The 89,098-nt window shown below is 35.4% G+C and carries 74 protein-coding genes and 2 pseudogenes (1 of these 76 running past the window's edge); 41 read left to right on the top strand and 35 right to left on the bottom strand.

The annotated features are described in order from the left end of the window. Together nhaD and JCM15579_RS01540 are read right to left on the bottom strand one after the other, a co-directional pair. Nucleotides 1–656, bottom strand: partial view of a sodium:proton antiporter NhaD gene (gene nhaD / locus JCM15579_RS01535; RefSeq protein ID WP_054714726.1) — the 5' portion only. 733 nt of this gene lie to the left of the window's left edge; the window shows 656 of its 1,389 coding nt (coding positions 1–656); its start codon is at nt 654–656; its stop codon lies off the left edge, out of view. 151 nt (nt 657–807) lie between these two features. Next, complete coding sequence (locus tag JCM15579_RS01540; RefSeq protein WP_172677342.1) at nt 808–5,196, bottom strand: translocation/assembly module TamB domain-containing protein; 4,389 nt, start codon at nt 5,194–5,196, stop codon at nt 808–810. Between the two features lie 208 nt (nt 5,197–5,404). Between JCM15579_RS01540 and tsaD the strand changes: the two genes are divergently transcribed. After that, nucleotides 5,405–6,427 carry a tRNA (adenosine(37)-N6)-threonylcarbamoyltransferase complex transferase subunit TsaD gene (gene tsaD / locus JCM15579_RS01545; protein ID WP_054714732.1) on the top strand — a complete coding sequence of 341 codons (1,023 nt, stop codon included), beginning with the start codon at nt 5,405–5,407 and terminating at the stop codon, nt 6,425–6,427. 55 nt (nt 6,428–6,482) lie between these two features. On the opposite strand, the gene JCM15579_RS01550 is transcribed toward tsaD, so the two are convergent. From JCM15579_RS01550 to JCM15579_RS22185, 4 genes are all read right to left on the bottom strand, one after another. Next, nucleotides 6,483–6,926 (bottom strand): hypothetical protein, encoded by a 444-nt coding sequence (locus JCM15579_RS01550; RefSeq protein WP_054714734.1) that lies wholly within the window; start codon nt 6,924–6,926, stop codon nt 6,483–6,485. 63 nt (nt 6,927–6,989) lie between these two features. Further along, nucleotides 6,990–7,532 (bottom strand): class IV adenylate cyclase, encoded by a 543-nt coding sequence (locus tag JCM15579_RS01555; RefSeq protein WP_054714943.1) that lies wholly within the window; start codon nt 7,530–7,532, stop codon nt 6,990–6,992. A 277-nt stretch (nt 7,533–7,809) separates the two neighbouring features. Continuing rightward, nucleotides 7,810–8,268, bottom strand: a complete 459-nt coding sequence (locus JCM15579_RS01560) for a response regulator (protein ID WP_054714738.1) — start codon at nt 8,266–8,268, stop codon at nt 7,810–7,812. Between the two features lie 10 nt (nt 8,269–8,278). Continuing rightward, complete coding sequence (locus JCM15579_RS22185) at nt 8,279–8,473, bottom strand: ATP-binding protein (RefSeq protein ID WP_218186012.1); 195 nt, start codon at nt 8,471–8,473, stop codon at nt 8,279–8,281. Between the two features lie 467 nt (nt 8,474–8,940). Between JCM15579_RS22185 and JCM15579_RS01565 the strand changes: the two genes are divergently transcribed. From JCM15579_RS01565 to JCM15579_RS01575, 3 genes are all read left to right on the top strand, one after another. Further along, on the top strand, nt 8,941–9,465 hold the full coding sequence (locus JCM15579_RS01565; protein WP_054714741.1) for a hypothetical protein: 525 nt from the start codon (nt 8,941–8,943) through the stop codon (nt 9,463–9,465). Beyond that, entirely contained in the window at nt 9,449–9,994 is a 546-nt protein-coding gene (locus tag JCM15579_RS01570; protein WP_054714743.1) for a PepSY-associated TM helix domain-containing protein, read from the top strand. The genes JCM15579_RS01565 and JCM15579_RS01570 overlap by 17 nt, the downstream gene beginning before the upstream one ends. A 164-nt stretch (nt 9,995–10,158) precedes the next feature. Continuing rightward, entirely contained in the window at nt 10,159–11,205 is a 1,047-nt protein-coding gene (locus JCM15579_RS01575; protein WP_054714746.1) for a hypothetical protein, read from the top strand. A 276-nt stretch (nt 11,206–11,481) separates the two neighbouring features. Here the strand turns inward: JCM15579_RS01575 and JCM15579_RS01580 are convergent, their stop codons facing one another. Beyond that, entirely contained in the window at nt 11,482–13,830 is a 2,349-nt protein-coding gene (locus tag JCM15579_RS01580) for an ABC transporter permease (protein WP_054714749.1), read from the bottom strand. A gap of 11 nt (nt 13,831–13,841) precedes the next feature. Further along, nucleotides 13,842–14,552: an ABC transporter ATP-binding protein gene (locus JCM15579_RS01585; RefSeq protein WP_054714752.1), complete on the bottom strand. Its 711-nt coding sequence runs from the start codon at nt 14,550–14,552 to the stop codon at nt 13,842–13,844. Between the two features lie 228 nt (nt 14,553–14,780). Here JCM15579_RS01585 and JCM15579_RS01590 point away from each other — a divergent pair, with 228 nt between their 5' ends. The 8 genes and pseudogenes from JCM15579_RS01590 to JCM15579_RS01625 all read left to right on the top strand — a co-directional run bounded on the left by JCM15579_RS01590 (nt 14,781) and on the right by JCM15579_RS01625 (nt 25,302). Continuing rightward, a complete protein-coding gene (locus JCM15579_RS01590; protein ID WP_054714756.1) occupies nt 14,781–16,157 on the top strand; it encodes a sigma-54-dependent transcriptional regulator in 1,377 nt (458 codons plus the stop codon). 4 nt (nt 16,158–16,161) lie between these two features. Beyond that, nucleotides 16,162–17,505, top strand: a complete 1,344-nt coding sequence (locus tag JCM15579_RS01595; RefSeq protein WP_054714759.1) for a sensor histidine kinase — start codon at nt 16,162–16,164, stop codon at nt 17,503–17,505. Nucleotides 17,506–17,587: 82 nt separating this feature from the next. After that, nucleotides 17,588–18,166, top strand: a complete 579-nt coding sequence (locus JCM15579_RS01600; RefSeq protein WP_157471260.1) for a TetR/AcrR family transcriptional regulator — start codon at nt 17,588–17,590, stop codon at nt 18,164–18,166. Nucleotides 18,167–18,307: 141 nt separating this feature from the next. Continuing rightward, on the top strand, nt 18,308–19,417 hold the full coding sequence (locus tag JCM15579_RS01605; RefSeq protein ID WP_054714766.1) for an efflux RND transporter periplasmic adaptor subunit: 1,110 nt from the start codon (nt 18,308–18,310) through the stop codon (nt 19,415–19,417). Further along, nucleotides 19,414–22,475 (top strand): annotated as a pseudogene (locus JCM15579_RS01610) (efflux RND transporter permease subunit). Before JCM15579_RS01605 ends, JCM15579_RS01610 begins: the two are co-directional and overlap by 4 nt. A 10-nt stretch (nt 22,476–22,485) precedes the next feature. Then, nucleotides 22,486–23,862, top strand: coding sequence for a TolC family protein (locus tag JCM15579_RS01615; protein WP_054714769.1), 1,377 nt, complete (start codon nt 22,486–22,488; stop codon nt 23,860–23,862). 197 nt (nt 23,863–24,059) lie between these two features. Beyond that, the gene (locus JCM15579_RS01620) at nt 24,060–24,242 is read left to right on the top strand and encodes a hypothetical protein (RefSeq protein WP_157471262.1); all 183 of its coding nucleotides are present in this window, start codon (nt 24,060–24,062) and stop codon (nt 24,240–24,242) included. A gap of 109 nt (nt 24,243–24,351) precedes the next feature. Beyond that, nucleotides 24,352–25,302, top strand: coding sequence for an adenylate/guanylate cyclase domain-containing protein (locus JCM15579_RS01625; protein ID WP_172677343.1), 951 nt, complete (start codon nt 24,352–24,354; stop codon nt 25,300–25,302). Between the two features lie 25 nt (nt 25,303–25,327). On the opposite strand, the gene proC is transcribed toward JCM15579_RS01625, so the two are convergent. The 10 genes from proC to recG form a co-directional block, all read right to left on the bottom strand. Further along, a complete protein-coding gene (proC, locus tag JCM15579_RS01630; RefSeq protein ID WP_054714781.1) occupies nt 25,328–26,134 on the bottom strand; it encodes a pyrroline-5-carboxylate reductase in 807 nt (268 codons plus the stop codon). 509 nt (nt 26,135–26,643) lie between these two features. Then, nucleotides 26,644–29,436 carry a PAS domain S-box protein gene (locus tag JCM15579_RS01635; RefSeq protein ID WP_306305803.1) on the bottom strand — a complete coding sequence of 931 codons (2,793 nt, stop codon included), beginning with the start codon at nt 29,434–29,436 and terminating at the stop codon, nt 26,644–26,646. 246 nt (nt 29,437–29,682) lie between these two features. Then, entirely contained in the window at nt 29,683–30,255 is a 573-nt protein-coding gene (gene rsxA, locus JCM15579_RS01640; protein WP_054714787.1) for an electron transport complex subunit RsxA, read from the bottom strand. A gap of 11 nt (nt 30,256–30,266) precedes the next feature. Continuing rightward, on the bottom strand, nt 30,267–30,851 hold the full coding sequence (locus tag JCM15579_RS01645) for an RnfABCDGE type electron transport complex subunit E (protein ID WP_054714789.1): 585 nt from the start codon (nt 30,849–30,851) through the stop codon (nt 30,267–30,269). Next, entirely contained in the window at nt 30,851–31,459 is a 609-nt protein-coding gene (locus JCM15579_RS01650) for an RnfABCDGE type electron transport complex subunit G (protein ID WP_054714793.1), read from the bottom strand. Before JCM15579_RS01650 ends, JCM15579_RS01645 begins: the two co-directional genes overlap by 1 nt. Nucleotides 31,460–31,461: 2 nt before the next feature. After that, nucleotides 31,462–32,457: an RnfABCDGE type electron transport complex subunit D gene (locus JCM15579_RS01655; protein WP_054714796.1), complete on the bottom strand. Its 996-nt coding sequence runs from the start codon at nt 32,455–32,457 to the stop codon at nt 31,462–31,464. Nucleotides 32,458–32,528: 71 nt separating this feature from the next. Then, complete coding sequence (gene rsxC / locus JCM15579_RS01660) at nt 32,529–33,857, bottom strand: electron transport complex subunit RsxC (protein ID WP_054714800.1); 1,329 nt, start codon at nt 33,855–33,857, stop codon at nt 32,529–32,531. 15 nt (nt 33,858–33,872) lie between these two features. Beyond that, nucleotides 33,873–34,823, bottom strand: coding sequence for a Fe-S cluster domain-containing protein (locus tag JCM15579_RS01665; protein WP_054714803.1), 951 nt, complete (start codon nt 34,821–34,823; stop codon nt 33,873–33,875). A 4-nt stretch (nt 34,824–34,827) separates the two neighbouring features. Next, nucleotides 34,828–35,256, bottom strand: a complete 429-nt coding sequence (locus JCM15579_RS01670; RefSeq protein WP_054714806.1) for a SoxR reducing system RseC family protein — start codon at nt 35,254–35,256, stop codon at nt 34,828–34,830. A gap of 521 nt (nt 35,257–35,777) precedes the next feature. Continuing rightward, complete coding sequence (recG, locus tag JCM15579_RS01675; protein WP_054714809.1) at nt 35,778–37,883, bottom strand: ATP-dependent DNA helicase RecG; 2,106 nt, start codon at nt 37,881–37,883, stop codon at nt 35,778–35,780. Nucleotides 37,884–37,975: 92 nt separating this feature from the next. Between recG and JCM15579_RS01680 the strand changes: the two genes are divergently transcribed. From JCM15579_RS01680 to JCM15579_RS01690, 3 genes are all read left to right on the top strand, one after another. Then, nucleotides 37,976–38,704 (top strand): hypothetical protein, encoded by a 729-nt coding sequence (locus JCM15579_RS01680; RefSeq protein ID WP_054714812.1) that lies wholly within the window; start codon nt 37,976–37,978, stop codon nt 38,702–38,704. A 97-nt stretch (nt 38,705–38,801) separates the two neighbouring features. Continuing rightward, nucleotides 38,802–39,362, top strand: a complete 561-nt coding sequence (locus tag JCM15579_RS01685; RefSeq protein WP_054714815.1) for a cob(I)yrinic acid a,c-diamide adenosyltransferase — start codon at nt 38,802–38,804, stop codon at nt 39,360–39,362. Nucleotides 39,363–39,419: 57 nt separating this feature from the next. Beyond that, complete coding sequence (locus tag JCM15579_RS01690) at nt 39,420–39,641, top strand: DUF2795 domain-containing protein (RefSeq protein ID WP_054714819.1); 222 nt, start codon at nt 39,420–39,422, stop codon at nt 39,639–39,641. Between the two features lie 61 nt (nt 39,642–39,702). Here JCM15579_RS01690 and JCM15579_RS01695 read toward each other — a convergent pair whose 3' ends face one another. The 6 genes from JCM15579_RS01695 to guaB form a co-directional block, all read right to left on the bottom strand. After that, nucleotides 39,703–41,277: an OstA-like protein gene (locus tag JCM15579_RS01695; protein ID WP_054714821.1), complete on the bottom strand. Its 1,575-nt coding sequence runs from the start codon at nt 41,275–41,277 to the stop codon at nt 39,703–39,705. Between the two features lie 5 nt (nt 41,278–41,282). Beyond that, the gene (locus JCM15579_RS01700; RefSeq protein ID WP_054714823.1) at nt 41,283–42,248 is read right to left on the bottom strand and encodes an AAA family ATPase; all 966 of its coding nucleotides are present in this window, start codon (nt 42,246–42,248) and stop codon (nt 41,283–41,285) included. 79 nt (nt 42,249–42,327) lie between these two features. Further along, nucleotides 42,328–43,680 carry a peptidylprolyl isomerase gene (locus JCM15579_RS01705; protein ID WP_054714826.1) on the bottom strand — a complete coding sequence of 451 codons (1,353 nt, stop codon included), beginning with the start codon at nt 43,678–43,680 and terminating at the stop codon, nt 42,328–42,330. Nucleotides 43,681–43,690: 10 nt separating this feature from the next. After that, nucleotides 43,691–44,530, bottom strand: a complete 840-nt coding sequence (locus JCM15579_RS01710; RefSeq protein WP_054714829.1) for a hypothetical protein — start codon at nt 44,528–44,530, stop codon at nt 43,691–43,693. Then, nucleotides 44,523–46,169: a peptidylprolyl isomerase gene (locus JCM15579_RS01715; RefSeq protein WP_054714833.1), complete on the bottom strand. Its 1,647-nt coding sequence runs from the start codon at nt 46,167–46,169 to the stop codon at nt 44,523–44,525. Before JCM15579_RS01715 ends, JCM15579_RS01710 begins: the two co-directional genes overlap by 8 nt. Before the next feature lie 81 nt (nt 46,170–46,250). Then, nucleotides 46,251–47,720 (bottom strand): IMP dehydrogenase, encoded by a 1,470-nt coding sequence (gene guaB, locus JCM15579_RS01720; protein WP_054714836.1) that lies wholly within the window; start codon nt 47,718–47,720, stop codon nt 46,251–46,253. Between the two features lie 290 nt (nt 47,721–48,010). On the opposite strand from guaB, the gene JCM15579_RS01725 reads away from it, so the two are divergent. The 8 genes and pseudogenes from JCM15579_RS01725 to JCM15579_RS22450 all read left to right on the top strand — a co-directional run bounded on the left by JCM15579_RS01725 (nt 48,011) and on the right by JCM15579_RS22450 (nt 57,138). Further along, nucleotides 48,011–49,807 carry a RecQ family ATP-dependent DNA helicase gene (locus JCM15579_RS01725; RefSeq protein ID WP_245625785.1) on the top strand — a complete coding sequence of 599 codons (1,797 nt, stop codon included), beginning with the start codon at nt 48,011–48,013 and terminating at the stop codon, nt 49,805–49,807. Nucleotides 49,808–49,938: 131 nt separating this feature from the next. Then, nucleotides 49,939–50,568 carry a DUF5063 domain-containing protein gene (locus tag JCM15579_RS01730; RefSeq protein WP_054714839.1) on the top strand — a complete coding sequence of 210 codons (630 nt, stop codon included), beginning with the start codon at nt 49,939–49,941 and terminating at the stop codon, nt 50,566–50,568. A gap of 33 nt (nt 50,569–50,601) precedes the next feature. After that, entirely contained in the window at nt 50,602–51,192 is a 591-nt protein-coding gene (locus JCM15579_RS01735) for a 3'-5' exonuclease (RefSeq protein ID WP_054714842.1), read from the top strand. A 92-nt stretch (nt 51,193–51,284) separates the two neighbouring features. Next, nucleotides 51,285–52,472: a class I SAM-dependent rRNA methyltransferase gene (locus JCM15579_RS01740; RefSeq protein ID WP_054714845.1), complete on the top strand. Its 1,188-nt coding sequence runs from the start codon at nt 51,285–51,287 to the stop codon at nt 52,470–52,472. Nucleotides 52,473–52,548: 76 nt separating this feature from the next. Further along, complete coding sequence (locus JCM15579_RS01745; RefSeq protein WP_054714848.1) at nt 52,549–53,772, top strand: DEAD/DEAH box helicase; 1,224 nt, start codon at nt 52,549–52,551, stop codon at nt 53,770–53,772. A gap of 19 nt (nt 53,773–53,791) precedes the next feature. Then, entirely contained in the window at nt 53,792–54,982 is a 1,191-nt protein-coding gene (locus JCM15579_RS01750; RefSeq protein WP_054714851.1) for a protoporphyrinogen/coproporphyrinogen oxidase, read from the top strand. 93 nt (nt 54,983–55,075) lie between these two features. Then, a pseudogene (locus JCM15579_RS01755) lies at nt 55,076–56,793 on the top strand (helix-hairpin-helix domain-containing protein); the annotation flags it as partial. A gap of 24 nt (nt 56,794–56,817) precedes the next feature. Then, a complete protein-coding gene (locus JCM15579_RS22450; protein ID WP_506256064.1) occupies nt 56,818–57,138 on the top strand; it encodes a S1 RNA-binding domain-containing protein in 321 nt (106 codons plus the stop codon). Here JCM15579_RS22450 and JCM15579_RS01760 read toward each other — a convergent pair. Further along, nucleotides 57,108–57,332 carry a hypothetical protein gene (locus JCM15579_RS01760; protein WP_054714855.1) on the bottom strand — a complete coding sequence of 75 codons (225 nt, stop codon included), beginning with the start codon at nt 57,330–57,332 and terminating at the stop codon, nt 57,108–57,110. The genes JCM15579_RS22450 and JCM15579_RS01760 overlap by 31 nt on opposite strands. A 107-nt stretch (nt 57,333–57,439) precedes the next feature. On the opposite strand from JCM15579_RS01760, the gene JCM15579_RS01765 reads away from it, so the two are divergent. Next, nucleotides 57,440–57,673, top strand: coding sequence for a hypothetical protein (locus JCM15579_RS01765; protein WP_054714858.1), 234 nt, complete (start codon nt 57,440–57,442; stop codon nt 57,671–57,673). A 40-nt stretch (nt 57,674–57,713) separates the two neighbouring features. Here the strand turns inward: JCM15579_RS01765 and JCM15579_RS01770 are convergent, their stop codons facing one another. The 6 genes from JCM15579_RS01770 to JCM15579_RS01795 form a co-directional block, all read right to left on the bottom strand. Further along, nucleotides 57,714–58,391 (bottom strand): head GIN domain-containing protein, encoded by a 678-nt coding sequence (locus tag JCM15579_RS01770; protein ID WP_157471266.1) that lies wholly within the window; start codon nt 58,389–58,391, stop codon nt 57,714–57,716. 563 nt (nt 58,392–58,954) lie between these two features. Further along, nucleotides 58,955–59,773 carry a uroporphyrinogen-III C-methyltransferase gene (cobA, locus tag JCM15579_RS01775; RefSeq protein ID WP_054714862.1) on the bottom strand — a complete coding sequence of 273 codons (819 nt, stop codon included), beginning with the start codon at nt 59,771–59,773 and terminating at the stop codon, nt 58,955–58,957. Between the two features lie 10 nt (nt 59,774–59,783). Then, nucleotides 59,784–61,490, bottom strand: coding sequence for an NADPH-dependent assimilatory sulfite reductase hemoprotein subunit (locus JCM15579_RS01780; RefSeq protein ID WP_083464496.1), 1,707 nt, complete (start codon nt 61,488–61,490; stop codon nt 59,784–59,786). Between the two features lie 16 nt (nt 61,491–61,506). After that, nucleotides 61,507–63,282 (bottom strand): assimilatory sulfite reductase (NADPH) flavoprotein subunit, encoded by a 1,776-nt coding sequence (locus JCM15579_RS01785; protein ID WP_054714868.1) that lies wholly within the window; start codon nt 63,280–63,282, stop codon nt 61,507–61,509. Nucleotides 63,283–63,285: 3 nt separating this feature from the next. Continuing rightward, nucleotides 63,286–63,762 carry a precorrin-2 dehydrogenase/sirohydrochlorin ferrochelatase family protein gene (locus tag JCM15579_RS01790; RefSeq protein ID WP_054714871.1) on the bottom strand — a complete coding sequence of 159 codons (477 nt, stop codon included), beginning with the start codon at nt 63,760–63,762 and terminating at the stop codon, nt 63,286–63,288. Nucleotides 63,763–63,774: 12 nt separating this feature from the next. Further along, the gene (locus tag JCM15579_RS01795) at nt 63,775–64,005 is read right to left on the bottom strand and encodes a DUF2061 domain-containing protein (protein WP_054714950.1); all 231 of its coding nucleotides are present in this window, start codon (nt 64,003–64,005) and stop codon (nt 63,775–63,777) included. A 730-nt stretch (nt 64,006–64,735) separates the two neighbouring features. On the opposite strand from JCM15579_RS01795, the gene JCM15579_RS01800 reads away from it, so the two are divergent. The 7 genes from JCM15579_RS01800 (at nt 64,736) to JCM15579_RS01830 (ending at nt 68,373) form a co-directional block, all read left to right on the top strand. After that, nucleotides 64,736–64,981, top strand: a complete 246-nt coding sequence (locus JCM15579_RS01800) for a hypothetical protein (RefSeq protein ID WP_157471268.1) — start codon at nt 64,736–64,738, stop codon at nt 64,979–64,981. Nucleotides 64,982–65,086: 105 nt separating this feature from the next. Beyond that, a complete protein-coding gene (locus JCM15579_RS01805; protein WP_054714877.1) occupies nt 65,087–65,341 on the top strand; it encodes a DUF8828 family protein in 255 nt (84 codons plus the stop codon). 11 nt (nt 65,342–65,352) lie between these two features. Next, nucleotides 65,353–65,550 carry a PspC domain-containing protein gene (locus tag JCM15579_RS01810; RefSeq protein ID WP_054714879.1) on the top strand — a complete coding sequence of 66 codons (198 nt, stop codon included), beginning with the start codon at nt 65,353–65,355 and terminating at the stop codon, nt 65,548–65,550. 272 nt (nt 65,551–65,822) lie between these two features. Next, nucleotides 65,823–66,539 carry a hypothetical protein gene (locus tag JCM15579_RS01815; RefSeq protein WP_054714882.1) on the top strand — a complete coding sequence of 239 codons (717 nt, stop codon included), beginning with the start codon at nt 65,823–65,825 and terminating at the stop codon, nt 66,537–66,539. A gap of 96 nt (nt 66,540–66,635) precedes the next feature. Next, on the top strand, nt 66,636–67,016 hold the full coding sequence (locus JCM15579_RS01820) for a pyrophosphohydrolase domain-containing protein (protein WP_054714884.1): 381 nt from the start codon (nt 66,636–66,638) through the stop codon (nt 67,014–67,016). After that, entirely contained in the window at nt 67,013–67,807 is a 795-nt protein-coding gene (locus JCM15579_RS01825) for a PhzF family phenazine biosynthesis protein (RefSeq protein WP_054714886.1), read from the top strand. The genes JCM15579_RS01820 and JCM15579_RS01825 overlap by 4 nt, the downstream gene beginning before the upstream one ends. Further along, nucleotides 67,807–68,373 carry a pentapeptide repeat-containing protein gene (locus JCM15579_RS01830; RefSeq protein WP_054714889.1) on the top strand — a complete coding sequence of 189 codons (567 nt, stop codon included), beginning with the start codon at nt 67,807–67,809 and terminating at the stop codon, nt 68,371–68,373. The genes JCM15579_RS01825 and JCM15579_RS01830 overlap by 1 nt, the downstream gene beginning before the upstream one ends. Nucleotides 68,374–68,495: 122 nt before the next feature. Here JCM15579_RS01830 and JCM15579_RS21175 read toward each other — a convergent pair whose 3' ends face one another. Beyond that, entirely contained in the window at nt 68,496–69,173 is a 678-nt protein-coding gene (locus tag JCM15579_RS21175; protein ID WP_245625786.1) for an alanine:cation symporter family protein, read from the bottom strand. A 4-nt stretch (nt 69,174–69,177) separates the two neighbouring features. After that, a complete protein-coding gene (locus JCM15579_RS21180) occupies nt 69,178–70,164 on the bottom strand; it encodes an alanine/glycine:cation symporter family protein (RefSeq protein ID WP_245625787.1) in 987 nt (328 codons plus the stop codon). Between the two features lie 257 nt (nt 70,165–70,421). Between JCM15579_RS21180 and JCM15579_RS01840 the strand changes: the two genes are divergently transcribed. The 3 genes from JCM15579_RS01840 (at nt 70,422) to JCM15579_RS01850 (ending at nt 76,344) form a co-directional block, all read left to right on the top strand. Then, nucleotides 70,422–72,854 carry an alpha/beta hydrolase family protein gene (locus JCM15579_RS01840; RefSeq protein ID WP_054714892.1) on the top strand — a complete coding sequence of 811 codons (2,433 nt, stop codon included), beginning with the start codon at nt 70,422–70,424 and terminating at the stop codon, nt 72,852–72,854. Between the two features lie 192 nt (nt 72,855–73,046). After that, nucleotides 73,047–73,715, top strand: a complete 669-nt coding sequence (locus JCM15579_RS01845) for a tetratricopeptide repeat protein (RefSeq protein WP_157471270.1) — start codon at nt 73,047–73,049, stop codon at nt 73,713–73,715. A 121-nt stretch (nt 73,716–73,836) separates the two neighbouring features. Beyond that, complete coding sequence (locus JCM15579_RS01850) at nt 73,837–76,344, top strand: endonuclease MutS2 (RefSeq protein ID WP_054714897.1); 2,508 nt, start codon at nt 73,837–73,839, stop codon at nt 76,342–76,344. A 507-nt stretch (nt 76,345–76,851) separates the two neighbouring features. Here the strand turns inward: JCM15579_RS01850 and JCM15579_RS01855 are convergent. Together JCM15579_RS01855 and JCM15579_RS01860 are read right to left on the bottom strand one after the other, a co-directional pair. Next, nucleotides 76,852–77,793, bottom strand: coding sequence for a hypothetical protein (locus JCM15579_RS01855; RefSeq protein WP_054714901.1), 942 nt, complete (start codon nt 77,791–77,793; stop codon nt 76,852–76,854). Between the two features lie 150 nt (nt 77,794–77,943). Next, on the bottom strand, nt 77,944–79,125 hold the full coding sequence (locus JCM15579_RS01860; RefSeq protein WP_054714904.1) for a CD0519/CD1768 family membrane protein: 1,182 nt from the start codon (nt 79,123–79,125) through the stop codon (nt 77,944–77,946). A 230-nt stretch (nt 79,126–79,355) separates the two neighbouring features. Here JCM15579_RS01860 and JCM15579_RS20525 point away from each other — a divergent pair, with 230 nt between their 5' ends. The 7 genes from JCM15579_RS20525 to JCM15579_RS01885 form a co-directional block, all read left to right on the top strand. Continuing rightward, a complete protein-coding gene (locus tag JCM15579_RS20525; RefSeq protein WP_218186014.1) occupies nt 79,356–79,583 on the top strand; it encodes a DEAD/DEAH box helicase in 228 nt (75 codons plus the stop codon). A 26-nt stretch (nt 79,584–79,609) separates the two neighbouring features. After that, entirely contained in the window at nt 79,610–79,915 is a 306-nt protein-coding gene (locus JCM15579_RS20530; RefSeq protein ID WP_218186015.1) for a hypothetical protein, read from the top strand. After that, a complete protein-coding gene (locus JCM15579_RS01865; protein ID WP_218186016.1) occupies nt 79,912–81,468 on the top strand; it encodes an ATP-dependent DNA helicase RecQ in 1,557 nt (518 codons plus the stop codon). The genes JCM15579_RS20530 and JCM15579_RS01865 overlap by 4 nt, the downstream gene beginning before the upstream one ends. 97 nt (nt 81,469–81,565) lie before the next feature. Then, nucleotides 81,566–83,683: a S9 family peptidase gene (locus JCM15579_RS01870; RefSeq protein WP_054714906.1), complete on the top strand. Its 2,118-nt coding sequence runs from the start codon at nt 81,566–81,568 to the stop codon at nt 83,681–83,683. A gap of 88 nt (nt 83,684–83,771) precedes the next feature. Then, nucleotides 83,772–84,539, top strand: a complete 768-nt coding sequence (locus JCM15579_RS01875) for a LytR/AlgR family response regulator transcription factor (RefSeq protein ID WP_054714910.1) — start codon at nt 83,772–83,774, stop codon at nt 84,537–84,539. A 121-nt stretch (nt 84,540–84,660) separates the two neighbouring features. After that, nucleotides 84,661–87,213, top strand: coding sequence for an NACHT domain-containing protein (locus tag JCM15579_RS01880; protein WP_054714914.1), 2,553 nt, complete (start codon nt 84,661–84,663; stop codon nt 87,211–87,213). A 231-nt stretch (nt 87,214–87,444) separates the two neighbouring features. Further along, nucleotides 87,445–89,098, top strand: a 1,654-nt coding sequence (locus tag JCM15579_RS01885) for a tetratricopeptide repeat protein (RefSeq protein WP_218186017.1), incomplete at its 3' end; no start/stop codon positions are given.

Consider the following 89,098-nt stretch of genomic DNA (forward strand, 5'->3'; position numbering starts at 1 on the left):
GGAACAATCATTGTAAATAAACTTGGTAAAATCACTCGAGTGATGATATTGATTGTTGTAACCTGACCACCAATCCAAAGCATAATGGTAGTTACATCACCAATAGGAGACCAAGCACCACCAGCATTTGCAGCCAATACAACCATTGATGCAAAGAACCAACGATCTTTTTGGTCGTCAATTAATTTACGGATTAGAGCTACAATAACAATTGTAGTAGTAAGGTTATCCAAAGCAGCAGACATGAAGAAAGTTAAAATACTTAATACCCAAAGTAATTTTACCTTGTTAGTAGTTTTAATCTTGTCAGTGATGATTTTGAACCCTTGGTGTTGGTCTACGATTTCAACAATAGTCATCGCTCCCAAAAGGAAGAATAGAATTGTAGAAATTTCGGATAGATGATGAAGTACTTCATGATGAGTTATGAAGTCTAGCATACCATGGGCATTATCCGTTCCGGGATTATGCGCTACGTATTCATTCCAGGCTCTACTTACTCCAGTAGAGAGGATGTCAACTCCGCCAAATACGTAAATAGTCCAAGTCAACACTCCGATTAAAAGAGCAGATGCTGCTTTGTCAATTTTTAGTGGATGTTCAAGGGCAATTGCTGTATAGCCAAGAACAAATACCACAACCATTAATGCAAACATAATAATTGATTATTTTAGGGATTTAAATTTTTTTAGATACTTAAACTGCTAATATACTAATATTTGTTTTTCAAAATCAGTTAGCAATTAAAGAAAAAAATCGAGAATTATTAATGCTGCGAAACATTGACGAAGAAAATTTAAAGGAATTCTACTCAGCTTTATTTTTCTTTTTTTTATTGCCTCTTAAAAAGCTCATGTATTTTTTGAATAGGCCAGAGAATGTGTTAAAATCTTCTTTGTAAAAGACACCAATTCCCTGTGTGTTTCTTGATTCTTCGTAGACTAAATATTCATTGGATCTCGTAAAAGCTTTTAGTTGTAACTTTCCCTTTTTATCCAATTTGATATTTACATCCACATCTCCAACAATATCATTGGCCCTTTCCTGGCTATTGCTCGTTCCAACATTACCATTAATGGTTACCTTATCGTCGAAAACCTGAGTTGATAGAGCGACTTGAATTTCATCACTGGTAAGGTTATCTCCTGGGCGATAACTTACACCAATATCAAAATCGTTACTAATTTGACTCAGCCAATTGGAAAGTTGATTGGATAACAACTCACTGGTAGTTACCCCAACTGCATAGCTCGAGTTTTTGTTTTCGAAATCGGGATCAGTAGATCGAAGGTATTCAGGTGTGTAAAATCTATTTAAAACCAAAAGCGATAGGATTTGTTTATTGGTTTCATCTTCAGTCGTAAATAAACCTTCCAGAATACTTTGCGTTTGCTGATCTAACGTAGGAAATGCAATATTAAATTTGATGATTGGATTTTCAAGATTTTGACTTAGATTCATATTACATTGAACCGGAATCTTTCTGTTAATATCAATGTATGGTGTATTCAACAATAGGTCGTATAAGGTTGTTTTAACGTTGTATACAGCATCAATATTAACGGTAGCATTGTAAGGATCGCCCGCCCATTTAATATTTCCACCATTTGCTAGATCGAACTTTTTATTAATTACATTCTGCAAAGTGAAAAGATAACTTCCTTTTTGGATGGTGTAATCACCAAATATCTTAAATTCACCTTTGGTATCGATTTCAAGTTTTAGGTTTCCATTTCCTTTGGCTTTAAGAACATCACCAATCTGTGAGTCAAAAATAATTTGAATATCAGTTTCTGGAGTAATTTCAAGGTCGCAATTCATACGGATTCCGGATAAATCAATTTTGTATTCCTCGTCTTCAGTATTTTGATCTGTTCTATTGGTATTAATAAATGTAATGAAATTACTTTCCTGAATATCTCCATTATTGTTAATGGGAACATAAACTCTTGTATTTTTATCTGTTTTTGCTCTAATTTCTACTTCCAGATCATTAATTGGCCCAAATAGGTGAGTGATACCTGTTACATACGCTTCGCCATAAAAAAGTTCATTGTCGGCTTCTTTTGTATCAAGAACATTAAAATTCAGAGTATTTACTGAAAGATCTAGCTGGAAGTTATTGAATTGCTCGTGTGTAATTGCTCCAAAAAGCAAAGCAGATTGATCATTTTGATCGTTAATGGTGAAATTATCGAATCGGAGCTCGCCAGGCATTATGCTAATGCTATCATTACAGTGATATGTAGTTTTTAGTGCATTTACAGTAAATTCGGCTTGCTCAAATTTCAATTTTCCAACTGGCTTTAAATCATCTGTACGACCTTCGATATGCACGCTTCCCGAAGTATTGCCTTTAATATTAGATATATTTTCTTGAAGATAAGGATTCAATAATTCCATTCTCATTTTATCGATATTAATATCCATACTTAAGGAATCAGAATCCGGGAAATAATCTCCGGTTACCTCTAACTCTTTACGTGATGAGAAATCTGTAAATGACGAAAAGCTTAATTTTTTTTGGTATTTGTTCCAATCACTGATTAGAAATAAATTACCAAGAGTATCCTGATTTAGAATTAAATTCTCAATCATTAGGTTTGAATTGGATAGCCTGTCACCATAGAAGTCTGAAACTTGAACATAACCTTTCACAGTACCATTGATACCAATATTTTGTTCGCGTGTCAAATCATTTAAATTCTTCAGACTAATGTTTTGGATTCTGAAGTTTATACTGTCATTGGGATTATTTGAAATCTTACCATCTAAACCAAAGAATTGATTTTCTCGTGCAATTTTAAAATTGTCTATTTCATAACTGGTACTATCGATAACAATTCGGGATTCAGGAATAGACCATATGCTGTCAGCCATAATAATTGTACTTGGCAGCAAGCTTATATCCCATTTTATGTTTTCTGATTTTTTTGACTTCTTCACTTTGCCTTCTGCAGATAAAAATCCACTATATGTAACTTTATCCCAATTGTTCCAAAGTACATCGAGTTTGATTTTGTTTTTTTCAGCAATTAGTTTTTGCGAAAGGTTGTATAAGCCAAAATTATCCGAGAATTTAAACTTGTTGGTTCTTCCCTTTAAGGTAAGTTTATCGCTATCGGTACTTAGGTCGATTTTTAATTCATCCAAAGATTTTCCTTCTACAACCAGCTTTGGAGTTTCAAAATGAAGGTTCAATTTACGATCAACAGCAATTATTTCACCTTCTAAATTGGTTTCTGGTGCAATGCTAAAATTAGGGAATAGCACCGAAGTAATTGGTTCTGTATCCTTAAGTTTTAATTGAAACTTAAAATTATTGGTACTATCTATTTTTTCGTATTCTTTATCAGGAGCATAGGCAGGTAAATAGTAATAGGCAAGATTGGCAATGGAGGATATTAATTTGCCAACTTCATAATTTCCTTCAACATTAGCATCCGAAACATCCGAATTTAATATCATTCTTTTGAATTCTGGAGATGTAAAAGAGTTAATGGTAAATTTATTCAAAAGGAATTCGCCTAAGCTATTCTTATAATTGGTGTTGTTGATTTCTATGATCCCATTGGCATTATCGAAACTGCTACCAGTAAAGTTTGCATTAACAGATAAGCTGAGTTCCGCTTTCTGATCGCTTGTGTTTAGATGTAATGGAAATAGTTTTGCATGTTTTAGGTGTGAACTAAAGTTCATTGTTGGAATTTCTTGAGAGAAATCCACTTTACCAGAGAAATCAAAACCTATATTAGGGTCTTCAATGGAAACTTTACCATCAAATTGAGATTCTGAAAAGAACCCGTTCAGGCTTAAGTTCTTGTATGCGTAATCGTAAAAGTCAACTTCACTAATGTTTCCTTTCATGATTCCTTGGGTGGTTTCAGGAGAAGTGTAACCACTAATTGAAACATTCAGTGAGATTTCGCCAACTTTTTCCTGTTCGATTAATCCACCCAGATTAAAATTTTCTGTTCTTAAATCACCATTAAAATCCAACTTGTTATTTCCTTGATTCGGTTTAAACAGGATATCGGTTTTCAAATGTCCCAATTCGGTATTGAAGTTCCCATAGAATACAAAATCATTGATAAAACCATTAAATTTTCCTTTGTATTGTATCAATCCAAGATTGTTAAAATACTCAGGCAATTTAAAATGTTCTTTTGAATAGCCGGGAATATAAACCTTTTCGATATCCGAAATGCTAGTAGTTAACTCTTTAAAATCGGCTTCAAGGTATGTGTCGCTCAGGTATGGCAAGCCATTCATATAAAACCTTCCCTTTAAAGCAGTGTTGTCGCCATATGCAATATCAATATCTCGTCCTCTTAAATCAAAAATGGTACCATACAGTTTACCTGATAAATAACCTGTTTCTCTGAAACCTAACAATTCTTCGTTGAAATAAGCCAGATCCAAAAAGCTTACTCTTGATGATTTTAGCAGGAAATCGAGTTGCATTTTTTTCGTGAACTTAGCCCAATACTTTTTGTGTGGTTCATAATTGAAATAAAGATGTTCAGCTACAACTTTACTTTGTTTCGAAACAATGTTCACATCAGACAATCCCCATTGATGACTGGTAAACCAATTGTTGGCTTTAAAATCTTTCAGTACAAAACCTGATTTTTCTTTACAGCTGAGATGCTGTAGGAAAAAACCAATGGAATCGCCTACTACTTTTATGTTTCTGGCCTGAATGTTTAGGTCGGTAACAAAAATGTCATCATAGTTCATTCCAAAGTTTTGTGGGACGTAATCAATTGTTTTGTAGCCAAAACTCGAATTCTCCATATCAACATTTGCAACCGATATTTGCCATGATTTTTGATCTGTCTCTTCAGGGGGCGAAGAATTGCTACTTGATAAGGAATCTATAAATACTTCGATATTTAAGTTTCGTTCTTCATCTTCGTATAGGTTGAAGAAGGTTTTCGAAAGGGTAAGTTTATTAATGTAAATCTCTTTTTTACCGAAACTAAAAGAGTCAATTTCGGCTTTTAAGTTATCAATGTAAATTAAGGTGTCTTGTCTGTAATCTTCAATATACAATCCTTTTAAAACAATACTCTTAAAGGGAGAAATGTTTACTCCTTCAATGCTAATTGGTGTGTGAGTTTGTTCCGATAAGTAATTAGCAATTTTTCTACTTACATGAGTTTGAACTGTACTGCTAAGGAAAAGCAAATACATGATGCAGGGAATCATAATGATAACTGCTACAGTCCAAATTGATATTTTGAAAAATTTTTTAATAATTTTGCCGTTTTGTGAGTTGCACAAAATTAGGTAAAAAGAAGAAGAAAGTAACAACAATAAAGGGCGATTGGGAGCTTTTTTGATTTTTTTAACTATTGGTAGGATAAATCAATTTAATTGCCCGACATAATGAAATAAAAAGATGAGTATAACTATTCTTGGAATTGAATCATCATGCGATGATACTTCCGCTTCGATATTAAAGGATGGAATTATTTATTCCAACATTATAGCCAACCAAACGGTACATATGGATTATGGTGGGGTAGTGCCTGAATTGGCTTCTCGTGCTCATCAACAGAATATTATTCCTGTTGTGCATCAAGCTATGCAGAAAGCAGGGGTTACTGCCGATGAAATTGATGCGGTGGCATTTACAAGAGGTCCTGGTTTGTTAGGTTCTTTAATGGTGGGCACCTCATTTGCAAAAGGATTTGCGATGGCAAAGAACATTCCTTTGATTGAGGTAAATCACTTGCAAGCTCATATTTTGGCTCATTTTATCGATGATTTAAAAAATACTTACGATCATCCTGAGTTTCCATTTTTGGCATTGCTGGTTTCCGGAGGTAACTCACAGATTATTGTTGTAAAGGATCATTTGGAAATGGAAGTAATTGGTGAAACTATTGATGATGCTGCAGGAGAGGCTTTTGATAAGTGTGCCAAGGTTATGGGATTGCCTTATCCTGGAGGTCCAATTATCGATAGGAATGCAAAACAGGGAAATCCACATGCGTTTGAATTTAGCAGACCTAAAATTCAGGGATTGGATTATAGCTTTAGTGGTTTGAAAACTTCTTTCCTTTACTTTATTCGTGATAAAGTGAAAGAAAATCCAAACTTTGTACAGGATAATATGAATGATTTGTGTGCATCTTTACAATACACGATTGTTGATATTTTAATGAATAAGGTTAAAAGAGCCGCTCGTGAAACTGGAATTAAGCAGGTTGCTATTGCTGGTGGAGTTTCCGCAAACTCAGGTTTACAAAATGCGCTTCACGAAGCCGCTTCCAAATATAATTGGAAGGTATATGTGCCTAAATTGGGTTACTCTTTGGATAATGCAGCCATGATTGCGATTACAGGCTATTTTAAATATTTAAAGAATGAATTTGTTGGTCAGGATACGGCTCCATTTGCAAGAATGACAATTAAATAATTATACAGATCATTTATGATATAACAAGAAACGGAAGCCAATTGGCTTCCGTTTTTTATTCCGTAATATTTAGATAGTTTTTCAAAACCGAGATTGAATGATCATTAAAATGAGTCAAATCAAGAATTAACACCTCTTTATTTTTTAGTTTTAAGGTCATTTTGTGATTTTCGATTTTAATATCATTGATATCTTTCAGGTAAACTTTTATTTCTTTCGACTTCCAACCTGTTTTGTATTTCAGTTTTCTTGAATTGATAGTAAGATACTCTTTGGGATACAGGATTTTACATCCCAGAAGCAAACCGATAAAATAAACAGCCAAAGTTGCAAGAACAAAAATCAGATAGTTACCATGTGGTAAAAAATTAAAATAACGGTTGAAAGCATACAACAAAACTGCGGAAACCAAAAAAGCAATGGCCAACGCCAGCTGTTTTCCTTTTGCTTCGTTGTTATTGATTTTATGATCTCTGATGTCGAATTCGAACTGGAGCATTTTTGTTTTATTAAGAGTCTTGCTTAAAGTTACTAAATAAAGAAGATTTTAGTAAATAAAAATTTATTCTTCTACTAGAATCTGATTGAATAAACTATTCTGTTCCAACAAATCGCTATATGATTGGGAAATTAAATCCTTGGCATTTATTTCCAGTAACTTGATATAGAAATTGCATTGTTCCTGTAGCTTTTCTTTTGGAATACTGCCATCCAGATCAATTGCTTCAATTTCAACAAACTTACCAAGCCCTTTTACATCATCAATATGAAATTTTACGTTCTCAATAAAGTAGATTTCTCTTTTTTTATCGACAACACATCTGCTGCCCATCGATTGTTCAAGTATTTTTTTTAAGGCAGAACCAGCTTTGGTTTGGTACAAGTTCACTTTACTTTCTCTTGAACCTTTTTGGTCTTCACGAAAATAGTGAATTAGGTTGTTTTCAATTTCTCCCTCTCGCAATTTTAAGCGTCCCGATTTGGCATGGAAATAGGTGTCAATTTGATGATCAACTCCTTTAAAATCGGCATTCTTCGAGTTTAAAATTTCACGAATTTTATCTTGATTTTTACAGTGGGCTTTAATTTCTACAGTTACTGGCATTTTTTCGCTTTTTAATACGTCCGAAATATCGTAAAAAAAATGATCCAAATTCATGAAATTACTTAGGTAAAAATGAATTAAAATTCATGCTTTCAAAGCAGTTTTTTCTGCATGTCGGGATGGAGTTAAGCGACCAACAGATATTCTGTGTAATAATCCGCTCTTTTCATGAGCTTTGGAGTAATCCCTAAAATTGTAGCTGTATTTCAGATACACAACTTCCTGAAATATTAGGAATTTCTATATTAATTACTGAAGATTTATTTTACTCAATTCTTTAGGCAATGCTTTTGGTAATTTGGCTTAGAATTTTTCTTAATGCTTCTTCTTTGAGTGGTTTGCTAATAAAGTCATTCATTCCAGCTTCTAAACATGTTTTTTTATCTTCCACAAAAGCATTTGCCGTTAATGCTATAATAAAAGCTTTATCCATTTCAGGATGATCAGACTCAAAATTTCGTATTTTTTGAGTAGCATTGAGTCCATCTAGAACAGGCATTTGCATGTCCATCAATATAACCTGGTAGTTATTTTCTTTTTGCATTTCAAATGCCTCTAAACCATTTTTTGCTACATCGCAATGTAAGCCCATATGGCGCAAGGTAAGAACGGCAACTTTTTGGTTAATAGGGTTGTCTTCTGCTATAAGAATTGATAATTGTCTTGGAATTTCCACGTCTTCATTTTTAAACATATCCGCCTCCTTGTCTTTGTATCCAAATTTTAGTTCAAACATAAACCCTGAATCAACACCTGGTTCTCTTTTTCAAATTAATTTTACCTTCCAGAGAGTTGGTTAAATTCTTCGAAATTGCTAATCCTAGTCCAGAGTCTCCATATATCCGGTTTGTTGAACTATCTGATTGAGTAAATTCTTTAAATAGTTTTTTCCGTGCGTCTTTCGAAATTCCTATTCCGTTATCTTTTATCGTAAAAAACAAAGATACATATTGATTGGTTTTTTCAAGACATTTTACAGATAATAATACTAAACCTTTATGTGTAATTTCATTACATTATTTTCAATATTAAACACTATGGCTTCTTCAATCGACTAAAAATTAAGCTTGTGATAGATTGTGTCAGTTATTTGTTTAATATAGAATTCAACATTTTCAATTTAAATGTTAGGGTTAAAAAAGATTCAGTTTTCTGAATCATCGGTGATGATACGGTTTTCCTAGTGAATGGTTACTTTTTTAGTGTGAATAAATGATATTTTTCCGTGAATTTTAGTGTAAGTAAAAAAATGTCTTTCCCCTTTGGTTGGAAATATAAAGAGTAATAGAAAAATGAATAGTATTTTGTTAATAAAATGTTATTAGGCTTGGATAATGATTAGATATGCAATAGGTTTGTTATAAATAAACAAAATCAAACAACTAATTAATCCTAAATCCAAAAAAAGATGAAATACTTAGGTTTAATGGCAATGTGTATTATGATGTTGTCATGTAATTCAGTTAAGAAGGAAAAAACTGACGAGAAAGAATTTTCTCAAATCAAACAAACTGCTTTATCAATTGAGCAAGTAATGCAAGCTGCTGCTGATAATGTTGGCAAAGAAGTTTACTTCCAAGGTACCGTTAATCATGTTTGCGCTCACTCAGGCAAACGTTGTATTCTAAAAACTGCCGATGGCAAATTATCGATTAGAGTGGAAGCAACTGGTAAATTGGAGGGATTTGCAAGAGAACTTGCTGGTAACGATCTTATTGTAACAGGAACATTAAGAGAAAAGAGGTTGGATACCAGTTCTATTGACAAATGGGAAGCTGATGTGAAAGCAAAACAAGTTGATGAGGGAAAAGGTGAGCATTGCAGTTCTGAAATGGCTAACATTAAAGATATGCGTGACTGGATGAAAGAAAACAATAAAGATTACTATGCAATCTACTACGTAGACGGAACAGCTTATGAAATTGTGGAGTAAGAAATTTTGGAGAAAATGGCTTAGGTTGATTCATCGTGACTTGGGCTATTTTTTTGTAGGGATAACAATTATTTATGCGGTTTCGGGAATCATTCTGAATCATAAAAAAAATGGAGAAGATCCAGCTTACCGTACCATAAAACAGAATTATAAACTGGAAGCCAATTTAAGTCCGGATCAACTTAAATCTTATTGGGGGAATAATTTTTTAGATTATCAATTGAATAGAATTATTCCTAATTCCGAAAATTACGATGTTTATTTAAAGGGTGGTTTAGGTAAATACGACCCTATGAGTGGAGAATTGGAATTTGAAGTGTATGAGAAAAAGCAGTGGGTTTATTTTATGAATAAGCTTCATTACAATAGTAAAAAGGGTTGGACTCTTATGGCTGATGTATTTGCAGTTGCCATGCTATTGTTTGCACTTTCAGGCATTTTTATGGTCCCAGGAAAAAAAGGAATAACAGGAAGAGGAAAGTGGTTAATTGCCATAGGTATTGTCCTTCCTTTTTTATTTTTTCTATAAATTTTAAGGTGCTGATTTTTAAGCACCTTTTTTTATGCAACTTCATAAAATGTCAGGAAGACTCCTTTGGAATGATAATTGATCAAAGAAGGCGAAAACAATTAATGGCTATTTTATCAATCAAAATAATCCGTTAAATTGTCAAGCCTTAAAACATTAGTACCATGAATAAAATTCTACTAGCCCTAATTTTAGTTCTGATGCAGTTTGGCTCAATGAGTCAGAATAAAGAATTGAAAAAATTGTATTCAAAAGGGAAATACGATCAGTTGATTGAAAAAGCTCAAACTCTATTGGTAGAGAATGACTCTGATCCTGTTCTAAATTCGATTTTAGGTAGAGCCTATACCAATTCAAAGCAATTTACCAAGGCAATTCCATATCTTGAGAAATCCATGCTAAGTGATTCTGCCAGCGAAGAAATTAAGGCTCTTAGTAAGGCTTATTTGGCCAAATGTTATTTTGTAACTGGCGAAAAACAAAAGGCTATTACTTATCTAAAAGAATGTCAGAATGACAGAGTTTCCAAAGAGGCAAGTAGATATGCATACCGATACTTAAATTTGTTTCAAACAGGAGTTTATTATCAAACTTGGGAAGTGGTTGAATCCGAAAATATAAGATTTCATTTTCAGGATAAGCAAAAATCACAAAATGCCGATGCTTATATGGAGCGCCTAAAAGTAAATTATAATAGGATGGCATCATTTTATGGAATCGATTCTCCCAAAAAAGTAGATGTGTTTGTTTGGCATGATAGGAATGAGGCTTTTCGCAAGCTTAATCAACCTTTGGGATTTTATAATTCAGATCTGTGTATTGTGAATGTTTGGGATCAGCAGGAAGATGATTACGAGTTGTGCCATATGCTAAGTCAGATGGTGTTAAAACCAAAGTCTAAAAGTATGCTTTTGGATAAAGGTTTGGTTGTATATTTCGATACCATGGACAAAAATCTTTTTGCCATTGCCAGAAAAAGAGTACCCAAAGACGAATTTTCGATTCTCGAATTATGGGAAGATCCTACGAAGTATGAGCGCAATTTAAGTTATCCGGTTGGAGCTGCTTTTATTGAGTTTTTGTTGAATAAAGGAGGAAAAGACAAACTGAAAAAACTTTTGGAAAATCAAACCATAAAGAATGGGAGAGAGGTTTATCCTGATTTTGAGAAGTTGGTAAAAACTTACGAAGCAATGTTGCTTAGAAGGTAAAGTTACCGATCTTTATTCTGCCAAAATTAACGAATAAGGATGCTTAAAGTAGAAAGAAGTACTCGATTTGTAGCAAGAAGTAATGTGTAAGTAGGAGGAAGTACTCGATCTGTAACAAGAAGTAATGTGTAAGTAGAAAGAAGTACTCGATCAGTAGCAAGAAGTAATGCGTAAGTAGAAAGAAGTAATCGATTTGTAAGAAGAAGTAATAAATAAAACCACCAAGGAAGCAATTTCCAAGGTGGTTTTTTGTGTTTGTATAGGTATTGGGTTAATTTACTCGTACTTTAAACTTACAACTGGATTCTTTGTTGCAGATTTCCAGGATTGATATGCTACGGTTATGGTTGATATAACAGTAAGAAGCATAAACACAGCAATAAACAACCAGTATGGGAAATCAATTCTAAAAGGATAATTAAGGAACCACTCTTCCATAGCAAAATAGGTTATTGGCCATGAAATTATTGAGGCAATTAGAATCCATTTGCTGAAATCTTTACTGAAAATAAGAATCAATTGATTCATTGTTGCACCAAGAACCTTACGAACACCAATCTCTTTAGTTCTTTCTTCTGCATTAAACGAAGCCAAGCCAAAAAGTCCAAGACAGGAAACTATAATTGCCAATATTGATGCGTATAGTAAAGTGCTGATTGTAGCTCTTTGACTTACATACAAGTTGTCGTAATGATCGTCAAGGAAATTATAAATCAATGGAAATTCTGGATTGTATTTATTGCAAATTTCCTGAATTTCCTGAACTGCTTTTGTTGCATTTCCTTCAACATATCGTACAAACAAGAATCTTGGGTCGTCGCATAAGCGAAGCATAAACGGTTGTAATTTGCGAGTGTTTGGCGTACAATGGTAATCTTTAACAACACCAATAATTCTTGAATCCTGGTTATTTCCAGTACGAATCGTTTTATCAATTACCGATTCGTCAGAAATCATTCTGGCAAATTTTTCATTGATAATCACACAACTGGAATCTGCAGCAGGATTATCCGCATTAAAAGGTCTTCCTGAGTGAAATTTTACTTTAAAAACATCAAAGAATTCTGCATCTACATAAGGATAAGTTATCAAAGGTTTAAATTCAGGATCTTTACCTTCCCAATTTTCACCCCATCCATTTGAAAAAACGGAGTACGGAATATGTGAACCATAGGAGACATTTTCGACAAATGTACTTCTCATCAATTCACTTTTTATCGTTTCAATCTTTTTTTGCATCTGTTGATTGATATTAATCGAGATCACATTGTCTTTGTTTAAACCAATATCCATATTAGATAAATACCTGGTTTGTAAAACAATGGTTAAGGTGCAAATCAATAGAGATGATGCCAATATAAACTGAATTACTACCAGAATTCTTCTAAAGCGATTGCTTCCTTTTCCTCCTGAAAATGTACCTTTTAATACCATGATTGGATTAAAGGAAGATAGGTAAAAGGCAGGATATGCTCCGGCAACTAATCCCGTCACCAAGGTAACTCCCAGAATAATCAACCAAAATTCTATAGATGAATAATCCAGAATAAGGTTTCTGCTCATTAAAGAATTGAATTGTGGTAAGAAAAGGTGTGCTAGAATGATTGCGAAGTTTGCAGATATGACTGTGATTAGTAATGATTCTCCAATAAACTGCTTGATCAATTGCGGATAAGTAGCTCCAATTGCTTTTTTTAGACCAATTTCTTTGGCTCTTTTAGCTGCACGCGCAGTAGAAAGATTCATAAAATTGAAACAAGCAATAATCAGGATAAAAATGGCAATCATGAAGAACATCTTAACCTGGGTAATTTTGGTTGGTGAACCATCAAGGTAGTACAGGTGTCTTTTAAGCAATGGAAATAAGAAGGCGTATTTATCACTTTCCTTATCAACATGATCGATATAAAATTGATCTAATTTTTCGTTTAGAATGCCAATATCAGTTCCCTCAGCAATTTTTGCATATCCAAAATAATTATGCGAACCCCAATTTTCCGACCAGGGATTTGCCTTTCTCATCAACTCGAATGGCATTAACAACTCAAACTTTATTGATGAATTACTTGGGATATCCTTAACAACTGCAGTAACTGTTAGAGGTTGTCTATTATCAATGTTAACGGTTTTGCCAATAGGGTTTTCATTCCCAAATATTCGTTTCGCTGATTTTTCTGTTAGAACCAAAGAATTAATATCATTCAAACAGGTTTCCATATTTCCTTGTACCAAAGGAAAATTGAAAATTTTGAAAAAATCGGGATCAGCACTTTTTATACTTTCATATTGTTTTTTACCATTGTATTCAAGAAGTAAATTTTCTCCCCAAGCATTAAAATGTGTAGCATATTTTATTTCTGGATATTTTTCTTTTAAGGCATCAATTAATGGGGTTGGCAAATTGGGCATTGCATTTCGCTTGCCATTCCAGGTCTGATAGTTTCCTACCTGATACACTCGTTCAGCATCATTATGGAATGTATCGTAATTCATTTCATGATTTACCCAAAGCAATAGCAATATGGTACACGCCATACCAATAGCCAAACCTACGATGTTGATAAAACTGTATCCTTTATTTCGGATCAGATTTCGATATGCAATTTTAAGATTGTTAATAATCATGATTGATTGGTTTAAAGGATTTCAGCTTGGACTGCTTTAGTAACTTGTTTTTTGTGATTTTCGCTAACAATATGGCCATCGAATAACTGTACGATTCTGCTTGCTCTTTCTGCGTCGCTGCTCGAGTGAGTAACCATTACAATTGTGGTGCCTTCCTGATTTAATTCGGATAGCAAGTCCATAACTTCTCTACCATTTGCTGAATCAAGATTTCCGGTTGGCTCATCGGCTAAAATTAAATTAGGATTCGAAACTACAGCTCTTGCAATTGCCACTCTTTGTTGTTGTCCACCCGATAATTGTTGTGGAAAATGTTTACTTCTATGATCAAGTTGTACCCGTTTTAGAACTTCTGCAACTTTTCTTTTTCGTTCTGATGCAGGTACTTTTTGATATACCAAAGGCAATTCAACATTTTCGTAAACACTAAGTTCATCAATCAAATTAAAACTCTGAAAAACAAAACCAATGTTGGATTTTCTCAATTTAGTTCTTTGTTTTTCTGTATAATGCGCAACTTCATTTTCAAGAAATCTAAAATTGCCGGCTGAAGGATTATCAAGCAAACCGATAATGTTTAGTAAAGTTGATTTGCCGCAACCTGAAGGTCCCATAATAGCAACAAATTCGCCTTTTTTTATGTGTAAATTAATATTCGATAAAGCTAAAGTTTCTACTTCTTCAGTTCTGAAAACTTTACTTAAATTGGATGTTTGTATCATGATTGTCTGTATTTATTGGGTTTGTTTTGCTTATAGCTATACTTGTGCCAAAAGTTGTAACTAAAAGTAAAAGAGAATGAAAGAGGTGTTATTGTGTTTGAGGTAAATTTAAACTGTTTCAAAATCATCCAGTAGATGTACCAAAATGGAACAATATTTTATCTGAATATAATGTTTTGTATTATTTTTATCCGAGATGAATGATACGCATATTATAATTATTTCATAATGAAAAAAAATGGTAAGCTGCTAATAGTTGATGACAATAAAAGTGTTTTAAGTTCTTTAAAGCTCTTTATTAAACATCATTTTGAATTATTGGATACTTGTTCTAATCCCAATCAGATACCAGGTTTGGTTACAAAAGACAAGTATGATGTTGTACTGTTGGATATGAATTTTTCGGCTGGAGTGAATTCTGGGAATGAAGGATTATATTGGTTGCGTGAAATTTTGAAGCTGGATACTTCGTTGGTAGTAATCTTATTTACAGCATATGGCGATGTAAATTTAGCAGTTAATGCCATGAAAGAAGGAGCAACAGATTTTATTTTAAAGCCATGGGACAATAAAAAATTGTTGGCAACGCTGCAAAGTGGTGTTGAGTTGCACAGAACTAGAGTACAAGTAGAAAAACTGAAGCAACAAAAGAACTATCTGCAAAAAGATTTAAATCAGCAGTTTGTAAATATTATTGGAGAATCGGATGCCATTAAGGAGGTTTTAAATACGGTTAAAAAAGTTGCTGCAACAGAGGCTAATATTTTAATACTTGGTGAAAATGGAACAGGAAAAGAATTAATCGCCAGAGAAATTCATCAATTGTCGAGTAGAAAAAAGAACATTTTTTTAGGAGTTGATTTGGGAGCTTTGAGTGATAATTTATTTGAAAGTGAATTGTTTGGACATGTGAAAGGGTCGTTTACCGATGCTAAAGAAGATAGAATAGGAAGATTTCAGGCAGCCAACAAGGGAACTATTTTTTTAGATGAAATAGGAAATTTATCCATGCCAATGCAAGCCAAACTTTTATCGGTATTGCAGAATAGAGTTGTTACACCCATAGGCTCAAATCAGCAAGATGAAATTGATGTAAGATTGATTTGTGCTACAAACGCAAATATTCAGAAATTGATATCGACTGATAGTTTTAGAGAGGATTTATTATACAGAATCAATACCATTACCATTGAGTTACCACCTTTACGAGATAGGGGAAATGATGTATTGATAATTGGGGAGTTTTTTTTAAAGCAATTTTCTAAAAAGTATGGAAAAAAATTACCAATAATTCATCCTGATGCAAAGGAGAAACTTGTTAATTATTCATGGCCTGGTAATATTCGAGAATTGCGTCATTGTATGGAACGAGCCATTATTTTAGTAGATTCTGAAGTTTTATTTGCTGATGATTTTCAACTGGAACAAAAGGATACTCAGCTTGGTTTTGGTACAAAACCAATAAGTTTGGAAGAAGGCGAGCGTGTGATCATTGAGAATTCATTAAAAAGAAATCGGGGTAATATTAGTCAGGTGGCTAAGGAGTTAAACATTGGTCGCCAAACTTTATATCGCAAAATTGAGAAGTATAATATTTTACACTAATAAAATGATCTATCGTCGACTGTATATTGTTGTAATTGTAAGAGTACTCGGAATATTGGCAAACAGTTTAATGTTGGCATTTATCTGGTATGAATATCGGGATATTGTACTCCTTGTTAACTTGGTTGTATTGCTAATAGTACAGATTATATTATTTATTCGAAGGTTGAATAAAGTTAATCGTGATTTAGAACATTTCTTTAGTACAGTTAGAAATAGCGATACAAGCGTAAAATTTGGCTCAAATCGAACAAAGGAATATCGTAATCTATACAAACAATTTGATCTGATCAATAAGGACATACTTGGGATTAAAATTAAGAATCAGAATCAAGATCAGTATTTTAGGGCTTTGGTGGAACATGTTGCCATAGGACTTATTTCTATTGATTCGAATGGAAAAGTATTACTCTTTAATAAGGCAGCGCAAGATATCTTCAATAGAATTCACTTGTATAGGATTGAGGATTTGGATAGGATTCAAGAAGGACTAAGTGCTGCGATTCTGGAAATTGAGCCATTACAAAAACGACTGATTTCTCTCCATAGAAACAATGAATTGGTTCAACTTGCAATAAAAGCAACCAAATTAAAATTAAGTGGACAGGAAATAAAATTGGTTTCCTTTCAAAATATTCAGCAGGAACTTGATGAAAAAGAACTGGATGCCTGGCAGAAGTTGATAAGAGTTCTTACGCATGAAATTATGAATTCGCTGAGTCCAATAAATTCCTCTATTGGAACAATATCAGAAATTTTTAAAAATAGAAAACAAGAGGGAGGGGAAATTAATCAAGAAGAAAGTGATGATGTGGTGACCGGCCTGGAAATAATAGAGGAGAGAACCATTGGGATGGTTGATTTTGTGAGTCGCTTTAGAGATTTAACCCTTCTTCCATCGCCGAAATTTAAACTTGTCAATTTGGTAGATCGTGTAAATCAAATACTCAAATTGTTGAAAGAAAATTTACAATCCGAGAACATAGAGGTAAATGTAGTTCATCCCAAGGATGGTGTTGTAGTTAATGCTGATCCTGCAATGCTTGATCAAATATTATTAAATCTAATCAACAACTCAATTCAGGCATTAAGAACTTGTGATAATAAGCAAATAGAGATTCGGATAAGTGAAACAGAAAAGACAAGTATTGATATTGAGGATAATGGATGTGGTATATCTGAAGAAAATAGGGAAGAAATCTTTATACCTTTTTTTACAACCAAGGAGAATGGATCAGGTGTTGGGTTGAGTTTATCTCGTCAATTAATGAAATTACATAAAGGATCATTAACTTTTACTTCAAGGCAAGGAGGTCCTACAATATTTAAGCTTCAGTTTAATTCGTAAATATTGTTAAAAAAACTAAATGTGAATTTGTAATTCAAAATAATATCTATATTTGTACTCGAAATACCAATGGAGTTCAATTGTGGCAAAAACGGACAAGATAGAAATTCAGGAAAGAGTAACACATGTTGCTATGGAGATGATGATGAAATTTGGTCTTCGTGGTTTAAATATGGTTGAACTTGCCAAGGAGTGTGGTTTAGCGAAAGCTACACTATATAAAATCATCGGAACAAAGGAGGATTTGATTAGACAAATTGCCTTTCAAATCTTAAATGTTAATATGCTCAGGATTCTTGAGCCATATAAAACGAAAGACGATCCTGTTGAAGTCGTTAAGGAATTCTTGGATAATTATTTAAATTATGCAATTTCAGCACAAAAGATTCTAAATCAACAGATTTATAAAGAATATCCTTTGATTGAAAAAGATGTTGATGATAGATTTGAATGTGAAGTAAAAATTGTCTCTGATAAGCTCAGAGAATGGCAAGAAAAGGGGTTGATAAGACAGGATATTAATGTGGATTATTGTATAGATGCTTTAACGGCGCTAGATCACATATATATTATGGGTAATTATCCGGAACAAGAAGCAATTGAAAGGTTACGTGAATCTTTTACATGTATGTTAAGGGGAATGGGAATAGAGATAAAATAATTTATAGTTTAAGGAGTATTGTTTCATACTTCTTATTTTTGTGATAAAAATGAACTGGGTAGACCTTTGAAGTTCAAAAAGTAATTTAAATAATGTTGGAGTGGTTATGCTCCGTATATTTTTTGTTTAAAAATGAACTCTATGAACATTAAGAGTTCAAATGGTGTTAAAATGAAAATAATGAAAATTTCTAATGTCTTAATTCTGCTGTTTGTTATTTCGGCAGGTCTTTTTTCGTGTAAAGACAAAAAAGAGAGTACTAAAGAGCTTATTCAGCCTGTGAAGATTTACCAGGTGAATGCAAATGAAGAAGAGCAGAATAAGAAGGTGTTTACAGGTTTTGTGAAGGAATCTCGAGAGGTGCGATTGGCTTTCCAGGTACCAGGATCGTTGGTTAAATTGAATGTAGATCAGGGGCAGTTCGTTAAACAAGGAGAAGTTATCGCTGAACTTGATAAGAGAGATTTTATAGTAAATCTGGAGTCCGCCAATGCCAATTATGAAAATGCGAAATTACAGGCAGAACGTTATGCTGCTTTGTATGAAAAAAAGAGCACTTCGAAAAGTATTTATGACCAGATGCAAGCGGCTTATAAATTAGCCAAAGCACAAAAGGAAGCGGCAGAAAATGCATTAAGAGATACCAAAATTCAGGCTCCTTTTGCAGGCTATATACAGGGAATGTTTGTGGAAAACTTCGAAAAAATAGCTGCGGGACAACCTATCGTTTCAATTTTAGATTTAAATAATCTGGAAGTTACGGTTGCCTTAAGTGAGAACGATTTCCTGATGAGAAATTCATTTGATTCTTTCACATGTAAGTTTGATAATTTCAAGAATACCGAGTTTGACCTTAGCTTAATTGATATTGAAAGGAAACCTAATGGTGATAATTTCTTTAAAATGAGATTGAAACTTGATGCCAATAATAAGCAAGTTGTTCCGGGAATGGTGGCTAGCGTAACAGTCTTTATAAAAGCTGACGGAGAAGAAAATTATAAGGTGCCGGTAGAATCAGTGTTTAGTGATGAAGGCAAATCTTACGTTTGGATTTTCGATACCTCAAAGAAATGTGTGCAACAAAGAGAAGTTAAAATGTTGGGGTTTGATTCTAACGGAATGGTGAATTTGAGCAAGGGAATTTCCAATGGTGAAATGATTGTTGCAGCTGGAGTTCACTCCTTGCGCGAAGGTCAAAAAGTAAAAATGTTGGTAAAGAAGTCTAATACCAATGTAGGAGGTCAATTATGAATTTTACAGAAGTAGTATTAAAACAGCGAAAAGTATTGCTGTTTGTACTAATCGCATTGACTATAGGTGGGGTTTTTTCATTTTTCAAGATGGGAAAACTTGAAGATGCAGAAATTAGTGTAAAATCTGCACTGGTAATTACTCAATATCCAGGTGCATCGCCACATGAAGTCGAACTTCGTGTAACGGATGTTTTGGAAACGGCCATACAGGCAATGGATAATATCGATGATATCGAATCGCGTTCCATGGCTGGATATTCCGAAATCACAGTTAATATTAAGAAATCAGTTAAGAGCAAGGAATTACCTCAATTGTGGGATGTACTTAGAAGGAAGGTTAATGATATCACTCCAGCTTTACCCCAGGGTACATCAAAACCAATGGTTGTAGATGATTTTGGCGATGTATATGGGATATTTCTGGCATTAAGTGGTGATGGATACTCGGGAGAAGAGTTACAAGATTATGCCCGATACATGAAAAGAGAATTGCTTTTGGTTGATGGAGTAAAAAGAATTAATCTTTTTGGTGAACAGAAAACCAGTATTAACATTGAGCTTTCGCAAGAGAAAATGGCATACTTGGGGATACATCCAGCGCATGTTATTCAGATCCTGAATCAGCAGAATAGTATGGTAAATCCTGGAAGCTTGAAAGTTGGTGGAGATAGAATTCGAATTGCTTCAGATGGAAGTTTCCACGAATTGGATGACTTAAAGAACATCTTGATTTCGGCAAACGATCAAAACCCAATTTTTTTAAAAGATATTGCTCAGATAAAGGAAGATTACGTACGACCATTTACGAGTAAAATGAAGTACAATCAAGTTCCTGCCATTGGACTTACTATTGCAATGGAAAAAGGTGGCAATGTGATCGAATTAGGAGAAAGAGTTCAGAATAGGATTGATGAGCTAAAGACTAATGTTCCAGTTGGTATCAACATCAATCGTATCTTTTATCAACCAGAACGTGTTAGTGTAGCCATTGAGCAATTCATGATAAATCTGATTGAATCAGTTGTAATTGTAGTATTTGTGTTGTTATTGGCTATGGGTTTCCGAACCGGACTTTTAATAGGAAGTGGTTTGATATTCACCATTTTGGGAACATTCATCGTAATGTTAAGCGTAGACATTACATTACAACGTGTGAGTCTTGCAGCTATTATCATTGCAATGGGTATGCTGGTGGATAATGCAATTGTAATTGCCGATGGAATTTTGGTGGATCTGAAAAAAGGCTTGAAACGCGATGAAGCTATGAGCCGAACATCAAAACAAACTGCAATGCCTTATTGGGGGCTACGATAGTTGCAATTCTTGCATTTCTTCCAATTTATCTTTCGCCAGATAGTACTGGAGAGTTTTGTGCTAGCTTGTTCCAGGTAGTAGCAATTTCATTATTTCTTAGTTGGATTTTAGCACTAACACAAACCCCATATTTTTGCGATCTGTTTTTAAGGGGCAAAAAATATGAGAAACAAGAAAGTGAAGATGAACAAACGGATCCTTATGCCGGGAAATTTTATCAGAAGTTTCGTCACTTTGTAAAATATTCTCTTCGACACAAAACCATGATTTTATCAGTAACAGTGTTGATGTTCTTTTCCTCTGTGTTTGTGTTTAAGTATGTGAAACAATTGTTTATGCCTAATCTTGAGTACAATCAATTTATTGTTGAATATTGGTTGCCTGAAGGTTCGGATATTGAAACAGTAGAGAGTGATTTGAATGACCTGGAAGCCTATTTGCTTAAACAGGAAGATGTGCTTAATGTTACTACCAGTTTGGGTTCAACACCTGCTCGCTATACTTTGGTTAGACCTTTTAACAATAGTCATGCAAACTATGGGGAGTTGGTAATCGACACTAAAGATTATGAAACTACAGTTCGATTTGGTGCTGAGTTACAAGAATTTTTAGATGAGAATTATTCTTGGGCTAGAGCAAGAGTAAGATATTATTCTCCTATTTCTACAGAATCAATGATTGAGGCTAAATTTTCTGGTCCGGATCCAAAAGTTTTAAGAGAGTTGTCGGAAAAGGCAGAGAAAATTATGGAGGAAGAACCAACAGCAGTGAAGGTTACCAACAATTGGAAAAATCAAGTGAAAGTTTGGAACCCTCGTTTTTCTCAGGCACAATCGCGAGTAACAGGAATCAATCGTTCCGATGTTTCTAATGCTTTGGCTTGTGCTACCAATGGATTGGCAATTGGAGTATTCAGAAAAGCAGATGATATTTTACCTATCTATTTAAAAACAACAGTTGAAAAAGATAAGTATGTTGAATCTCTTGAAAATACGCCAGTTTGGGGAGCTAAACCTCAAAGTATTCCATTGCGCCAAGTTGTTTCTGATATTGACATCGAGTTTGAAGATCCTGTAATCAAAAGATATGATCGACGCAGAGCCATTAAGGCACAGTGCGATCCTGCTCCTGGATACAACGCTCCTGATGTTTTTAATAAAGTTCACGAAAAAATTGAAGCGATTCCATTGCCTGAAGGTTATGATTTAGAATGGTTGGGCGAGCATAAAAACAGTGCTGATGCAAATGAAAACATAGCGAAATTTTTACCATTGGCATTCTTATTAATGGTAATCATTATCATGATGTTGTTTAATAACTTCCGACAGCCAATTATTATTTTAACAATTCTACCGTTGGCATTTATCGGTGTTAGTTATGGTTTATGGTTAACAGGGAAGCCATTTGGATTTATGGCAGTACTTGGAACACTTGGGCTAATGGGAATGATGATTAAAAATGCAGTAGTTCTGCTCGATCAGATTAACCTGGATATAAGTGAAGGGAAAGATGTGTTAACAGCGATTATAGACTCAGCAGTATCCAGAATGCGTCCGGTAATTATGGCATCCTTTACGACCATTTTAGGTATGATTCCTTTAATTCCTGATGAGCTGTTTGGAGGAATGGCGGTTGCTATTATGTTCGGATTATTGATAGGATCAATTATTACATTAATTGTTGTTCCAGTATTGTATGCAGTATTCTATCGCATAAATACTAAAGAAGTTATGGATTTATAATACACTTTTCATGAAATTATTAAAATTCAAAATATATACAATTCTTGCTGTTTCCCTGATATCATTTCAGGGAATCGGGCAGGAGATATTATCCCTTCAGGAAAGTAGAAAGCTGGCCTTGGAATATAACCAGAGAATTAAGATTGCTGACGAGTTAATTTCAGAAAGTCAATCGAATGTAAAGTTTGCATTTACCCATTTCTTACCTAACCTTAGTGCAGAAGGTAGCTATAATTATTTGCATGATATCGATGATATTTCCTTACCAGGATTTTTTCTAAAAACGGCTAATAGTTTGGATGAAGCAAGGTTGGGAAACTTTACAGGTACCAGTGATGTTTATTTTCCTGGTCTAAATCTTGAAATGGGGAATATTGATTACTATTCTGCAAACTTGATTTTAAGTCAGCCAATCTATGCTGGAGGTAAAGTAAGAAGCAATTACAATATGGCAAAGTTGGGTTCCGATTTATCTGTATTCAATCGCCAATTAGAAGCTTCTGAAGTAATTCTTGAAACCGATGAGGCATACTGGAATCTTGTATCGGTAAGAGAAAGAGTAAAAGTGGCTGAAAAGTATGTAGAAATGTTGAATCAGTTGGTAACTGATTTAAAAAATGCCTTTGATTTGGAGTTGACTACTAAAAATGAATTGTTAAAGGCTCAGGTACAGTTAAACCAGGCAAAATTGGATTTGTTCAGAATTAAAAATGCTCACGTACTTTCTCGAATGGCATTGTGTCAGGTAATTGGTAGAGATTTAAAAAGCGAAATAACGGCTTCCGATACAATTATTTCGGTTGAGAATAAACATGTTGAAACCAACTTTATTCAGAAGGCAATGCAACAAAGACCTGAAATTTTGATGCTTGGAAAGCAGGTGGAAATCGATAAGCAAGAGGAAAAAAGTACACTTGCCGATTATTTGCCTCAATTGGGTGTTGGAGCTTCTTATGGTTATACAAGTAAAATTGAAAATTTGATGGATTCACGCCAAAACTTGTCTGTGCAGGCAAGTTTAAAGGTCCCTATTTTCCACTGGAATGAAAGAAAGCATAGGGTAGCGGCAAAAAAATATCAGACAAAGCAACGAGAGCTACAATTAGACAGGACAAAGGATTTGGTTAGCCTTGAAGTACAACAAGCTTATTTCAATTTACAGGAGGCATACGAGCAAAAGAAATTGGCTGAAATATCAATGAATCAGGCTGAAGAGAATGTTTCCATAACCAAGAATAGTTTTTATGAAGGTTTGGCCAATGCTACAGAAATGCTGGATGCTCAAGCGTTTTGGCAGCACGCACATACCGAACTAATTGATGCGAAAATCAATTTTAAACTAAAAGAATCAGGTTTCCTAAAAGCAATAGGAGAATTAGCAGACTAATATAGTGGGAAGAGAGAGGTATGAATTACACGTAGGATGTTGTTGATTGGTGGTTCTCTCAACTTTGTAATTCATCCTCTCTTACTTTAATAAATCATATAAATATGAAACGAACATGAATTTTAATCTCGAATTGGAATCGAGTGTTAATATTCATTGCAGGTTTCATCTTACAAATAAAAGAAAAATTTAAACAGATGAAAGATAGAGATTTGCTTTATGAAGAGGCGATAAGAAGTTTAAAAAATCCCTCAAAAACCAATATGCAAATTATAAAAACACACTTGTTTTGTTTAAAAGTAAATGATGACTATGTGATTAATACCAAAGAACAAATAAATGATTTGGTAACTTATATCAATTGTAATAATGGAAAATAAGTTGTTGCAACATATTTATAAGACCATAACTTATTTTGGAACTATAATTCTTACTTGGATTGTGGCATTTTTCTTTTTAACCACTTTTCAGGTCGATGAAAACAATGTCATGTCAGTTTCAAGAATAGCTAATTTAAACAATGTATTTTGGTCGGGTTTGTTCGCAGGTATTATTTGGGGGGTAATTTTTAAGATATCACGCTATATTCTAAAATTTCTTTCTCGTTTCTCATTAACGATTTTACTTTCTTTTTCCGTCAATGTATTAAGTGCCTATTTATTGATCTATTTGATATATCACTTAAGTGATATTTTCATTTTTGAAGAGTTTCCAAATAGTTTTCAACAGCTATTGGATCTTTATAACTCACAGATGTTTTATTCCATTTTGGCTTATTTCTTTATTGTGGGATCTTTAATTGAGATCTTTTTCGAAATAGATAAGCGCTTAGGGAAAGGAGTGCTTTTGAAGTTCTTGCTGGGAAGATATTATAAACCCAAGGAAGAAGAAAGAGTGTTTTTATTTATGGATTTAAAATCATCAACCTATTATGCTGAGCAATTGGGACACTTTAAGTACAGCAGATTAATTCAGGATTGTTTTAAAGATATTTCTTCTTCCATAGAGAAAAACAAAGCTCAAATTTACCAGTTTGTTGGTGATGAAGTGGTACTGACCTGGAAACTGAAAGACGGATTGAAAAACAACAGATGTCTGCAAGTGTTCTTTGATTTTATGGAAGAACTGCATAATAAAAGTGACTATTATCAAAAGGAATATGGGATTATTCCTGTCTTTAAGGCGGGAGTGCATTCTGGAAAGGTTATGGTTGCTGAAGTGGGAGAATTAAAGTCCGAAATTGCCTATCATGGAGATGCAATTAATACGGCATCACGTATTCAAGGCCTATGCAATTCTTATCAATCCAAACTTTTGGTATCGGGTAACCTGATTAACGAGTTAAAAGAGAACCAATATTTTGATACTGATTACGAAGCTTTGGGAACAGTGCTATTAAATGGGAAACAGCTCACTACCGCGCTATATAAAATATGCTAGGTAATGAGCTGTAATTATTGAGTTTTTATGATTCTGTTTCTAAGATCTTTTTGTGACCACTAACCACTCCTTGAACAAGAGAAGAACTAAATCCTTCATGCTCCATTTTATTTAGTGATTTAATGGTTACGCCAAGTGGAGTAGTCACCTTGTCGATTTCTGGTTCAGGGTGAGTTCCATTTTCGATAATAAGCTTCGAAGCTCCTTTCATGATTTGTGCAGCCACTTCTAATGATTGCTTAGAAGAAAGTCCGATCTCGATTCCTCCTTGCGAAGCAGCTCTCATAAACCTTAATGCAAAAGCAATACCGCAAGAAGCCAAAACCGTTGCAGCTGGCATTTGTGATTCTGGAATAATCATGGTTGCTCCAAGCTGATCGAAAATTTCAACAACTTCATCTTTATGCTCTAATCCTTTTTCGTTAAAAGACAATGCAGTCATCGACTCTTGAATGGCAATTGCAGTATTTGGCATAGCTCTAATTACAGGAACATCCGTTAAGATATCTTCAAGATCTTGAATTTTAATTCCTGAGATAACCGAAATCAAAACTTGTTTGCCTTTTTGTAAAGGTTCTTTAATATCGTTCAGAAGTGTTCTTGCAACAGTTGGTTTTACTGCAACAATAACAATTTGCGAATTATTAATTGCCTCAAGGTTATTGGTTGTAATATTCACACCTATTTCATCTTTTAGATGCTGAATTAAATGCAATTCAAGGTTGGTAACCGTAATTTGTTCAGGTTTTAATAAACCGCTTTGAACTAATCCTTTTGCAATAGAGGATCCCAAATTTCCTCCTCCAATAATTGTAATGTTCTTTGAGTTCATTTTTAAGCTGTGTTTGTAAATATCGTTTAAAATTGCGGCAGCAAAACTAATGAAGATTGCTATTTATATGACTAACTATTTGTAGTGATTTTTGTGTTATTCAACTGGTCTGGTATTAGGTTTTCAAAAACGTACCAGTGTTGTGGAGTTTTAGGGAGTATATCAGATATAATAATGGTAGAATTATTTTAATAATACACTGGGAAGAATTACTGAGATAAAGAGTACATACACTCTGATTCTAAGAGTGCATGATTACTGAGGTGACGAGTGTTTACACTCTTTGCCTAAGAGTGCATAGGCTCCTTGGTAACGCAAGCATAGTTGTGAAGACGACGTAATAGTGGTTACGACGGTAACGTAATACTAACACCAATTAAAATGTCTTTTTAATAGTAATTGAAATGATGCTACAATACTTATTAAAACGTCGTTGTAATAGTAGTTAAAACATCATTACATGGAAATTGCTTACCCAAAAAGAGCAATTGTTTCAATAACTTAATGCATCATACATTAAGCTTCTTTTTCTTTTTAAAGTATTTGTTAATGGTTTCCAGCAATTTCTTTTCATCAAAAGGTTTTGCAATAAAGTCGTCGCAACCTGCTTCAATACTCTTGTTCTTATCTTCTCTGAAAGCATTTGCCGTTTGTGCGATAATAGGAAGGTTATCACGCATCTTTTTGATGGATTGTGTAGCTTCCAAACCATTGATATCAGGTAAACGCAGATCCATTAAAACCAAGTTGATGGTTGGGTTTCGTAGGCTTAATTCAATTGCCTTGTTCCCTGATATGGTATGTAGAATTTTAACCTTTGTTGGTTTTAAAGCTGCTTCGATATATTTGTAGTTGGTTTCGTCGTCTTCGACTACCAAAATCAGCTTATCATCCCATTTGTAATCTTTTTTCTTAGGGGTCTTTTTAACTGGTACATTATCGGTATCTACTGGTTTATAAGGAATGGTAAAGAAGAATGTTGTTCCTTTGTCTTCCACAGTTGCCATTCTTATTTTTCCACCCATTAACTCTACAAAACCTTTCGAAATGGCCAAACCAAGACCTGTTCCACCATATTTACGGGTAAAGGATTCTTCAACCTGACGGAAGCGTTCAAAGATGATATCTTGTTTCTCTTTTTGAATACCAATACCAGTATCTTTCACATAGAACTCCAGGAGATTGTCTTTTAAAAGCTTATAACCAAACTCAATGGATCCTGATGAGGTGAACTTAAATGCGTTATTCAGAAGGTTAGAAAGCACCTGTCTCAGTTTTCTTTCTTCGGTTACTACCAGAGTTTTTTCGTTTGGCAATGATTTAATAACTCTAAATTCAATTTCATCATCAGCAATATTCTCTTTGCTGAATTGCAGATGCAAATCATCTAAAATTGAATTTATCGAGCATTGAGTTTCCTTGATAATGGTTTGTCCAGCATCCAGTTTCGAAATGTCAAGAATATCATTGATAATTTTCAATAGCTGATTTGAACTTTTGTAAATGATGTCGATGTATACATTTTGTTGTTCATCGGTTTTTCCAGGCTTTCTAAGCATGTCGGCAAAACCAATGATACCATTCATTGGGGTTCTGATTTCGTGTGACATGTTCGCAAGGAATGCAGACTTTAAACGATCACTTTCTTCGGCTTTCTCCTTAGCTTTTACCAATTCACTTTGCGAATTAATGATAGGAGTAATATCATTAATGATAATCATGGAGGAGGTATCGAAAGGAACCATGAAGAATTCACAATGCCTTTGATCTCCATTTTTAGTGCTAATGTGAAATTCTTGTTTCTCGATATCCGTATTGTCCTGCTTTGCCTTTTCTGTGGCTTTTTCCCAACTGGCAATAACAGTTTTTCTGTATTCTTCATCAGGATAACACTTCGCATACCACTCTTCAGAAGTTCGAATGTCATTTAAGCTATAACCAAACTGCTCAATAAACTTATCATTAAAGAATTCGATATCGTTATTTTCATCAGTAATTACAATAGGAAGAGGTGACTTGTGAATCATCTTCTTCAATCTACGTTCGCTGGAAATAATTGCCTGCTGAGCATTCTTTCTTTCTGTGATATCACGCGCAGTGGAAAGAATTACATGCTTTCCCTGTAAGGTTACCAGTTGATTCACTGTTTCCATCGGAGTTTTTTTACCATACTTGGAAATAAACATTTGTTCACTGGTAAATTGCTTTTCTCGGGTAAGTCTTTTTATCGAATCTACAATGTAGTCATTATCTAAATTTTCAATGAAGTCGTGAAGGGTAAGTTGCAGCAATTCCTCACGAGAATAGCCCAGCAATATACAGGCTGTATCATTTGCTTCGATCAATTTGGAAGAACCATCACCTAAATATTCGTTTACCAAAATAATATCAGTACTACCATTAATTAGGTTTCTATACTTTTCTTCACTTGTCGCAAGGGCAGTAGTTCTTTCTTTAACCCTTTCTTCCAGTTTTTCATTAAATGATCTTAATTGTTCTGAATAATCATGAATTTCCTGATATTGTTCGCGAATGGTTTGTTCGCCTTTCTCACGCTCCAATATTTCATTCTGAAGTTTGGTATAGGTTTCGGTTAATTCAGTGATAGAATGGTTTAATAAGCTTTCCTCGCTAATTCTTTTTACCGAGCCATGACCTTGTCCTTGATAAATGGCTTGAGCTTTGTAAATATAATTCTTAATTGGTCGGGAGATGCTATCTGAAATTACATAGGTAATAGCGATACAAAACAGTACAATTATCACCGATATAATCGTAAACCAAAACAACGTGGCGTTATGCATTTCCGATGCTTCTTTATAGCTGGAATCAGCTTTGTTTTCTGCAAAATCAGTCAGCACTTTGGTTTTTTCCTTAAGCTTATTCAGATGGTTTGCTGCCATGCCATCAACCATTTTCTTTGCTGTAAGTTCTTTGCCACTAACTTTTAAATCGATAATTTGATTTCTGATATCTTCCCAATCCATAAAGGCACGGTGGGCTTCACCAACATCTCTTCCATTGCCTAAAAAATTATTATAGACAATGTCAAATTCAGCTTCCACCTTAAGGTGATATAGGTTAATGGTGTCAATTGCTTGATCGAACTCCTCCTGAGTGGTAGCAAGCAAGACATCTTTCATAGCACTCTCCATGATTTGAATGTGCGTATTTATATCTCGAATACTATTGCTTACTGTATAGGCGTGATTATAAATAAATTCTGATTCTGAACGAAGTTTTTTACTTGGAAAATAGAGAGGACGAAAAATGATACCGTAAACAGTAGAATAAGTCCGAATCCGGCAAGCACTCTAGTACGAAATTTTAACTTATTAAGCATTTAGCTTCGCCTGTATTTAGTGTGTAATTAGTGGTTGATTATGGTCACATTTGAGCGACTTCCATTCCTAAGTTAGTTATTCTTATGGATTTACACAAGATTTTTGATAAAGGTGCTATTATTGCTTACGTAGAGGGAAATTTATGCAACAAAAAAAGCAGCTCATTTTGAGCTGCCTATGAAATATAATCAATTGTATTTTGATTTATACGATTCCAGAGAATCCCATAAAGGCCATTGCCAATAATCCAGCTACAATTAGCGCAGCTGGGGTTCCTTTTATTCCTTTTGGTAGTTCAACCAAGTCTAAGTGTTCTCTTAATCCGGCAAACAATACCAATGCCAAACCAAAACCAATTGCCGATGCTCCTGAGAAAACCACAGCTTCAAGCAGGTTGTAGTCTTTCTGAATGGTCATGATAGCCACACCTAAAATAGCACAGTTGGTAGTGATAAGAGGCAAGAAAACACCTAATGCCTGGTATAATGCAGGACTTACTTTTTTCAAAATAATCTCAACCAATTGTACAAGGGATGCAATAACCAAAATGAAAGAAATGGTTTGCATGAATCCAATTCCGTATGGATTAAGGATATAATGTTGTATTAAATAAGTTACGATAGTTGCCAGAATCATCACAAAAGTAACTGCTCCTGTCATACCTACCGCTGTAGATACTTTCTTCGATACTCCAAGGAAAGGACAAATTCCAAGGAATTGCATCAATACTACGTTGTTAACGAAGATTGCTGATATTATAATTACAATAAATTCCATGATGATTCTCCTTATGCTTTTCTTACTCGGTTAATAAATGCAATTAAGTATCCTAATGCGATAAAAGCACCAGGTGCCAATACGAATACTAACATTCCATAGGTTTCGTTGAACAATGTTACTCCAAACATTTTTCCCGAACCAAAAAATTCACGAATTGCACCTAGCATGGTTAATGCCATAGCAAAACCCAATCCCATACTAACTCCATCTATAATTGAAGGAACCAGTTTGTTCTTTGATGCAAAAGCTTCAGCACGTCCCAATACAACACAGTTCACAACAATCAAAGGAATGAATACCCCCAATTGCTCGTGTAGAGCAGGTACATAACCCGCCATCACCAAGTCAACCATGGTTACAAAGGATGCAATGATTACAATGAATGATGGAATCTTTACCTTATCAGGAATTTGTGAACTTACCAATGAAATAACAAGGTTTGACATGATTAGTACAAAAGTTGTAGCCAATCCCATACCCAAACCATTGATGGCAGATGAGGTAACCCCTAAAGTAGGACACATCCCTAAAAGTAATGTGAATACGGCGTTTTCTTTGAAAAAACCTTTTAGAAAATTTTCTTTGTGTGTCATTATTTATTTCCTCCCTCCATTTTCTTGTTATACTCTTTATATGCAGTTTGAACTGCATCAAGGAAAGCTCTGGAGCTAATTGTAGCAGCTGTGATTGCATCAATATCACCACCATCTTTGCTTACAGTGAAGTTGGTTTTACCAGGATTTTTATTGATGACGCTAGCTTTTGCTTTAGCAGGATCGGTAGGTTTAAACCAATCTGCCATTTTGGTTCCCAAACCAGGAGTTTCCTTGTGTTCCAAGACAGAGTAGTTGTTGATTGTTCCATCAGGTTTGAAACCCACCATGATCCAGATGTATCCGGAAAAACCATTGGTTGTGAATGTTTTAACGGCTGTGCCGACCAATTCGTCTCCTTTTTTAGCAGGATAGAATTCCAAAAGGTCGCCTGTTGGCATCTCAACAGAATACATTTCCTCGCTTGGGTTGTTATCAAATTCAGGAACTACTTCCTTAATCGCTTTTAATTTCTTAGCCAATTTAGCAGCGGCGATAGGCTCTTTGGTTAACTCGTAAAGTCCACCTAAAGCAGCTGAGGCAACCAGTGTTACAATAAGCAACACCAGAACCATATTTATAAATGTAGATTCTTTTTTACCAGCCATGATTATTTCCTTTTTTCGCCGAAACGCTTAGGTTTAACATATACGTTAATTAGTGGTACAAATGCATTCATAATAAGAATGGCAAATGAAACTCCTTCAGGATATGCTCCAAATACACGGATTACTACAGTAAGGACACCGATACCTATACCATAGATTATCATTCCTTTGTTAGACATTGGAGAAGTTACGTAATCGGTAGCCATAAAAATACCTCCCAAAAGTAAACCTCCTGTTAAAATATGGAACATAGGTCCTGCATAAGCTTCAGGATTCACCATGTGAAGAATGCCTGTGAAGATAGCTACAGAGCCAATCACAGCAACAGGAATGTGCCAGGTGATGATCTTACGAATCAACATGTAAGCCAAGCCTAGAATTAAAGCAGCACCTGCAATCTCACCCATAGAGCCTCCCATGTTTCCAAGGAACATGTCCATGTTTGAAGGAATTTTGTCCATTAATGATGAAAGAGATTGACCGTTTTTCAATCCTTCTTTAATGATGGCAAGAGGAGTAGCTCCAGTTTCTACATCAATATATCCACTGGTTAAACCTTTAGACACTGGCCAGCTGGTCATCTGAACAGGGAAAGAAATCAAAAGGAAAACACGACCAACCAATGCTGGGTTGAATACGTTGTTTCCTAATCCCCCAAATGTCATTTTACCAATACCAATTGCAACCAATGCACCAATCATGATGATCCAGATTGGAAGGTTTGATGGTACGTTGAAGGCCAAAAGAATACCAGTAATAAGGGCAGAACCATCGTTAATAGTAACTTCAGTCTTTAGAATGTATTTTTGAATTAAGAATTCGAATAAGTAACATGATGCTACGGCGGTTAGGGTAACAACAAGTGCTCCTAATCCAAAGTAAAAGAACGAAAATAGCAGCGCCGGAAGCATCGCAAATACCACACCATACATATTTTTCTGTATGGAATCTCCACTATGAACATGCGGAGATGGTGCGACAAGTACTTTGGTGTTCATATCTATTTGTTAATTAGTTTATTTGTAAATGAGTGAATGAGTATTATTAATTACTCATTGTTAATTGCTAATTATTTGCGTGCTCTCATAATTTGGCCTACTTTACCTTTTCCCAATCGGATGTAATCCAATAAAGGACGGTTTGCAGGACAAGTGTAACTACAAGAACCACATTCGATACAATCCATTACTGCATCTTTTTCTAAGCGCTCGTAATCTTTCTTATCAGCACATACCATTAGCAAGTATGGTTCAAGCCCCATAGGACAAACAGAAACACACTTACCACAGCGGATACAAGCTTTGGTAGCCTTACGTGCAGTTTCTTCTCTAGGAAGAAGCAATAATCCAGAACTACCTTTTGTCAATGGCACATCAATACTCGATAATGCTTTCCCCATCATTGGACCTCCACCTACAATTTTACCAGTATCTTCAGGCATTCCACCTGCAGCTTCGATGATATCTTTTACTGGAGTACCAATACGGAACATCCAGTTTGAAGGATTTTTCAATGATTTACCAGTAATGGTAGCAACGCGTTCAATTAAAGGTTTGTTTTTCTGAACTGCTTCGTAAACTGCATAAGCAGTACCAACATTCTGAACAACAGCACCAACTTCAATTGGTAAAGCTCCAGATGGAACTTCACGCTTAATGGTTGCAGAAATTAATTGCTTTTCACCACCTTGAGGGTATTGTGTTTTTAATGGACAAATCTCAATTCCATTATAGTTTGCAGCAAGTTTTGTAAGGTGAGCAATTGCATCGGGTTTGTTATTCTCAATGCCGATAATCGCTTTGTTTACCTCAAGTGCTTTCATCAAGATTTGAGTCCCAACCAATACTTCATCTCCTTTTTCCAACATGATTCTGTGGTCAGAGGTTAGGTAAGGCTCACACTCAACGGCATTAATGATTAAAACTTCAGCAGTTTTTCCTGGAGGAACTGAAAGTTTAACATGAGCAGGGAAAGTAGCACCACCTAAACCAACGATACCCGCATCGCCAACTCGTTTGATAATTTCTTCTTTACTTGCGCTGATTTCTTTTACCAATTCTTCACTTCGATCGATATGTTCTAACCATTCATCGCCTTCAACATTGATGATAACTGATGTTCTGCGGAAACCACTGGCATCCATAATTTCATCCACCTTAAATACTGTTCCGGAAACAGAAGAGTGAATATTTGCAGATACAAATCCTGAAGATTTAGCAATTAGTTGTCCTACTTTTACTTCGTCGCCTTTTTTAACGATTGGTGTAGCAGGAGCACCAATATGTTGTGAAATTGGAATGCTAACCATTTGGGGTATTGGCAATACCTGGATTGCGCTTTCAGCAGATAGTTTGTTTTCTGCTGGATGAATACCTCCTATAGAAAATGTTTTTAACACTGATTATCCTCCTATTTATTTGTTATCAGATGTTTCATCCTTCGAATCGTTTGCTTTAGGCTCAGCTTTAGGAGCATCTTGAACTTCCGCTTTAGTAGCTACAGGTTTTACTGTTTTAGCATCAGGATTTGCAGCAGGCTTCTCTTTACGAGGAGGGAAGTTTAATTCATGTATTGCATTTGTAGGACAAACTACCACACACTTTCTACACAACTTACATTTGTTGTAGTCGATGTAAGCAAGGTTGTTTTCTACGGTAATTGCATCGAAAGGACATTCTTTCTCACACTTGCGACAACCAATACATGCAACATTACAAGCTTTTTTCGCAACAGCACCTTTGTCTTTATTAACACATGAAACAAAGATTCTACGACTCTTAGGCCCTTTTTTACGAAGCTCAATAATGTTATTTGGACAAGCTTTAACACAAGCACCACAAGAAACACACTTGTCTTCAATGATAACAGGAAGACCCGTTTCTTCATCCATGTACATTGCATCGAAATTACATGCTTCAACACACTCGCCTAGTCCTAAACATCCATACTGACAACCAGTTTCGCCACTGTAAAGTGATGCAGCGATAGAACAAGAGGCTGCTCCATCATACTGGTTTGTTTTCGGACGATTTTCGCAAGTTCCGTTACAACGAACAACTGCAACAGTTGGGTCTGCTGCTTTAATTTCGTGTCCTAAAAGGGCACCTACATGTGACATTACTGCTGCTCCACCAACAGGACAGTTGAAGTTTGAGATGTCGTCGGCTTTTACCAATGCTTCGGCAAAACCTCTACAACCCGGATAACCACAACCACCGCAGTTTGCTGCAGGCAATGCTTCTTCAACCTCGTCGATACGAGGATCTTCGTATACTTTGAATTTTTGGGCTACAAAATACAGGATAATTGCTGCTGTAACACCAATCGCACACAAAGCCAGAATAGTGATAGCTATAATGCTCATAGAATTAAATGTTTACGATTTTTTCTATTGTAAATGAAAACGTTTTCTTTAGTCGTCCTTTAAAAAAGGACAATATGATATAATAAGGAGGTAAAATTGCCAATGACAATAATCCACTTATTAATTCGTCGTTAGTAAATGCTGTTGCTATAAAAAGGACAAGTAGTACAAGAACAAAAGGAATTACATAGGCCAACATTAAAGCAAACCATCCTAAAGACTCGCGATATGTTAACTTAACTTTTTCTCCAACTGAATACTTGTTGCTGTAATCAATAACATCAATTGATTTCTCCTTCATGTCAGACATCGTGCATGCTCCTTTGGCATGACATCCTGCACAGGCCGAAACATTAACAATTCCGACCGTAATCTTACCATCCTTAATTTCCAGGATAGTTCCCTCGTGATCAATTTGTTTGGGATTACTCATGATTTAGCCCCTTTTATTTAGTATGTGCTTGTTTGTTGTATATCAGTACCTTTAAATAGGTATGTTATTTAACACATGGCAACAAAATTAACACTTTAGGGCACATTCCATCCTGAAAAAGTCTATTTATAGCGTGTTTAAATAGAGGGACTTCCTTACTTTTGTAATGTAGAGATTACAATTTTTCATGTATCTGTATTGATTACAGCAAGTTTCGGCTATTCAAGAAAAAAATCGCTAATTTTAGTGTTTTCCGCGAGCTTGATAATTTAGAATGTTTGTAAATAATTCGATACATAAAGCATTTCATGAATGAATTGAACGTAAACAATCTGTTATTGTAAGTAATGAAACTAAAATAAATCATGGATAATTTAATATTCTCTATGAATTCAAAAATCACGAAGAAACGATTGTAAGTTAGTCTATTGCTATTGTTTGAGATATTAAGAAAAAAGAAAAAAATATAGATAACGGTTATTGCTGATTATAATACGTGGTTTTTTCTTGAAAATTCTAATCTATGAAATTACACTCCAGTTGATTTTAGTCTTACTAAGTCTTTTTACTTGCTTGGCTAAAGTGAAGTTTTCTTCTTTTTCCAGAAGCGGATCATTGTCAAGAATTTCTTGCGCAACATCTCGTGTATATTGCAATAACTGACCATCTTTACCGAGATTAGCTATTTTTAGATCGTATGAAATTCCACTTTGTTGAGTTCCTTCAATATCTCCTGGACCTCTCAGTTTTAAATCTACTTCGGCAATTTCAAAACCATCATTGGTTCTTACCATGGTTTCAATTCTTTTTCTCGATTCATTGGAAATCTTATAGGATGACATTAGAATACAATATGATTGTTCGGCACCACGACCAACACGACCACGTAACTGATGCAACTGCGATAAACCAAACCTTTCGGTACTTTCAATAACCATTACCGATGCATTGGGGACATTAACACCAACCTCGATTACTGTGGTTGCCACCATGATTTTGGTTTCGCCCTGTGCGAATCTTTGCATTTCAGCATCTTTTTCGGCTGGTTTCATCTTTCCGTGAACCATGCTTATGCCATATTTTTCAGGAGGAAAAAAACTGGCTACACTTTCATATCCTTCTTCCAGATTTTTATAATCCATTTTTTCCGATTCTTTAATCATCGGATATACCAAATAGATTTGTCTTCCCAAATCGATTTGCTTTTTCATGAACTGATAAACCTGGCGTCTTTTGTTCTCAAAATAGTGAACCGTTTGGATGGGTTTTCTTCCCGGAGGCAATTCATCGATTACCGAAACTTCCAAATCGCCATACAAGGTCATGGCTAAAGTCCTTGGAATTGGAGTTGCCGTCATTACCAGTACGTGAGGAGGAATGTTATTCTTTTTCCATAATCGCGCACGCTGCGCTACACCAAACCTGTGCTGCTCATCGATAATTACTAACCCAAGATTATTGAACTGTACAACATCCTCAAGCAAGGCATGTGTACCAATCAAAATTTGTAATTCGCCACTTTTTAGATCTTCGTGTATTCTGCGCCTGTCCTTTTGTTTTGTGGAGCCAGTAAGCAAAGCAACATTCACATCAATTCCTTCCAGAAATTCAGAAATGCTCTCCATGTGCTGTGTTGCCAGAATTTCGGTAGGAGCCATTAGGCATGCCTGGCAACCATTGTCAAGAGCCATAAGCATACACATCAGCCCAACCATGGTTTTACCACTACCTACATCCCCCTGTAGCAAGCGATTCATTTGTTTACCAGAACCAACATCTTTACGGATTTCTTTAATTACTCGCTTTTGTGCATTGGTTAATTCAAAAGGTAAATTGTTTTGGTAGAATGTATTAAAGTATTCTCCTATTTTTGAAAACGGATGTCCTTTGTATAAGATTTTCCGTTTCATTTTCATTTTAAGTATGTTGAGTTGGATGTAGAACAACTCTTCAAACTTTAAGCGATATTGCGCTTTTTTAAGAATTTCGGTATTTTGGGGGAAATGAATCTGTAGCAATGCTTCGTGCAAGTTGATTAATCCCAGTCTTTTGATTAGTGGTGCAGGTAAAGTTTCCGGTATTTTTCCATTTACTGATTTGAGTGCATTTTCTTGTAGTTTCTGAATTGCTCTTGAATTCAGAAAGCTGTTTTTCATTTTTTCAGTAGTCAGGTAAAAAGATTGAAGCGACGCATTAATCTTTCCATTGCTTTTACTGGTTTCTTCTATTTCTGGATGAACAACATTAATTTTTCTATTGAATTCAGAAGGTTTTCCAAAAACAATATAATCTGTATTTGGCTTTAGATTGCCTTTTATGTATTTAATGCCTTTAAACCAGACCAATTCCATGGTATCTTCACCGTCGGTAAAATACGCAACCAAACGTTGTTGACGCTTTTCGCCCAAAGTCTCGATGCCTGTGATTTGGCCTCTTACCTGAATGTAAGGTAGTTTTGAGTTGATTTCTCTAATTGAGTAGAATTTGGTTCTATCGATATATTTGTAAGGAAAATGATACAACAAATCCTCGTAACTATAAATCGATAATTCTTGGTTTAAAATGGAAGCTCTTTTGGGACCAACTCCAGCTAAAAATTTTATATCCAGACCAGCTAATTCAGACATTTAAATATTGAAAGTTGAAAAAATCTAATAATTTTAATTTTTGAGTAACTCAAATGTACAATTTAATTCGCCAAATATACTTAAACACTAGCATGAGTGGAATTCGTTATCAATTAAAAAAAAGATTAATTCGTTTAAAAAAATATCGCCGAAAGGGGTTTGGAGAACATTTGCCAATTGCAATTGATTTGATAACTAATGTATTTGGAGCTAAACTTCATTATTATGCTTTTCGTGACCTTCAACAAACCAGAGAATTGGCGATAAAGCTGCTTAGATCATCTTGTAAATCATCTGCCCTTAGTGCTAGTCGTGCAAATTATCTGAAGGAGGAAATCGTAAACCTAAAAAGAGGAAAGGATGTGGATCGTTTAATTTTTCGCTTGATGAATTATTATCAAGTAAAAAAGCCATTGTTTATAGGGAATGGATTTGGATATACGAAAGCTTATATGGCTAAGGTCGATTCAAGAATTAAACTTTATTGTATTGGAGATTGCATTAAAAATGGAGAGATAAATGATAAAATATTCAAAAGGCAACTTAATATTGAGAATATTGAATCTTTACATTTTGAGGAGTTAAAAGATCTTGATTTTGTGGTAATATCGAATTCAGCAAATAATGCAGACATTGAGATGTTTAAAAAGCAGTATAAACAATTTTTGAGCAGAACTTCTGTACTTGTTTTTCAGAATATGAATAGAAACCCTGTTTTAATGGAAGCTTGGAAAAATCTAAACCAGGATAGTAAATTTGACTTTTGCCTGAATATGCATTCTGTTGGAATTTTAATTTCTTTGCGGGATCAGAAAAAATAAATTCTTAGAATCGTTCTAAATAATAAAAAATTTTATCTTTGTTATAGCTGCATATATTTACTGCCAAACATGTAAATATTAGCTTAAAAATATAGCAATGGATAAATTTAAAGTATATACAAAAACAGGCGATAAGGGAACTACCGGGCTTATTGGTGGAACTCGTGTTCCTAAATATCATTTGAGATTAGAAGCCTACGGAACTGTAGATGAATTGAACTCTTACATCGGTTTGATTCGATCTCATCAAATAGAGGCAAAAACTCTGGAAGTATTAAATATTGTACAGAATAAGTTGTTTTTGATTGGTTCTCGTTTGGCTACTGATGATGAAAAGTCAGACTTAAAACAAAAGTTAAATCTTTGTGAAGATGATATTTTATTATTGGAATCGGAGATGGATCGAATGGATGAAGAACTTCCTGAATTGAATAATTTTGTGCTGCCTGGAGGAAGTCCATTAAATGGATTTTGCCATATTGCAAGAACCGTTTGCCGCAGGGCAGAGAGAAGAGCCAATCAATTGTCAACAGAAATTGACATAAATCCCTTATTGTTGAAGTACTTAAATAGGTTGTCGGACTACTTGTTTGTGTTGTCGCGCAAGGTTTTAAAGGATGTTGGGGCCGTTGAAATAAAATGGGAGCCGGACTTGTAAATTCGGAAAAAAAAATTATATTCGCAGAATAAAGGAACCTAAAAATATTTTGAACTTATGTATTGGACACTTGAATTAGCAACAAAACTTGAAGATGCCCCATGGCCGGCTTCTAAGGATGAGTTGATTGACTACGCAATTCGCTCTGGTGCGCCGCTAGAGGTAATTGAAAATTTGCAGGAAATCGAGGAAGAGGGAGAGATTTTTGAGAGTATTGAGGATATTTGGCCTGATTACCCTAGCAAAGGAGATTTTTTATTCAACGAAGATGAATACTAAAAAAAATAAAAAACGAGGTTTTGTTACAAAACCTCGTTTTTTATTTCATGTTTTAATTAGTTTATAAATCTGTAGATTCACCCTTTAATATACTTTTAGCTGTATGTGGAGGCGTATCGCGCCAAATAAATATATCTTCTTTTGATGTGGGTTGGACACCATCAAACCAACGGAAATTTTTCAGGAATAACATTTCATTTTCTACCTCGAACAGAGGATACATTTTGCCATCAGGTTTCTTGATAAATTTAATCTGATCGATTTTATTTTCTTTTATGAGTATTATTATATCACTACTCTTGGCAATATTCATCCCCATGATTATTCCTTTGTCTTTTGGATAATATATGGTCTCGCCATTGCCATCAATATCTAATTTGTAAATCTTATTGTCCTTAACATGTCCAAGCATGTTTTTTCCTTTTATCTGGTTATAGAATGTGCTGTCTTCTTTGGCGGTTAAGAATGAAGAGCCTCTAAAGTGAAGATACTTTAGTTTCTGGTTCTGCATTTCAATGCCAATGGTATCAGCAACCATTTGGTTACCTTGTGCCCATAAAATCGGATTGTTAAACAATCTAATTGTGGAATCCTGCATGGTATATACCAAAGAATCACATTTACCTTGTAAATCAGGTCTGAAAAACTTTACGTGATGGAAAGCTTTTATTAGTTCAAAATCGGCACTATCTTTTGATATTGTAAGGCTATCTGCATGTAGAAATAGAGAATCCTGTTCTGCAACTTGTATAAATACCGCAGAATCTGTCATTAATGCTTCTTCGGTATTCTTAAAAGTTTCTAAAAAGTGTCCTTGTAAGATGATATTATTAACCGTGTCTCGTAGTTCTACATTATCAAAAACTCTAGCGGTTTCATTGTTTTTATCCAAGTAAATACTGTCACCTTTAATTTGATATGCTTTACTATTAAGGGTAGTGTTTTTAAAAAATTGAGAAATTCCGCTAGTTGTATTGTACCATCCATCTTCCGAATAAAGTGTTTCAGTTTCATTCTCGATGGTAGTAGGACCTAAAATAAAGGCAGTTTTGCTAACGGTGTTGTATTTTAGTGTGTCTGATTTTAAAGTATAGTCATTACTTAGAACCTCAACGCTATCTTTAAAGAATAACAAATCCTGTCTAGTGTAATATCTTCCTATGCTGCTGGTAAGTGTATTGTCTGTGTCTACAATTTTTCCACCGTTAAAATAGTAACCTACACTTTCGTTCATATCAAAATCAAGAAACTCAGTGGTAACAGTAACTGTTTTATTTTTAAGTTTTACATTGTCACGCATTTCAGCCAGTTTGGTGTTTCCATAGTATTTCAGGACATCGCCATAAATATGAACTGTGTCCGAACTAATAATGTGAACATTACCATATGCAGTAATTCTATTGTCAGCTCTGAATTGATACACGCTATCGCAGTACATCTTAATGTTTTCATGGGTTATAAATACGTTGCCATTGAAAACAGTAAGTTGTGATTCTGATTTTAATTCAGCTCTGATATCATCGGAGTTTTTAATTTCTATTAATGATTTTTTCTGAGCTTTTAATGTAAAAGAGAAAAGGCAGAAAATTGCTACAAATAGAATAATCGATTTATATTTTGTAATGATGCAAGGCATTCGTTTTATTTTAATAATTCTGTTATAATATCTTCCACACTAATTCCTTCAGCTTCGGCCTTGTAGTTTTTCATGATTCTATGTCTTAGAATAGAAACTGCAACTTCCTTTACATCTTCTATGTCTGGTGAATATTTACCGGAAAGAAGAGCATGTGCTTTGGCTCCAATAACCAAATATTGCGACGCTCTTGGTCCAGCTCCCCAATTGATATACTCATTGGCCATAGGATGCGAGAACTCGGTATTAGGTCTTGATTTTGCCGCTAAATTTACAGCATATTCCAATACATTTCGATTAATTGGTACTTTTTGTATCAATTTTTGATAATAAGAAATCTTTTCACCCGAAATAATCTTGTTTAATGCAATTTCCTTGCCACATGTAGTGTTTTCAACAATCGAAATTTCATCTTCTAATTTTGGGTAATCCAAATAGATGCTAAACATGAAACGGTCCAATTGCGCTTCGGGAAGAGGATATGTACCTTCTTGTTCGATTGGATTTTGTGTAGCCAAAACAAAAAATGGTTTAGCAATTTCGTAATTTTTGCCATTTACCGTTACCATTTTTTCTTGCATTGCCTCCAATAAAGCCGATTGAGTTTTGGGAGGAGTACGGTTGATTTCATCAGCGAGTATGATATTGGCAAACAAAGGACCTTTTATGAAATTGAATTTACGCTCGTTATTTAAAATTTCGGTTCCTATAATATCAGAAGGCATTAGATCCGGTGTAAACTGGATTCTTTGGTATTTTAAGTCTAAAACCTGCGCAATTGTGTTTACAAGTAACGTTTTAGCAAGTCCTGGAACACCAACCAGTAAACAGTGTCCATTACTAAAAATCGAAATCAATACTTTTTTAATGATTTCATCCTGACCATAAATTTTTTTGCCAATTTCCTCAAGCAGCTTTTTGTAATCGGCATGTAAGGAATTTGCAGCTTCAACTTCTGATTTAAAATTCATAAGGATTTAGTATTTGGATTTCCTTGAAAAAATCAGACACAGCAAAAAGGCTGTGTCTGATTAAATATTTTTAGCTTAATTATTTTTGCCAGCCTTTGAATCTGAATTTTGCATTCTTGTATGAATCATCAATGTGAACGTAAGTGCCAGATTGTTTCTCTTTGATCCATTTATCTAGAACATCTTGCTGCTTTTGATTGGTCAGCATATTCTCAAAAATACTCCAGTCATCATCTAGGTTCGCTGTATGAGATTTGGTTTCTGATTTTATCTTGATGATTTTGTAAGCATCTTTTCCTCCGGAAACATCTAAGAATGGCTCAGAAATTTCATTGATTTTTAAGCTGTTAATTTGTTGAGCAATTGCAGGAGGCAAATTATCTTTTTCAAATCTAGATGATCCAGTATATGGATTAACTATCAAACCACCATTATTTCTGGTATCCTTATCAGCTGAGAAATAAAATGCAGCCTCACCAAATTCCAATTTTTCACTTCTGATTAGATCTGCGATACTATCTAAGCGTGTAGTGGCTTCTTTTCTTTTTTCTTCTTCAATTTTTGGTTTAAGAAGAATGTGGCGCACATTAATTCTTTCACCTTTTCTGTCGATGAATTGAATGATGTGAAATCCATACTCAGTTTCTACAATTTTAGAAACTTTATCAGTTTTTAGGTTGAATGCTACGTTTGCAAATTCTGGCACCAAACTAGATCTAGGAGTATAGCCTAATTCACCACCTTGACGAGCACTTCCTGGGTCCTCAGAATAAAGAACTGCTAGTGTAGAAAAGCTCTCACCCTTATGTACTCTTTCTCTAAAATCTCTTAATCTCTTTCTGATTCGGTCTTTCTCGTCATCGGTAACTTTTGGATACCTAACAATTTGTTGTACCTCTAGTTTACCAGCAATTGTAGGCAAGCTGTCCTTGTTTAGTTTATTGTAGAAATCACGAACTTCAGCTGGAGTAATGTGGATATCCTTTGTGATTTCTGCCTGCATTTTCTCTTTAATTCTTTCATCTCTGGTAGGTTCTCGCAAATCATTTTTCATATCAAGAATTGATTTGCCAAAATATTGTTCCAATTTTTCTTTAGAACCTATTCTTTGAATATACATTTCCATTTTACGAGAAAGATCCTCTTCAACTTCTTGTTCGGTTACCTCAATACTATCAATCGCAGCTTGGGCAATCATAAGTTTTTGAATCAATAGATCTTCAAAAATTTCGGTTTTCAAGTCAACACTACCCGATGTGTATCCTTGAGCTTTAAGACTGATAAATCTTTGCTCAACATCCGATTTTAATACAACCTGATTACCAACCACGGCAATAATTTTATCTACCACATTGTCTTGAGCATTAAGAGTAAGAATACTCAGTAACAACAGTGTTAACACCGTGCAAGTTTTTCTAAAAATGTAACGCATATTTTATGGTTTAATAAATTTTGAATTTATTTTTCGATTCCGCATCTCTGTAGATGTTCTCTTCGAGGTTTTTAATGAATTCTATTTTTCGTTTATTGATTATTATTTTTCTAATGTCATCTCTCACAAAATCAAGAGGTGCAATATTATTCTTGAACTCAACATTTTTAATAGCTACAAAATATCTATAGGTTGAATCCTCTGTTTCAATGTGTTTTCTGCTTTTTAAAAGTTTGTCTTCATCACTAAATTTGAACGGGATTCTATTTAATAGTTCTTTCGCATTTACCCATTGCCCGCTAAAATTATCAAATTTTGTGGCATTCTGAAAACAGTAGTCTTCCAATTCGTCCCAATCTTCTTCTTTTTCTAATTTATAGAGTTTTTTAATTTTATTATAATCAGGAACAGGCTTTGAAATTTGAATGTATAATGCTTTGATAATGTTTCTATTCAATATGAAGTTGCCAGAGTTTTGACGATAATAATTGTCAATTTCAAAGTTTGTAACAGTGGTATCAAGTTTCTGCTCTAAAAGTTGTTGCTGGTACTTATGAATAATTAAAGAGGAACGATAATCCTCAACCATTTTGCTAACATCCTTGTCTTCTGCCGAAAGGTTAAGTTCTGCTTTCGAAATGATCAACTGTTTCTTTACCCACTGGTGAATGTAGTTATCGGCAATTAATATGCTATCTTCTTTAGTGTTTCCGTTGGGAACAATAGCCGCTACTTCGCTCATGTATAAAAAGTTTTGATTTACTTTAGCAACAGCCTTGTCTTCTTCCTGATTGTAATTACAAGCAAGCATGCCTGCAAGTAAAAATATTGTAAGTATGTATTTATTCATTATAAATTGTTCGCAAATTTGTTAAAGCTGAATGATTGATTTTTACAGAGTATTTCTTTCGAAGCTCTTCCGACCATTTTTCCTCAAGCCAAGCTCTGTAATCTTCCAATACAATATCTTTAACCGTTTTGTAATCAGTATCTGTATCGTATTTGTGCTGATTGTTAGTGTAATATTCTTTTATCTTTTCTTTATCTGTTGTATTATCCCAAATTGTTTTTTTTGTAATAAAATAAACTAAAATTCCATTTTCGTATTCATCCAGTAATGTCTTAAGCTTAGGATGTTTTTCTACAAGTTTCTTTTTATGGTATGCTAAGATACAAGTGTTTGAGAAATTAACATATAATCTGTTGATATAATCTTCAAAATTTTCATAAATATCTTTCGAAGCTTGTTCACTTAAGAATTCAGCAAACTTTTCCTGAGAGTAATCTCTGTCTTCTATCGAAAATAAAGTTTCCCATAGTTCTGCATAAGCATAATCTAGGATAGAGTAAAAGTTCGATAGTAGCTTTTTATTTTCTTTAAATTGATATTTTTCTTTTAGCTTTTGAATTAATTTACTTTCTGAAATTCTTGACCTGCTGTCTTCTTCCAAAAGTTTTATTAATTCATCCTTACATTCTTCAAGAGTATTATATTCCTTTTTATCTAAAAGTTGGATGATGTGATACCCAAAGTCGGTTTTTATTAGAGGTGAAAAATCTCCTTTCTTTTTTAATTCAAAAGCAGATCTTTCAATTGCAGGATGTGTTTCAAATAATCCAAACCAAGGCAAGATGCCATTGTTTTTTACGGAACTAATATCATCTGAATATTTCTGAACCAACTCAGAAAAATCAGCACCTGATTGAAGAAGTTGATAAATAGAATCGGCTTTTGCTTTGATTTTACCTTTTTCATTTTTCTTTTTAAACTCAAGCATAAGATGCCTAATTTTAACCTTCCCCGGATTTTTTATCTTGTCAATAGTCTGTATGATGTGATATCCGTATGGTGAACGAACTGGTATGGAATATTCTCCTTTGGTTGTGTTGTAGGCAGCAGTTTCAAAGGCGTAATCCATATCAAAAGCGGTAATGTATCCTATTTCACCATTATTCTTTCGAGCCGACAAATCATCAGAGAATTGGTTGGCAAGTTTTGCAAATTTCTTGCCCTGATTTAATAAAGAATAGAGTCTGGTAGCTTCCTGATAGGCTTTAAGTGTATCTTTTGGAGTAGCTCTACCTTCAATCTTAACCAGAATATGACGTGGCTTTATGAAATATTTAATTCTTTCAAATGTTTCTTCTAGAAGATTTTGATTGATCTTAACAGGATATAAATAAGGGTTGAATACTTGATTGTGATGGTTTTCAATTTCCTGAATCACCTCTGGAATTGTATCGAACCGCAATTTTTTTGCTTCTCTTGCTTTTAGGTAAAAATCGATGTATAAATCTAAAGCTTTGGTAAGCGATAATGGTTGGTTGTGTTGGTCGCGAAGCTTATTACTCTCGAAAAGTTCTACAAATGAAGCAGAAGGGTAGGTTGTATCATCAATGCTAAAAAGGGTATCTGTAGTACTATATTGCCCGTAACTTACTAACGAGCAATATAAAACTGTAATCAGATATAATAAACCCTTCCTCATTCAGCAATTATATGGTAAATATTCTAAAAAAGAAAACGGTAACCCGTACCATAACGGGTTACCGAAATATATGCGATAAAATTATCTGCTATAGTTAGGAGCTTCGCGAGTAATCGCAACATCATGTGGATGACTTTCTGCCATTCCCGAAGCTGTAATTTTAACAAATTTGGCATTGTGCAATTCTTCAATACTTGCAGAACCACAATATCCCATACCTGCACGCAGACCACCAATTAACTGATAGATTACTTCATAAAGAGTTCCTTTATAAGGTACACGTGCTACAATTCCTTCAGGAACCAATTTCTTGATATCATCTTCAGCATCCTGGAAGTAACGGTCTTTTGAACCATGTTGCATTGCTTCAACAGAACCCATACCACGATACGATTTAAATTTACGACCGTTGTAAATAATGGTTTCTCCTGGAGATTCTTCAACACCAGCAAGAAGTGATCCTGCCATGATACAATCTGCACCTGCAGCAATTGCTTTTACAATATCACCAGAGTAGCGCAACCCACCATCAGCAATTACAGGAACACCAGTTCCTTTAAGAGCTTTTGATACTTCGTAAATTGCACTTAACTGAGGAACACCAACACCAGCAATAACGCGAGTTGTACAAATAGAACCAGGTCCGATACCAACTTTAACTGCATCAGCTCCAGCTTCAACAAGCATTTTAGCGGCTTCAGGGGTAGCAATGTTACCAACAATAAACTGCATGTCAGGGAATTTCTTTTTTGCAGTTTTTAGAACTTCAACAACTCCTCTTGAATGACCGTGAGCGGTGTCAATAATAATAGCATCTGCATTTGCTTGAACCAATGCTTCGATTCTATCCAATGTATCACCAGTTACACCAACTGCAGCGGCAACACGTAAACGACCTTTCTCATCCTTACAAGCCAATGGCTTATCTTTTGCTTTGGTAATGTCTTTATAGGTTACCAAACCAATTAGTTTGTTTTTTGAATCAACAACTGGTAGTTTTTCAATTTTGTGAGCTTGAAGAATTTCTGCAGCTTTTTCCAAATCTGTAGAATCGGAAGTGCTAACAATATTTTCACTTGTCATTACTTCTGATATTGGACGATCCATATCCAATTCGAAACGTAAATCACGATTGGTAACAATACCTAATAGTGATTTATCTGTGTCAACAACAGGAATACCACCAATTTTAAATTCCTTCATTAATGCCAAAGCATCTTTTACAGTTTTGTAAGGAGGAATTGTAATTGGATCGTAAATCATCCCGTTTTCAGCTCTTTTTACAGTTAATACCTGTTTTGCCTGAGCTTCGATACTCATGTTCTTGTGAATTACACCAATACCACCTTCACGAGCAATGGCAATTGCCAAAGCAGATTCGGTAACAGTATCCATCGCAGCAGACACCATTGGAGCATTAAGAGTAATGTTACGGGAGAACTTTGTTTTTAAACTTACGTCTCTAGGAAGTACTTCAGAATAAGCAGGAACCAAGAGAACATCATCAAACGTTAGACCGTCAGAAATAATTTTATCAGATACGAATGACATTATGCAATAATTTTAGATTTAAATTGCATGCGAAAATACAAAAAAATAGCGGAATAGAACTTGATTACAAATACTAAAAATTGTTAATTGATTAATTCCACCTAAAAGTTAGTATTTTTAAACTGTTTTATTGATAGAAAAATTGAATAAAAGGAGCACAAATCAACTGGGAAAGAAATAAATGGATCGATTTAAGGATGTTCTGAAAAAATATTGGGGATATGTACATTTCGTCCTTTGCAGGATGAAATTATTAAATCGGTTTCCGAAGGAAAAGATACTTTAGCTTAATGCCAACAGGAGGAGGTAAATCGTTAACTTTTCAGGTTCCGACTATGGTAATGGAAGGCATATGTCTGGTGGTTTCACCCTTGGTTGCTTTAATGAAAGACCAGGTTCAAAACTTAAAAGAAAAGGGGATTAAGGCGGAGCTGTTATATTCTGGACTTTCAAAGGATGAAATTGAAAATATTCTGAATAAATGTTTGTTCGGAAATGTGAAGTTTTTATACATATCTCCAGAGAGAATAAGTTCAGATATATTTAGAAAGAAGGCTTCGCAAATGAATGTTTGCTTAATTGCAGTTGACGAGTCGCATTGTATTTCGCAATGGGGTTATGACTTTAGGCCTTCATATTTAAAAATAATCTCACTTCGAGAGCTTTTGCCTGATGTACCAGTTTTGGCTTTAACCGCAACAGCAACAAAAGATGTAGTTTCTGATATTCAGGAAAAACTTGGATTTCCTGAGAAGAACGTATTCCGTAAAAGTTTCGAACGCAAAAATTTGGTTTATCTGGTTAGAGAAACTGAGGACAAACCCAAATATCTGCTCAAGATTCTAAACAAGCAAAAGGGAAGTTCGGTTGTCTATGTGCGCAGTCGGAAAAAGTGCAAGGAGTTAGCTGAGTTTTTAAAAAATAATAGAGTAAAAGCAGAATTCTATCATGCAGGGTTGCCAAATGAGGTGAAAGACTTTCGTCAGGAAAGATGGCGGAAAGGGATCGTGCAAGTTATGGTAGCAACCAATGCTTTTGGTATGGGAATCGATAAATCGGATGTGCGTACCGTTGTGCACATGGATTTGCCTGATACATTGGAAGCTTATTTTCAGGAGGCAGGAAGAGCAGGAAGAGATGGCAAAAGAGCGTATGCTGTAATGCTGTATTCGAATCCCGATAAGGTACAGTTACTGAAGAGAATCAAAACATCATTTCCCGAAAAGGATATGATTGTTAGAGTTTATCAGGCATTGGGGAACTTTTTGCAAGTGGCTGAAGGCGCTGGCAAGGATGCGGTTTTCGATTTTGATTTGGGACAGTTTTGTCAGAATTTTAAATTTAATGTTCTTCAGGCTTTTAGTGCATTGAAAATTTTACAACGAGCAGGATACATTGAATTGACAGATGATTTGGAACATGAATCCAGAATACATTTTGTGGTTCAACGCGATGATCTGTATAAGTTCCAGGTTGCCAATAAAGATTTTGATACCTTTATAAAGATACTCTTAAGATCGTATACAGGTTTGTTTACCGATTACGTTCCTTTTAATATTGATACTTTATCCAAAAGAATTAAAGCCGATAAAGAATTAATAGTTGAATACCTAAAAGAATTATCGAAGTACGGTATCATAAAATACATTCCAAGAAAGAAAACACCTTTTATATTATATACTCAGGAGCGATTGCCTATCAGCTTTATAAAATTGAGTAAAGAGGTTTACCAGGACAGAAAGGAGAATCTTGAAAGTAAAATTCAATCGGTGATTGATTATGCAGAATCGGAAAATATATGTCGATCGAAATTTTTATTGGAATATTTCGGACAAAAATATGCCCCCGATTGTGGAATGTGCGATATCTGTAAAAGCAAAGAAGAAAAAGTGTTGAGTGAACAGGAGTTTAAAGAAATCTATTACGCGATATTGAATTTAATTGAAAATGATTTTTTAAGCATTGATGAACTTGTGGATCGCTTAGATTATAAGGATGATAAGATTTTGGAAGTAATTCAGCATCTAAAAGACAACGAAGAAGTAGATTGCCAAAGTGGCAATCGAATAAAATACATTCCAATCTAGTTCGAAACTTAACCAATAATATAAGGGTACAGAACAGGCTTGTTCGTCAAATCTTATGTGCTGACTGGAAACTAAGGATTTATTATTCGTAAAATCTTGTTATTTTTGCAAGGTTGTAGGAAAAAATAAAGATGGAAGATCAATTTGAACACGTAGTATATTCTAAAAATGTTATTGAATTTGTAACGGTAGCAAACGAGTTTTGTTTGTTATTGGAATCAAGTTCAAAAGTTTCGAAAATTGAGTTTGTAGAAACAGCTCAAAAATTATTACCATTGCTTTATTTAAAAGCATGTATGTTGCCAAGAAATGAGAATGAGTTAGAGGAAGAAGTTGAAAAATTTGTGACTGAATCAGATTGGGAATTCATTCACTCTTCGGTAAAAAATAAAATGGGTGCTCACGACGAGTTTTTAGAAGTGTTCGAGAACGATATGGAGTATAGCGATACCCCATTGGTAGCTTCCGTTTCTGAAAATTTTGCCGATATTTATCAGGATCTTAAAGATTTTATTACTTCATATAAGATTGGAACATTGGAAGTAATGAATGATGCACTTTGGGATTTAAATAACCATTTTTACGAGTATTGGGGCCAAAAATTAGTTAATTCGCTAAGAGCGATACACAAATTGGCGGCCGATAAAATTAATTTAGATGATGAATCGGAATTAGATGTTGATTCAAATATCGATAACATAGACATGAGTGGATCTATTTTCTCGCAACGTCAGAGAGAATGGGACGAAGAAAATGAATAAGGAAAACAGTTTTCCGGAGTAAAAGAGTAGTAAATGTTGCCATTTCAAAAATCAATTACAAGCGAAGAAGCAAACAAAATGCCGTTAAAGGCTTTCGAAGGAGATATCATACTCGTTGATGAGTATAAAGATCTGTACGAAGCTATTCAATACCTGAATAACTATTCTATTTTAGGTTTTGATACGGAAACCCGACCGTCGTTTAAAAAAGGAAAAGTAAACGATGTTGCTTTGCTACAATTGGCAGCTAACTCTAAAACATTCTTGTTTAGAATCAATAAAATAGGACTACCCGAAGAAATTATTGACTTGCTTAAAAATCCAAATATTGTGAAAGTTGGGGCAGCAATAAAAGATGATATCAGAGGATTGCAAAAATTGAATGACTTTGATGCCAATGGCTTTTTGGAATTGCAGGATTATGTGTCGAATTTCGGAATCGAAAGTTTTTCTTTAAAAAAATTATCGGCAATTGTCTTGAATTTTAGAATCTCAAAAAGACAACAGGTATCCAATTGGGAAGCAGAAACATTAAGTCCTGGTCAGTTAAGATATGCTGCAACTGATGCATGGGTATCTTTAAAGATTTTTGAAAGATTGAAAGCTACAGAGCAAGACTTGTAAGCCTTTCGCAAAATACCTTGATTGCTTACAGTCAATTAGCAACGAATATGCAAAGGTCAATATTCGTTAACCAGTAAAAAACACATTTCTAAATGATAGATTATCCAAAAGTATACCTGAGAAAAGGAAAGGAACATTCTGTAAAAAGATTCCATCCGTGGATTTTTTCAGGAGCGGTAAGTAAAGTAGATGAAGGCTTACAAGAAGGCGACTTGGTCTCAGTTTATAATGATCAAAATGAATTTTTAGCCATTGGACATATTTCCATTGGTTCAATTGTAGTTCGCATTTTAAGTTTCGAAGAGAGAGAAATTAACCTGAACTTTTGGGTAGAAAAAATCTGCTCTGCTTGTCAAATGAGAAAGGCAGTGGATCTTTATGGCCGAGAAGATAATAATGTATTCAGGTTGGTTCATGGAGAAGGTGATGGATTGCCAGGTTTGATTATTGATTTTTACGCTGGAACAGCAGTAATTCAGTGTCATTCGGTTGGAATGTATTTGCACCGTGAAGAAATAACAGAAGCATTACGAACAGTGTTTGGTGACGATTTGGTGGCTGTTTTTGACAAATCGGAAGGAACCATTCCTTTTAAATCAGGAATTGAGCCAAAGAATGGATACTTGTTCGGCGAAACAGATTCGTTTACTGCACTAGAGAATGGATTGAAATTTAAAGTGGATTGGTTAAAAGGCCAAAAAACAGGATTCTTCATCGATCAGCGTGAGAACAGAAGTCTTTTGGAGCAATATTCAAAAGGACGATCAGTACTAAATATGTTCTGCTACACAGGGGGATTTTCTTTTTATGCCATGAGAGGTGGAGCAGAATTGGTTCATTCGGTTGACAGTTCTTCCCGAGCAATTGATATTACAAAAGAAAATGTTGAGCTAAACTTTCCGGGCGATAAGCGTCACGAGGCATTTGCTGAGGATGCATTTAAATTTTTAGATCAATCATCTCAAAAATATGATTTAATTGTACTTGACCCACCTGCATTTGCAAAGCACAAGAAAGTGTTGGATAATGCTTTGAAAGGATACAAGCGATTAAATAAGAAAGGATTTGAACAGATTAAGCCAGGAGGAATTTTATTCACTTTTTCATGTTCGCAGGCAGTTAGCAAGGAAGATTTCAGAAAAGCAGTTTTTGTAGCTGCAGCTAATGCAGGAAGAACGGTTCGTGTGTTACACCAATTGACACAGCCTGCCGATCATCCGGTAAATATTTACCATCCAGAAGGAGAATACCTGAAAGGTTTGGTTTTGTATGTTGAATAGACATTTTTTTGTATCTTCAATATGGTTTAAAAGGAGAGCAAAACTCTCTTCGTATTAATTACTAAATAGAAACTAGTTGAAATTTTCCGAATTTGATTTTTCTCCTGAGATAATGGAAGGGCTGGAGGCCATGGGCTTCGAGACACCTTCTCCAGTTCAGGAGTTATCTATCCCTAAGATTATAGAAAAAAAAGATATGATTGTTTGTGCCCAAACGGGTACAGGAAAAACGGCAGCATATCTTCTTCCGGTAATGGATCAAATCCAAAAGAATCAAATTGAGGGTTTTAGTACCTTGATATTGGTTCCGACAAGAGAGCTAGCCATGCAAATCGATCAGCAAATGGAAGGATTTGGATACTTTGTTTCCATCACTTCATTGTCTGTTTATGGAGGTGGTGATTCATCGGTTTGGGATCAGCAGAAAAAGGGTTTGATGGAAGGTGCAGATGTAGTAATTGCTACTCCTGGTAGAATGATTTCGCACCTGAATTTGGGGTATGTGGATACTTCAAAATTGAAGCATTTGATTTTGGATGAGGCCGACAGAATGTTGGATATGGGTTTCTTTGACGACTTGATGCAAATTGTGAGTTATCTTCCCAAAGAGAGACAAAATCTGATGTTTTCGGCTACAATGCCTCCAAAAATCAGGGAACTGGCCGAGGAGATTTTGGTTGAACCGGAAAGTATAAATATTGCAATTTCGAAACCTGCGGAGGGAGTTTTACAAGCTGCCTACATGCTTTACGAAGATCAGAAGATTCCTTTGATCAATCATTTGTTGAAAGGAAAAGACCTGAAAAGTGTAATTATATTCTCATCCACAAAAGTGAATGTAAAGGCCATTACAAAAGACCTTAAAAAACACAATTTTAAAGCAGCAGGGATACAATCCGATTTGGAACAGAGTGAGCGAGAAGAAGTGTTGCGCGAATTCAAAAATAGAAAGCATCAAATATTGGTTGCTACAGACATTATTGCCAGGGGAATTGATATCGATTCAATTGATTTGGTAATCAACTTTGATGTTCCGAACGATGCTGAGGATTACGTGCACAGAGTTGGGCGTACGGCGCGTGCAGAGTCGGAAGGAGTTGCCTTAACTTTTATAACGGAAAAGGATCAGAATGACTTCAAAAAAATAGAAGATCTGATCGAGTCGGATGTATTCAAAATTCCGGTTCCCGCTGAATTGGGAGAAGCACCTGAGTACAATCCCAGAACCAAACCCAAATCAAACGGCAAGCGCAAGTTCTTTAAACGAAAAAAGACAAATAGAACAAACAATAAAAAATAATAACCCTAACCAAACTAAAATGACCCAAGCTGAATCTTACGACATGATTGTGATCGGCGCTGGAATAAGTGGATTAAGCCTCGCAAATCATATTGCCCGATCGGGAAAAAAAGTACTAGTTGTTGATGCTGCCGATAAGGTAGGCGGATGTTTAAATACTTATTACAAAGATGATTTTTGGGTTGAGATGGGAGCGCATACCTTTTATGCGACCTACGCCAATCTAATCGATTTGATTCAGAAAAATGAGTTGGAACAGGACATTGTAGCTCGCGAGAAGGTTGGCATGAAAGTGTTTACCGATAAGCACGAGAAAATCATGTCTGGGGTAAATAAATTTGAGTTAATACGATCGGTTCCAAATTTGTTTTTCTCGAAACGAGATGGAAAAACCGTTAAGGAATACTTTGGAAAAATTGTAGGTCGAAAGAACTACGACAATGTTTTTACTCGCATGTTTAGTGCGGTAATTGTGCAGAATGCTGATAATTTTTCTGCAGAATATTTTCTAAAACGACGCAAAACCAAAAGCAAGGAACATCCTAAGAGTTTTATTCTTAAAAAAGGGATGTCGAGCTTTATGGAAGCTCTTGCTTCGCATGAGAATATCAAGATTCAGCTCCATACAAAAATCAGTCAGATTACTAAAAATCAGGAAGGATTTGAGGTAAAGTCAGAAGAAGGCGATGTGTTTACTTCCAAAGACATTGCACTGGCTGTTTCTCCTAAGTTTGCTTCGGAACTATGCAAAGACTTGAATGTTGATTTATCAGATGTTTTAGCGGATTATCCGATTCAAAATATTGAGTCGAGAGCTGTTGTTTTGCCTAAAGAAAAGTTGAATTTCGATCCGGTGAGCTTTATTATTCCATTGCAAGGTCCTTGCTTTTCAATGGTTACGCGCGATGTAATGGCTCATGACAATATGAGAGGATTTGCATTCCATTTTGAAGAAAATCATATTGGCAAGGAGGAGCAGGAAAAATTCATGGCAGAACTGCTTTGCCTTGATTCTGTGGATGCTGAAATTGCAGAGACCAAGCACAAATTACCACTGATCAAGATTGGCCATACCGAAAGAATGGCAAAGATTAAGCAGTTGGCCGAAGAAACAGGAATTTACATCACTGGAAACTACTTTAACGGCCTTTCTTTAGAGGATTGTGTAGAACGATCGAAGCAAGAATTTGAGCGTTATTCAAAATCCTAATACCCAGTACCTGATACTTACAAAAGAATGAAAAAATACATAGATCAAATATCGAAAAGCTTGCAATTGCAGGCTTTTCAGGTTGAAAATACCATGCAATTGCTTGGCGAGGGAGCCACATTGCCATTTATTGCTCGTTATCGTAAAGAGATGACAGGCAGCTTGGACGAAGTTCAGATTGCCAATGTAAAGGAGGAATTGGCTCGATTAACAGAGCTTGACAAGAGACGGGAAAGCATTATAGAGGCCATTGATAAACAAGAAAAGCTGACTGATGAACTTCGTGCCAGGATTGAAGCTTGTACGGAACTAAATCAGTTGGAAGACTTGTATTTACCATACAAACAAAAGCGCAAAACCAGGGCAGTAAAAGCCAAGGAAAAAGGATTGGAACCTTTGGCTAAAATCCTGATGAAGCAGCTTGAACGCGATGTGGAATCCAGAGCAAGTCAGTTTGTAAACGATGAGGTTGCAGATGAGGAGGAAGCGTTGCAAGGAGCACGTGATATTATTGCAGAATGGGTAAACGAGAATGAAATTTCCCGTAACTCGGTTCGTAGCATTTTCCAACGTCAGGCGGTTATTCGTTCAAAGGTAATTAAAGGAAAAGAGGAAGAAGGAGAAAAGTTCAAAGATTATTTCCAGTCGGAAGAGCCATTGAAAAGATGTGCGTCGCATCGAATGTTGGCATTGAGAAGGGGAGAAGCTGAAGGAATTTTACGATTAGAAATTGCTCCCAACGAAGAAGAGGTATTGGAAAGATTGAACAGAATCTTTGTAAAAGGAAATACTGAAGCTTCCAATCATGTTGAGATGGCAGTCAAGGATGCCTACAAAAGATTACTAGGCTCTTCGATTGAAACGGAGTTTGCCAAATCATCGAAAGAGGAAGCGGACAAAGAGGCCATTCGTGTGTTCTCCGAAAACTTGCGCCAATTGTTGTTGGCATCACCACTGGGACAGAAGCGTGTTTTGGCTATCGATCCGGGATACAGAACAGGTTGTAAGGTGGTTTGCCTGGATGCACAGGGAAACCTAATGCACAACGAAACCATTTACCCGCATGCACCCCAAAATCAGGGAAAAATGGCAGCTAAAAAGCTGACCAATATGGTGGAAACTTACAATATACAAGCCATTGCCATTGGGAATGGAACGGCAAGTCGAGAAACAGAGAGATTTGTAACCAATTTGCATTACGACAGAAAAGTACAAGTTTTTGTGGTGAGCGAAGCAGGAGCATCAATCTACTCTGCGTCGAAAGTGGCTCGTGAGGAATTCCCTCAGTATGATGTTACGGTTCGTGGAGCAGTATCCATTGGCAGACGTTTGATGGATCCTTTGGCAGAACTGGTAAAGATCGATGCAAAATCGATTGGGGTAGGCCAATACCAGCACGATGTGGATCAAAATTTATTAAAACAGAGTTTGGATCAGGTAGTGGAATCATGTGTGAATAAAGTAGGCGTGAATTTGAACACAGCCAGTAAGCACTTGTTGACCTATGTATCGGGTTTGGGACCACAATTGGCTCAGAATATTGTAGATTATCGTGCGAGAATGGAGCATTTTCATCCCGTAAGGAGATCACGAAAGTGAAACGAATGGGTGCGAAGGCATTCGAACAATGTGCGGGTTTCCTACGAATTCCAAATTCCGAAAACCCATTGGACAATTCGGCGGTTCACCCCGAATCGTATGGCATTGTAAAACAAATGGCAAAGGATGCCAATTGTGCCGTTGCCGATTTGATTGCCGATAAAAATCTGCGCAAGCAAATCGATTTGAACAAATATGTGACCAATGAAGTAGGTTTGCCAACATTGAAGGACATTATGGAAGAGCTTGAAAAGCCGGGACGTGATCCGCGAACTGCCATTAAAGTTTTCCAGTTTAAAGAGGGAATCTACAAAATAGAACAGCTTGAAGTTGGAATGGAAATGCCAGGTATTGTTACCAATATCACCAACTTTGGTGCCTTTGTTGATGTGGGTGTGAAGCAGGACGGTTTGGTGCACATCTCGCAATTGGCCAATCGATTCGTATCCGATCCGGCTGATGTGGTTCAGCTTCATCAGCATGTAAATGTAAAGGTAATTGAGGTTGATGTGGCCAGAAAGCGCATTCAATTATCAATGAAAGATTGTGAGCAGTAGATAAGGAAGGCTTGTAAAGGTGTATTTTTACTCCTGCAGTCTGCAGCGACATTTACAAGACCCTTGTAAGGCTTCCTGCAATCTGCAGCATCAATTCCAAGCCTCTTGTAAACCTTCCTGCAACCTGCAGCATCGATTGCAAGCCTCTTGTAAAGCTTCCTGCAATCTGCAGCAACATTTACAAGCTTGTTCATAAGCATGCTGTAGTTTAAAGTGATTATCTAAATTTTATGAGTTGGGAAAAATTGCTTTTAGGAAGTTTTCGCTATTTTTGAAACTCGATAATAAAACGTATAAGAATATGGATTTTAATGATCAGGATGTAATTATAGAGTGCCCGAAATGCAAAAAGGAAATGATTGTAAAGATTTTAGAGATCACCAATCATCATACGGTAAGTTGTCCGGAGTGTGGAGCTAAGGTTGATTTATCGGCAAACGATCCATCGGCAAAATTGGGAATTCCTAAAAACTATAAGCCTTTTGAAGGTTTGGATGAATACCTGAAAGAAGTAGAAGCGAAAAGAAAAAAATAGTCATATAAAAAGAGCAGCATTTTTGCTGCTCTTTCTTGTATTATCTTCTGTTAACATCTCCACCACTGGAGCTGCTCACATTTACTTTTGTTGGTTCACCATAGTAATCTACATCACCGCCAGAACTTGCTGATGCTTCGATAGATTCAATTGCATAAACCGAAACATCACCACCACTTGAGGCTTTTGCCTTACAAATTTTAGCTTTTAAATCAGCTGCTCTTAAATCACTACCGCTACTTGCTTTTCCATAGAAAGAATTCGCTGTGCCCGAAAGATTAGCATCTGCACCAGAACTTACTGAACAGGTAAGATCTTCTGCCTGAAGTTCAAGTTTTGCATCAGCGCCAGAGCTAACCGAAATATCGAGATCTTCGAATTTAAGCAAGTGGCTCGATTCAAGATCGGAACCGCTCGAAACGCTAATTTCATTTACCTTCACAAAGGTCACATAAACATTAAGTTTCTTGGCTCTGCGAATAGGATCTTCAGTTTTTATAATCAGCTCATCACCTTTGATACGGGTAACAATCAAATCAAGAAGATTTTCATCTGCTTCAACAGTTACCGATTCTTTATCACCTTGTCTTAGGTAAACATCAATGCCACTGCTAGACGAAATTGCAGAAAAAGAACCAATTTCTCTATCCTGTTTTTTTACATTTCCATTGCCTTTTTCTCCCCAGAATTGTGCGTTTACGGTCGACAAAAATACCATAGTTAACGCAATTAGTGTAAGGGACATTTTTTTCAATAATTTTTTCATGCGTATAAGATTTTAATGAAATAGTTTATTCCAGGTTTCTAATCATATTATATGACGCCAAGTGCTCGCTTCAAGTTACAGGTGAATTGAATAAAATGGTTTGTTTATGAAGCTTCGGCCTATAAATGATCTGATGTAAAGACGATAAGCTCATTCTTACAGTTGCATGACTTTAATAAAAATAATTGATCGATATAGTGAATTTTAAGTTAGGAGTTAATTATACAGGAGTATATGCTTAAGTTGAATGTCTTTTAAGGATTAAGATTCTAACTGCTCAAGCCGCAGTGGCTCTTTCTTTTTCCATTGATAAAAAAGAAAGCAAAAATCTAGGGCAGGTAAGCCCAAACTGCTAATACTTGAAAAACTTTAAGTGCGGCGGGGTGATTTTCGAACAAGTTCTCAACTTCCCCGTCTTACTAAAAGTTATTCTACGCATGAGCAGCATGTCCTTCCAATGCCCAAAGTGGCAAAATGGTTAACTTCTTTTAGCGCAATCAAACTTCTAACTATTTTTAAAATAAATTCAGGAATGGCTGTGCTAATAATTTTCTCACACGGCTTTTCAGTGATTTCTTGTCTATCCTTTGGGAGGTTCTTTTTCCTGGCACTTTTGTGTGATTTCCCAGTATGATAACAGCTGGTGAAGCAGGTAGATCTGATTGATCAATCTTGCTAAAAAACTTGGTGTTACCACTTAAAATATCACTATCGGCATAACTTACCTTGGACACCACATTGATGTTGGTTTCTTTCGAAAGTCTTTGGTTGAGCTCATAGGCCATCTCGCTTAAGCGTTCCAATCCCATGTAAATAACAACCGTATCGTTATTTTCTATTTCCTTGATTATACCATCTAAATCGCTTTTTTCTCCTCCAACTTTAATAGCCGAATGAAAGTGAATGCCTGAGGATTTTCCTCTTTCGGTAAGTGGAACCCAAAATTCATTTGCGGCAGCCATTCCTGCACTAATTCCAGGTATCAATTCGAACTCTAAATCCGATTCCAATAAAAACCTGATTTCTTCCACGCCTCGGCCATAAACCATCGGGTCGCCTGACTTTAGTCTTACAACTTGATAACCCAAGCTGTAATATAGGATCATTTGATTGTGGATGTTTTGTTGTCTTTCCATAGGATTTATCCCATCACCCGAACGTTTCCCAACCTCTATAACAATCGATTTTTCAGGAAACAGACTGCGAATATCATCCGTTATTAGGGCATCGGTAAGGATTACATCTGCCGATTCCAATGCTCTTAAAGCTCGTATGGTAAGAAGATCGGAGGTGCCGGGTCCGGCACCTACAATCCATATTTTTCCTTGACTCATTGCACAAAGTTTAGTGTTTAAAATCTTTAGGATTTAAGATTTCCTTTATGTATTGCTTTCGGATCACAAAATTCCCAAAATGTTCTCCTTCAGTTCTATTTTGCGAATAATCTTCCAGTATTGGGCGAAGTTCTTGAAGAATTTCCTCTTCGTTTACATTTTCTCGATACAGATTATTTAGTCTTGTTCCGTTAAAGTTTCCTCCCAGGTAGAGATTATACCTGCCCGGACCTTTTCCTATAAATCCTATTTCTGCTACATAGGGTCTTCCACAACCATTGGCACAGCCAGTCATTCGAATCACAATTTCATCTTTGAATAAACCAAAATCGCTTAAGCTGTTTTCAATTTTATCGATCAAACTTGGCAAATACCTTTCGGCCTCTGCAAAAGCTAAACTACAGGTGTTCAAAGCCACACAGGCAATGGAATTCGATCTTGTTCCCGATATTGTACTCGGAAGTGAATCGTACTTCTTCAGGATTTCATTGATCTTGTTCTTGTCTTCGCCCTTAATTTTTCCAAGAATCAGGTTCTGATTCCCAGAAAGACGAAAATCTGAAATATTCAAGTCAGCGATTTCCCGCAAAGCAGTCTTTGTCTTCACACTCTCAACATCTTTCACTCTACCACCTTCAATAAATAATCCAAGGTACCAGTCGCCATTCACGCTTTGATGCCATCCAAACTTATCTCCATTTCTTATTAAGGCATATTCTCGTGCAGCTTCCAGTTCGTAAGCTAACTTTTCGTGCAGCAGTTCCTTAAATTTATCTATGCCCAAACGGTCGATGGTATATTTTAAACGTGCATTTTTTCTGATCTTTCGATTTCCTTGTTCTTTCTGAACCAGCACAATTTTTTCGGCTACATCTACCGTATTTTCCGCTTTTACAAAGCCCAATACAGTTCCCAGTCGGGGATAGGTTTCAGCATCGCCAAAAGTGGTTCCCATTCCACCGCCTGCAACAACATTAAAACCTTCCAGCACACCATTGTTTTCGATGGCTATAAAGCCGATATCCTGAGTAAATACATCGGTATCGTTAAAAGGAGGAATGGTAAAACCAATCTTGAATTTACGCGGCAAATAAACCGGACCATATAAAGGTTCAACTTCTCCCTGCGATCCTTCGGCTACCTTTTTCTGATCCAACCAAATTTCGTAATAGGCAGGCGTGCGAGGTGTAAGATGATCGCTTACTTTGTTGGCATAATCCTGAACCTGATCGAACACATTGGAACCATAGGGATGAGGACTGGCCATTACATTTCGGTTTACATCACCACAAGCTGCAATGGTATCCAACAATGCTTTGTTTATGGATTGGATACTTGGTTTCAGATTTCCCTTTAAAACACCATGAAACTGAAAGGCTTGTCGGGTAGTTAGTTTTAGTGTGCCGTTGGCGTATTCATCTGCAATTTGATCCATCTGCAACCACTGATCGGCATTCACCAATCCACCAGGCACCCTAACCCTGATAAGAAAAGAGAAGTCTGGTTCCAGTTTGGTCTTTTTTCTTTCCCTTTCGGTATCTCTGTCGAATTGCTGGTAAATGCCATGAAACTTTGATACCTGTCGATCGTCTACTGCAATTGCTCCTGTAATGGGATCAGCAAGACTTTCAGCCAATGTTCCTCGCAAATAATTGCTATCGACTTTAATTTTTTCAACTTCGGACAACTCAGCCCAATTTATATTTTGATCTGACATGATTTTGCTTTTTTTTCTAGTAAACATCAAGAAGTAAACGTCTCTCTTTCTTTAATTTTTTCAGATATTCATCTGCTTTTTCTGCTGTTATTCCACCTTCGCTGGTAATGATTTCCTTTAAGGTTTCCTGCACATCTTTTGCCATGTAATTCTTATCACCACAGATGTAAAAGTGAGCACCGTTTTCTAACCATTGAAACACCTCAGATGCTTTTTGTTTGAGTTTATGCTGTACATACTCTTTTTCATTCTGATCGCGCGAAAAGGCAACATCCAATTTGTTTAGAACTCCCTTTTGTAAATATTTCTGCCACTCTACCTGGTACAAAAAATCTTCTTTGAAACGTTGGTTTCCGAAAAACAGCCAACTGTTCGTTTGTTTGTTGTTCTGCTCAATCTCCTGTAGGAAACTTCGGTATGGGGCTACTCCAGTACCTGCTCCAACCATTATCAAAGACTTATCTGTTTCTTTTGGCAATCGGAAAGCTTCATTCTTCTCTATGAAAATTGGGATGTGATCACCTACATTGATCTGATCTGAAATGTAAGTGGAACATGTTCCATTTCGATCTCTTTTCTTGTGCTTGTACCTAAGTGACGCAACTGTGATATGAACCTCTTCGGGATTTTGAGTCGGACCAGAAGAAATAGAGTAGAGGCGAGCATAAAGCAACCTTAAAATTCCGAGGAATTCATCAGTCTGAATTTCACCAGGGAAATCTTCCAATAAGTCGATCGCATCCGCTCCATAAAGATATTGATCCTGAGCCTCTTCATTTTCCAACAAAGTAGCGAGCTCTTTGTTTTTTACGATTTCGTTGTACTTCTCAAGAACCTCACGATTTAAAACCGTTATTTCAAGCTTGTGTTGCAATGCTCTAAATAAACTTACATCCTTGCCTCCAACTTGAACCATTCGTTCAGGATCATCTGCAAAATAATTGATTATCAAATCAACCAAATCAACAGGGTTGCTAGGCAGAACCCCAATACTGTCACCAGCTTGATATTCTATTTCTGAATCTTCCAGCGATATTTCAACATGGTAAATTTCTTTCTCCGATTGTTTTGTTGTAATTCGAACCTTATCAAGAACTTCGGCATAGAACGGATTGGTTCGATTGAATTTCTTCTTTTTCGCAGGAGAATTTTCAACAGAAACAGTTGGATTTGTTGCCGGCTGAATTTTTTGAAGTTCATTCGTAACAGAATCAATCCAATTGTTGGCTATTTCTTCATATGCTACATCTACTTTCTGAATAGGAACGATTTCTTCTGCTCCTAACTTTTTGAATGCTTCGTCGAAATCAATACCGGTTTGGCAAAATTTCTTGTATGATTTATCACCTAAAGCCAGCACCGAGTATTTTGTTCCTTCCAGTTTTGGAGCTCTGTTACCTAAGATATACTCATGAAATTCTTCTGCCTGAATAGGAGGTTCACCTTCACCGTGGGTACTTACAACCAGAAACAGGTACTGTTCTTTCTTCAAATCAGTTTTCTTGTATTCATCTAAAGCCTTAAGCGAAGGCGAAAAGCCTAAGGAGCTAAGTCTATCGTATAAGTCCAGAGCAATTTCTTTGCTGTGTCCGGTGTGTGTACCATACAGAATTGTAATCTTTTCTGATGATTTTGAGGGTGCCGTTGCCAGTGTGTTTGTACTGCTGGTGTCACCGTTAATCAGTCCAGAGATGTAACCGTTCAACCAAACCAACTGTTCTTGGTTTAGTTCTTTTACCAGCTCATTAATTTTGGTAAGCTGTTCGTTATTTATTTGATATTGATTTGTCATGATTTAGTTTGCAATTAAGAGTTTTTGAAGTCTGTAGTTTTCGAAATAATCCTTTAGTTGATTTCTAATTTTGATGGATTTAAATACATCTTCGCCATTAGAACTTACAGCAATGCTGATATTATCTTGTTTATAGATTGCCGGAGAAACAAATTCACAAAAATCAGGTTGGTCGTGAACATTCAGTAGAACATTAGCTTCTCTACAATCGCGAATTAGTTGTCGCACAAAGGCAGGATCCTCAACACAACTATAAATCAAATAGTAATTTTTCAGAACCTCTTTATTGTACTGTTGTTCGTGATATTTGATTCCTGTATTCTTTATCCAGCTAATGATATTGGGAGCCAGAACTTCTACCAAATCGGTACTTCGCTGTAAAATCTTTAATTTTTTATAGGCGTCTTCGCGACCACCAATTATTAGTATTTTCTTGTTGGTAATATCTATTGCTATGGGTAAAAATTGTTTCTTCGACATGATTCTTTGCTTTTAAATGTGGTAATCGACAGGGTGTTTATCTTCCTTTCCAAACTTTATTTTGTTCCAGGTTCTTTCGTGTAAAAAATAGAGTCCCATTTTCGTGAATAATTCAACGCCACCAATCGACATAGCCCAAGTGATGTCTCCAATCACGAACCATGAAATCAGCACCGTGTCAATTGTTCCAATGGTTCTCCACGAAATGGTTTTTGCAATACTTCTGTAAGTTTTTTCTTTCATTTTTTTTAGCTTACTCATAAAAAAAAGAGCCTTCCTGGTTCGCAGAAAGGCTCGGTATGCTAGTTCACTTATATGCACAACGAAATCTGCTAAGGTGGATACCATAACATACACATACAACAACACATCATTTGATATGAGGAATGAATGAGATATGATTTTTCGTTTTGCATTTGTGTTACAATTGATGAATAAATTTCTTGTTTCGATTATAGGTAAATTCATAAAAAAAGCCTTTCTGCTGTTGCAAAAAGGCTAGTGTTGTTATTTCTGTCCTACTATAAATTTAAACAACTCCTTCTTGCAGTTTAATACAATCTATACACATACAACAACAAGTTGTACTTGCAAAAGAAGAAGTGATTGTATTTCCAAGAATGTTATTCATTGTTTTGTTTAAATAGGATAAAATGATCTTTATTTCGGGTACAATTTTAGGAATTCATTTTGAATATTACAAACCGTTGATGCAAAAATATTTCCAAAATTGAATACATCCATTGCTGTGAAAACGTTTTCGTTTACTTAGACTGAAACCAAAAATAAATAAGCACTTGCCCTAAAAATACTAGCCTTACAGAGAGTCAATCGAGGGTGAAAAGATGTAATATTACGAATAGATGATTTTTTATTGGAAAAAAATAAAGGATTTAATAAAGAAGACTTTACAATTAATTTTCATCCTCAAAGTTGGATTAAACTAAAATTGACAGAGTATAATTTTCATATAATGACAAAGAAAAATAGAATTGTAAGTTTTAAGAAACTGGATTCTGAACTAAAGAATTTGGTTCAGAATTTTTATCCCTATGGATTTGAAGATGATATAAAATCTTATCAATTGGGTCCAGATAAGAGCTTTTACGCTTTCCCCTTAAGTACAGAAGAGTACAATATCCTGGTAAAAGTGGATGTTGACTATGATTTTGGCTTAGATATGGAGGAAGAAGTAAGTGGTCAAGAGTCTGATTTGTAAGAACCCATTACAAGAGTTGTAAAAATTATGGGATGTTCACCTCATTTTTGTTGCTTGGAATTCAATCTCTTCCTATATTTACAGCACATTTAATAATTAAATACTATGCTACCAAAGTTTTTATTAGCAGACAATTCGCAGGAGTTACCAGACACTCTATTCATTGTTCATACACGTTCACCTAAGTGTATTATCGAATGTGATGTAGAAGATTTTAATTCAAACCAGACAATTTACTGGATGGATAAAACACCTGAAGATCAGAATTTGATTGAAGATTTGTTGGATGAGGCTGAAACCTTCTACAATGATGAGTTAGAAAACCAAGAGGATCTTTACGACGAAGAGTTCGACGATTAATTGAGAATATAATGAGTAAAAAACTACAGCGATCGTCTAATAAAATGATTGCAGGTGTTTGTGCGGGTATTGCTGAATACCTGGGCTTAGACGTAACGCTTGTAAGAATTCTGTATGTGCTAATTTCTATTTTTAGCGCAGGATTTCCGGGACTACTGATCTATGTTATTTTATGGTTTGTAATGCCGGATTATTACGAAGTGTTATAAGATTTTTTACTAGAAGATATAAAAAGGAAAGCATTAGCTTTCCTTTTTTTGTACCCCAACTTTTCGGCATTTTATGTTTTGTGTTAAAGAACAGTGAAAAATTCTGTAAAAAGACCACATTTGTCATGATTTCAAATATTCTAATCTTCTATTTTTGCTGCGATTTTTAGAGATGGATAAATCATGTACCTAATCGCAGTGATAAATAGCTGGTTAAGTCTGAAATATCCTTTCTTTTTAAAACAAACACAAACACTTAAAGATTCTAACAGATGAACCTAAAAAAACTGATCCCTTTAATTGGGTTGGTATGCATTTGTTTGGGAGTTAATGCTGAAAAACTTCCATCAAAAACCAAAGTTAATCGCAGTATTGACTTTGTTAGTAAACACTTATGGAGAGGTAGTAATAGTGGTACAGCACCTACTATTGAACCAACGCTGGAGATTCAAACCGGTCGTTTTACATTTGGTGCATGGGGAGCTTATGCAACTGATGATAGCTATCAGGAGGTTGACTTGTATGTTTCTTATAATACTCCACTTTTCCAATTTAGTGTGTACGATTTTTATTGTCCACGTCCTAATTTCGAAAAATCAAAATTCTTTGATTTCGATAGTGAAAACAGTGTTCATTTGTTCGATGCTACAGCAAAGTATAAGGGGTGTGCAAAGTTTCCTGTTTCTGTAATGGGATCTGTTCTTTTCTACGGAGAGTTTGATAAAGATATAAATGGAGATCAGAATTACTCTACTTATTTTGAGTTAGGATATTCGAACTTAATTGGTGGAAAAAAAATCTCTTATGCACTAGGTTTTTCGCCTTTTAAAGGAATGTATGATGATAAATTTAATGTGGTAAATATTAATGTTACCATGTACGATGAAATCAAATTAACAGATAAGTTTTCATTGCCTATTCGAGGTGGATTAACCCTGAATTCAGCAACAGAAAAGTTATTTCTTACTTTCGCAGTTACATTGAAATAAGATCAGGTTTGATAATATTTGCAAGGCTTCCCCAAAAGGAAGCCTTTTTTGTTTTAAAAGAATTGGTGATATTTAGAAATTGTAAAAAGAATTTGAATGAAAGCATTAGATAAAGTGCATGAGTTTCACAATGCCTTTGGGGTAAATGTGGAAGAACAACCTAATATTCCAAGTCTTGAACGCTGCGAGTTGAGACAAAATATTATTCAGGAGGAAGTTGATGAATTGAAAGCAGCTTGGGAATCGGGTAATATTGTTGAAGTTGCTGATGCCTTGGCAGATATTCATTATGTAGTTATGGGAACGGTTTTAGAATTTGGCCTACAGGATAAGTATGCTGAAATTTTTTCAGAGGTTCATCGCAGCAATATGAGTAAATTAGATGAGAATGGAAATCCATTATACAGAGAAGATGGTAAGGTGATAAAATCAAATTTATACACAAAACCAGATATCAAGAAAATTATAAACAAATGAGACTGAAAAAATATCACATAGATGCTTTTACAGATAAGCTATTCGGAGGGAATCCAGCATGTGTAGTTCCTTTGGAAGAGTGGCTTTCGGATGATTTGCTATTGAATATTACCAAGGAGAATAATCTGTCAGAAACAGCCTTTTTTGTGCCTGAAGCCGATTGTTTTCATATTCGTTGGTTTACACCAGAGCTAGAAATGGACTTGTGCGGACATGCGACTTTGGCAACGGCTCATGTTATTAAAAAACATTTGAACTATCCAGAAGATAAAATTCGCTTTACATCAGCTAGTGGAGATTTAGAAGTAGTTTTTGAAGGTGATAGATATATTCTTGATTTTCCATCTAGAATGCCTGTTCCAACCTCTTTGCCATCCATTATTGAGGATAGTTTAAATATTAAACCACTCGAGATATTTCAGGCTAGAGATTACGTATTACTTTATGAAAATGAAGACGATATTATAGCTTTGAAACCAGACGAGAATAAGTTAAAAGGCATTGATTTGGGACATGGAGGAATTGTTTGTACGGCACTGGGGCGAGAGGTTGATTTTGTTTCTCGATTTTTTACTCCCGGGGCAAGTATTTTTGAGGATCCGGTTACCGGATCGGCACATTGTTCACTGATTCCCTTTTGGAGTGAAAAACTTGGTAAGAAGGAATTATTGGCCAATCAATTGTCAGATCGAAAAGGAGTGTTGTATTGTACAAATTGTGATGATAGGGTAAAAATAGCTGGTCATGCAGTAAGCTATAGTGTGGGAGAAATCTATTTAAAGCAAAACTAATGGATTATATTGAAGAAGAAGTTTTCGAAAATCAGGATTTTTCGACAGCAGAATTACCAAAGACTGAATATGACAATTGTAGGTTTGTAAACTGCACATTTGCCAACTCTGATTTATCGAATATTATTTTTCTGGAGTGTGAATTTGATTCCTGTGATTTGAGCAATGTCAAAGTGAATAATACAGCCTTTAGGGATGTTCAATTCAAATCATGTAAGATGTTGGGCGTTACATTTCAGGATTGCAACAAGCTACTGCTTTCCTTTGCTTTTTCTGATTGTATGCTAAACCTTAGTTCGTTTTATCAGCTTAAATTAAAGTCCATTCAATTTACGAACTGCCAATTAAATGAAGTTGATTTCACAGAGGCTGATTTAACACAAGCTACATTTATGGATTGTGATTTGGGAGGAGCTATATTTGATTATACCAATTTGGAGAAAGCAGATTTGAGTTCAGCAAGCAATTATTCCATTCATCCCGAGTCGAATAAAATAAAAAAGGCTAAGTTTTCTCGACAAGATTTAGCTGGTTTGTTGCAGCAATATGATATTGTGATAAAATAAATCAGCAATAAATTCATACTCCTTAAATTCCAATAGATTCTTCTCTTGGTATGATGGATGATCAAAAAAATAAGCTCTTCCATTGGCAGAAGAGCTTATTTACTACAAGCTTATTGTGTTTTTTATACTTCCGAAGGATATTCTTTTTTGAACTTATCCCAATAAGCATTTAATGTTGATTTCATATCCTTATGCAGCATTAATATCCCGATAAGGTTAGGCAGTGCCATTAGAACAATTGTAATACCAGAAATTGTCCAAATAATTGTTGTATCAGCAAAGGATGCAATGAAAAATCCAATACAATAAATGATACGATAGGGAAGTACTCCTTTAACGCCAAATAGATAGGTAACCGATCGTCCGCCATAATATGCCCATGCAATTGCAGTTGAAAAGGCAAATAAGAGCAAGCCAATGGAAACAATCCATTTTCCCCAATCGCCTAATAAGCTTCGGGTAAATGCTTCGGCCGTTAATGGTGCCGAATGCATCAGAGAATTTCCTTGAAAAGTTACTCCATTTTCTGAAGTGTATTTTCCGTTCGTAATTTCAATTTTACCACTGTATAGTTTGTTTTCCGAATCGTAAACTTTAACATTTTCGGCAACCGAGCGCGCATTAATAATGCTTAATTCATTCTCGATTTCTCCATTTTCTACAGTCAAATCACCTGAGAAGACAGGAAGATCACTGTTACCATTCAAGAAATGATATAACTTTTCGCGATCAGTATCATTGGTATCGTTGTATTGATCTGCCATTACCACCATATCGGTTGATTGGAATTGATTAGGCAATTTCTCAGTCCAAACTCCAGAAGAAAGAATTACCAACGGTAAGGGTACAAATTACAATGGTATCGATAAAAGGTTCAAGAATGGCTACCATACCTTCCGAAACAGGTTCTTCGGTTCTTGCAGCAGCATGGGCAATTGGCGCAGACCCTTGACCTGCTTCGTTACTAAACAAACCTCGGTTAACACCTTTGGTTAGTGCGTAAGAAAAACCGGCACCCAAGAAACCGCCAACAGCAGCTGTTCCTGTAAATACATTTGTAAATATTGACACGAAAGAAGGAATAATGTTTTCGTAATTGTAAAAGATTACTGCCAATGCTCCAATAAAATAAATGATGGCCATGGCAGGAACCAGCTTTTCTGTAACCTTGGCAATACGTTTAATTCCACCTAAAATTACAAAAGCAAGCAATACTGAAAGAACTCCTCCAACCAACATCTTATTAAATCCAAATGTTGCAAACATTGAGTTGGAAATGGAGTTTATTTGAGGTAAACTACCTGTACCAAAAGATGAGAAGATGGTCATGGCTGCGAAGAATCCTGCCAGCCATTTCATGTTCAGTTTATTTTTCATGTAGTACATTGGTCCACCAGAAATAAATCCTTTTTCATCGGTTTCGCGATATTTGTGAGAAAGAGTCACCTCTACAAATTTGGTTGTCATCCCTAAAAAGGCGGTTACCAGCATCCAAAATAATGCTGCTGGACCTCCTAAGTAAATTGCCAAAGCTACACCCGCAATATTTCCGGTTCCAACGGTTCCCGAAAGCGCTGTGGTTAGCGCTTGAAAGTGAGACGCATCACCTTTTTCTCCTGGTTTGTCATACTTTCCGGTGACAACTTTTAAGGCATGTTTAAAAAATCTAAATTGGGGAAACTTTAAATAAATGGTATAGAACAAGCCAGTTCCTATTAATAAAATTGGAAACCATTGGCTTCCTCCTAAAAATCCTTCAATTAAAGTTAGAAAATCATTAAGGTTATGCATAAATAAAGCTTTATTGGTAATGGGTTAATTGATTATTTTTTGTGAAAGTTATCTAAGATAAGAGTTTATTTTGAATTGCCATATTTATGAAGTTGCAATGAATATATAGTGGATGTCTAAGTTAATCGTCCGTGATCATAATTTTGTCGAAAAGAAATTGAATTCAGCATCTAAATCCATAAATTTAGGTTTTTGATTTTTTCCCTTATAACGAACCAACCGTCCTTGTGGACTTTTAACTATATCAAAGCAACAAAATGAAAAGATTAATTTACGTATTGTTATTTTTTGTAGCGCTTAATGTTAGTGCGCAAAATAATATCGATTTTCAAAAGCCTCCAAAAGAGATTTTGGAATTGGCTGATGTGGAGAGAGCTCCATCAGTAATATTGGATAACCAAAAAGAGAACATGATTCTATTGTATAGAAGTGCATACAAAACAATAGAGGAATTATCGCAGGAAGAAATGCGTTTGGGAGGATTACGAATTGATCCTAAAACCAATATAGGCAGTAGAACCAGCTACAGTAATAACATTAAATTAAGAAGGTTAAAGTCTAAATCAGACGCAACTATACAGGTAAGTGGTTTGCCAAAAAATCCAAGATTAAGCAATTTTATTTTTTCTCCGGATCAATCTAAATTGGCCTTTACAAATACTAGCAGCAAAGGTGTTGCCGTTTGGATTTTGGATGTTGCATCAGCATCGGCCTCGAAAATAACAGAACCAAAAGTTAATGCCAACTTGAAAGATCCAATCAATTGGTTTAAAAGTGGTGAAGCTGTTCTTGTAAAATTTGTTCCAGAAAATAGAAAGGAATTAATTAATACTAAGAGTTCGGTTCCAACAGGTCCTACCATTTCTGAAAATGCTGGTAAAAAAGCTCAAAACAGAACTTATCAGGATTTGTTGAAAAATAAAAATGATGAGAACAATTTTGAGCAATTGGCACTTTCCGAATTGTACAAGGTTAAAATGGATGGAAGTGATGAAAAGTGGTTGCCATCTGCAATGTACAAAAGTGTTAATTTCTCTCCGGATGGAAATTACGTTATGATTTCGGTGGTTGAAAAGCCTTTCTCTTATCTGGTTCCTTATTACAGATTCCCTTCAAAAACCACAGTATATACAAAGGAAGCAAAGAAAGTTGAAGCTGTTTTGACAGTTCCATTGATTGAAGATCTTCCACAAGGATTTATGGCAGTTCGCAAGGGAAGAAGAAATGTGAGCTGGCGTTCAGATATGCCTGCATCCTTAATTTATGTAGAAGCATTAGATGAAGGTGATCCTGCAAATGAAGTGGATTATCGTGATGAAGTTTTTCAGTTAGAAGCTCCATTCAAAGGCAATGGAAAAAGTATTTTGAAAACCATAAATCGTTTTGCAGGAATTGATTGGGGGAATGAGAACATTGCAATAGCACATGATTACTGGTGGAATACCAGAAATACAAAAACTTATACATTTAATCCTTCTAATGCTACTGTAGCTCCAACAAAAATTAGCGATAGAAATTACCAGGATAAATATAGTGATCCAGGAGAATTTGTAACTGCCCGAAACCAATTTGGAAAATATACATTGGCCATGGAAGGGGATAATGTATTCCGTTTGGGGGCTGGGTATTCTAAAGAAGGACAATTCCCATTTTTGGATAAGTTCAACTTAAAGACTCAAAAAACACAAAGATTATATCAGTCGAAATACACTGATAAAGTTGAAGATTTAAGAAACTTTGATGTCAAGAAAAAAGAACTTTTGGTTAGAATCGAATCTAGCTCTGAGTATCCTAATTACTTTTTCAGAAAACTAAAAGGAAAGAAACTAACGCAGCTTACATCATTTGAGAATCCATTTAAGAGCATTGAAGGGGTTCATAAAGAAGTTATCAAATACAAAAGAGAAGATGGAGTTGAGCTTTTTGGTACTTTATATCTGCCAGTAGGATATGATATGGAGAAGAAAGAAAAAGTTCCAATGATTTTGTGGGCATACCCAACCGAGTACAAGGATAAAGCAAGTGCAGGACAAACCACTGCAAATTCAAATGAATTTACTTATTTATATTGGGCATCGCCACTTTTCTGGTTGACCAGAGGATATGCTGTTTTGGATGATGCAGCTTTTCCAATTGTTGGCGAAGGTGATGAAGAGCCAAATGATTCATTCCGCACTCAGTTAGTTGCCAATGCAAAGGCTGCTATCGATGCTGTTGATGGAATGGGGTATATCGATAGAAACAGAGTAGCTTGTGGGGGGCATAGTTATGGTGCATTTATGGTTGCTAATTTGCTAACGCATTCCGATTTGTTTGCAGCAGGAATTGCTCGTAGTGGTGCTTACAACAGAACGCTTACGCCTTTTGGTTTCCAAAGCGAAGAAAGAAACTACTGGGAGGCTCCAAATGTGTATTATACCATGTCTCCATTTATGCATGCCGAAAAAATGAACAACGCATTGTTGCTGATTCATGGTGAAGCAGATAACAACTCGGGAACTTATCCAATGCAAAGTGAGCGTTATTTTAATGCCTTAAAAGGATTAGGAGCAACAGTTCGTTTGGTGATGTTACCAAAAGAGAGTCACTCTTATCGATCTAAAGAGAATATAATGCACATGCTTTGGGAGCAAGATCAATGGCTTGAAAAACATGTTAAAAACCGCAAAAAAGAAATTGCTGAAAAGTAATTGATAGAGATATACTCATAAAAGCTCACACAATCTTGTGTGAGCTTTTTTATTATCATTTAATAGGATTTATAATAAATACACTGTAAAGATTTTTAATATCATAAATAATAAATATATTTATTGCACATAATTCTAAAGGAGAGAAAGCTGAAAATCTTAAGAGTAAGCAAGAATATTTATAATTTTTTCATGAGATTAGTTTTAACAACTATTTGTATTGTATTTATTACAACCGTGACTTTTGCTCAGAAAAGAGATGTTACCGGAGCAGAAAGAAATTTAGCGATTAATATTGGAAATAAAGCCATTGAGAAAATTCAGAATCAGGAGTATAGAGAAGCTTTTCCATTGATAAAACAAACCATCCAATTAGATTCTACGCTTAGAAAGCCGTATTTGTACTTGTATACCATAGCCTCCAAGTGCGAGGAATATAGAGATTCTTCTTTGTGTTTGCTTAACAAAGCCTATTCATTGTTTCAGGAAGATGATGAGATTTGTTATTACATAGGTGAAATTTACCGGATGAAAGGTGAATTGAATAAGGCGTTTTTAGAGTATAGCAAGGCAATCAGCTATAGTAAAAAGAATGGGGAGGAATTGTATTTGGTTCCCCATTACTATTTCAACAGGGCTAGCATTAGTCTCCAGAAAAAAAGACTGTCTTCTGCTGCCATAGATTATTCTTATGCAATAAAATTGAAACCAGAGTACACTGCAGCATATGTAAACAGAGGCATTTGTTGGTTTCAAATGGGAAGAATAGAGGATGCCTGTACCGATTGGAAATTTGGGATGGATTTAGGTTCGGATTATGCCAAAGAATGTTGGGAAAAAAATTGTGAAGAAAAGAAATAGGATCAAATACTTGAATTAATGAAAAAGGGGGGAATCATAATCGTAACTTCTCCCTTTCTTTTTGCCTATCCGCCACTTTTGTTAATTTTGCAAGGAATAAACTAAGACAGAAAGATAACGCGTGATATATCCGGAAAATTTTGAGATAAAACTTAGGTTCGACAAGGTAAGAGAACTGGTTAAGAAACAATGTTTAAGTTCCTTGGGAAGGGATTTGGTTGACGAGATTAGCTTTTCAAATTCATTTAAGAATGTGAATCGAATGGTGAACGAAACCAACGAATTTAAAACCATTTGCTTAGAGGAGGAGAACTTCCCTTTGGGCTACTTTATTGATGTTCGTGGAAGTTTAGAGAAAGTTAGAATTGATGGAACTTATCTTGAATTGGAAGAACTTTACAATTTGAAGCGATCTTTAGAATCCATTTCTTCAATCTTGCGATTTTTTCAAAAAAAGGATGAAGGTGAATATCCATACCTGATGAAATTGACAGGGAACGTGAAAATGTACCCTTACATTTTTAATAGAATTGATGGAATTATCACGAAAAATGGGAGAATAAAAGATAATGCATCTCCTGAATTACAGCATATCAGAAGCTCTTTAATTCAAAAGCAATCTAGCATTTCAAAACGAATGCAGTCTATGCTTCGTGCCGCTCAGAAAGAAGGTTGGGTGGATCAGGATGTAGCACTTTCTGTTCGCGATGGACGTATTGTAATTCCTATACCTTCGGCTTATAAAAGAAAGATTAAAGGGATTGTTCATGACGAATCGGCAACAGGTAAAACTTCTTATATAGAACCCTCGGAAATTGTTGAAACCAACAATGAAATTAGAGAGTTGGAGTACGCCGAACGACGCGAAATCATTAAAATATTACAGGAATTTACAGCCCAACTTCGCCCATATATCGATGATTTGTTTTTGGCCTATGAATTTATGGCTAAAATCGATTTTATTCGAGCTAAGGCCATGTTTGCCATTCAGGTAAAAGCCTTACTGCCAAAAATGGTTAATACACCAACTTTATTGTGGGAAAAGGCCATGCATCCATTGTTGTTTTTGACCTTACAAAACGAAGGGCGAAAAGTTGTTCCTTTGAGCCTTCAGATATCTGCCGAGCAGAGAATAATTCTGATATCAGGACCAAATGCCGGTGGTAAATCAGTTTGTTTGCAAACTGTTGGATTGTTACAATATATGTTTCAGTGTGGATTTTTGGTGCCGATGGAAGAGGAGTCACAAATTGGTATTTTCGATAAAATTTTCATTGATATAGGTGATGAGCAATCCATAGAGAATGACTTGAGTACCTACAGTTCTCATCTGATGAACATGAAACACTTCCTGCGTCATTCAGATACGGATACTTTGGTGTTGATTGATGAGTTTGGTACGGGAACCGAGCCTGCACTGGGTGGAGCCATTGCTGAATCGATATTAGATAAACTGAACAGGAAAAAAGTTTGTGGGGTAATCACAACTCACTATTCAGGATTGAAACACTTTGCATCGGAAGCAGAAGGAATTGAAAATGGTGCCATGTTGTACGATTCACATCAGATGCGCCCATTGTTCCAATTGCAGGTGGGAAAACCAGGTTCTTCTTTTGCCTTCGAGATTGCAAGAAAAATTGGTTTGCCAGAGGAAATTCTAAAAGCTGCAACCGAGAAAGTTGGTGAAGATCATATCAATTTCGACAAGCACTTGCGTGATATTGTTCGCGACAAGCGTTACTGGGAAAGCAAGCGTGATAAGATCCGTCGCAACGAGAAAAAGTTGAATCAACTGGTTGAACAGTACGATAAGGAGCTGAAGGATGCAAGTAAGCTTCGTAAGGAAATTATCGAAAAGGCTCAGCAAGAAGCTAAGGATATACTGCAAAGTGCGAATAAGACCATTGAAAAGACCATTCGCGAAATTAAAGAAAGTAAGGCCGAAAAGGAAAGAACCAAGAAGGCAAGAAAACAGTTCGAAGAAACTAAGGTGCAGCTTACTCAAGCCGAGCTGGAAGAGGAGGAGCGTATCAATCGCAAAATTCAGAAACTGAAAAATCGCGAAAAGCGAAAAGGCCAAACAGGAGAAGTAACAGAATCGACAGATAAAGTTTCAACTTCGAAACCAATTGCCAAAGCTAAAATGCAATTCAATCCTGATGTGATTGAGAAAGGTGATATGGTGAGGTTAGATAACCAAAATACCATTGGCGAAGTAATTGAGATTAATGAGAAAACCGCTGTGGTTGCTTTTGGAAGTATTTTAACTTCGGTAAAGGCCAAACGCTTGTCAAAGGTTTCTAAATCGCAGTTGAAAAAACAGGAGAAAACGTACAATCAAACTTCGGCTTTGGTTCAGGAACGCATCTCGAAAAGAAAATTAAATTTCCGCCAGGATATTGATGTGAGAGGAATGCGTGGCGATGAGGCATTGCAAATTGTAATGGATCATGTAGATGAAGCAATTATGCTGGATGTGAAAGAATTTAGAATCCTTCACGGAACAGGCCATGGAATTCTGCGTCAATTGATTCGAGATTATCTGCAAACCGTCGATTTGGTTCGTCATTTTAAAGACGAGAGAATTCAAATGGGAGGATCGGGAATTACGGTGGTTACTATGGAGTAATCACTGTAAAGATTATTTGGAGTAGGAAAAATTGCATGCAAATAGCAGTGTGAAATCTAGCGGAATGATTACTTCCTTGAAAATGGGAGTGAGAAACTCCGATTTGTTGAATAGTCCTTGTAATTTTTACTCAGAAATTTGGAGAATGAAATTTACAAGTAAAATTGTAGTAAGAAATCCAGAGAAAACAAAATCTTCTCGAAAATGGGAGTAAGAAACTCAGATTTTTGAATTTTCAAGGAAAAATGCTTTGAGAAATCCAGAGAATTCAATTTTACAATGAAATTTGCGTTGAGAAACTCAGATTTTTGAAAAATACATTGTAAAAAGTCTCAGAAACTCAGATTTCCCAAAAAACAAGAAAATTTCCTTTCAGAAATTCAGCGAAGTGCTGTTTTCAACAAAAGATTCTTTCAGAAACTCAGATTTGTGAAAAAACAAATGATAAAGAATAAATAATGCCATCTCCATGGAGATGGCATTTACTTTTATATAAGTTTTTCGATACTATTTTAATCCATCATTAATGGCTTTTGCATAGGAGCTTGATTTTCCATAAGCTGCACATTTTTGAATGTCATCATACAACCAAATAAATCCTCCATCAATATTGGCTTTCTCATTCGTTATTTTCTCTTGAATAGCAGCAGGATTATCTCCATCTTGGCAGTTTTCACCATTTCTGCTCCAAAGTCCATACGATACTTTTAGCTTTCCAAAGTATTGATTCCATTCTGAAGGTTTATTTCTTGCTCCTCCAGCATAGCATTGAAGATAAACACGGTCGATGGTTCCTGGCTTTTTGGCTTCAACTTGTTCGTAAACCGATTTCCAATATTCAGTTTCGTTGTAAGGACACAAACCAACTTTTAATCCCATATCAGCCAACATTAATGTAAAATCAACGGTTGAAGCAACATCAAAAGTAACTTCATCATCGTAGTTAATCGCTGTAGCACCAGTTATATCTTGTAACTTTTGTAATGCCTTATATAGTTTTGTTTCTGGTCCTGTACCTTCTTTGGCAATTAAGTCTTTAATCACTTGCCACGATTTGGCTCCCCAGGCTCCAATTCCCAATTCAATTCTATCAACCGAAGTTGGAGCTGTTGTCAACTGTTCCAATCTCGATTTCCATTCAGGATCACCAATAAATTCACCTTCCGCATTGATAATTGGGGTATCGTTGTAATTCATACTTCCATCTTCGTGGATATGAATGGTCCATAAAATTACAGTTGAGAAACCTGATGATTTTAAATCATTGATTACTTCCATTCCTCCGGTGTAAAATGGTCCTCCTCCAAAAATTGCTGAATATTTTCCTGCAGGTGCAGTGGGTACTTCCTGGTTTTTTACATCAGTATTACTATCCGATTTGTCGCAAGAATTACATGAGGCAACACCAATTAAAATTAAAATGTAGAATAACTTTTTTAGAATTGTCATTTGATATGTATTTAATGATTGATGCTCAAAACTACAGTTAAGGAGTTAATGAAAGAGTTAATTCTTGCTTAATCCTTAATAATAGCTATTAATGTATAAAAAAATGCCATCTCTACAGAGATGGCATAATCATTTGGGTGTGATAATATTTTAATAAATCACCATACTTACCAGAACATATAGGTAGTGGGCAAATGTACCCGCTAAAATACCTCCTATGGTATGAGAAAGTAAGGCTTTAGAAGTTAGTTCTCGATAATTTAATGTATCCAACATTGCTGTGTGTGTACTTAAATATCCACTCCAGCACATTCCCATTGCGGTAAAAACGGCTACAACATTTCCATCGATAATTCCTTTGGCCAAGAATGCTTTTACTAGCGATAAAGCAGCTCCAACGGCACCTAATGATGTAACTGGGAAAGCAATCAATTCAGGAAATTTGAATCCAAACAATCCTTCGAATAACCACCAAACATGTCCAGCTAGTTTAGGTAGCAATGGTACACCTTCGTATGCTAATCCTTGGTATCCCATTGTAGGATCTTTTGGACCAAAAGTTAGCATCATTACCATTGTTGAAATGATAAGAACACCAGGAATAATTGCCAAACCAAGATCAACCCCAGATTTACCGCCATCCAAAATTGAATTAAGGAATCTTAAGAAAACACTACCTTCCGATTTAAAGCTGATTTTCTCGGTTGCCCCTTCAAAATCATTATCGGTACGAACAGGAATTTTTCCTTTGATTAATCTTTGCATTAATCTGGTTGATACTACAGCTCCAAACAGAGCTCCAACTAAACCAATTAATGCTGGAATAAACATGCTTTCATCAGTTCCAGGAACTTTAAGGGTAGACATGAAGGTAATCACGATCAAACCCATACCGAAAGCAGTACCAAAGTTGGTTAATGATACCAATTGGTAGTTTTTAAAATACTTACTGAAGTTTTTATCGTTTGCCAAGCTAATGATAGCTGGGTTGTCAGATAGAAATGTTAGAACTCCGGCCAGAGCTCCAACTCCAGGTAAATTGAATAAAGGTTTCATCAATGGAGCAAGTATTTTCTCCAATAATCTTACTACACCAAATTCGATTAATAGTTTTCCCAAAGCGCCTGAAAGTACGGTAATTCCCATAATGTAGAATACAGTATTCATCAGCAAATCCCATGCAGTTTGCATGATGGTATTCAGCATGTTGGAAACACCCATTGTATGGCCAATGTATCCAAAAATTCCGAAAAATGTCAGAAGAAACATTACGGCTTCATACCTTCGTTTCTTTAAAAAATCTGTCTCCTTGATAGATTTAATTGCGTTCATAGTTTAGGTTGTATGTTTGAGTTTGTTATTCGCTGCAAATGTATATTATTAAGGCAGTTTTTTTATATGATCTTTATCAGTTTTTTAGAAGCTTTAATATGTTGCAAAATCATGCTGATTTTAGTCATATTTTAAGTTGATATCACAGTTCAATTATGGCTTGTTGATAAATTCTTCTTTATTCTTCAGTTGATTTGTGCTAGCTTTGTCATCCCAATTAAAATTTCGGCATGTCAGCAGCATCAAACGCATTAAAAAAATATTTCGGATATGATAAATTTCGTCCATTGCAAGAGAAGGTAATCAATTCTGTTTTGCAAGGGAACGATGCTTTGGTGATTATGCCAACAGGAGGTGGAAAATCCATTTGCTATCAGATTCCTGCTATTATCATGGAGGGAGTTACCATTGTTGTATCTCCTCTGATCGCTCTAATGAAAGATCAGGTTGAAGCTTAAGAGCCAATGGAGTTGCAGCTGATTATTTGAATAGTTCTCAAACCACTGGTGAACAGGGTGAAATAATTGAAAACCTTATTGCTGGTAAAATAAAATTGCTTTATGTGTCTCCAGAAAAACTGGTAAGCCAGGATTTCTATTATCTGATGCTACAGCTTAAAGTAAATTTGTTTGCTGTTGATGAGGCTCACTGTATTTCGGTTTGGGGACATGATTTTCGTCCCGAGTATACAAAAATGGCCTATCTGAAGAAGCAGTTTCCTCATGTACCTATTGTTGCATTAACGCTACAGCCGATAATCTTACACAGAAGGATATTGTCTCACAATTGAATCTATCAGATCCTGAAAAATTCATCTCTTCTTTCGATAGACCAAATCTAAGTTTAACCGTTGCTCCCGGGCGTGATAAGTTCAAATCCATATTGGGATTTCTTCGTCAGAGGCCACATCAAGCAGGTATAATTTATTGCCTAAGCAGAAAAGCAACGGAAGGTTTGTCTGAAAAATTACGAAATGCAGGAGTAAATGCTTCTTATTATCACGCAGGTTTATCAGCCGAAGAGCGTGCCAAACGACAGGAGGATTTTATTAATGATGAAGTACCTATTATTTGTGCGACAATAGCATTTGGTATGGGAATCGATAAATCAAATGTGCGTTGGGTAATTCATTATAACTTGCCTCGAAATATAGAGTCCTACTACCAGGAAATTGGTCGCGCCGGACGTGATGGATTAAAAGCAGATACACTTTTATTTTATAGCTTTTCGGATGTAATTGTGCACCGTAAATTTATAGATGAATCGAAGCTTAAAGAGGTTTCGCATGCCAAATTGGAGCGTATACAGCAGTTTTGTGATGCTCAAATATGCCGACGAAAAATTTTGTTGAGTTATTTTGGTGAGCACTTGGAAGAGGACTGTGGCAACTGTGATGTTTGTAAAAATCCACCTCAGTTGTTTGATGGAACCATAATTGCGCAAAAGGCTTTTTCTGCAATAGTTCGTTTAAAAGAGCAAGTTGCAGCAGGAACTTTAATTGATGTTTTACGTGGTTCTTCACGTCAGGATATCATTAGCAAAGGATACAACCAAATCAAAACCTATGGAGCAGGAAAAGACATTGCGCATCAGGATTGGCAGCAATATCTGCTTCAGCTATTAAATCTTGGATATATAACTGTTGCTTACGATCATGGCAATGCATTGCGATTAACCGAGCAAGCCAAAGAAGCTCTTTTTGGCGAACGATTGGTGAAGCTTGTACATTTGGCTTCAATGAAATCAGAGCCTGTGATTAAACCAATTGAGAAAAAGACAAGTAAGCAACTTGATCGTGAAGGTTTATTTGAAGCTCTTCGTAAACTTCGATTGCAAATTTCCAGGGAGGAGAATATTCCGCCATATTTGGTTTTCTCGGATGCTACATTGCATGAAATGACACAGGATAAGCCAACCAGTGAATTCGAGATGAAAATGATTTCAGGAGTTGGTGTTCGCAAATATCAGCTTTATGGAGAGTTGTTTATCAATGAAATCCTAAACTTTCAGCAAAGCAAGAATCGCGAAGCCAAAAAAAGCGGAGAGTCATTCTACAAAACTTACGAATATTACAAGCAAGGTTTCTCGGTAGATGAAATTGCTAGTATCCGAAAAGTAAATCCGGTTACAATATATTCTCATTTGGCCTCTTTGTATGAAAAGGGAGCTGATATCGATTTGTATGAATTCTTCAGTTCACGAGAATTGGAACAGATTGAAAATGCATTTCGTTCCCTAAACTATACCGAGAATATCAAAGAATTATACATGTATATGGGCGAGGAAATAGAGTATTACAAAATACGATTGGCCATATCATATCTCAAAGTAACTTCTTCATAATCTTGTGTTATTAGAAAATAATTATTGATCATTGAAATGTTTTTGTTAAATTTAGGTTTCAATCTAATTAACCTGTACCTTTAAATTTTAACTAAACATGAAAACAAGATCAATTTTAAGCATTGCTATAATGGCTATGTTTATGGCGGCATGCAATCAGAAAGTTAACTTGCCCGATCCTCCGGTTGCTCAAAAAATTCCCAAAGAACTAAAAATTCACGATCACACCAGAATCGACAACTACTACTGGTTAAATCAACGTGAAGATTCTACAGTTATTAATTATTTGACTGCTGAAAATGATTACTGCGATGCGGTAATGAAACATACGGAAGAGTTTCAAACGAAACTTTTCGATGAAATGGTTGCTCGCATTAAAAAGACTGATGAATCAGTTCCCGCAAAATCAAATGGATATTATTACTATAGCAGAACCGAAGGTGATGCAGAATATCCTTTGTATTGCAGAAAAGAAGGAGAATTGGATGCTGAGGAGCAAATCATGTTAAATGTTCCGGAAATGGCTAAAGGGTTTAGTTATTACAGCATTGGTAGTTATTCGGTAAGCGAGGATAATAAAATTTTAGCCTACTCGGAGGATACTTTAAGCCGAAGAAAATACACAATAAAGTTTAAGAGCTTGGTTGATGATAAAGTTTATACCGATGAAATTGCAAATACAACAGGTGGAATAACCTGGGCTAGCGATAACAAAACTGTTTTTTATACGGTTAAACATCCTGAAACCCTCTTGCCATATAAAGTTTACAAGCATGTTTTGGGAACTTCAGCAAAGAATGATGAATTGGTTTATGAAGAGAAGGATAATACTTTCTATACTTTTTGCTACAAAACCAAATCAAGAAAATATATCATGATTGGGGTAAGTAGTACCGTTTCTTCAGAATACAGATATATTGATGCAAGCAAACCAAACAGTGAATTTAAGGTAATTCAGCCTCGCGAAAGAGATTTGGAATATGGAATTGCTCATTATAAGGATCATTTTTATATCAGAACGAATTACCAGGCGAAGAATTTCCGTATGATGAAAACTCCTGTTAACAAAACAACAAAGGAGAATTGGATTGAAATGATTCCAAACAGAGATGATGTTTTCCTAAGTAACTTTGAAATTTTCCAAAACTACCTTGTGGTTGGCGAACGTAAAAATGGTTTAAATCAAATTCGAATTCGAAATTGGGAAAACGGTGAGGAGCATTATCTCGATTTTGGTGAGGAAACTTACGACGCTTGGATTTCTGCTAATCCGGAATTTGAATCAGATGTATTGCGTTATGGATATACCTCGCTAACTACGCCTAGTTCTACCATAGATTATAATATGGGAACAAAAGAGAAAACAATCATGAAGCAACAAGAGGTTCTTGGTGGTTTTAATAAAGATAACTACGAAGCCAAACGCTTGTGGGCAACCGCAGAAGACGGAACAAAGGTGCCAATTTCTTTAGTATATCGAAAAGATAAATTTCAAAAAGGGAAGAATCCTCTTTGGTTATCTGCTTATGGTTCATATGGATCTAGTTCGGATGTTTACTTCAGTTCGGTTCGCTTAAGTCTATTGGATAGAGGTTTTGTGGTTGCAACGGCTCATGTTCGAGGAGGTCAGGAAATGGGACGATACTGGTATGAAGATGGTAAGCTATTGAAAAAGAAAAATACATTTACCGATTTTAATTCCTGTGCCGAACATATGGTTGCAGAAGGATATGCAGCAAAAGACAAAGTATTTGCCTGGGGAGGAAGCGCTGGAGGTTTGCTAATGGGTGCAATTGTGAATATGAAACCAGAATTGTATAGAGGAGTAATTGCTGCGGTTCCATTTGTTGATGTGGTAACTACCATGTTAGATGAATCTATTCCTTTAACAACAGGAGAGTTCGATGAGTGGGGAAATCCCAAGAACAAAGAATATTACGATTACATACTATCCTATTCGCCTTACGATAATGTAAAAAAGCAAAACTATCCGGCTTTACTGGTAACAACCGGCTTGCATGATTCGCAAGTACAGTATTGGGAACCAGCTAAATGGGTGGCTAAACTTCGCGATATGAAAACTGATGAGAATCCATTGTTGTTAAAAACCAATATGGACTTTGGTCATGGAGGTGCATCAGGTCGATTTGAAAGATTAAAAGAGGTAGCTTTAGAATATGCTTTTGTTTTTGATCAAATAGGAATTAATGAATAAAAAAAATAAGAATGTTAATGGAAAAGCGCTCGTTTAGGGCGCTTTTTTGTATATTTAAAATTCGATTCTGACCAAAACAAATACACTTATGATTCGAACCTTAATTATTGATGATGAGATGAAGAGTCAGGCAACTCTTCATAAATTGCTTGAGAAATATTGTACTGGGATTGAAATTGTTGGGTTTGCGCATAATGTAAAATCAGGAGTTGAATCAATAAATGAATTGAAGCCGAATTTGGTTTTTTTAGATATCTCGATGCCTGATGGCGATGGATTTGAAGTATTGCAAAAAGTCAAAAATCGAGATTTCGCAGTAGTATTCACAACCGCTTTTAATGATTATGCGATAAAAGCTTTTCAATTTTCAGCTTTACACTATCTGTTAAAACCAATTAATTACCTAGAGTTACAAGCTGCGGTTGGACGCTATAAGGAAAATCATAAAGATTTGGATTTGAATGAAAAGATTCAAGTGTTGTTTGATAGTTTGAACAATCAAAATAAAAAGATTGTATTGCCAACTTCAAATGGCTTAAAAGTAGTCGAGATCGAAAAAATTGTTTATTGCAGAGCTGATGGTAGTTATACTCATTTTTATTTTTTAGATGAGGAATCCATTATGGTTTCAAAAGCCTTATCGAATTTCGAAGAATTACTTCCTTCAGATATATTTTGTAGAGTACACAACAAGCATTTGATCAACTTAAATTTTGTGGACAATTACGTAAAAGGAAGAGGAGGAAAAGTGGTGCTTGAAAACAAGGAGGAAATTGAAATATCGGAAGGCAGAAAAGCTGAGTTTCTAAAAAGATTAAAGAATATAGCTGATTTCTTACCCGATTCTAAAAAATAGAATTCCGCATTCACAAACTCAAACTACGTATTCAGAAATTAGTATTACGTAGTGGCAAATTATTCATTGAAAAGGCTGTTTTTCTTCTGTATTTTCACTGTGAAATTGAAGAACCACAACTATGATTGAACAGCTAAAATCTGAAATTCTTAAAAAATTTGGTGAAGATTTGGTTTATACCAAAGATTGCAAATTTTTAGCAGATACAATTTGCGAAGAAACAGGAAGTAGAATCAGTACTACTACGATTAGAAGATTATTCGGTTTTTTAAAAAGCACTACGACACCTGCCAAGTATACACTAAATATTTTATCTAGTTATTTAGGATATCAAAACTGGGAGCATTTTTGTAACTATTGGGAATATCAGCCTAAAGAAGAAATTGAGCCAAAAGAAGATTGGTCCGATTTTTACAATAAAGCAATTTCATTTAGTACAGAAACATATAAGTACATTTCAGGTCAATCGGGAATTCCGTTTAAAGCCGTAACTCCGAGAAAAGAAGCAGAGCAGAGAATAGAAAAGTTTTTGAAATCAGCCAATAGTGCCTTGGCATTTATTGCTCCAGGCGGATTTGGAAAATCAACAATGATTGCCAAGTGGTTTGAAAGAAAATGGCTTAATAAGAAAAACGATGATGTAGTTCTGTTTTTGAATGCATCCATGATGATCAGTTTTTTGAATGCAGATTTTAAATTGGAAGATTGGTTGCAGGATCAGCTTAAGTTTACCCAGAAGGATTCTCTAAAATATTTCCTTGAACATCCGAATGCTTGTGAGAGTAGAATTATTTTTGTGATTGATGCTTTAGATGAAATCACATATGACAATTTTAAGTTGGAGAGGGTGTTCTTGCAGCTGAAGCAGTTTATTTTAAATTTCAAGGATTCAGGTAAAGTTAAATTGATTTTGACATCAAGAAATACAACATGGCAAAAATTTGCAATGCCATTTGTTTTTCAATCAAATGCTTTAAAGGATTGCTGGTATGATTTAAATGATGAATCGGAAAAAATAAATGAGGCAAACATACCACCTTTAAGTCATAAAGAGATTCAAAGAGTGTTCGAAAAAACATTAAATCTTCAATATGCACCGAATGTTAGCGTTGATGATTTAACATACTTGCAAAAAAAGGTGATTTCTAATCCATTTTTTCTTGAATTGTTTATCAAACTATTTTCACCCAATAACATTCATAAACTAAATAAGGGATATGAATTGATGCGTGAGTATGTTAAGAATAAAGTTTACTACTCACGTTATTCTGAAGAAAAAATTGATATTCTGTATTCTATTTTGGATTTAATAAATCATGGTAAGGAAGGAACTTCAGCAAAAAAACTGGAACTTAGAGAAAGATATCCAATTCATTTAAAAACAGCAGGAGATTACTATGCTGCTTATCAGGAACTATTATCTTTTGGAATCATCACAGAATATATCTCTACCAATAAAAAGAACAATTATTGCAAGTATGTAAAGATTACCAATGAGGTACTTTTTGAAACATTGATTGGAATAAGTCTTATTGAGAAGAATGGAGAACTTAATTTTGAGTTGATTAAAAATGTTGACCAGAATTATCAGGGCTATGAGTTGAAAAACAGGTTGGTTTCTTATTTGCTGGAGTCAGCATTTTTGAGTGGCAAACATATGGAATTGAAGAACTTGTTTGAGTTAAGTGATGATACCATCTCTGCTCCATGTGTATTGGAAACTATCTTTAACTCTTCAATTTATACAGAAAAATACAAGTTTGAATTGATTCAACATCTGGCTGAAAATAAGAAGTCAGAGAAAATATTTTCGAAAGCATTTTCTGATACGTTAAATATTAAGGATCAATCGAAGGAAGTTTTGGAAATATTTGCAAAAAATGGTGCTACAAAAAATCTAAGAATTAGATCTTTAAGTTTACTGCTCATGTCTGCAATATTTAGTTATGAATCAGACAAGGCAACCACTTATTACAATGAGTTGGCGCAGGAAGAAGCAGATACAAGCTGTTCTGGTTTTACGATAGCTATACGATTGGCCGCAGTTTTAATGTATAATCATTTTATAGGTAATGATACTGATGATATTGAACTTCTCAGATTGTTCTATTACAGAGAAATGGCATATTTAAAATATGCGGAAGTAAATAGTGCAATTGACGGAGAGTTTGAATTAATTCTTTGTATGGCATTAACTTATATGGAGTCATACCATAAGGTTTTACAATTGGTAGATGATGCGGAACATTTGTACAAAAGTGAAGGTGATAAGACTTGGTCTTCCAATTACAGGTTGTTACAATGCTACAAGATTTTTGCGCAGTATTCTTTGGGAATGACTATAAACAAAGAACAAATTGACTATTTATTAAATAGTAAAAGTGAAGTTAATTCATCGCAAAATTACTACCTCCAAATATATTACAATTCATTTTTGAGTACTTGTTATCAGGAAAAGAACAAGATTCAAAAAGTTGAGGAATTTTTTAATAAAGCAATTGAGCTAAGCGAATTTGCAAATTATCATTCATGCACAGCAAGTCTTTACCGAAAAATGGCACGTTTTTACAATGGCATTAATGAAAAGACCAAAGAACAAATTTGTATCTCTGAGGAGACACATTTATTAAAGAAATATGCTTCTAGCTATACTTTAGCGGCATTGTTAGTATAATACTCTTCACAAATTCACTTTAATTATAAAGCTGTTTGTTTAGGCAAACAGCTTTATTTTGTTTATTATATTCCAATTCCGTTTCAAAATTATAACTTTACGATTATTGCGATTTAGGAATAGATTCTAGGGAATAAATGGGAACTACTTTTAAATCAGGAATAATAAGTATATGAATAAAACGTTGAAAGCAATAGTTTGCTTTTACGTATCCTTAAATGATCCATGAATATGAATTTTTCTCGATATAACCTGCAGTTCATAATTAAGTTGAGTGCTGTCATTTTTCTGGTTTTCTCTCATTTTTCTATTTCTGCACAAGAGAAATATTCTGTAACCGGAAAGGTGAAAATAGAAAATGGAAGTATTGATAATACTTTTATAACGATCTATGAAAATGCAGTTAAATTGGAATCAAAACTTGTTGATAATAATGGAAAATTTACATGTGATTTAGATTTTGGGAATGATTATATATTTGAATTTTCGAAGGAAGGCTTCGTGACCAAGAAAGTTAGTGTGTCAACATTTGTACCCGAAGAAGTATTAAGCAGAGATAGTCAATTTCCTCCTTTTAAATTTACAGTTTCATTGTTTCCAGCATATGAAGGTCTTGATTTATCCATATTTGATCAACCTATGGGTATGATCATGTATGACAAAGAATTGGATAATTTTGATTATGACAGAGGTTACGACTCTCAGATTCGTGATGCAATACAAAAAGCAGAGGCAGAAGCAAGAAGACGAGCTGCGGAATTGGAAGCGCAGCGATTGGCTAAAGAAAAAGCATATAAGGCTGCTATTCAAAAAGGCGATATTAACTTTAGAGGAAAGAAGTATGAAGAAGCCAAAATGGCTTATAATGAAGCCATAGCAGTTATGGCAGAAGAGCAATATCCAAAATCGCAAATAGCAAAGATCGATGAGTTGTTGGCAGAACAGCAACGACAGGCTGAAGAAGCATCACGCTTGGCTGCAGAGCAAAAAGTCTTGGATGAAAAGTATGCATCTATCATCTCTTTGGCAGATTCTCAATTCGAATCAGGAGATTATACCTCGGCGAAAACATCTTATTCGGATGCTTTGGCATTGAAAACAGAGGAAGAATATCCAAAGTTACAGATTACAAAGATTGATGAACTGCTGGCAGAACAGCAACGACAGGCAGAAGAAGCTGCACGTTTGGCAGCAGAGCAGAAAGCCTTGAATGAGAAATATGCAGCTATCATTACTTTGGCAGATTCACAGTTCGAGTCAGGAGATTATACATCAGCGAAAACTTCATATTCAGATGCTTTGGAATTAAAAGAAGAGGAGCCATATCCAAAGTCACAGATTGCAAAGGTTGATGAGCTGTTGGCTGAACAACAAAGACAGGCAGAGGAAGCAGCACGCTTGGCAGCAGAGCAGAAAGCCTTGGACGATAAATATGCATCCATCATCACTTTGGCAGATTCACAGTTCGAATCAGGAGATTATGCATCAGCGAAAACCTCTTATTCTGATGCCTTGTCATTGAAAGCAGAGGAGCCATATCCAAAGTCACAGATCGCAAAGATTGATGAGCTGTTGGCTGAACGGCAAAGACAGGCAGAAGAAGCTGCAAGATTAGCTGCAGAAAAGAAAGCCTTAGATGAGAAATACGCATCTATCATCACTTTGGCCGATTCGCAATTTGAATCAGGAGATTATACATCTTCGAAATCCTCCTATTCAGAAGCTGTGGCATTGAAATCGGAGGAGCAATATCCCAAAAATCAGATAACTAAGATTGATGAGTTGTTGGTAGAACAGCAAAGACAGGCAGAAGAAGCTGCAAGATTAGCTGCAGAAAAGAAAGCCTTAGATGAGAAATACGCATCTATCATCACTTTGGCCGATT

This window comes from Marinifilum fragile JCM 15579 (assembly GCF_001310955.1).
GTDB lineage: Bacteria > Bacteroidota > Bacteroidia > Bacteroidales > Marinifilaceae > Marinifilum > Marinifilum fragile.

Bases quoted from the DNA above. Each gene is read 5' to 3' on its own strand.
- JCM15579_RS01575 (WP_054714746.1), top strand. From the start codon at position 10,159: ATGAATAAAATTCTACTAGCCCTAATTTTAGTTCTGATGCAGTTTGGC.
- JCM15579_RS01585 (WP_054714752.1), bottom strand. From the start codon at position 14,552: ATGATACAAACATCCAATTTAAGTAAAGTTTTCAGAACTGAAGAAGTA.
- JCM15579_RS01590 (WP_054714756.1), top strand. From the start codon at position 14,781: ATGAAAAAAAATGGTAAGCTGCTAATAGTTGATGACAATAAAAGTGTT.
- JCM15579_RS01710 (WP_054714829.1), bottom strand. From the start codon at position 44,530: ATGAATAAATACATACTTACAATATTTTTACTTGCAGGCATGCTTGCT.
- JCM15579_RS01785 (WP_054714868.1), bottom strand. From the start codon at position 63,282: ATGACAAATCAATATCAAATAAATAACGAACAGCTTACCAAAATTAAT.
- JCM15579_RS01830 (WP_054714889.1), top strand. From the start codon at position 67,807: ATGGATTATATTGAAGAAGAAGTTTTCGAAAATCAGGATTTTTCGACA.
- JCM15579_RS01625 (WP_172677343.1), top strand. From the start codon at position 24,352: ATGTCAGTTTCAAGAATAGCTAATTTAAACAATGTATTTTGGTCGGGT.
- JCM15579_RS22450 (WP_506256064.1), top strand. From the start codon at position 56,818: ATGGAAGAGCTTGAAAAGCCGGGACGTGATCCGCGAACTGCCATTAAA.
- JCM15579_RS01620 (WP_157471262.1), top strand. From the start codon at position 24,060: ATGAAAGATAGAGATTTGCTTTATGAAGAGGCGATAAGAAGTTTAAAA.
- JCM15579_RS01645 (WP_054714789.1), bottom strand. From the start codon at position 30,851: ATGACACACAAAGAAAATTTTCTAAAAGGTTTTTTCAAAGAAAACGCC.
- JCM15579_RS01700 (WP_054714823.1), bottom strand. From the start codon at position 42,248: ATGAATTTTAAATCAGAAGTTGAAGCTGCAAATTCCTTACATGCCGAT.
- JCM15579_RS01810 (WP_054714879.1), top strand. From the start codon at position 65,353: ATGAGTAAAAAACTACAGCGATCGTCTAATAAAATGATTGCAGGTGTT.
- JCM15579_RS01730 (WP_054714839.1), top strand. From the start codon at position 49,939: ATGGAAGATCAATTTGAACACGTAGTATATTCTAAAAATGTTATTGAA.
- JCM15579_RS01665 (WP_054714803.1), bottom strand. From the start codon at position 34,823: ATGAGCATTATAGCTATCACTATTCTGGCTTTGTGTGCGATTGGTGTT.
- JCM15579_RS01650 (WP_054714793.1), bottom strand. From the start codon at position 31,459: ATGGCTGGTAAAAAAGAATCTACATTTATAAATATGGTTCTGGTGTTG.
- JCM15579_RS01685 (WP_054714815.1), top strand. From the start codon at position 38,802: ATGGATAAATTTAAAGTATATACAAAAACAGGCGATAAGGGAACTACC.
- JCM15579_RS01555 (WP_054714943.1), bottom strand. From the start codon at position 7,532: ATGCCAGTAACTGTAGAAATTAAAGCCCACTGTAAAAATCAAGATAAA.
- JCM15579_RS01875 (WP_054714910.1), top strand. From the start codon at position 83,772: ATGATTCGAACCTTAATTATTGATGATGAGATGAAGAGTCAGGCAACT.
- JCM15579_RS01550 (WP_054714734.1), bottom strand. From the start codon at position 6,926: ATGCTCCAGTTCGAATTCGACATCAGAGATCATAAAATCAATAACAAC.
- JCM15579_RS01795 (WP_054714950.1), bottom strand. From the start codon at position 64,005: ATGAAAGAAAAAACTTACAGAAGTATTGCAAAAACCATTTCGTGGAGA.
- JCM15579_RS01680 (WP_054714812.1), top strand. From the start codon at position 37,976: ATGAGTGGAATTCGTTATCAATTAAAAAAAAGATTAATTCGTTTAAAA.
- recG (WP_054714809.1), bottom strand. From the start codon at position 37,883: ATGTCTGAATTAGCTGGTCTGGATATAAAATTTTTAGCTGGAGTTGGT.
- JCM15579_RS01735 (WP_054714842.1), top strand. From the start codon at position 50,602: ATGTTGCCATTTCAAAAATCAATTACAAGCGAAGAAGCAAACAAAATG.
- proC (WP_054714781.1), bottom strand. From the start codon at position 26,134: ATGAACTCAAAGAACATTACAATTATTGGAGGAGGAAATTTGGGATCC.
- JCM15579_RS01825 (WP_054714886.1), top strand. From the start codon at position 67,013: ATGAGACTGAAAAAATATCACATAGATGCTTTTACAGATAAGCTATTC.
- JCM15579_RS01595 (WP_054714759.1), top strand. From the start codon at position 16,162: ATGATCTATCGTCGACTGTATATTGTTGTAATTGTAAGAGTACTCGGA.
- JCM15579_RS01765 (WP_054714858.1), top strand. From the start codon at position 57,440: ATGGATTTTAATGATCAGGATGTAATTATAGAGTGCCCGAAATGCAAA.
- JCM15579_RS01790 (WP_054714871.1), bottom strand. From the start codon at position 63,762: ATGTCGAAGAAACAATTTTTACCCATAGCAATAGATATTACCAACAAG.
- guaB (WP_054714836.1), bottom strand. From the start codon at position 47,720: ATGTCATTCGTATCTGATAAAATTATTTCTGACGGTCTAACGTTTGAT.
- JCM15579_RS01770 (WP_157471266.1), bottom strand. From the start codon at position 58,391: ATGGTATTTTTGTCGACCGTAAACGCACAATTCTGGGGAGAAAAAGGC.
- JCM15579_RS01540 (WP_172677342.1), bottom strand. From the start codon at position 5,196: ATGTATTTGCTTTTCCTTAGCAGTACAGTTCAAACTCATGTAAGTAGA.
- tsaD (WP_054714732.1), top strand. From the start codon at position 5,405: ATGAGTATAACTATTCTTGGAATTGAATCATCATGCGATGATACTTCC.
- JCM15579_RS01740 (WP_054714845.1), top strand. From the start codon at position 51,285: ATGATAGATTATCCAAAAGTATACCTGAGAAAAGGAAAGGAACATTCT.
- JCM15579_RS01855 (WP_054714901.1), bottom strand. From the start codon at position 77,793: ATGACAATTCTAAAAAAGTTATTCTACATTTTAATTTTAATTGGTGTT.
- JCM15579_RS01815 (WP_054714882.1), top strand. From the start codon at position 65,823: ATGAACCTAAAAAAACTGATCCCTTTAATTGGGTTGGTATGCATTTGT.
- JCM15579_RS01805 (WP_054714877.1), top strand. From the start codon at position 65,087: ATGCTACCAAAGTTTTTATTAGCAGACAATTCGCAGGAGTTACCAGAC.
- JCM15579_RS01715 (WP_054714833.1), bottom strand. From the start codon at position 46,169: ATGAGGAAGGGTTTATTATATCTGATTACAGTTTTATATTGCTCGTTA.
- JCM15579_RS01705 (WP_054714826.1), bottom strand. From the start codon at position 43,680: ATGCGTTACATTTTTAGAAAAACTTGCACGGTGTTAACACTGTTGTTA.
- JCM15579_RS01725 (WP_245625785.1), top strand. From the start codon at position 48,011: ATGCCAACAGGAGGAGGTAAATCGTTAACTTTTCAGGTTCCGACTATG.
- JCM15579_RS01845 (WP_157471270.1), top strand. From the start codon at position 73,047: ATGAGATTAGTTTTAACAACTATTTGTATTGTATTTATTACAACCGTG.
- JCM15579_RS01655 (WP_054714796.1), bottom strand. From the start codon at position 32,457: ATGAACACCAAAGTACTTGTCGCACCATCTCCGCATGTTCATAGTGGA.
- JCM15579_RS01860 (WP_054714904.1), bottom strand. From the start codon at position 79,125: ATGAACGCAATTAAATCTATCAAGGAGACAGATTTTTTAAAGAAACGA.
- JCM15579_RS01820 (WP_054714884.1), top strand. From the start codon at position 66,636: ATGAAAGCATTAGATAAAGTGCATGAGTTTCACAATGCCTTTGGGGTA.
- JCM15579_RS01565 (WP_054714741.1), top strand. From the start codon at position 8,941: ATGAAATACTTAGGTTTAATGGCAATGTGTATTATGATGTTGTCATGT.
- JCM15579_RS01750 (WP_054714851.1), top strand. From the start codon at position 53,792: ATGACCCAAGCTGAATCTTACGACATGATTGTGATCGGCGCTGGAATA.
- cobA (WP_054714862.1), bottom strand. From the start codon at position 59,773: ATGAGTCAAGGAAAAATATGGATTGTAGGTGCCGGACCCGGCACCTCC.
- JCM15579_RS01570 (WP_054714743.1), top strand. From the start codon at position 9,449: ATGAAATTGTGGAGTAAGAAATTTTGGAGAAAATGGCTTAGGTTGATT.
- JCM15579_RS20525 (WP_218186014.1), top strand. From the start codon at position 79,356: ATGTCAGCAGCATCAAACGCATTAAAAAAATATTTCGGATATGATAAA.
- JCM15579_RS01615 (WP_054714769.1), top strand. From the start codon at position 22,486: ATGAAATTATTAAAATTCAAAATATATACAATTCTTGCTGTTTCCCTG.
- JCM15579_RS01690 (WP_054714819.1), top strand. From the start codon at position 39,420: ATGTATTGGACACTTGAATTAGCAACAAAACTTGAAGATGCCCCATGG.
- JCM15579_RS01880 (WP_054714914.1), top strand. From the start codon at position 84,661: ATGATTGAACAGCTAAAATCTGAAATTCTTAAAAAATTTGGTGAAGAT.
- JCM15579_RS01605 (WP_054714766.1), top strand. From the start codon at position 18,308: ATGAACATTAAGAGTTCAAATGGTGTTAAAATGAAAATAATGAAAATT.
- JCM15579_RS21180 (WP_245625787.1), bottom strand. From the start codon at position 70,164: ATGCATAACCTTAATGATTTTCTAACTTTAATTGAAGGATTTTTAGGA.
- JCM15579_RS01840 (WP_054714892.1), top strand. From the start codon at position 70,422: ATGAAAAGATTAATTTACGTATTGTTATTTTTTGTAGCGCTTAATGTT.
- JCM15579_RS01780 (WP_083464496.1), bottom strand. From the start codon at position 61,490: ATGTCAGATCAAAATATAAATTGGGCTGAGTTGTCCGAAGTTGAAAAA.
- JCM15579_RS01760 (WP_054714855.1), bottom strand. From the start codon at position 57,332: ATGAACAAGCTTGTAAATGTTGCTGCAGATTGCAGGAAGCTTTACAAG.
- JCM15579_RS01560 (WP_054714738.1), bottom strand. From the start codon at position 8,268: ATGTTTGAACTAAAATTTGGATACAAAGACAAGGAGGCGGATATGTTT.
- JCM15579_RS01580 (WP_054714749.1), bottom strand. From the start codon at position 13,830: ATGATTATTAACAATCTTAAAATTGCATATCGAAATCTGATCCGAAAT.
- rsxA (WP_054714787.1), bottom strand. From the start codon at position 30,255: ATGGAATTTATTGTAATTATAATATCAGCAATCTTCGTTAACAACGTA.
- JCM15579_RS01695 (WP_054714821.1), bottom strand. From the start codon at position 41,277: ATGCCTTGCATCATTACAAAATATAAATCGATTATTCTATTTGTAGCA.
- JCM15579_RS01800 (WP_157471268.1), top strand. From the start codon at position 64,736: ATGACAAAGAAAAATAGAATTGTAAGTTTTAAGAAACTGGATTCTGAA.
- JCM15579_RS01670 (WP_054714806.1), bottom strand. From the start codon at position 35,256: ATGAGTAATCCCAAACAAATTGATCACGAGGGAACTATCCTGGAAATT.
- JCM15579_RS01870 (WP_054714906.1), top strand. From the start codon at position 81,566: ATGAAAACAAGATCAATTTTAAGCATTGCTATAATGGCTATGTTTATG.